Source organism: Paenibacillus brevis (genome assembly GCF_018919145.1).
Classification (GTDB): domain Bacteria; phylum Bacillota; class Bacilli; order Paenibacillales; family Paenibacillaceae; genus Fontibacillus; species Fontibacillus brevis.
Window position 1 is genome coordinate 230,687 of record NZ_JAHLQJ010000001.1, and the last position, 115,343, is coordinate 346,029.

93 protein-coding genes (2 of these 93 running past the window's edge) are annotated in these 115,343 nt (G+C 50.1%); 26 read left to right on the top strand and 67 right to left on the bottom strand.

The window, feature by feature from the left end; translation table 11 throughout:
- Together KQJ23_RS01050 and KQJ23_RS01055 are read right to left on the bottom strand one after the other, a co-directional pair.
- Positions 1–242 carry the 5' portion of a carbohydrate ABC transporter permease gene (locus tag KQJ23_RS01050; protein WP_216476734.1) on the bottom strand. 649 nt of this gene lie to the left of the window's left edge, so the window shows 242 of its 891 coding nt (coding positions 1–242); its start codon is at positions 240–242; the stop codon falls past the left edge of the window.
- An 18-nt stretch (positions 243–260) separates the two neighbouring features.
- Positions 261–1,229 carry an ABC transporter permease gene (locus KQJ23_RS01055; RefSeq protein WP_216476735.1) on the bottom strand — a complete coding sequence of 323 codons (969 nt, stop codon included), beginning with the start codon at positions 1,227–1,229 and terminating at the stop codon, positions 261–263.
- Positions 1,230–1,484: 255 nt separating this feature from the next.
- Between KQJ23_RS01055 and KQJ23_RS01060 the strand changes: the two genes are divergently transcribed.
- Both KQJ23_RS01060 and KQJ23_RS01065 read left to right on the top strand, forming a co-directional pair.
- Positions 1,485–3,218 carry a bifunctional diguanylate cyclase/phosphodiesterase gene (locus KQJ23_RS01060; protein ID WP_249529409.1) on the top strand — a complete coding sequence of 578 codons (1,734 nt, stop codon included), beginning with the start codon at positions 1,485–1,487 and terminating at the stop codon, positions 3,216–3,218.
- A gap of 169 nt (positions 3,219–3,387) precedes the next feature.
- On the top strand, positions 3,388–4,179 hold the full coding sequence (locus KQJ23_RS01065; protein WP_216476736.1) for a GNAT family N-acetyltransferase: 792 nt from the start codon (positions 3,388–3,390) through the stop codon (positions 4,177–4,179).
- A gap of 92 nt (positions 4,180–4,271) precedes the next feature.
- Here KQJ23_RS01065 and KQJ23_RS01070 read toward each other — a convergent pair whose 3' ends face one another.
- The 7 genes from KQJ23_RS01070 to KQJ23_RS01100 form a co-directional block, all read right to left on the bottom strand.
- Positions 4,272–7,331 (bottom strand): copper amine oxidase N-terminal domain-containing protein, encoded by a 3,060-nt coding sequence (locus KQJ23_RS01070; protein WP_216476737.1) that lies wholly within the window; start codon positions 7,329–7,331, stop codon positions 4,272–4,274.
- Between the two features lie 261 nt (positions 7,332–7,592).
- A complete protein-coding gene (locus KQJ23_RS01075) occupies positions 7,593–9,512 on the bottom strand; it encodes an LTA synthase family protein (protein WP_346779325.1) in 1,920 nt (639 codons plus the stop codon).
- Positions 9,513–9,602: 90 nt separating this feature from the next.
- The gene (locus KQJ23_RS01080; protein WP_216476738.1) at positions 9,603–12,140 is read right to left on the bottom strand and encodes a beta-mannosidase; all 2,538 of its coding nucleotides are present in this window, start codon (positions 12,138–12,140) and stop codon (positions 9,603–9,605) included.
- A 180-nt stretch (positions 12,141–12,320) separates the two neighbouring features.
- Positions 12,321–12,482, bottom strand: coding sequence for an aspartyl-phosphate phosphatase Spo0E family protein (locus KQJ23_RS01085; protein ID WP_249529410.1), 162 nt, complete (start codon positions 12,480–12,482; stop codon positions 12,321–12,323).
- Positions 12,483–12,733: 251 nt separating this feature from the next.
- A complete protein-coding gene (locus KQJ23_RS01090; RefSeq protein WP_249529411.1) occupies positions 12,734–14,152 on the bottom strand; it encodes a helix-turn-helix domain-containing protein in 1,419 nt (472 codons plus the stop codon).
- A gap of 1,196 nt (positions 14,153–15,348) precedes the next feature.
- Positions 15,349–16,236, bottom strand: a complete 888-nt coding sequence (locus KQJ23_RS01095; protein WP_216476741.1) for an aldo/keto reductase — start codon at positions 16,234–16,236, stop codon at positions 15,349–15,351.
- Positions 16,237–16,266: 30 nt separating this feature from the next.
- The gene (locus tag KQJ23_RS01100; RefSeq protein ID WP_216476742.1) at positions 16,267–17,661 is read right to left on the bottom strand and encodes an aldehyde dehydrogenase; all 1,395 of its coding nucleotides are present in this window, start codon (positions 17,659–17,661) and stop codon (positions 16,267–16,269) included.
- 245 nt (positions 17,662–17,906) lie between these two features.
- On the opposite strand from KQJ23_RS01100, the gene KQJ23_RS01105 reads away from it, so the two are divergent.
- A complete protein-coding gene (locus KQJ23_RS01105) occupies positions 17,907–18,611 on the top strand; it encodes a GtrA family protein (protein ID WP_216476743.1) in 705 nt (234 codons plus the stop codon).
- Here KQJ23_RS01105 and pyk read toward each other — a convergent pair.
- From pyk to KQJ23_RS01130, 5 genes are all read right to left on the bottom strand, one after another.
- Positions 18,608–20,026, bottom strand: a complete 1,419-nt coding sequence (gene pyk / locus KQJ23_RS01110) for a pyruvate kinase (protein WP_216476744.1) — start codon at positions 20,024–20,026, stop codon at positions 18,608–18,610. The two genes, KQJ23_RS01105 and pyk, sit on opposite strands and share 4 nt — an antisense overlap.
- Before the next feature lie 102 nt (positions 20,027–20,128).
- On the bottom strand, positions 20,129–21,256 hold the full coding sequence (locus KQJ23_RS01115) for a threonine aldolase family protein (protein WP_216476745.1): 1,128 nt from the start codon (positions 21,254–21,256) through the stop codon (positions 20,129–20,131).
- A 194-nt stretch (positions 21,257–21,450) separates the two neighbouring features.
- A complete protein-coding gene (locus KQJ23_RS01120; RefSeq protein ID WP_216476746.1) occupies positions 21,451–23,703 on the bottom strand; it encodes an S-layer homology domain-containing protein in 2,253 nt (750 codons plus the stop codon).
- A gap of 54 nt (positions 23,704–23,757) precedes the next feature.
- On the bottom strand, positions 23,758–24,477 hold the full coding sequence (locus KQJ23_RS01125; RefSeq protein WP_216476747.1) for a hypothetical protein: 720 nt from the start codon (positions 24,475–24,477) through the stop codon (positions 23,758–23,760).
- A gap of 269 nt (positions 24,478–24,746) precedes the next feature.
- A complete protein-coding gene (locus KQJ23_RS01130) occupies positions 24,747–26,471 on the bottom strand; it encodes a methyl-accepting chemotaxis protein (protein ID WP_216476748.1) in 1,725 nt (574 codons plus the stop codon).
- A gap of 252 nt (positions 26,472–26,723) precedes the next feature.
- On the opposite strand from KQJ23_RS01130, the gene udk reads away from it, so the two are divergent.
- Positions 26,724–27,359, top strand: a complete 636-nt coding sequence (udk, locus tag KQJ23_RS01135; RefSeq protein WP_216476752.1) for a uridine kinase — start codon at positions 26,724–26,726, stop codon at positions 27,357–27,359.
- A gap of 22 nt (positions 27,360–27,381) precedes the next feature.
- Here the strand turns inward: udk and KQJ23_RS01140 are convergent, their stop codons facing one another.
- From KQJ23_RS01140 to KQJ23_RS01155, 4 genes are all read right to left on the bottom strand, one after another.
- The gene (locus KQJ23_RS01140) at positions 27,382–28,347 is read right to left on the bottom strand and encodes a GGDEF domain-containing protein (protein WP_216476753.1); all 966 of its coding nucleotides are present in this window, start codon (positions 28,345–28,347) and stop codon (positions 27,382–27,384) included.
- A 182-nt stretch (positions 28,348–28,529) separates the two neighbouring features.
- Positions 28,530–29,570 (bottom strand): HD-GYP domain-containing protein, encoded by a 1,041-nt coding sequence (locus KQJ23_RS01145; RefSeq protein WP_249529412.1) that lies wholly within the window; start codon positions 29,568–29,570, stop codon positions 28,530–28,532.
- Positions 29,571–29,680: 110 nt separating this feature from the next.
- Entirely contained in the window at positions 29,681–30,304 is a 624-nt protein-coding gene (locus KQJ23_RS01150) for a polysaccharide deacetylase family protein (protein WP_216476758.1), read from the bottom strand.
- Positions 30,305–30,324: 20 nt separating this feature from the next.
- The gene (locus KQJ23_RS01155; protein ID WP_216476763.1) at positions 30,325–31,713 is read right to left on the bottom strand and encodes an MATE family efflux transporter; all 1,389 of its coding nucleotides are present in this window, start codon (positions 31,711–31,713) and stop codon (positions 30,325–30,327) included.
- 251 nt (positions 31,714–31,964) lie between these two features.
- Between KQJ23_RS01155 and KQJ23_RS01160 the strand changes: the two genes are divergently transcribed.
- Positions 31,965–32,873, top strand: coding sequence for an EamA family transporter (locus KQJ23_RS01160; protein WP_216476764.1), 909 nt, complete (start codon positions 31,965–31,967; stop codon positions 32,871–32,873).
- 85 nt (positions 32,874–32,958) lie between these two features.
- Here KQJ23_RS01160 and KQJ23_RS01165 read toward each other — a convergent pair whose 3' ends face one another.
- From KQJ23_RS01165 to hemH, 4 genes are all read right to left on the bottom strand, one after another.
- Complete coding sequence (locus KQJ23_RS01165) at positions 32,959–33,171, bottom strand: DUF378 domain-containing protein (RefSeq protein WP_044480508.1); 213 nt, start codon at positions 33,169–33,171, stop codon at positions 32,959–32,961.
- A gap of 79 nt (positions 33,172–33,250) precedes the next feature.
- Entirely contained in the window at positions 33,251–33,436 is a 186-nt protein-coding gene (locus tag KQJ23_RS01170; protein ID WP_216476766.1) for a hypothetical protein, read from the bottom strand.
- A gap of 68 nt (positions 33,437–33,504) precedes the next feature.
- Positions 33,505–36,285 carry a glycoside hydrolase family 3 protein gene (locus KQJ23_RS01175; protein WP_216476768.1) on the bottom strand — a complete coding sequence of 927 codons (2,781 nt, stop codon included), beginning with the start codon at positions 36,283–36,285 and terminating at the stop codon, positions 33,505–33,507.
- 130 nt (positions 36,286–36,415) lie between these two features.
- The gene (hemH, locus tag KQJ23_RS01180; RefSeq protein WP_249529439.1) at positions 36,416–37,432 is read right to left on the bottom strand and encodes a ferrochelatase; all 1,017 of its coding nucleotides are present in this window, start codon (positions 37,430–37,432) and stop codon (positions 36,416–36,418) included.
- A 262-nt stretch (positions 37,433–37,694) separates the two neighbouring features.
- On the opposite strand from hemH, the gene KQJ23_RS01185 reads away from it, so the two are divergent.
- Positions 37,695–39,413, top strand: a complete 1,719-nt coding sequence (locus KQJ23_RS01185; RefSeq protein WP_249529413.1) for an ABC transporter ATP-binding protein — start codon at positions 37,695–37,697, stop codon at positions 39,411–39,413.
- Positions 39,403–41,232 carry an ABC transporter ATP-binding protein gene (locus tag KQJ23_RS01190; protein WP_216476772.1) on the top strand — a complete coding sequence of 610 codons (1,830 nt, stop codon included), beginning with the start codon at positions 39,403–39,405 and terminating at the stop codon, positions 41,230–41,232. The genes KQJ23_RS01185 and KQJ23_RS01190 overlap by 11 nt, the downstream gene beginning before the upstream one ends.
- A gap of 132 nt (positions 41,233–41,364) precedes the next feature.
- Here KQJ23_RS01190 and KQJ23_RS01195 read toward each other — a convergent pair whose 3' ends face one another.
- The 7 genes from KQJ23_RS01195 to KQJ23_RS01225 all read right to left on the bottom strand — a co-directional run bounded on the left by KQJ23_RS01195 (position 41,365) and on the right by KQJ23_RS01225 (position 50,004).
- Positions 41,365–42,213: an aldo/keto reductase gene (locus tag KQJ23_RS01195; protein WP_216476774.1), complete on the bottom strand. Its 849-nt coding sequence runs from the start codon at positions 42,211–42,213 to the stop codon at positions 41,365–41,367.
- Positions 42,214–42,407: 194 nt separating this feature from the next.
- Entirely contained in the window at positions 42,408–43,703 is a 1,296-nt protein-coding gene (locus KQJ23_RS01200; protein ID WP_216476775.1) for a glycoside hydrolase family 125 protein, read from the bottom strand.
- 42 nt (positions 43,704–43,745) lie between these two features.
- Positions 43,746–44,591 carry a carbohydrate ABC transporter permease gene (locus KQJ23_RS01205; RefSeq protein WP_216476777.1) on the bottom strand — a complete coding sequence of 282 codons (846 nt, stop codon included), beginning with the start codon at positions 44,589–44,591 and terminating at the stop codon, positions 43,746–43,748.
- Positions 44,591–45,274, bottom strand: a complete 684-nt coding sequence (locus tag KQJ23_RS01210; RefSeq protein WP_216476779.1) for a carbohydrate ABC transporter permease — start codon at positions 45,272–45,274, stop codon at positions 44,591–44,593. The genes KQJ23_RS01205 and KQJ23_RS01210 overlap by 1 nt, the downstream gene beginning before the upstream one ends.
- A 316-nt stretch (positions 45,275–45,590) precedes the next feature.
- Positions 45,591–46,889, bottom strand: a complete 1,299-nt coding sequence (locus KQJ23_RS01215) for an ABC transporter substrate-binding protein (protein ID WP_216476785.1) — start codon at positions 46,887–46,889, stop codon at positions 45,591–45,593.
- Between the two features lie 97 nt (positions 46,890–46,986).
- Complete coding sequence (locus KQJ23_RS01220) at positions 46,987–48,756, bottom strand: L-fucose isomerase (protein WP_216476787.1); 1,770 nt, start codon at positions 48,754–48,756, stop codon at positions 46,987–46,989.
- 51 nt (positions 48,757–48,807) lie between these two features.
- Positions 48,808–50,004 (bottom strand): ROK family protein, encoded by a 1,197-nt coding sequence (locus KQJ23_RS01225; protein ID WP_216476789.1) that lies wholly within the window; start codon positions 50,002–50,004, stop codon positions 48,808–48,810.
- Positions 50,005–50,291: 287 nt separating this feature from the next.
- On the opposite strand from KQJ23_RS01225, the gene KQJ23_RS01230 reads away from it, so the two are divergent.
- The 3 genes from KQJ23_RS01230 to KQJ23_RS01240 are packed head-to-tail and all read left to right on the top strand — an operon-like array spanning position 50,292 to position 53,073.
- A complete protein-coding gene (locus KQJ23_RS01230; protein WP_216476790.1) occupies positions 50,292–51,455 on the top strand; it encodes a hypothetical protein in 1,164 nt (387 codons plus the stop codon).
- Positions 51,455–52,411, top strand: a complete 957-nt coding sequence (locus KQJ23_RS01235; RefSeq protein ID WP_216476792.1) for a ribokinase — start codon at positions 51,455–51,457, stop codon at positions 52,409–52,411. The genes KQJ23_RS01230 and KQJ23_RS01235 overlap by 1 nt, the downstream gene beginning before the upstream one ends.
- The gene (locus KQJ23_RS01240; protein ID WP_216476793.1) at positions 52,408–53,073 is read left to right on the top strand and encodes a ribulose-phosphate 3-epimerase; all 666 of its coding nucleotides are present in this window, start codon (positions 52,408–52,410) and stop codon (positions 53,071–53,073) included. The genes KQJ23_RS01235 and KQJ23_RS01240 overlap by 4 nt, the downstream gene beginning before the upstream one ends.
- Before the next feature lie 158 nt (positions 53,074–53,231).
- Here the strand turns inward: KQJ23_RS01240 and KQJ23_RS01245 are convergent, their stop codons facing one another.
- A complete protein-coding gene (locus tag KQJ23_RS01245; RefSeq protein WP_216476794.1) occupies positions 53,232–53,408 on the bottom strand; it encodes a hypothetical protein in 177 nt (58 codons plus the stop codon).
- 70 nt (positions 53,409–53,478) lie between these two features.
- Positions 53,479–53,994, bottom strand: a complete 516-nt coding sequence (locus tag KQJ23_RS01250) for a hypothetical protein (protein ID WP_216476798.1) — start codon at positions 53,992–53,994, stop codon at positions 53,479–53,481.
- Positions 53,995–54,605: 611 nt separating this feature from the next.
- On the opposite strand from KQJ23_RS01250, the gene KQJ23_RS01255 reads away from it, so the two are divergent.
- Together KQJ23_RS01255 and nspC are read left to right on the top strand one after the other, a co-directional pair.
- On the top strand, positions 54,606–55,862 hold the full coding sequence (locus KQJ23_RS01255; RefSeq protein WP_216476800.1) for a saccharopine dehydrogenase family protein: 1,257 nt from the start codon (positions 54,606–54,608) through the stop codon (positions 55,860–55,862).
- Complete coding sequence (gene nspC / locus KQJ23_RS01260) at positions 55,863–56,990, top strand: carboxynorspermidine decarboxylase (protein WP_216476801.1); 1,128 nt, start codon at positions 55,863–55,865, stop codon at positions 56,988–56,990.
- A 234-nt stretch (positions 56,991–57,224) separates the two neighbouring features.
- Here nspC and KQJ23_RS01265 read toward each other — a convergent pair whose 3' ends face one another.
- From KQJ23_RS01265 to KQJ23_RS01340, 16 genes are all read right to left on the bottom strand, one after another.
- Positions 57,225–58,283 (bottom strand): suppressor of fused domain protein, encoded by a 1,059-nt coding sequence (locus KQJ23_RS01265; RefSeq protein ID WP_216476802.1) that lies wholly within the window; start codon positions 58,281–58,283, stop codon positions 57,225–57,227.
- A gap of 201 nt (positions 58,284–58,484) precedes the next feature.
- Entirely contained in the window at positions 58,485–59,534 is a 1,050-nt protein-coding gene (locus tag KQJ23_RS01270; RefSeq protein WP_430522269.1) for an ABC transporter substrate-binding protein, read from the bottom strand.
- 48 nt (positions 59,535–59,582) lie between these two features.
- On the bottom strand, positions 59,583–60,344 hold the full coding sequence (locus KQJ23_RS01275) for an ABC transporter ATP-binding protein (RefSeq protein ID WP_216476804.1): 762 nt from the start codon (positions 60,342–60,344) through the stop codon (positions 59,583–59,585).
- 4 nt (positions 60,345–60,348) lie between these two features.
- Complete coding sequence (locus KQJ23_RS01280; RefSeq protein ID WP_249529441.1) at positions 60,349–61,350, bottom strand: FecCD family ABC transporter permease; 1,002 nt, start codon at positions 61,348–61,350, stop codon at positions 60,349–60,351.
- A 232-nt stretch (positions 61,351–61,582) separates the two neighbouring features.
- Positions 61,583–62,257: a hypothetical protein gene (locus tag KQJ23_RS01285; protein ID WP_216476806.1), complete on the bottom strand. Its 675-nt coding sequence runs from the start codon at positions 62,255–62,257 to the stop codon at positions 61,583–61,585.
- Between the two features lie 58 nt (positions 62,258–62,315).
- The gene (locus KQJ23_RS01290; protein WP_216476807.1) at positions 62,316–62,645 is read right to left on the bottom strand and encodes a hypothetical protein; all 330 of its coding nucleotides are present in this window, start codon (positions 62,643–62,645) and stop codon (positions 62,316–62,318) included.
- Positions 62,635–63,162 carry an RNA polymerase sigma factor gene (locus KQJ23_RS01295; RefSeq protein WP_216476809.1) on the bottom strand — a complete coding sequence of 176 codons (528 nt, stop codon included), beginning with the start codon at positions 63,160–63,162 and terminating at the stop codon, positions 62,635–62,637. Before KQJ23_RS01295 ends, KQJ23_RS01290 begins: the two co-directional genes overlap by 11 nt.
- 232 nt (positions 63,163–63,394) lie before the next feature.
- Entirely contained in the window at positions 63,395–64,177 is a 783-nt protein-coding gene (locus tag KQJ23_RS01300; protein ID WP_216476812.1) for an IucA/IucC family C-terminal-domain containing protein, read from the bottom strand.
- Positions 64,119–64,967, bottom strand: coding sequence for an ABC transporter ATP-binding protein (locus KQJ23_RS01305; RefSeq protein ID WP_216476814.1), 849 nt, complete (start codon positions 64,965–64,967; stop codon positions 64,119–64,121). The genes KQJ23_RS01300 and KQJ23_RS01305 overlap by 59 nt, the downstream gene beginning before the upstream one ends.
- Positions 64,968–64,982: 15 nt before the next feature.
- Positions 64,983–66,026 (bottom strand): FecCD family ABC transporter permease, encoded by a 1,044-nt coding sequence (locus KQJ23_RS01310; RefSeq protein ID WP_216476816.1) that lies wholly within the window; start codon positions 66,024–66,026, stop codon positions 64,983–64,985.
- Complete coding sequence (locus KQJ23_RS01315; protein ID WP_216476818.1) at positions 66,023–67,033, bottom strand: FecCD family ABC transporter permease; 1,011 nt, start codon at positions 67,031–67,033, stop codon at positions 66,023–66,025. The genes KQJ23_RS01310 and KQJ23_RS01315 overlap by 4 nt, the downstream gene beginning before the upstream one ends.
- A gap of 70 nt (positions 67,034–67,103) precedes the next feature.
- The gene (locus tag KQJ23_RS01320) at positions 67,104–68,123 is read right to left on the bottom strand and encodes an ABC transporter substrate-binding protein (protein ID WP_216476820.1); all 1,020 of its coding nucleotides are present in this window, start codon (positions 68,121–68,123) and stop codon (positions 67,104–67,106) included.
- A 269-nt stretch (positions 68,124–68,392) separates the two neighbouring features.
- Positions 68,393–69,922: an alkyl hydroperoxide reductase subunit F gene (ahpF, locus tag KQJ23_RS01325; RefSeq protein ID WP_216476821.1), complete on the bottom strand. Its 1,530-nt coding sequence runs from the start codon at positions 69,920–69,922 to the stop codon at positions 68,393–68,395.
- Positions 69,923–69,935: 13 nt separating this feature from the next.
- Positions 69,936–70,499 carry an alkyl hydroperoxide reductase subunit C gene (gene ahpC / locus KQJ23_RS01330; protein ID WP_216476822.1) on the bottom strand — a complete coding sequence of 188 codons (564 nt, stop codon included), beginning with the start codon at positions 70,497–70,499 and terminating at the stop codon, positions 69,936–69,938.
- Between the two features lie 210 nt (positions 70,500–70,709).
- Positions 70,710–71,477 carry an SDR family NAD(P)-dependent oxidoreductase gene (locus KQJ23_RS01335; RefSeq protein WP_249529414.1) on the bottom strand — a complete coding sequence of 256 codons (768 nt, stop codon included), beginning with the start codon at positions 71,475–71,477 and terminating at the stop codon, positions 70,710–70,712.
- 69 nt (positions 71,478–71,546) lie between these two features.
- Positions 71,547–71,765: a hypothetical protein gene (locus KQJ23_RS01340; protein ID WP_216476823.1), complete on the bottom strand. Its 219-nt coding sequence runs from the start codon at positions 71,763–71,765 to the stop codon at positions 71,547–71,549.
- Positions 71,766–71,996: 231 nt separating this feature from the next.
- On the opposite strand from KQJ23_RS01340, the gene KQJ23_RS01345 reads away from it, so the two are divergent.
- Positions 71,997–72,878: an ROK family protein gene (locus KQJ23_RS01345; RefSeq protein WP_283571139.1), complete on the top strand. Its 882-nt coding sequence runs from the start codon at positions 71,997–71,999 to the stop codon at positions 72,876–72,878.
- Between the two features lie 112 nt (positions 72,879–72,990).
- Here KQJ23_RS01345 and KQJ23_RS01350 read toward each other — a convergent pair whose 3' ends face one another.
- The 4 genes from KQJ23_RS01350 to KQJ23_RS01365 form a co-directional block, all read right to left on the bottom strand.
- Complete coding sequence (locus KQJ23_RS01350; RefSeq protein WP_216476826.1) at positions 72,991–75,333, bottom strand: ABC transporter permease; 2,343 nt, start codon at positions 75,331–75,333, stop codon at positions 72,991–72,993.
- A 3-nt stretch (positions 75,334–75,336) separates the two neighbouring features.
- On the bottom strand, positions 75,337–76,098 hold the full coding sequence (locus tag KQJ23_RS01355) for an ABC transporter ATP-binding protein (RefSeq protein ID WP_216476828.1): 762 nt from the start codon (positions 76,096–76,098) through the stop codon (positions 75,337–75,339).
- Between the two features lie 94 nt (positions 76,099–76,192).
- On the bottom strand, positions 76,193–77,455 hold the full coding sequence (locus KQJ23_RS01360) for a HAMP domain-containing sensor histidine kinase (RefSeq protein WP_216476831.1): 1,263 nt from the start codon (positions 77,453–77,455) through the stop codon (positions 76,193–76,195).
- On the bottom strand, positions 77,452–78,138 hold the full coding sequence (locus KQJ23_RS01365) for a response regulator transcription factor (RefSeq protein WP_216476833.1): 687 nt from the start codon (positions 78,136–78,138) through the stop codon (positions 77,452–77,454). Before KQJ23_RS01365 ends, KQJ23_RS01360 begins: the two co-directional genes overlap by 4 nt.
- Before the next feature lie 155 nt (positions 78,139–78,293).
- Between KQJ23_RS01365 and KQJ23_RS01370 the strand changes: the two genes are divergently transcribed.
- Positions 78,294–79,154, top strand: coding sequence for an alpha/beta fold hydrolase (locus KQJ23_RS01370; protein WP_216476834.1), 861 nt, complete (start codon positions 78,294–78,296; stop codon positions 79,152–79,154).
- A gap of 209 nt (positions 79,155–79,363) precedes the next feature.
- Here the strand turns inward: KQJ23_RS01370 and KQJ23_RS01375 are convergent, their stop codons facing one another.
- The 7 genes from KQJ23_RS01375 to KQJ23_RS01405 are packed head-to-tail and all read right to left on the bottom strand — an operon-like array spanning position 79,364 to position 85,164.
- Complete coding sequence (locus KQJ23_RS01375; protein WP_430522270.1) at positions 79,364–79,792, bottom strand: Na+/H+ antiporter subunit G; 429 nt, start codon at positions 79,790–79,792, stop codon at positions 79,364–79,366.
- Entirely contained in the window at positions 79,767–80,048 is a 282-nt protein-coding gene (locus KQJ23_RS01380) for a Na(+)/H(+) antiporter subunit F1 (protein ID WP_249529415.1), read from the bottom strand. The genes KQJ23_RS01375 and KQJ23_RS01380 overlap by 26 nt, the downstream gene beginning before the upstream one ends.
- A complete protein-coding gene (locus KQJ23_RS01385; protein WP_216476838.1) occupies positions 80,045–80,524 on the bottom strand; it encodes a Na+/H+ antiporter subunit E in 480 nt (159 codons plus the stop codon). The genes KQJ23_RS01380 and KQJ23_RS01385 overlap by 4 nt, the downstream gene beginning before the upstream one ends.
- Positions 80,525–80,538: 14 nt before the next feature.
- Complete coding sequence (locus KQJ23_RS01390; protein ID WP_216476843.1) at positions 80,539–82,014, bottom strand: Na+/H+ antiporter subunit D; 1,476 nt, start codon at positions 82,012–82,014, stop codon at positions 80,539–80,541.
- A complete protein-coding gene (locus tag KQJ23_RS01395) occupies positions 82,007–82,345 on the bottom strand; it encodes a Na(+)/H(+) antiporter subunit C (RefSeq protein ID WP_216476845.1) in 339 nt (112 codons plus the stop codon). Before KQJ23_RS01395 ends, KQJ23_RS01390 begins: the two co-directional genes overlap by 8 nt.
- A 1-nt stretch (position 82,346) precedes the next feature.
- The gene (locus tag KQJ23_RS01400) at positions 82,347–82,769 is read right to left on the bottom strand and encodes a Na(+)/H(+) antiporter subunit B (RefSeq protein ID WP_216476846.1); all 423 of its coding nucleotides are present in this window, start codon (positions 82,767–82,769) and stop codon (positions 82,347–82,349) included.
- A complete protein-coding gene (locus tag KQJ23_RS01405) occupies positions 82,756–85,164 on the bottom strand; it encodes a Na+/H+ antiporter subunit A (RefSeq protein WP_216476847.1) in 2,409 nt (802 codons plus the stop codon). Before KQJ23_RS01405 ends, KQJ23_RS01400 begins: the two co-directional genes overlap by 14 nt.
- 128 nt (positions 85,165–85,292) lie before the next feature.
- On the opposite strand from KQJ23_RS01405, the gene KQJ23_RS01410 reads away from it, so the two are divergent.
- Positions 85,293–85,976: a universal stress protein gene (locus KQJ23_RS01410; RefSeq protein ID WP_216476849.1), complete on the top strand. Its 684-nt coding sequence runs from the start codon at positions 85,293–85,295 to the stop codon at positions 85,974–85,976.
- Between the two features lie 115 nt (positions 85,977–86,091).
- Here the strand turns inward: KQJ23_RS01410 and KQJ23_RS01415 are convergent, their stop codons facing one another.
- Complete coding sequence (locus tag KQJ23_RS01415; protein ID WP_216476853.1) at positions 86,092–86,655, bottom strand: tyrosine-type recombinase/integrase; 564 nt, start codon at positions 86,653–86,655, stop codon at positions 86,092–86,094.
- Between the two features lie 1,027 nt (positions 86,656–87,682).
- On the bottom strand, positions 87,683–91,333 hold the full coding sequence (locus KQJ23_RS01420) for an S-layer homology domain-containing protein (RefSeq protein WP_249529416.1): 3,651 nt from the start codon (positions 91,331–91,333) through the stop codon (positions 87,683–87,685).
- A 184-nt stretch (positions 91,334–91,517) separates the two neighbouring features.
- Between KQJ23_RS01420 and KQJ23_RS01425 the strand changes: the two genes are divergently transcribed.
- The 5 genes from KQJ23_RS01425 (at position 91,518) to KQJ23_RS01445 (ending at position 99,558) form a co-directional block, all read left to right on the top strand.
- The gene (locus tag KQJ23_RS01425; protein ID WP_216476855.1) at positions 91,518–94,478 is read left to right on the top strand and encodes a histidine kinase; all 2,961 of its coding nucleotides are present in this window, start codon (positions 91,518–91,520) and stop codon (positions 94,476–94,478) included.
- Positions 94,450–95,214: a LytR/AlgR family response regulator transcription factor gene (locus KQJ23_RS01430; RefSeq protein WP_216476860.1), complete on the top strand. Its 765-nt coding sequence runs from the start codon at positions 94,450–94,452 to the stop codon at positions 95,212–95,214. Before KQJ23_RS01425 ends, KQJ23_RS01430 begins: the two co-directional genes overlap by 29 nt.
- Positions 95,215–95,685: 471 nt before the next feature.
- Positions 95,686–96,807, top strand: coding sequence for a GerAB/ArcD/ProY family transporter (locus tag KQJ23_RS01435; protein ID WP_216476862.1), 1,122 nt, complete (start codon positions 95,686–95,688; stop codon positions 96,805–96,807).
- The gene (locus KQJ23_RS01440) at positions 96,804–98,312 is read left to right on the top strand and encodes a spore germination protein (RefSeq protein WP_249529417.1); all 1,509 of its coding nucleotides are present in this window, start codon (positions 96,804–96,806) and stop codon (positions 98,310–98,312) included. The genes KQJ23_RS01435 and KQJ23_RS01440 overlap by 4 nt, the downstream gene beginning before the upstream one ends.
- A 58-nt stretch (positions 98,313–98,370) precedes the next feature.
- On the top strand, positions 98,371–99,558 hold the full coding sequence (locus KQJ23_RS01445) for a Ger(x)C family spore germination protein (protein ID WP_216476864.1): 1,188 nt from the start codon (positions 98,371–98,373) through the stop codon (positions 99,556–99,558).
- 27 nt (positions 99,559–99,585) lie between these two features.
- Here the strand turns inward: KQJ23_RS01445 and KQJ23_RS01450 are convergent, their stop codons facing one another.
- The 4 genes from KQJ23_RS01450 to KQJ23_RS01465 are packed head-to-tail and all read right to left on the bottom strand — an operon-like array spanning position 99,586 to position 104,594.
- Positions 99,586–100,344 (bottom strand): ABC transporter ATP-binding protein, encoded by a 759-nt coding sequence (locus KQJ23_RS01450; RefSeq protein WP_216476866.1) that lies wholly within the window; start codon positions 100,342–100,344, stop codon positions 99,586–99,588.
- A 4-nt stretch (positions 100,345–100,348) separates the two neighbouring features.
- Positions 100,349–102,667: an ABC transporter permease gene (locus KQJ23_RS01455; protein WP_216476870.1), complete on the bottom strand. Its 2,319-nt coding sequence runs from the start codon at positions 102,665–102,667 to the stop codon at positions 100,349–100,351.
- A 3-nt stretch (positions 102,668–102,670) separates the two neighbouring features.
- Positions 102,671–103,951 carry an MFS transporter gene (locus KQJ23_RS01460; protein WP_216476871.1) on the bottom strand — a complete coding sequence of 427 codons (1,281 nt, stop codon included), beginning with the start codon at positions 103,949–103,951 and terminating at the stop codon, positions 102,671–102,673.
- Positions 103,944–104,594, bottom strand: coding sequence for a TetR/AcrR family transcriptional regulator (locus KQJ23_RS01465; protein ID WP_216476873.1), 651 nt, complete (start codon positions 104,592–104,594; stop codon positions 103,944–103,946). The genes KQJ23_RS01460 and KQJ23_RS01465 overlap by 8 nt, the downstream gene beginning before the upstream one ends.
- 246 nt (positions 104,595–104,840) lie before the next feature.
- Between KQJ23_RS01465 and KQJ23_RS01470 the strand changes: the two genes are divergently transcribed.
- The 3 genes from KQJ23_RS01470 to KQJ23_RS01480 all read left to right on the top strand — a co-directional run bounded on the left by KQJ23_RS01470 (position 104,841) and on the right by KQJ23_RS01480 (position 109,083).
- Positions 104,841–106,691, top strand: coding sequence for a sensor histidine kinase (locus KQJ23_RS01470; protein WP_216476875.1), 1,851 nt, complete (start codon positions 104,841–104,843; stop codon positions 106,689–106,691).
- 1 nt (position 106,692) lies between these two features.
- Entirely contained in the window at positions 106,693–107,592 is a 900-nt protein-coding gene (locus KQJ23_RS01475) for a response regulator transcription factor (protein WP_216476876.1), read from the top strand.
- A gap of 153 nt (positions 107,593–107,745) precedes the next feature.
- Entirely contained in the window at positions 107,746–109,083 is a 1,338-nt protein-coding gene (locus KQJ23_RS01480; protein WP_216476878.1) for an ABC transporter substrate-binding protein, read from the top strand.
- 5 nt (positions 109,084–109,088) lie between these two features.
- Here the strand turns inward: KQJ23_RS01480 and KQJ23_RS01485 are convergent, their stop codons facing one another.
- On the bottom strand, positions 109,089–109,247 hold the full coding sequence (locus KQJ23_RS01485) for a hypothetical protein (protein WP_216476880.1): 159 nt from the start codon (positions 109,245–109,247) through the stop codon (positions 109,089–109,091).
- Positions 109,248–109,377: 130 nt separating this feature from the next.
- On the opposite strand from KQJ23_RS01485, the gene KQJ23_RS01490 reads away from it, so the two are divergent.
- The 3 genes from KQJ23_RS01490 (at position 109,378) to KQJ23_RS01500 (ending at position 113,456) form a co-directional block, all read left to right on the top strand.
- Complete coding sequence (locus tag KQJ23_RS01490; protein WP_216476881.1) at positions 109,378–110,259, top strand: carbohydrate ABC transporter permease; 882 nt, start codon at positions 109,378–109,380, stop codon at positions 110,257–110,259.
- A 25-nt stretch (positions 110,260–110,284) separates the two neighbouring features.
- A complete protein-coding gene (locus KQJ23_RS01495; RefSeq protein WP_216476882.1) occupies positions 110,285–111,112 on the top strand; it encodes a carbohydrate ABC transporter permease in 828 nt (275 codons plus the stop codon).
- 88 nt (positions 111,113–111,200) lie between these two features.
- The gene (locus KQJ23_RS01500; protein WP_216476884.1) at positions 111,201–113,456 is read left to right on the top strand and encodes an FAD-dependent oxidoreductase; all 2,256 of its coding nucleotides are present in this window, start codon (positions 111,201–111,203) and stop codon (positions 113,454–113,456) included.
- Between the two features lie 71 nt (positions 113,457–113,527).
- On the opposite strand, the gene KQJ23_RS01505 is transcribed toward KQJ23_RS01500, so the two are convergent.
- Both KQJ23_RS01505 and KQJ23_RS01510 read right to left on the bottom strand, forming a co-directional pair.
- The gene (locus KQJ23_RS01505) at positions 113,528–114,406 is read right to left on the bottom strand and encodes a metallophosphoesterase family protein (RefSeq protein ID WP_216476886.1); all 879 of its coding nucleotides are present in this window, start codon (positions 114,404–114,406) and stop codon (positions 113,528–113,530) included.
- Positions 114,407–114,466: 60 nt separating this feature from the next.
- Positions 114,467–115,343: the 3' portion of an ABC transporter substrate-binding protein gene (locus tag KQJ23_RS01510; protein WP_430522271.1), read on the bottom strand. It continues 518 nt past the right edge of the window; the window shows 877 of its 1,395 coding nt (coding positions 519–1,395); its start codon lies off the right edge, out of view; it ends in the stop codon at positions 114,467–114,469.

Here is a 115,343-nt window from a genome sequence, read left to right on the forward strand (position 1 = left end):
ACGGTAAGCCCCATAGCGGTCATGATCCCGGGATTAGCGAACACCGCCTCAAAGTTCTCAAGGCTGAATACCCGCGGCCACCAATAAATACCTCCAAGCATCGCATCCTTGCCATCATTAAAAGAATTAATTAGTACGTACCAAATGGGATACAGTGTGACAAAACAGATCAGAAGCATCCCTAAATTATTAACAAGATCGAAGACAACTTCGCCTTTTGTTCTGCGGCTAGCTAAAAACATGTGCGGATCCTCCTTTGCCTAAAACAACGAAGTGTCGTTGAGTTTTTTGGATACTTGGTTTGCTATCAGCAGCAAAGTGATTGCGATAACTGACTTGAACAATCCCACAGCCGTTGAATAGGAGAATCGGCCCTGTGAAAGCCCCGTATAGTATACGTAGTAGTCAATAACATTACTTGCGCTGTCATTCAATGCATTTCGCAATACCAAGATTTGGTCAAAGTTGGAATTCATCACACCGCTGACTGCGAGAATAAACAGGATGCTGATCGTTGCTTTGATTGCCGGTAGTGTAACGTACCACATTTGCTGAAAACGTCCGGCACCATCAATTCTTGCTGCTTCATACATTTCAGGAGAGATACTCGTAATTGCCGCCAAGTAAATAATCGCGGACCAGCCAAGCTCTTTCCAGATATCCGAAGTAATGACAATGGTCCAAAAGTATTTCGGTTCAGCCAGAAACGAAATCGGCTGATCAATGAGATTCAATGCCATAAAGATCTTGTTAAAGATCCCTACATCCGAGAGCCATGTAGCTAAGATTCCGCCTAATACAACCCAGGACAGGAAGTGAGGCAGGTAAGAAATCGTCTGAATGGACTTCTTGAATCGTAGGGAACGCACCTCATTCAGGAAAAGTGCAAAGATGATAGGAAGAGGGAACGTTGCTAGCTTGAGCAAGCTGATCCCGAGCGTATTCCTCATAACATAACCGAAATTTTCGTCGGACAGAAACTCTTTAAAATGCTCTAGCCCAACCCAAGGGGCTTCTGAAATTGTTCTGATAATGTCATAGTCCTTAAATGCAATAACAACGCCGTACATTGGAATGTAGTTGAAAATAATCATCCACGCGATGCCGAGTAGCGCCATAATTTGAATATGCCGCTGTGTGTAAAGCTTTCTCAGCCATTTCCGCCTCTTTTCGGGCGGCGTATTTGTTTGTATCGTGGCTGTGGGTTGTGAAGACTGTTGTATGTCCATCCCCTTTGACCTCCAAGCTGTCTATTTCTGATTTGAAAGCACTTTCACCTATCACACTAATATTGTACTTGGGATGACCTGCTAGAGTAAGGCATCAGATTTCGTATCCAAGGTATCATTTTTCGGGTTGACTTCATAAAAGTATCATTTGATTTCCTGAAGGAGCAGCATGTATGATGAGTACAAAGATGTACTCCCACACCGGACAGCATCAGAATTTTACACATTCGGTCTCATTTTTCAGGGGGTCTTAGATTGGACAAGGAACTCAATTACTCACAAATTGAGAGTATTCTCAGCTCTTCTGCATTGCTCCGTTCCATAGATTTGATGGGCGTCGGGCTTGCCATAACCAATCCGAATCTTAAAGACAACCCGCTTGTATACGTAAATAAAGGCTTTGAGATGATCACAGGTTATACCAAAGAAGAGGTTATGATGCGCAATTCACGGTTTCTCCAAGGTGAAGAGACCGATAAGGATCACTTAGATGTTATTAGAAATGCAGTAAAACAAGGGAAATCCGCTACGGTAACGATTAAAAATTACCGAAAAGACGGAACGACTTTTTGGAATCAATTTATTATTAGTCCTGTCTATGATTCTGATAACAAGCCTGCTTATTTCATCGGGCTCCAATTCGATGTGACGGACGAGGTAGAGGCGCAGCAGGAATCCAGGCAGCAGATCCGCCAGCTCTCTTACTTTGATCCTGTTACCGGACTTTTGAATATGGGACGTTTTCAGGAAGCAGCGCAGGAAGAGCTCGCCACACTTGAACACGAACACCGAAGCGGCGCTGTATTACGAGTTAACTTGAACCGCTTCCGCTATATAAATGAAAGTTATGGAGAAGCCGCAGGTAATGAATTGCTGATCAGCGTAGCCGAGCGAATCAGCAGCGAGCTCGACGAAGACGTGCTTATATGCCGCAGCTTTGCAGATGAATTCATTGTTTTTCTCAATCGAATTAGTAATCCCCTTCAAATACATACAATAGCCAGTAAATTATACGACTCTTTGAAGCAGCCGTTTATCATGGCCGACGGTGAGATCAGCATCAGTTTTGCTATGGGCATCAGCATCTTTCCGGACGATGGAGCAGATGTCTCTGTGTTGCTGAAGCATGCGGAGCTCGCCATGAAAGAAGCCAAAACTGAAAATATAAGCAACCCTCATTATTTTGACTATTACTTAATGGACAAGCTGATTGAACGAATGAATATGGAGAAGAGGCTTCCCCGCGCGCTTGCCGATGGAGAATTTGAGCTCTTTTACCAGCCGAAAATCAATGCGGTTACGATGGAGATTATCGGCATGGAGGCCCTTCTGCGCTGGAACGATCCGGAGAAAGGAATGATCTCCCCTGCTTCCTTCATTCCGATTGCCGAAGAATGCGGCTTCATAGTCGAGCTCGGCGAATGGGTGCTGTGGGAGGCCTGCCGAACCAATAAACGCTGGCAGGATCAAGGGCTTCCGAAGCTGCCTATCTCCGTCAATGTATCCGCTGTCCAATTCAAGCATCCGCAATTTGTACAGACCGTGGGCACTGTACTGGAGAAGACCGGACTGGCGCCGGAGTTTCTTGAGCTTGAGGTTACGGAATCTCTGCTCAACGAGCCTGCGCTAATCAAGGACCGGCTAGATTCCCTAAAGGGGCGCGGCATCAACTTGTCCATCGACGACTTCGGAACTGGCTACTCCTCAATTTTTTACTTAAAAGAGCTGCCCTTGCAGATTTTGAAGATTGACCGAACCTTCATCCAGAACACCCCGCACTCACAGCGCGACAGCTTGCTGCTCCGTTCAATCATTCAGCTTGGCAAGTCCTTAGGCTTGACCGTTCTCGCAGAAGGCGTGGAGACAGAACAGCAGCTTAAATTTCTGCGTGAAAATGATTGTGATCAAATTCAAGGCTATTATTATAGTAGACCTGTGAATTGTAAGGCTATGACCCGGATGCTGGAAGACGGAAGCACGAACCAATAAGCTTATTAAAATGAAGGCTCTCTCCGACAGACATTCTGATCTGCCATGGACAGAGCTTTTTTAATGCACCATAGTGTATATTTTCTCGGATTGTGATTAAATTTGGTGAAAATCCCCTCTTGGTATTTTATGATGTTCTCCACTACTTCACGATTGGGGGTTATTGAATTTGATTGAGTTGAAGATAGAAGACTATAGTCTGGCGACTGCGATTCTGGAACAGGTACCATTTAATACATGGTTTGCCCAAGCCGTGCTTCGAGGGTTAAGCTCGGGCCGGGTGTTTGTTGATCGACTGGAGCACGCGGAAGCCTGCTACATCCAATCGGCCTACGGCATGTCGCTCTTGTGCGGCGAGAGTCATACTGCTGAATTTCTGGAAGCCTTGACCGGGTATCTCCGAAATGAACACAAACATCGGGTACAACGGGAATGGCTGCAGGTTTACCCTGATTCGTGGAATGTTCTTCTTCGGCATCTTGCCGAAGATGGCCCGATTGAGGAGAATACCCGAATCAACTTTACGTTTAATCGTGCCTTTTTTCAGAGGTTAGTGGACCATATCAGTTCTTCGGAGCAATGTGAGGTTGTAGCTATCGACAAGAAGCTCTTCTATGAATTCGATGGAGCGGTGGTCCCCCGCCGCTTCTGGAAGAACGCTGATCAATTCGTTGCCGCGGGAGCAGGATTTTGCGTCCTGCAACAGGGCCGTCCAGTATCCGTGGCCTTCTCCGCTTATCGTGTGGAAAATTATCTGGAGATTGGAATTGAGACGGTTGAAGAGGCTCGAGGTAACGGCTTCGCTATCCAGGCCAGCATTGCGCTTATCCGTTATTGTCTGGAGCACCATCTTGAACCGGTCTGGGCCTGCCGCAGGGAGAATGAGGGCTCCTACCAATTGGCCCAGAAGCTCGGGTTTGTTCCGTCCCTCCGTATTCCTTATTATCTTCTTAAGGCATAACTCCAAATCGCCTATAGAAGACTACTATAAATAAAGAAAGAGGCCTCAGTATACAGTATACTGAGGCCTCTTTCTTTATAATAAGTTATAGCTTAAGGCACTGGATTATACTTAAACGGACCCGATTGTGCGTAGAGATTACGCTTAGACGTATCTGTTGGCAAGGAAATAATATAAATATCGTATTTCTTCTGCCCATCAATAGCAGCTCCAGTAATATCCTTTGTTACACTGCCGCTGGTACTGCTCTTGTCTACCGCAGTTGCATAATCTAAAACAACATTGTCTACATTCACCGCAGTCCCTTCGTTCACGGCCACAATTCTATAAGAAGAAACCGTGGACAATTTGACCGGAGCAGTGAAGCTAACGTCAATTGCATCAAGCGTTGCCGAAGCTGTCACAACGGCGTTAGCCACAGCCTCTGCCGGATCGGCAGGGGCTGGACTCACCTTGAATTGAGCGGTTGCTGGAGACAGCGCATTGGCATAACCTGATTTTCCTACGGACAGGACGAAGACTTGGTAAGTCTTATTAACTTCGATCGTTGCACCGAAGGCATCCTGGCTTTGTACGGGTTGGTTGGACACATTATTGCCGGTTGCAGCAACTGTCGTGTAATTACCGGCCATTACGTTATTCGCACTGGACAAATTGAAATTATTTACTTGTTCGGCTGGAACCACTAAAATCCGATAATGGTCAATATTTGTTTCATTAGCCGGCTTTGTGAAGCTTACTTTAATATCACTCGCTTGGCCTGTGCTTGTATCTGTTACTGCAGTTACATTCGTAACCGCCTGCACCAACGAGCTGTCAGCCAGCGTAATTGACACCGGATCCGATAATGCATTGCTGCCGTTATAACTGCCGCTGCCTAGAGAAAGCACATAGACACGGTAGGCCGTATTATTTTGAATGATGTCTCCGTCAGTATCTCTTGAAGAATTACTAAAGTTTGCTGTTAATGGATTTGCACTGCCGGATTTATTTACTGTTTCATAATATCCGTTCGTTGCTGCCTGTGCAGCTGTTAACGTCTTCGTAGCCTTAACAACGAACACCCGATACTGACTGATATTCGATTCTTCTGTAGCGCGATAGAACTGAACTTGAAGATCTCTTCCGTTTCCGTAATCACTAATATCACGAGCAGTCAGCCCACTCACTGTGCCCACGCTGAAATTGTTAGTCAATACAACGGTTGAAGAAGCTTCGGACAAGGTATACTCGCCAGCATAGCTTCCTTTACCGACCGATAGCACATACACCCGGTAGCTGACTCCGTTCTGGATCTTCGCACCATCTACATCACGCGCACCTGAAGGAAGCACATCGCTGTAATCCCGCCCTACACTTGCCTGGATATAGTTGCTGCTGGATACATTCGTGGCCTTGGCCAGTGTAAAGCTGTTTGCATTGGCAGCCTTCACCACCATGATACGGTAATAGCTAATATTCGATTCATCTGAAGCCCGTTTGAAGGACACGAACAAATCCCGTCCATCATTATAGTCATTCACATCACTAGCATACAGATTGGATACTGCACCAACACTGTAGTTATTCGTAAGAGTAATCAGACTGGAAGCAGACGATAAAGCATTACTGCCGGAGTAAGCTCCGCTGCCAACCGCCATAACGAACACGCGGTAATTTACTCCGTTGCGAATTGCAGCACCGTCTACATCACGCGCGTTGGAGGACAAGATTTCACTCTGATTGTATCCGGTTTTGCTTACTTCTTTATAATTGGAGTTCGATACTGCATTGGCACGGGCAAGCGTAAAGTTGCCGTAATCATTTGCTTTCACAACAAAGATCCGATATCCGGAGATCTTCGATTCATCAGCAATTTTCGTGAAGCTGACCCGCAAATCCCGTCCATCTCCATAATCCGTCATATCCTGCACCAGTGTAATGACCGGTGCTGCCACTGTACCGGCAGCCAGAGTTACAGAGGAGGAAGCTGTAGACAGCTTATTCGAAGCCAAACTTGTGTTGCTGACCGACAGAACGAATGCAGTATAAGCCACATTGTTCTTGATCAAGTCGCCCGAAGTGTCTCTTGAGGACGCGGAAAAGGTTCCGGTCAGTGTCGATCCACTGCTCGATGTCTTGCTAACCGTGGTGTAGTACTGACTCGACAGCGAGTTCGCCCGAGACAGGTTGAAGCTGCTTGCATCCTTTGTCTTTACCAAAAATACGCGGTATCCGGAAATGTTGCTCTCATTCGATGCGCGAGTGAATGTTACTGCCACATCGCGTCCATCCGCATAATCACTAATATCGTTGATCCGAACATTCGTAACGGCTGAGACGGAAATGCCCGTATCCAGCGTCAGCGAGGAAGAAGCCGTGGACAAGGCGCTGCCGTAAGTCCCCTTCCCTACTGTTAATACATAGCCTACATAAGCCTGATTCGGTTGAATCAACGCCCCATCGACATCACGGGCTGCCTGGGACAGCGTGACTGCCGGGTCGGTGTTGTTCGGTTGTACGGTCGTGTAATTCGCCGAGCCAACCTTCAGCGCCGCAGTGAGGTTAAATGCAGACGCATTCGAAGCCTTTACAATCAACAGGCGGTAATGATCTACCAGCGATTCGGTTGTCGAACGCGAGAAGCTGACCTGCAGATCGCGACCGTCTCCTGTATTGGCCACATCCCGAAGTGTTACATACTGTGCAGCTTTTAAGCTGGTGGTATCTGTTCCGCCGGACCCGGAGAAAATAGTGACCGACTTCGCGGAGGCATTCCAGTTCACCGTAGCTCCCAGAGCTTCACTCACGAAGCGGACAGGAACCATGGTTCTGCTGCCAATCGCCTGTGCAGGAACATCCAGGGCTACCGTCTGGTTGTTAATCGTAGCCGTTCTTGACTTCATCTTCAGCACAACGGTTGTATTGCCCTTCGTTGCCGTTACCGTCTGCGTGGACTGGTTCCAGTCTACCGTCGAACCGAGGCCTTCAAATATGGCCCGTAATGGCAGAAGTACACGTCCTTGTACAGCTACCGGAGCCTGATCCGTCGACAGTCTCGCGCCGTCGATGTAAATACTAATGGCTGTCGCAGCCGACGCAGAAAGCGGGGCTTGAAGCAGCATAGGTAAAGCTAGAATAACAGCCAGAAAAGTTATTCCGATTTTTTTCACGGTTTCATCCTCCCTAATATGATGGATCAGCATAAAATCCTATTGTCATTAAAGACGCAGCAGCATGGGAAAAAGTTTCTAACGTGCGAAGCTTATTTTAAGGAGCCGCTTCAACATGATTAAACCAATTCCCCGCCGTATAAACGAAATTTGTCTCCAATCCTTGCCCTAACCGCAAATTTAAAGAGCCGCCTGGCCTCGCAACCACGTTACGACCAGACGGCTCTTGATACCGAGAGACAAGCTCGAGCTATGTTTAAATTATTTCCGTTTCGGAAGCAGCTTTACATACTCATCCGACAGCTTCATTAACTGAAGCACATATTCATAATCACTTTGGTAGGCGGAAAGATCGGTGACTGGCTCAAGTGTATCCAGAGACACTGCGGTCCCGTCCTCAAAGCCCTGACCCGGAACAAACATAACGTCATTATTAAAGAACGAACCCGTCGGCAAGTAATACCGCATTCCGATCACATTCTGACCGATACTCAGCAAATTCTGGCCTAGTGCGGTGAAGGATTCCTGCTCCAGTGAGATCCCCAGTAAGCCAGCCATTGTAGGCAGCAGATCTACTTGTCCGCCCGTCACTGGGGAGACTACCCCAGCCTGTTGGCCTGGAATATGCGCAATAAATGGAATGTTAAAGCGACTTACCCGGTCATCGTATGGAATTCCAAGCTTCTCCTTGATCTCGCCCGCACTCGTCTCGCTAGGCTGCAGTCCAAAGTGGTCCCCGTACACAACGAGCATCGTCCGCTCCCACATGCCCTCCGCCTTAAGGCGTTCGATCAGTTGTCCGATCGCATAATCCGTATAATTTACTGCGGCCAAATAATTGCCCAAATTAGTCCCCTTCAGGTTGTCCGGAAGTTCAAGATGAAGCTTGTCTTCCGGTACGATAAACGGTGAATGGCTGGAAGTCGTTACAAATTGCGCGTAAAAAGCAGTTCCTGCCTGATCGAGCTGTTTGAGCTCCTCTACGCCAACCCGGTACATCTCTTCATCCGAGGCTCCGAAGTCATTAAAATGATCATTCGTAAAGGCCGGCTTATCAAAATACTTATCAAAACCCAGCGCAGGATACAGCCTGTTGCGGTCCCAGAAGGTCACATCGTTGATATGGAATGTCATCGTCGCATAGCCTTTCCCCTGCAAAAGACGTGGCAGACTCGGGATCTCCCGGCTTCCAAATCCGGTAGACATCGCCACTGAAGCCGTCGGATAGATCGAGGTATTAGACATGAATTCTGCATCGGAGGTATTGCCCGGACCGATCTGCTGATAGATCTTTGGAAAATAAAAGCCTTCATCCGCCAGCCTGTTCAATACCGGCGTTATTTCGGTCTCACCTATCTTCAGATGAATCGGGAAGTTCTGGAATGACTCCATCTGAATGACAATCAAATTCCTGTTTTGAGCAGCTCCGAAATAGGACGCCTCTGCTCCATCCGGCTGCACATAAGGATAGCTTGCCTGAAGATTATGAATCTCCTGTGCTACCTCCTGCAGGTTCCCTTCCGCAATCATCCTTTCTTCCTCTTGATTTCGTAACAGAGCGTCTCCCTGAAAATTGAGGAATCCGATGGATTGCGCCCGGACAAGTTCATTATCAATACCCCTACCGGAGGACAAGAATAGAGCTGAACCCCCAAGCGACAGCACCAGCAGGGAAGCCATGGCCACCTTCCAGCGAGTACTTGTTCCGCCCGATCCTCGGCGATCTGTCCGGAAGCTGAGCGTCCTTCTCCTTCTTCTCCACCTGGCGGTGACCGCCAATACCAGCCCGTATAACGCCCACAACGCAAAATCCGCAAAATAAAAGAATTGCTCTGGACGAATCAATGCGTTCACACTCGCTCTCACCTGCGGAATCTGGTTAAGGCCGCTGAGCACCGCATAAGTGGGCACCGTTCCAAAATGAGCAAAATATAAAGTGACAGCAAACAGCATGAAGGAATAGCTGGCATTTACAATTCCAAATACGAACTGGAACCTCCGAACCGGAAGCAGCAGCTCAACAAGACAAAGCAAAGCGAGCACTGACATCCCTTCTGCCAGCATGCCTCGGCCATGTAGCCCGCCAAACATAAAATACTGTAACAGGGCAATTTTCAGAATCAGGACAAGCCATGTATAGAAAAAGACTCCCTGGCGGGAGGAACGGAGAACTCTCATCATCTGAAACATCAACTCTTCTCTAGGAAAATTTACAGTTTCAAGGATACTCCGTTTGCGCCAGGGATGCAATGTTGCATCTATTCTATTAGATCAAAGAATATAATCACACATCGACGTAACCATCACCTCACCCGCAGTACCAGGGCGATAAATCGGGCCGCCGCTCTCTTCGCTTCGATAAAATTCAACCGTGACCGGAAGGCCTGGAATCAGATCAAAGTAATTGTCGGAGAAGACCCCTTCCGTCTCCGTATGCAGCCAGACCTGTCTAGCCAAAGCCGTTGTCTCAACGATGTAACGAGTTCCCTCGCTGCCTGCATCCTCCCGAACGGACACCGAGGCCTTAGGCCAGGAAATGTCACGGCCCGGAGCAAAGTAAGCATGCGCCTTGGCGATCTCTACATTGTTCTCTTCAAGTGAAGCAAGCAGGATAACCGATTTCGGATCTGCCCCGCCTAATAGCTCCGAGGCCGGCAGCGTATAGATGACCTGTGCAGAATCGGCTGGCATTGCAATGGATTGCGTTCTCGATGTTAACAGCTCTCCATTAAAATCAAATAGAGCCAGCTTCAGTTCCCCTTGTACCCGGCTTTGACGGTCTGATACCGCATGCACCTTAATTTCTCCGTTGACATCGCTGTCCACAGATAAAATCACTTCTGCAAATCCACGCCGCACAGTGTATTGCAAGGACTTCCATCTTCCGTAGTAATCAATCCCTGCCCAGGATGCAACCGGCCAGCAATCATTCATCTGCCAGTACAACGTACCCATGCAATAAGGCTTACGCTTCCGATGGGCCTCAATGGCCGTCTGGATCGCCTCTGCCTGAAGCACCTGGCTCATATACAGGAAAGAGATAAAGTCTTTCGGCTCCGGTAAATATTGATCCATGTATTGCTTGATCAGCCGATTCCCTTGGCCATTCTTCTGATGAGCAAGCATCACCTTGGACTCCAGCTCAAGCTGATCCCGATCTGCATATTTCAGGACCGAAGACAGCTCAGGGAACGATTGGAAGCCATATTCGCTCATAAAGCGTCCGACACGCTCGTTATAATTGGAGAAGGGCTCTACCGCATGCCACACTCCCCAATAATGAATATCTCCTTCACCGGTTACTGTAGTCGCATGCTGCCGCTGATCCCCGGTCACTTCCCGGATTGGCGATGACGGCCAGTAATCAATGCCTCCGCCAAGCCGCTCTACGACCTCTGGAAGCAGATCATGGAATATAGCTTCATAGTCGACCCAGATTTTCTCCCGTTGCTCTATGGTGTAGTCCTTTTTCCAGCCCCAGCCGCCGTCTTCCACATAATGAGCCCAAGCCGAATCTATCTCATTGTTACCGCACCATAGTGCGATACAAGGGTGATTACGCAGGCGAATCACATTATATTCCGCTTCGCCCCGCACGCTCTGGAGGAAGTCTTCATCACCAGGGTACATGCTGCAGGCAAACATAAAGTCTTGCCAGACCAGGATGCCGTGCTCATCACACAGCTCGTAGAAAATATTCTCCTCATAAAATCCTCCGCCCCAAATGCGAAGCATGTTCATATTGGAGCGAACTGCAGATTCAATCTCCCGGCGATAACGGGCTTCCGTGACATCGGGAATGAAGCTGTCGTTAGGAATATGATTGGCTCCCTTGGCGAAGACGGACACTCCATTTAATTCAAAGCGGAACGAGACCCCCGCCTCATCCTTCTCCCGTACCAGCCTGATAGAGCGCAGCCCTGTTGTTACGGAACGAGCAGCAATCTCCTTTGCACCCTGCTTCAAGCCGGCATCAAATGAATAACGTTCCGGACTTCCAAGACCGTTGCACCACCACAGACGCGGTTCGCTGATCTCAAGCTCCACTTCAACGGTCTGAATTCCTGAAGTCAAGGTAAGCTCTTTCTTCCAGCTAAGTTCTTCTGTTCGAATCTCAAGCGTTCCTTGCCAATCGGCTGTCCCATCTACTTCCACAACCGCTGTCAACCGGGCCCTCTCAGATGAAATCTCTTTTTGAAGGATAAATAAATCTGTTACTCTCGGACCTGACCACGCCTCCAGCCTCGCCTCTCTCCAGATCCCGCTGGTTACAAAGCGCGGCCCCCAATCCCAGCCATAATGATAGGGCGCTTTACGGGCAAAGACACTAACCCGCCGATCCCCAAGTCCGCCCAATTCGGATTGGTCATTCGCTGCCGGGAGACCATAACCCAGTGCCTCCAATTTAGGCAGGTCCTCATTCACTGGAGAACGGAATCTGATCTTGATCGTGTTATCTCCAGCTTGAAGAGCATCCTTCACCGGAACCGACCAGGCACGAAACATATTGTCGGCCGATAACACTCGAGTTCCGTTTACGTAGACATCTGCATAGGTGTCCAACCCGTCAAAGAAAAGCTCCACCCGTTCCTGCTCCTGCCAAGCCGGAGGAAGTGAAATGACCGTTTCATATTCCCAATCCTTCTTATCAATCCATTGCAGATCATGCTCATTCGTCCCGAAGAACGGGTCGGGAATGAGTCCATTCCGCAGCAGATCTGTATGCACATTTCCAGGCACGATCGCCGGATACCATTTCAGTTCATCACAAGCTTTAAATTGCCAATCCTTCAACTTAAGCTCTAGCATCTTATAAAGCATCTCCTTCTGGTGTAATAATAACTATATTATATATTTGTTATTATTTTGTTATATGATTATTATAACAAAATATCTATATAATAAAAATAACAAGAGCCATGTCCTCATATAGGCATGGCTCTTGTTAGTATTCCCTTCGATATCCATTAATAATGGTTAATAGTTTTCTCATGCAATCGGCTTCTTTCTCTTTAAGTCGTCGTATTTAATCTTATTGTATTTATTAATTAATGTATCCAACAGCATGGATTGATGAAGAACAGCTTTATGGCGAACTCCATACTGCTCAGCAAGTTGATTGAGCTTCTGTCGTTCCTTCTCAATACTCATCTTCATATGCTCCTTATTATTCATAAGTATCTCACCCTATGAATATATTAGTCATTGTTGCTAAAAATTGCATATTGAAACATTTTGCAACTGATAAAATATCCCAAATTTTGAAATCAAACCTTTTCTGATAGGAAGGAAATGGGATTGGCCGGTTGCCAATCCCATTCTCAAGCTTATTTGATTAACTGAATGCTTAGCCCCAACCATGCATAAAGGTTGTAATAACATTCGAACCTACTACCGCAAAGCTAAACATAAGCGAAGCCGAAACCACCCAAGATATTTTCTTTTTCATTTTCCCACACCTCTCTACAAAGTTTAGAATATTCCTTGCACTGTGCCTCTGAAGCATACTGCCTGTAAAGCTCAAAGATCGCCATGCTATTAGTAAGTAGATCCTTGCTGCTCAATTTTAGGGACACTCTCATGCTGTATAAAATATCCTTAATCCCTTCCCGAAACAGACCTTTTCTGAAATTATACAGGGCATAATCCTGGAAAAAGACAGAGTATCTGAAATAGTAAGGAGGCGCTTTGGTGTTATTATCTGTACTCATTCTGCTGGATAGCCAACGGTCCTTGCCGCTAAATCGGTATTTCTCAATCTGGCTTGAAAACCTAGTGATGGCATCATCGACAAAAAAATGATGGCGATTTGCCGACTCTACTAAAGTAATCAATCCTTCAACAATCTCGTCCGGATGCTGCTCCAAAAATTCAATATATTCCGGAATTCTCGAGCGATTGCCGGATTTGATATCCAAGCAAATAAAGTTTGCCCTTGCAAAGATTTTTAGTTGCTCAATCTCTGCTTTCCCCGCCTCATCCAAGCCTTCAAACCAACTCAGATCTGCGTACTCGTCAATCCATTTTCGGGATTCCTCGTATCGTCCCCGATACTCATAGGCACCAGCAATATATAATGCGGCTTTCCCATAGTAATAGACGAGCGATTTCACAGGGGTGAATTCGGGGTCTTTCCATATTTTCTTGTCATACATCACTCTGGTCAACGTCCTAAGTTCACAGGCATAATTCTCAACCTCTGCCCAATCCAGCCTGACTGCATAAGTCTCGGTCAGCATCAGCAAGCCATCCAGAGAGATAGCTTCAGGCACGCGATACCTGTAAGGCAAAAATTGCATCGCAGCCTTGAATCCTTTAATGACGTCGTTCTGAAAAATTTGATACAGCCTGAAGTAGCTCATAGCCAGCCGTTCGGAGTGATTGGATCTCTCGCATTCGATGACACTTTCATACAAAAGAGAAGCGGCTTGCTTCCAGCCTTCGCTGAACATCATCTCGGCCGTATCATAAATACCGCCAATTTGCTTCAAGTCCTCCAACAAACAGTTCAACACTTGCTTGAGACAGTCGTATCTCTCCAGCTCGGCGCATCGAAGTAAAAAAGGTCTTAGACGCCGCCAATGGGCACCGGGTGGGATCAGGCATTCATTGACATACAAATCGTAAAAATGCCCTTCCGGAAACCCCATAACTGTGGTGATTCGATCCAACTGTCCTACTGAAATTGGTCGATTTCCACTGATAATGCCGCTTAAGGTTCCGACATTCACTTCCGCAAGCTCCGCAAACTGATGAAGGGTTGTCCCCCTCTGCTTGATGTGATCTTCTAATTCTGCGCGAATCGTGGTTGTGGAAATCAAATGGCTATCACCCCCGGAATCTCGCATCTAGGCCTCAAAAATTTTCATCCAGAATCTAGCATATGATGTATATATATGGAATTATATTCGTGTATTCTCCATTCGTCAATAAGAATTATGTAAAAAATCAATAGTTTTTTAGTTATTATGTTTAAATTTATCATAATATTGCATTTATAGTTATAAAAGGTAATATAATTCGACAATTTTCTTGTTATTCCGCGGAAAAGGAGCTGTTTCAGAAGATAAACCCAGCGCTCCATCGTCGCAGTTCTTGCAAGCGTTCAGCACAATATTTAAAGCGGAACTAATGATTCTGCGTGCTGGGGCAACGTGTGAAGTGTGCCTACGATCGCTGAAGTGAAAGCTTTCTGCAAGAAAGCTGCTTCAGGAGCATAAGCTCGTAAGCGTTCGCCTTGGCGAGCGGATTCCTACAATTTTAGATTTTATCTAATTAAAGGAATCCGCGAACAACTGATCGTTTTACCGCATGAAAATTTGAGTCTTACGCATGCAGTGAAAAAAGTTACCTTAAATTCTGTGGAAATGATAGAAATGCGGGTATAGTGAAATTTTTGTACTTAAAGTGGACTGAAACACGGGGTTTGCTAATTACTGGCGATCTAAGGTAAGTTTTTTCACTAAAAGCGGGTTCATGAAGATTTTAAGGGAAGTAATTTCACTGGAGCGTGATCGAAATGTGTATGAGCAAGTGGGGAAAGTAAGTTCGGTGCAAAATTGGAAGGTCTGTGGGACAAGCGAAGTTTTCGCCAAGACCGGAGCATCGTGAGACGGAAGTGCAACTTTAGGCGCGGTAGGTCATTGATGTCGTGCATAAGCCATCGCGCAAGCTGCCGTTCGCGCTTAGCCCAAGGCTGCGCTTAATCTCCTGCTTGTATGTCAGGGAGGTAAGTTAATAGCAGTGCAATTATTGCAATGCAGCTTATGGCTCAGCTATGTGCAAACTGCATTGCAATTGAACTGCAAAGGTGAAGTGGTCAGGGCATAACTGTGAGTGTACTGCAGAAGCGGAGCGTTCGCCTTTGTGAGCGAATTTCTCCCTTGTTATAACTTAGTCCAGCTAAAGAAATTCGTGAACAACTGCGATCAAAAGTACATTTCACACGTTGCCCCATCTACCTCGCCCTCTTACGTTTAACTATTTTCACAAGTTGCCCGCCTTACTCCCTCTGATATTAAAGTTGAACCGCAGCTGCATTGGCCTCGACCTGGGCCGGATTCTTGCAGCCCGGAATGACGGCGGTGACCGCCGGGTGACGAAGGCACCAGGCCAATGCCCACTGAGCCATATCTACGCCTTCCGGAACCTCGGTTTGAGCGATGCGTTCCACCTCTTCCAGCTTGCGGCGAGTTGCCTCAGGGTCATGCCGGTGGCGGACATCCGTGCTGTCGAATACAGCCCCTGGCTTATATTTGCCGCTAAGATAACCGCTTGCCAGCGGAACCCGTGCGAATACGCCCAGATCCTGGCGTTCACAGGACGGAAATACCCGCTGTTCAGGAACGCGATCCAATCGATTATAGACAACCTGGATTACTTCGGAGCCGACCTTGGTCGAAGCATCCGTCTGATGAAGATTATCATTGTTCCCGATGGAAGTCCCCAAATGGCGAATTTTCCCTGCCTGCTTCTGCTTGTCCAGTACCGTCCATAGTTCATCATTATCAAATACCGCATCCGGACCGGAATGGAATTGATAGACATCAATATAGTCCGTACGCAGTGCTTTAAGAGATTTGTCCAGTTGCTCCAATACTTCCTTCGCTCCAAATACATCGGTTCTGGTAAAGCGTTCATGGAAGTGATGTCCGAACTTCGTAGCTACGATCCAGTCCTCCCGTTTACGCCGGGACAGATAATCTCCAATCAGCGATTCCGAGAGATGGTCTCCGTAGCATTCCGCCGTATCGATCAGATTGATTCCAAGCTCCTGCCCCTTATCCAGAATGGAATCCACATCCTTCTGATCGAACTGGATTCCCCACTCTCCTCCAAACTGCCAGGTTCCGATACCAATCACGGACACCTCCAGCTCAGTCTTGCCAAGTCTACGATATTTCATTTGAACTCCTCCTGTTCATTGGGATTAAGATTATTTCAGAAAACGTCTGACGAGCTGCAGCTTCTTCGGAGTATAAGGCGGATACATCATGTCCGGATTAAAGCTTGTTGACTTGTGCAGCACACCTTTCCGGTGAGAAAACGCCTCGAAGCTGTAATGGCCGTGGTACGAGCCCATCCCCGAGTTTCCAACCCCGCCAAAGGGCAAATAGGGGGTCGCCAGGTGCATCAACACATCATTCACGCATCCTCCGCCAAAGGATACCTGCCCTAACACTTCGCGCTCTGAGTGCTTGCTTTTGGTGAATAGATACAATGCCAGCGGCTTGGGACGACGATGGATCATCTGTATGGCCTGATCCAGATGGTCCATCTCCAGTATAGGCAGAATAGGTCCGAAAATCTCCTCCTGCATGACCGGATCCTCCCATGTAACTCCGTCCATGATTGTAGGAGCAAGATATAGCTCTTCTCTGTTGCCGTCTCCTCCCGCGACCACCTTCTCGGCATCCAACAGTCCGTTAAGCCTGTCCCAGTGACGTTCATTCACAATTCGCCCAAGATCAGGACTCTTCCGGGGAATCTCACCATAGAAGGTGGTGATCTGTTGCTTCAGCTTCTTTATCAAGGCTTGTTTAATATTTCGATGGGCCAAAACATAATCCGGCGCCACACAGGTCTGCCCCATATTGACGAACTTTCCCCAAATGATCCGCTTTGCAGCCAGCTCCAAATCGGCATCTGCATCGACAATGCACGGACTCTTTCCGCCCAACTCCAGAACCACAGGCACCAAGCGCTCTGCCGCTGCCTTCATAACTACCTTGCCAATCTCCGGGCTGCCGGTAAAGAAGATCAAATCGAACGGAGCATGAATCAGCTCCGAGGTCGTCTCCTTTCCGCCTTCAATCACTTGAATGATATCCGGACTGAAATAAGCAGAGACCATCTGTGCGATTACGGCAGAGACATGCGGAGTATATTCCGATGGCTTGAGTACCGCACAATTCCCGGCAGCAAGCGCTCCGACCAACGGATCAAGCATCAGCATGAACGGGTAGTTGAACGGTCCGATAATCAGTACCGAGCCATAGGGCTCGCGGTAAATGGCGCTTTTTGAACCGAAGTGAACCAGCGGCGTCTTGACGCGCTGTGGCCTCATCCAGCGTTTCAAATGCTTAAGAGTATAGCTGATCGTATCGTATAAATATCCGATTTCCGTCATGTAGCCCTCAAACTCGGATTTGCCTAGATCCTGCAGCAGCGCCTCCCGGATCTCCGATTCATGACTTTTCACAGCCTCTTTGAGCTTCAGAAGCTGCGCTCTGCGGAATTCCAGTGTTCTAGTGCCGCCGGCAGCAATGAAATCTTGCTGCGAAGCAATCACTTCTCCCACTGCCTCACTTGTCCACTCAGCCGTCCCCATGCTTGCTCCTCCTTGGTATAGGATTTGACCCTGGTTACTATAAAGAACCACCTTCCCTAAGTGTATGCAACCAGCTCCTACGAAAGCAAGCGATTGAAAGATTAAGCTCGCTTTCCGCTTGTACTCAGTTCTTTTTCAGATAGGCCAAGTAACATAACCCTATGCCTAAGCATGGATCTGAAAGATTAAAGGAGTGAATTTCATCCGATGCAATCTTCACCAAAGTCACGAAAGAGCAACAGAAAATGGTGCTGTCCGAGTACGGAGGGATTGTGCTCGGCAGCCGCCGCTTCAAGGGCAAGGTTCCCCTGCGAAGCCGATTCGGAAATGCCGTTATCCGCAGCGTATATGCCCTGATGACCGGCAGCGGTCTTCATACGCAAACAGGCCTCCGCGGATATTCGCCAGACATGCTTAAATGGCTGTGCAATATTCCGGGAGACCGGTTTGAATATGAGATGAATTTGTTGCTGGCTGCCCATAAGAAGGAAATTGCAATGAAGGAGGTTTTTATCGACACCGTATACATCGACAAGAACCGGTCCTCTCATTTCCATCCGCTTAAGGATTCCTTCCGGGTCTACAAGCCCATTCTATTATTCAGCGCCTCTTCTCTGATTGCGGCCCTCATCGATTTCATCTTATTGCTGCTGCTAAAGCAGGCAACCGGCAGCCTGCTCTTCGCTGTGATTGGAGCGAGGACATGCAGCTCCAGTATGAACTATGCCATGAATCGAAGTGTCGTATTTCGTAAAAAAGAGCGCCCATCCACCGTTACCCGGTCGATGCCGAGATACTTTGCACTGGTACTGCTCATAATGATGCTCAACTATGGGCTATTATCCCTTCTTCACACCTTAATGGCACTGCCGATTGTTCCTGCCAAGCTCCTGACTGAAGCTATTCTGTTCCTGTTCAGTTACTGGGCACAACGAAAATTTGTATATTAAGCCTGCTGGATTTGGAGCAGATTGGTGGTGCCCGGTTGACCCAGAGGCAGTCCGGCAGACAGAACTACGGTATCGCCTTTATTCACATACCCGGTTTGAACTGCTGTCTCGATGGCCGTGTGGAACATTTCATCGGTAGTCGATACAGATGGCCCCTGAAGTGGAAATACGCCTGACAGCAGGCATACCTTCGCCAATACGTGAGGATGATGAGTAATAGCCAGGATCGGAGCCTTTGGACGATATTTCGATACCATCCGTGCCGTGAACCCGCTCTGCGTCGACGTCAGAATTGCTTTGGCATCCAGCTCCAGGGAAGCGCTGACCGCACTTTGGCTGACGACCTCGGTAATATTAGCGGTATGCTGGCTTCTTCGAAGGCTGAACTGTTCCCTGTAGTCGATCGTGCCTTCTGCTTGCTGCGCTATCCTGGCCATCGTCTGAACCGATTGAACCGGATATTTGCCGGCCGCCGATTCCCCCGACAGCATCACTACATCCGCCCCCTGGATCACCGCATTGAACACATCGCTCACTTCCGCCCGAGTCGGGCGAGGGTTGAGCTGCATTGATTCCAGCATGTGTGTAGCCACGATGACCGGCTTACCCGCCATGTTGCACTTATCGATCATTTCCTTCTGCATCATCGGCACCTGCTCGACAGGCACTTCTACACCAAGATCGCCGCGGGCCACCATGATGCCGTCCGAGGCTTCAATGATGTCGTCCAAAGCTTGAATTCCTTCCTCGTTCTCTATCTTGGAAATAATCTGGACATGACCTGCTCCGCTATTCTCCAGAATATTTCGAACCTGCCTGATATCGTCTCCCTTTCTCACAAAAGACACAGCGATCATCTCAATCCCGTTCTCCACACCAAAGGCAATATGTCCGATATCCCGCTCCGTAACGCCTGGCAGCGTAGTTCGTATGCCTGGCAGGTTAACTCCCTTGCGCGGCTTCAGCATCCCTCCGCTTACAATAAGACAGCGGATTTCTGTGCTCCCTTCGACGGCAATCACTTTTAGCTCAATCAGTCCATCGTCGATCAGAATCCGATCATGCTCCTGAATCACTTGAGGCAGTTCCGGATAATTCACGGATACCCGGTGGCAATCCCCGTCGAGGATTTCCGTCGTCAGCACCAGTTCCTCGCCGGCAATCAATTGGCAGGAGGCTTCCTTCAATTTGCCTATACGCACCTCCGGCCCCTTGATGTCCATCATGATCGGCACAAATGTCCCTAGGTCCTTCGCTGCCTGTCTGACTAATTGAATCCGCCGAATATGCTCCGCCGGTTCGCCATGTGCCATATTAAGTCTGCCTACCGTCATTCCGCCCCGAATCATATCCTTAATGGTCTCCAGTGATTCGCATGCAGGGCCGAGTGTGCAAATCATTTTTGTACGCAGCATCGTATCAATTCCTTTCAGATCATCAGTAATGGAACAATACTACACAGTCTGTACTTCTCTACACATTCTATATACCCTAAAGAGGAGGTTTGGCCTGCATACTTATATTGACGAGGATAAATCAGCCAACTGACGGAACATTTCGTCGATTCGTTCAGCCGGCACATGAGCTGCCTGATCGCCGACACTAAATTCGAAATAGCAGGACTTCCCGCCTTCGGCTTCCCGCAGATGGCCCGTCAGCCCCACTCCACTCTTCTCATACACCGAGCAAAGCATCGGCTCCATCTTCTCCTTCGGCGCTGCAAAGTGGATATGGAACATATTTGATACCGGAACCGGAGGACGCACCGAAACATTTGGACAATCCTCAAAACGTGCCGCCAGTCCAACGGCCCCCCGGTAATACTGCCCCATCTTGCCAATCCGTTCCGCAAAATAATATTTACTGCTCAAAATATAAGGGTAAAGACTGATCAAATCTCCGCCATGGCGCCGTTTCCATATCTTCGACTCCTCCGTAAACTGTGATTCGCCTGCCAGAATCGCCCCGGCCAACCCGCCGATGGTCTTGTAGAAGGAAACATAGACACTATCGAACAGCGCACATACCTCGGCAGCAGTCTTGTTGTAGTAGGGCAATATTTCGAACAGTCTTGCTCCATCCAAGTGGAGCTTGATTCCCTTGCTGCGGCAATAGGCAGAAATATCCTCTAACTCGGCATACGCCGGCAATTGCCCGCCGATTTCGCGTTGCGGCAGCTCGAGAAGCAGGCAGGCGACCGGTTCGGCCAATGACTCCACATCTTCCAGCTTGATCAGGCGTCCGCTGTCCGCCAACAGAATGGGCTTAATGCCATGCAACTCCTTGAGTCCATCCTCTTCGTGAATTTCCAAGTGGCACAGAGGATGGTAAGCAACCCGCTTGTTATCCGCCCGGTCACACCAAATCCGCAGGGCAATCTGTTGGGCCATAGTCCCGCTGGGAAAAAACACCGCACTCTCCTTGCCCAAATACTCCGCCATTTCCCGCTGAAATTGTTCAATAGCCTCCCCTTTACCATACATATCGCTGTCCATATCGTCCGAAATCCCCTCGAAAGCGCGCTTTAAAACCTCCACCTTCCTTGGCCCATGACCGGACAAGCGGTATTGCGTCTGATTAAACGCATCAACCAGGCTTTGTTGTAATGGGGTTGCATGTTCTTTTTGATCTTTTGGCTCGTTCATCGTTAGATAAGCTCCTTCCCGTCTCGGGCATTCTTCCATTCTGACTCCAGTATAAAGAAGACGGGCATCGGTTCCAAGGGAGATCATGATTTAGAACAATACATACCCCTACAAAAAAATCCGGACCAGATGGCAATGCTGCCCAAGGCCCGGATTTAGTTAGACAATTCTCACTTATGCAATTTGAGTGCGTCCTATTTTGTTAGCAGGTTATACAAAATTTGTGCAGTCTCGGCACGGGTGGATGTCCCCTCAGGATTCAGCTTTCCCCCGTTCCCCCCAATGATCCCTGCCTTCACCAGCGCAGTAAACGCAGGCTCGGCATAGCCGGCAATGTTCGCTGCATCACTATATCCCTCCAGCGTTCCCGCCGTTGCTCCGGCCGGGAGGCGATCCAGTACCCCCAGTGCGCGGTACAACAATGCAGCCAGATCCTGACGGGAAATTTCCGCTTCCGGGTTAAAGCGATTATCGCCGGAGCCCCCCGCGATTCCTAACCGCTTAGCCGCCGCCAAATAGCCGGTATAGTAAGTATCGCCCGCATCAGCAAAGTTGTCTGCGCCAGCAGCTTCCGGTTGGATACCATAAGCCTTCAGCAGAAGTACTACAAATTGCCCACGGTTCAACTTCACATTCGGACCAAAGCCTTCGCTCTCTGTTCCCGCGGTGATGTTCCGGGAGGCCAAATAGTCAACGGCCGGATAATACCAAGCATCCGCCGAGACATCGGCGTATTCCCCCGAACGAACTTGAATCTGTACCGCCTGGCCCGCAGGGTAGAGCTTGGCGGTCGCTCCATCCTTCGTAGTAGGGCCTTGGTAGCCTGGTTTGGAGGCATACCGAACCTCGTATGTTCCCGGGATCAAGCCTGTAATCGAGCCTCCGGTCACCTTTTTATATTCCGATTCCCCAACAAGTCTATATTCCAGTGCCGTAGAAGTCCCATTAATCGCTCCGTCTGCATTCGTTGATGAAGTCGCCTTGGTCGAAGTTAGGCGAACCGTCGTTGCCTCCAGTCTGGCAAAGAGGGCATCCAATGCCTTAATCAGATTTTGATATCTTGCGCCCGCAACGAAATCTTCTCCTTCCTTCACATAGTCGGGCTGGATATTACTCCAGGAATACATGAGTTCAATGTGGCCCAGAATCGGAGCGCTGGTTCCATTCACGTCTTTGTTGCTGCGATTGTAGGAGAACAGGTAAGGAACCTGCAGCCGATCTCCCGACACCACTTGACCGAAGGTATTCGTATAATTGATGGTTCTCGGAGTTTCTGCGGAATTGTTTTCAGTAATGATATTGGTCAAATAATTATTCACCAGGTCGACATACAATTTGGCGTAAGGATGATCCGTCGTCCGGATTTGGAGCACCTCGGTGTAATGAGGATTATCTCCCTTTGGACCTCCGGTATTATTACCCGCTTCTCTGACCTCCACTCCGCCATCCAGCTTCGTGTCAAAGAAATAGATTTTCTCTATGCCATGCTCTTTCGCGTATTCATTGACATACTTAATGAGAGCTTGAGTATTTGGGCACCAAGAGCCGCCAAAGAAGAGAAGATAGTTGCCATTGCTCTTTAGGATTTCCTTCAGTTGATGATAGGTTACGTGTTCATAGACCAAATCTGCATCCTGCTCGTTAAATATAACTTTCCCCGGGTTCTCTCCGGCGTAATTCAGGTTAAAGGCCTCTTTAATGTAGTCGGACTCATCAATGACACTGTAATTTGCTACAGTTCCAAGCGTATCGCTGACCAATTTTTTATAGGCCGTCACCTTTGAAGCATCCAATGCTCCATTCGTGAGGAAATCCTCCCACACCTTCGATTCATTCAAATAGGACACGATCGGTGCCGGTTCTCCGTCATTTCCCTTGTGATCCTTATTGTAGATGAACAAAAACGGAGCATTAATCTTATTGGCTGCAACCGTTGTGCCGTCTTCTTTTTGATAGCTGACGTTATTTGCGGCAATATCCTTGTCATACAAGTTCAGGTTTTTCAGATACTTGTTGGCCAGGTCGACATATTTATAAGCATAAGGGCTGCCGGTATCCGCAATATCCAGCGCAGTTCCATCCAGCTTGGTGTCAAAATTGTAGATTGTCTTGATCCCTTGCTCCTTTGCAACTTGATTAATAAAGCCGATGGTTGCTTGGGTCTGGCCGCTCCAAGCGCCGCCAAACAGCACCGCAAAGTTGCCCTCGCTCTCAAAGAGATGCACGATATCCTCATATGTAGCCGTTTTGAACACATGATTCTTATCGTTTAATCTAGGATAGACCTGATCGAAGTAATTAAATTGATTCACTTCTGCTTGAAGCGCCCGCGATTGGCTTACAGCGCCCTTATCGGCAGCATTGGCATGGATCAGACCAAGAGGAGCTGCCAATACGAGCGTTAACAGGACCGCCAGAATTCTCCGGGTTTGGATGATTGCTTTCATAGTGTTCCCTCACATTCATAGAAGTTTTATGGGTTTAGGTTTAAGCCTGGTTTGTTAGCAGTCCTCATCCGGGTCTGTCGAAGAACTCGATGCAGGTGCCGGGCTCGGTGTTGCTGCCGGCTCCGGGGCTGCTGGTGCTGGCGTTGCCGGTGCAGTTGGAGCTGCCGGAGTTACCGTCGCCGATTCCGAGGAAGCAGGAGTTATCGTCTTCTCCGCCGAGGTGCCGCTTACCGGGGCCGAGGCTGTAGCGGACGCTTCCGATATGCTGGCTGTATCCTTTTTCTCTGCATTTCCGGCCGCTGCCACATTGGAATTCGTTGCTTCCTTTTTCGCAGCGGGGGCTGCAGTTGTCTTCTTCACTTGCTCCTGTACGCCGCTCTTGTCTGCCGGATCCGGCTTCTCTACCGTTTCGAGCTTGGCCGGGCTGGCCGCTGCACTTACTTGAGCCTGAGCAGTGGCCGATTGAGCTGTGCTTGCTGTTTGTTCTTGAGCAGCTTGCTCTTCGGCCTTGCTCTTTTCCGAAGCTGCAGGAGCATCTGTCTCGGCCTCGGCTGCAGCCTCAGCCTGTTCCACGATTGTCGGGTCCGATTTGGTGTCCGCTTGATTCGCTTCGGCTTGTTCCGGTTGAGGTATTGGCTCGGAGGAATCTTTATCCGGTTCGTGAAGGGCTGACGCGCTCGCACTCCGGGTATTCTTGCTCACCGATACCACTGCATAGGTCAGCGAGGACAATACAAGTATCGAGGACAGCAGAAAGATTGCAAATTTTTTCATGGAGTCATCCATCCTTTCGGCGTTGGCTGCGATTCAGATAATAAAAAAAGACTTAGCAAACGCAGCTTATGCGTTCACTAAATCTCTGGTGGTCCAGTAGATTTTCTTCTTCCGATTATCCGGTGCAGTCAATGAGTTTAAAATTAATTTCCTTGTATTCCTATGTTATGACTCGGGAATAAAACTGTCAACCCTTTTTATAAAAAAACGGGATGAAAGCATGATACCATCATGCTTCCTCCCGTAGGATCAAAAATTATAGGAACAGTCTATGCTTTAAAGCGTTCCGTCAACCGTTCAAGCTGCTTCCCCTTCTCCTGAAGCTCGGTCAGAGACACCCAGGTTGCTTCTCCGGCTTGATCCTGCTCTGCCACAGCACCGGTCATTTGCTCTGCCGAGGAGAACGCTCTGCCGGACAGCCGCGAGATTTCCTCAACGGAAGCAGCCACCTCCTCCGCCGCAGCGGCAATTTCTTCAGCGACAGCAGTAAATTCCTGCGCCTCTCCTGCCACCACATTCACTTCCTGCTGAATAAGCTGGAAGGCTTCCCCGGCGGCTTGAGCCACACTTCTGCCCGCTTCAACCTCAATATACTCCTGTCTTGCAGCCTCTACTGCACGCTCCACGCCTTGAATCGTCTCATTAATCAGCTCTGCAATTCGCAGGGTGGAGTTGCCGGACTGGTTCGCCAGCTTACGGATTTGGTCAGCGACAACAGCAAAGCCTCTTCCATGCTCACCCGCACGAGCGGCTTCGATCGAGGCATTCAACGCGAGAAGATTGGTCTGGGCTGAAATGTCCTGGATCGCCTCAATGATCTCGCTCATTTCCTCCGATTTTTCGGCTACTGCATCAATATCTTCGACTACCCGTTTTGTCGCGTTGTGGATTTTATCCATTTGCTTAACGGTATGCTTGACCGCGATAGAGCCTTGCTCCGCCATACTGGCCGCCTTTGCGGAACTCTCGGCAACAAGCGCTGAAGATGCCGCTACCCGCTGTACGCCCGAGCCGACCTCATCCATGGCTCTCGAGGTATCCTCCGCTGCCTTACGCTGAATATCCGCGCCCTCAGAGACCTCTACCGACAGACTGTAAATACTCTCGCCAAGCTTGCGGGATTTACCGACATTATTGAATAGAACCTGGGCAGAATCTCCGATCATTCCCGAGCTGTCTTTAATACCAATGATCATGGATCTCAAATCCTCTGACATCCGGTTAAATGACTGCCCCAGATCCGCGATCTCGCCTTTGCCCAGAACTTCGGTCTTCACGCCCAGTTCACCCGTCTGCACCTTGTGCATATCACGCTTTATACGGATCAGTGGATTAACCAGTGAGCGTGCCATTAGGAACGTAAGGATTAATGCGGCTGCCAGAATGCCGACCGAGATCCATATGATCCGGCTGCGCGTGTTCTGAAGCAGTGCATACGCCTCCGAAGCATTGTAATCGGCGCTCATGACACCGAGAATTTCTCCATTAGTATCCCGAATTGGTACGTAAGAGGTCATCGTCTCTCCATATTCCTCTGAAGACGTCATTTCACCCAACTGCTCCTGCTTGCTGTCATAGACCGCCTCCAAAGACGGATAGAACTCTGTCTCTACTTCCCCAAAACCCGATACTTCCTCATCCGCTGCGTCCAATGCCGCTCCATCAACAACATAGTAATATTCGTAGGATCCGCCCGTATCCCTACGGTGCATAATGTACAAATAATCCAGTCCGTTAGCCTCTCTAACCTCGCTCATTTGTTCGCGAAGCGTACGGTAATAAGCCGCAGCTTCACCTTCATCAATAATCGTCTTGTATTGCTCCGTTTCCACCATAGCTGCCGCATGCTCAGCAACCTGCAATGCTTGCGTGCCAATGGAGTTCATGAGCAATTTCTCGGATGAATTGTATACGGTATACGTAAGCACGAATCCGGAAATAAGCAGCAGTGAAGCAAAGAAAACAATCAGTTTCCACTTCAGACTATGCAGCAAGCGAACGACCCCCATTTGTATGTAATGATTCCGATTTATAGGACAATATTACTACACCCGTTGTGAATTTTCTATGGATTTTGACATGGAATTCAAGCAATTTTCTAAGATTTTCCTATGGAATGGCCCGTTGAATGTCTATTCGACATGAATGCTCTTGAACTTGATCAATGAGGGTGAAAAATGTCGCTCACTATGCTACAATACGGGAATGTTCAACGGGAAAACACCTAGGGGGTTATTCGAATCACCATGCTAATTATCGGTATCGCCGGCGGCACCGGCTCTGGAAAAACGACGGTGGCCCGCTCCGTAATCGAGCAGCTCGGGCCGGATAAGGTTACATTCATCTCACAAGATAATTATTACAAGGATCAATCGCATTTGACGATGGATCAGCGGGTTCTGACGAACTATGATCATCCGTTTGCTTTTGACAATGAGTTGCTGATCGAACATCTGTTGATGCTGAGAAACAAGCAAACTGCGGCTGCGCCGGTATATGACTTCACCAACCATACCCGTTCCACAACGGAGAACATCGTGCTGAAGCCGAACCGGATCGCCATTGTTGAGGGACTCTTCGTCCTGTACGATGAGAAGCTGCGCAATATGCTCAATATTAAAGTGTTCGTCGATACCGATTCCGATGTCCGGCTTCTTCGCCGCGTGCTGCGGGATATGGAGGAGAGAGGACGCTCTATTCATTCCATTCACCAGCAATACCTGGCCACCGTCAAGCCGATGCATGAGGCTTTTATTGAGCCTTCCAAGAAATATGCAGACCTCATCATTCCCGAAGGAGGACATAATGAGGTAGGCATTCAATTACTCTCGATCTTAACGGAGAAATATTTGTCAGGCAGCGGAAACTGGCCGGAAATCTAGCCCGCAGCCTGTTGTTATACAGCTACACGGAAGAACCGGATGACTTTCTGGCATGTTGCTTGGCCACCGTCTGGTTCTTGCCGTGTTTTTTTGCATAATACAGACAAGCATCCGCTTCCTCGAACAAGGTGGAACTGGATTTGCCGCGCACATGCTCCGCCACGCCAATGCTGACCGAGATTCGGTTCCCCTTCATTTCGTCATGCGCTATTGAACAAATAAGTTCCCGGGTCTGCTCCATTTCCTGATAGGCTTCGAATAAGGTCTTGCCGGGAAAAATAACGACGAATTCCTCGCCGCCATATCTAGCAATGATCTCATTCTGGGACAATGCATCCTTCACCGCTTGGGCCACCCGGCTCAACACAACATCTCCCACAGCATGTCCATATGTATCATTCACACTCTTGAAGTTATCAATGTCCATGATCGCCAGCTGCAAAGGCATGGCGTTATTGTTGCTTTGCTCGATCAACTGCTCCAAATATTCATGCATCGTCTTGTGATTGTATAAATCGGTCAGCGCATCAATCTTGGCAAGCCGTTCCATGACCGCATTCTTCACCACCAAATCCTGCTCCGAGGTCACCATGCGCATAAAATCAGCAATCATTTGCTTGCCTTGCGCAATGATCTGCAGTGCGATATACAGAATGCCGAGCATAATAGCGAAAAAGGTGCAGAGATCATAGGGGGTCATTATCGTTCTGAACTCGGGAAAGCCGTTATAAATAAAGAAGAAGATCAACAAATTCGATATAAACGCCAAGTACAGCAGTCTTTTCCTGAAGAAAAAGAGAGACACCAGGATTGGAAGCACCAGAATATATTCCAGATGCAATCCCTGGTTGCCGATCATTAAGGCGGCCGCGATCAGCGTCCCGCTAAGCACGGCCCATTCCGGCTTCTCCATGGAACGATAATACAAGATCTCATTCGTCCCGATAATTGCAAGCTGAGTCAGCGTGGGCACAATAATTCTCTCCATGAGATATTCCCAGCCTAACAGCTCGACTCTCCCTTCTAACCACAATAAAGCCCCAATCCATTCTGCCGAGAGAGAAAGAAACAATATGATCCAATATGTAGTTATGACTTTTCTATAAAGCTTCCTACTGTCCGTTAGAAGCGGGATTTTCGCTATCATCTCATTCTCCCTGCGGCCCGGTACTAATCGGGTATAAAAATGCTTTTAATATGTATGTCCGTTCTTCGGCTTAAATCGATGAATTCTTCTCCTGCTTTCACGAGGGGAGCTAGCGGCTGATGCGGATTCAAGCTAATGACTTCACCGATACGTCCATCCGTCAGCAGCACCATCTCACCGATCAGCTTCTCCAATATTTTATCCAGGAACAAGGTGACGATCACCGGATCGAGCAGGCCGAAGATGCCGTCCCGCATCTGCTCCACGATCTGATAAAATGCTCTAGGCTCATGATAGGAGCGCCGGGAGGACATGGCATGGAAAATATCTGCCACAGCTATAATCTTGCTGAACAGCTCGATCTCATGCTCCTTGACTCCAAGCGGATAGCCGCGGCCATCATTGCGTTCATGGTGCTGAAGCGCGGCGAGCGGAATGCGGGGATCCAAGTAGGGAACCCTGCACAGCAGGTCATAACCGAACTCGGCATGCAGCTTGACTTGCTCATATTCCTCACTCGTCAGCTTATCCGGCTTGTTAAGGATGTCGGCCGGTATGTACACCTTGCCTACATCATGCAGCGTTCCAGCCAGAGACAGGATCTCCAGTTCCTCATCCGGCAGCTCCATCCATCTGCCAATGAGCGTGGATAGGATGCCGACTCCGATATTATGCTGATAGGTATACTCGTCGACGGCCTTCACCGATTCGAAGAGCTGGAACAGATTAGAGTGCTGTGAGACTTGAAGGACGAGAGGAATCACCTCTCCCTTAACATCTTCCACAGGCACCTTGCCTGTCAGCCCGATGGACTCGAATAATTCCTTTGACCGCAGCACGGCCTGATCCACAAAATTAATGACCGGGTTGGGGGCCGGGTTCAGAAGCTCCAAGTTATATAGATCAACCCGATGATTGCCCAACATCCCGATCAATTCCTCATCCAGCATACTTCCCGCAGGGATTAATGTCACACCTAAATCACTGACTACATCATCCCTAACCTTTTTTCCGACAAAATTCATCATGGAAGCTCCCCCATTGGAGTAGGAAAATAGTCTCATGCTCCTAAGGCCATTGTACAACAACTTGCAAAAAAACGCGCTATGACAAATTAGATTGTCGAATAAAAAAACCGCCGGTATAGACCTCTATACCAGCGGCTTATCCTGTATTACAGAGCAGATGAGATTAGCTCGCTGACCGTAATGAGCTCATATCCATCAGCGGTCAGCTCGGGCACCAGAATGGATACTGCCTCAATCGTCTGGGAACGGTCATCAAAGCCATCATGAAAGATCAAGATACTCCCTGGCCTGACTTCACTTCTTGTTTTCTCCAGAATATGCTCCACACCCGGCATTTCCCAATCATTCGTCTCCGAATTCAGCGCGCCCATCATGTGATATTTCATATCTTCCGATACGCTGCCGACCATCTCGTTCTGGTCGAAATAGGGCGGACGAAAAACCTTGGGCTTCACGCCTGTCAACTGTTCGATCAACGCCTCTGTTTGAACAAGTTCATCCTTCGCTTCCGGCTTCTGAAGCTTCGTCATTGCAGGATGGGTGAAGGAGTGGTTGCCGATCTCATGGCCCTCTGCATGGACCGCCCGAACCATCTCGGGATGCTGCTCCATTTGACTGCCAATCATGAAGAACGTTGCCTTTCCCTGAACCTTTCGAAAGACTTCCATCACCTGGAGCGTATATACAGGATTCGGTCCATCATCAAAGGTGATGGCAACAGCCTTTCTTCTCGTAGGAACCTGATGAATCAGTGTGTTATAAGGCAACATGATGAACATCTCCTCCCGTTCTAGATCAGCTTATGCTGATACCACTTGGTCCCGCGGTAACGCCACATGAAGATAGCCCCGCGAACCCCCCATTCGCAGTTCATAGCCAGCCAGACGCCTAATATGCCGAAGTTGAAGGTAATCCCCAGCAGATAACCGAGCACGACCCGGAACAACCACATGGTCAGCATGGAAGTGATCGAAGTGAACTTGGAATCGCCGGCGGCGCGAAGCGCCGAAGGAGCAATAAAGCTGATCGGCCAAAGGAAGATTTGAACGATAGTATTGATCAGCAGAATGATGAAAATATCATGGACAATTTCAGTTGGCGGCTCAAAGATACCGACAAGCGGATAGAAGAACGGCATAATGATAATACCGATCAAGAACAAGGTGACGGAGCCAATCACCAGAAATGACTTGATGAATTTTCGGGCATCTGCGACATTGCCTCTCCCGATGCATTGTCCTACGACCGTTACAATCGTCAAGGATAACGCACCCGCAGGAATTTGCAGCACTCCTGCAAGCGATCCGGCTATGGCATTGGTAGCTATCGCATACGTTCCCAGGCTGACAATGAACACCTGGGTCAGCAGTTTACCGCCGTTAAAGAACATTTGCTCGGCGGCAAATGGCACACCGATGAACATAATCTTGCGCAGCATGGACAACGGAAGGGTAAAGAGATCGCGTATGCCCAAATGCAGCGCCGCATCCAGCTTGAATATATAATACAGTGCGCATATTGCTCCTGCATAGCGGGCAATATTGACGGATAACGTCATCCCGAATACACCCATGTCGAGTACATTGATAAACAGTACATTGAGCAATACATACAGAAGATTCGTAATCAGCGATAATGCCAGAGAAGCTCTCGACTTGCCTATACCGCGCAATGCACCGCACACGGCTTGCACAATGGCAATCCCCATGTATGACACGCCGCTCCCGATCAGATACGTTCGCGCGCTATTGAGTACGTCCGCATCCGCGCCCCCGAAGAGCAGGCTGAGAATCGGGGTGTGAAACACGACCAGGAACATGCCGATTACCAGCGCAGTGAGCGAGACTGCCGTAACACTGCCGGCGGCAGACTTAGACACCATCAATTGGTTCCCGCTGCCTTTATATTGGGCGACTACCACAGTCCCCCCCGTAGCAATAGCCACAAAGACATTGATCAGGAACATATTGATCGAATCCACCATGTTCACTGCACTGACAGCCGCCACACCCGAGGAGCTGATCATTGCTGTATTTACCAGGTTCAAGCCGACAATGAAGGCCTGATCAATCAGGATCGGCAGGAACAAAGCAATAACCTGGCGGTAATCCATCGTCTCACCCGACAGGTGTCTTTCGAGAAAATTATTGTATTTAGGGCTTAATCTGAGCTGTTTCATAGAATCACATTCTTTTCTTATAAGATAATATAAATTGAAAAAACCCTTCCTGCGAAGAGCTTTCACGAAATATATATCGATTTCTATCAACTTCAAAATGCTGGTAGAGGTCAGTTCGACGATACCACTCTACATGTTTTATGTCAATGAATCCAGGTACATTCCGGCGTCTTCCCCTTGACAATTTCACAACGGCATATATAATGATACAGTTTTCACAAAGTCGACTGGAATCAGGAGGGAGTATTGTTATGTGGTTTCTATTTGCTCTGCTTACCGCCTTCGCTTGGGGCGCGGCGGATTTATTTTATAAGAAAGGAAGCGATCCGGAGGACCGGTACAGCCATATCAAGATCGTTATTATGGTCGGTCTGGTGATGGGAATTCACGCCTTCTCCTACATGCTCATTCAAGGAATCGATTTTGACCCCCTCGATATGCTCCGATATTTGCCGGTGTCAGCGCTCTACATTCTATCCATGACCCTGGGCTATATCGGGTTGCGGTATATGGAACTTTCCATCGCTTCGCCCGTGCAGAATTCCTCCGGTGCAGTGACGACGATCCTGCTTTTTATTTTCTTCACCCATGTTCTAAGCGGCATTCAGGTCACGGGAATCATTCTTATTACCGGCGGTGTGGTGGCTATCGCTGTATTGGAGAAAAGACAGGAGCTTCGCCTGCTCCAGGCGGATTCCGCCGTTCTGGATAAGAAATATCAGATCGGAGTCATGGCGGTCCTGTTCCCTATTCTTTACTGCATCATTGACGGGCTGGGCACCTTTGCCGATGGGATCTATCTGGATGAGCTCAGTCTCATCAGCGAGGATGCGGCGCTGCTTGCTTATGAATTTACCTTTTTCCTCTGTGCAGTCATCGCCTTTATTTATTTGAAATGGATCAAGAAGCAGTCCTTCCATCTGTTCCGTGAGCGTGTGAAAGGGTATGCTGCCATCTTCGAGACGATCGGCCAGTTCTTCTACGTCTTCGCGATGGCCAATAACGCGATTATCGCTGCGCCATTGATTGCCTCGTACAGCATATTCTCCGTTATCCTGTCCCGACTCTTCCTGAAGGAACGGCTCAGCAAGCTTCAGTATGGAGTCATTGTTGTCGTCATGATCGGTATCGCGCTGCTCGGCATTGCTGATGAATTGTAACTCTCCACCAGCAAATGAAAAACGGCCGTTCAGGAAGTCCTGAGCGGCCGTTCATTCATTATTGCTCATCCTCCGCGGCTTAGCCTCAGCGGGCCCGCTCCTCTTCGTTCACGTCGCCGTAGAACTTGAGCGAGTAAAGCGCACATAGTCCGACGATGACGTAGACGATTCGGGATAGCATGGCACTCTGTCCGCCAAAGATGGCTGCTACCAGATCATACTGGAACAGACCAACCAAAAGCCAGTTGAGCCCTCCCACGATCAAAAGCGTAAGCGCGATATTGTTCATTGTTCTCATGTCTGCCCACTCCTCGCAATGGTGTTCATTAAGAAAATGCCCAGGAGTGGACAGATTTATTCAAACCTTCAAATGATTGTCATTGACGCTTCTTTCTCTGCCGCGAGAATACCCAGAGAGCGGCTAATACCATGGCCATCGTTCCTAGACTGCTTGCCGAATCCTGATTCATTCCAAACAGCATACATATGGACGTAACAGCAAAATTCGTCAAGACTGCGATCGCAATCAACATCAACGGGCGTGAAAAATTGTATCCCCTCATGCTCTCCTACTCCCCTGACTCAATAATGTCCTTTAATAAGTAACATTATAGCAGTTCCCGGGCTTCTTTTAAAATGTGCGCTTGAGCTCGATCCAGTCCAGCTGGATGCCCGGCTTGGTATGATCAAACGTCATTTCGTATCCGCCGGCTTCCAGCTCCACCTTCACGAGCTTCTGCTTAATCCATCTGCCATCCGTGCCGTTCGTCTGAATTGTCGTAACCACCTGGTTGTTCAGAATCAGGTTACATGCGCTTTGCGCCAGATTATTGTCCGGCGACATGATATTGACAATAATCCGGTATTGGCCGCCTTCCGTCACCTGGAACAAGGTCGGCTCCTTCGCCGATGGGTGAAGTCGTCCCTCTTCGGAAAGCTCCTGCGCAGCAGCAATCGGATTAGCGGCGACTGTGACGACCTTCTCTTCAATAATCTGCTCTCTGGAGAATACCGGCGCATGCATCAAAAAGTTGCAGATGGTCATGGCGCTGCGTTGCAATTCCCCGACTGTCAGAGTCCCATTTTCCAGCGATTCCAGGGTGTTGTCATCCAGCGAGTTAATCTCCGCGCCATAGTTGTTCACTACCATGTACAGATCGTTCTGAGCCCGAACCATCCAGTTCGTGTATTTGTTGCTTGGCGCGCCGCCCTCTACAACATCATTCATAAGCGCCCACCAGTCAGTCATCACAATTCCTGTGTAGCCCCACTCTCCGCGCAGGATCGTCGTATTCAGATCATAGTTCGATGCAGCCCAATGACCATTGATCGGATTGTAGGAGGTCATAATCGAATTGGCCCCTGCTTCCTTCACCGCGATCTCGAAGCCCTTCAGATAGATCTCGCGCAGCGCTCGCTCGGAGACGACCGCATTGACTTTTGTCCGGTACTTCTCCTGATTGTTGCACGCGAAATGCTTCAATGTCGCGTTGGAGCCGCCCTGCTTGATTCCGCGCGTGCACGCCGCGGCGAATTCTCCGGTAATCAACGGATCCTCCGAGAAGTATTCGAAGTTCCGGCCATTCAGCGGGCTGCGGCGAATATTCAGTCCTGGCCCCAGCAGCGCGTCAATCTCATTTCTCAGCAGCTCCTGGCCTTCCATAATGTACAGTTCTTCTACAAGCTCGACGTTCCAGGTAGCCGCAAGCAAGGTGCCGATCGCAACCTGGGTCGCCTTCAGGCCGCTGTCCATCCGGATGCCGGACGGTCCGTCAGCCGTGCATCCCACAGGAATGCCATAGCTGAGCAGCGAATCGCTTACACCGCCGAATGCCGAAGCCGTTCCCGGCGTAACCAGCGGACTGCTCATGCCCTCGCCGCGGACAATCGCCGCCAAATCCTGATTGCTAAGCTGTGCAATGAAGGTCTCCATGCTTACCTTGCCTTCTTGAACATCCTTCAGCTTATAGCCCTGGTCTCCCGTCTGCTCCAGACTCTTCGGAAGATTGCGTTCAATGCGCTCCTCCATCGAGACGGTTCTAACCGGAACCGCAGAATAATCCGCTTCATAGGTTCCATCCGGTCTCCGCGCGCCCGGCTTCAATCGGGAGAAGCCCTCTACCGGAGCCATCGCCTCTTGAAGCTGCTGGATAACCTGAAGCGAGCTGATCGAATATCCGTCCTGACCGCCAATGGCTGCCACAGCCGTATTTTTCACGCTTGTCCCTACATGCATAATATAAGTCCCTGCTTCAAGCACATAAGCCGAACGGTATCCCGTAATGCCGGCATCGTCATAAGAGGCCATACGGCGAACGGGGAAGCTCAGGGTTAGGCGCTGGGATTCTCCCGGCTTCAGGGTGCGTGTCTTAGCAAATGCAGCAAGCGCTCTTGCAGGCTGGCCCAGCTTGCCCTGAGGGGCTTCATAATAGAGCTGGACCACCTCTTTACCTGCATAGATATCCCCTGTATTCGTAACCGTCACATCGACCTCGATGACATCTCCATCCGATTTGTTGAGAATTCTTCCTTCTCCCAGTTGATAAGCAAATGTCGTGTAGGAAAGCCCGAAGCCAAATTCATACTGAACCTTCTCCGGACAGAATGTCTCGAAATAACGATAGCCGACATAAATGTCCTCTTCATAGATGCTCTTCAACTCACCGCCGTAATTTTTGGTTGAGGGATAATCCTCGATCCGGTAAGCGATCGTATCGGTGAGCTTGCCGCTCGGCGATACTTCGCCTGCGAGCACGTCAGCAATTGCATTGCCGCCCTCCATGCCCCCTTGCCATGCATAGATCACACTGGCAATCGGGTAGGTGTAGCGGCTATCGTTCAGCCAGCTCATATCAATAATATTGGATACGTTGAGCACTACAATCGTCTGTTCAAAATGATGCGTTACCTTGTAGAGCATATCCTTCTCATTATCTGTCAGCAGATAACTGCCCGGAGCAATGGCATTATCCTGATCCTCCCCAGCGGTACGGCCGATAACCACAACAGCCTTCGAGGATTTGCTTCTTGCCGAGGCCACCAGCTCATCGCTCAGCGGCATCTCCTTCTGATGCCACGGTTCTGCGGCCCAACCGCCACCCCCGTTGTCAAAAGGATTCTGCTCAATCCATTGTTCATATACGCGAGCCAAATCCTCATTCAGCTGAATTCCGTCCTTGCCGCGCAGTCCATTCAGCAGATTCGTCGTATGCGTTACATTCACGCTTCCGCCGGAACCGGTTCCGCTGCGGTAATAGTTGATCTGGGTTCTTCCGAATACCGATACGGTATCCTGCGGAAGTAAAGGAAGGGCTTGCAAATCATTTTTTAGCAATACCGCCCCTTCTGTGGCAGCAGTTTTGCTGAACTCGGCGAAACCTTCTAATGGGACTCCCAATTTCTTTGTTGTCAAAGTATTCTCTCCTCAATACGTTAATAAAAACGTTTTTATTACTCTTACTCTATAAGTTACCTTATCTTTTTGAAAAATACCATTGTTTTTGTAAACATTAACAATTAATCGGGGCGAGGTCCTTTACTGTTTACCATCCTCCAGTGTTACGCTCTACCAATTCCTTCAGGAAGTTCAGCCATTCCGGCTGATCATTCAGGCAAGGAGCAAACTGAAAGCGCTCTGCCTGTCCGCCAGAAGCCTGGAAATGCTCACGGCCTTCAATATTCAGTTCGTGCAAGGTCTCCAGACAATCGGTGACCAGGCCCGGCGAGAAGATCATGGGACTGGAGATCCCGCGCTCATGCAAGGCCTTAAGGGTCTCTTCGGTAGAAGGGCCTACCCACTCCTCCGGACCAAATCTAGATTGGAAGGATATTTGCCATTTTCCGTCTTCCCATCCCATCGCTTCGGCTAATAGCCGCCCTGTCTCCATACATTGCTGAGGATAAGGATCTCCTGTATCAGCATAGCGCTTGGGAATGCCATGAAAAGTAAGCACCGTATAATCCGTCCGGCCCTCTTGCCCTTGGCGGTGCAAAATTCGCTGCAGATGAGCCTTCATAGCGTCAATATATCCGGGATCGTCGTAATAAGGCTCGACAAAACGCATCGTCGGAATAAAGCGCTTGGCTGCCTTCCCGCCAAAGCTCTTCCGTCCCAGTGCCGCAAAGCAGGTCTGGTCATACACCGACGCCGTCGTCGTTGAGGAGTATTGGGGGAACATCGGCACGATCAGAATACGGCTGATTCCTGATTTCTCCAATGACTCTATAGCCTTCTCAATACTGTGATCACTATATGCAAGGCCTAATTCGACCTGATAGTCCGATCCTAGCTTGTCCTGCAACGCGGTTTGCTGCCGGAGCGAATAAACCCATAAAGGGGAGCCTTCTTCAGTCCAGATTTGGCGGTACAGGCTTGCTGATTTCTTGGGGCGTGTACGCAAAATAATTCCTCTTAGCACGGGCTGCCACAGTAAAGGATGCGTGTCTACGATCCTCCGATCGGAGAGAAACCGCCGCAAATACGGGCGCACCGAGCGGGCTTCGGGAGCCGAGGGTGTTCCGATTTGCGCCAGGATCACACCGATCCGAGCGTGCTTCATCAATATTTCCATCCTCCATTCACGGCTTAACATCTGATGTATGAGCTATAGTATTGACTATATTATAATTCTTCGCTATCAATCTTCTCACTTTTTCTTGCACAAATTTGAGGCATTTTCCTTGAATAGCAACCCGTTAGACTGAAGCTTGCCTTTTTCTCCCATGGTATACTTATAAATGACCGATGTTGGCCGAAGCAAAAATCTGTATATAAGGAAAGGACAGGTGTCCGTGCGTGGAAAAACATTACTGTTGAATCACATGAAGGCCCATTTATTGTTCTACCTGGCTGCGGTGTTGTCTCTGATTGCCGCAAATGTTACGTATGCTTACTTCCCCAAGGTGTTGGGTGATTTCACCGACCACCTGCAAAGCGGGGCGTTGACCAAATCCGATGTCGGATATTATGCGATGCTTCTGGTCGGGATTGCGATTGTATACGGGCTCTGCTTCGGCATTGGACAGTATATCAATCACCGCCTGGGACGGATCTTCGAGTTTCGGGCAAGACAAGAACTCTTTCATCATTTCACTCAATTAAGCGAGTCGTACTACTCTCGAAACGGAATTGGCAAGCTGCTTAGCTATGTCATGAACGACGTGACCGGTGTGCGCGAGTCGATTGCCAACGGACTGAATCAAATGACCAATGCGTCCGTGCTGATCATCTCCGTGGTCGTTATGATGGCTGCGAGCGATATTCCGGTACTGCTCATTCTGGTCTGCGTGCTGCCGCTGCTCGCGATTCCCTTTATGGTTATCGGCTTCGGGCCGAAAATCCGCGACCGTTCCCGACGGGTTCAGGAAGCGCTGGCTTCAATGACGGAGTCTGCCGAAGAGCAATTCGAAGGCGTAAAGGTGACCAAGAGCTTTGCTGCGGAAAATATAGCTCGCGACCGCTTCGGAGCTTCTGTGGATCACATCCTGCAACGTCAGCTCTCCCTGGTTAAGATCACCTCCATGTTCCAGGCGCTCCTTCCCTTCACAGGGGCTGTCTCGATGGCTGTTGCAATCGCTTACGGCGGACTTCTGGTCACCCGCGGACAGTTGTCGCTGGGTCTCTTCGTGGCCTTAACCTTGTACCTTCGCATGATTATGAATCCGCTGCGGCTCATCGGGAACGTCATTAATACCATGCAGCGTTCCCGGGCATCCCTGGACAGATTGAACCGGCTGCTGGCGGTAGAGCCGGAAATCAAGGAGGGCGATGACACCCTTCCGCCGTCCGAGCAGCACCTTGGCATAGATATTCACCATTTGACCTTTGCCTATCCTGATGCCGGGGAAGCGAGCCTGGATGACATCAGCTTCTCGGTCAAGCCCGGCGAGACCTTAGGGATTGTAGGGCGCACCGGGAGCGGCAAGACAACCCTGGTTAAGCTGCTGCTGCGTCTATATGACGCTCCTCGCGGAACGATCTATATCGGAGGAAGGGATATTCGGGATCTGTCTCTCAGCAGCCTGCGCACACAGATTGCGTATGTTCCTCAAGACGGCTTCCTGTTCAGCACCACCATCCGCGATAATATCGCCTTTTTCAACCGGGACGCAGAGCTGCATGAGGTCGAGGAGGCTTCAAGGCTGGCAGAGCTGCACGAGAGTATCACCGGGTTCTCCGATCAATTCGATACGAAGCTTGGCGAGCGGGGGCTCACCCTCTCCGGCGGGCAGCGTCAGAGAACCAGTCTGGCCCGGGGGCTTATCAAATCGGCTCCGATTCTTCTGCTGGACGACAGCGTGAGCGCCGTCGATGCCGTGACGGAGACAAAGATTCTAGCGAATCTGCGGCAGTCTAGACAAGGAAAGACGACGATTATTATTGCTCATCGGATCAGTGCCGTTAAGCACGCCGATCATATTATTGTGCTGGAGGACGGCAAGCTGTCTGAGCAGGGAACTCATGAGGAGTTGCTTCACCTCCAGGGTCTGTATGCTTCCCTGCATGAGATTCAGGAAGGAGAGGGTACCCATGCCGGCTGAACCCAAGCAGCGCGAGGATAACAAGCACACCGTCTCTCCGGAAGAACGCCGTCAAGCCTTCAAGGCTCTATTTTCATATGCCAAGCCTCACCGCAAATCCTTTCTCGGGGTTTTTATCTGTGCATTCCTAGCTATTTCGGCCGACCTGCTCCAGCCGTTCCTGATCAAATACGCGATTGATGAAAAGGTGCTCTTCGGTGCGTACGGGCCTAAAATTCTGATCGGGCTGGCGGCAGGATATCTGCTTCTCGAAGCGCTTAGCGGTGTGTTCTCCTATGTTCAGGCGAATCTGCTGCAGCGTGTTGGGCAGAGCATTGTTGCTCTCCTCCGGAAAGACCTGTTCAAACATATCACCGGACAGTCGATGTCCTTCTTCGATCGGAACTCTATGGGAGGGCTTGTCACGAATGAGTCCAGTGATACCGAGACGATCAATCAGTTCTTCACCCAGGTTCTGTTCAGTCTCGTCCGGGACGGACTCTCCCTCATTCTTGTTATAGTCTTTATGTTTGCGCTGGATGTGCGGCTTGCCCTATATTGCCTGATCCTGTTTCCGATCATTACGGGCATCGCGGTGGCTTTCCGTAAGCATCTGCGATCCTGCTACCAGCAGGCCCGTTCGCTGCTCTCCCGGCTTATTGCCTTTACTGCGGAGAACTTATCCGGTATGAGCCTGATTCAGTCCTTCCATCAAGAGCAAGAGCAGGAAGACCGTTTTACGAATCGGAACACCTCCTACTTAAAGGCAAATCTCCGGGAGGTTCGCGCATCGGTGCTCTTTAACCGATCCTTTGATGTCCTGGGCAATCTGGCCGTTGCATTTGTCGTCTGGCTCGGCGGGTTTGCCGTGCTCGACCAGCAAATCGAATTCGGCGTACTGTATGCATTCATCAGTTATATCCGCCAGTTCTTTCAACCGATTAACCAAATTACTCAACAGTGGAATACCCTTCAATCCACCACGGTGTCCATGGACCGGCTGTGGCGCATCTTCTCTACCCAACCGGAGGTTAAGGAGCCCGCACCGGAGGAAACGAAGACCCTGGCCCCTGCTGCTGTACGAGGGCGGGTAGACTTCAATCAGGTGCGATTCTCCTATGTAGACGGGCAAGAGGTGCTTCATGGTCTGAACCTGCATATACAAGTGGGAGAATTCATCGGCATTGTCGGCACTACGGGCGCTGGGAAAAGCTCCCTCGTTAACCTTCTAGCCCGCTTCTATGATGTTGACCGCGGGAGCGTGGAGATTGACGGCACCGATATTCGGCGTTTGCCCCAGCAGGACCTGCACCGAATCGTAGGCTTGGTCCAGCAGGAGCCTTACCTGTTCTCCGGAACGATCGTGGACAATGTTCGTCTCTTCCAGGAGCATATTACCCGTGAGGAGGTCATCAAGGCCTGCCGCCAGGTCGGCGCGCATCCGATGATCAAGCGGCTGGGGCGCGGCTATGATACGAAGTTGTCCAATCGCGGAAGCGGGCTCTCCGCCGGAGAACGCCAGTTGATTTCCTTCGCCCGGATTCTGGTTTTCCGGCCGAAGATCCTCATTTTGGATGAGGCAACCGCCAATCTCGATTCTCAGACGGAGCAACTGATCCAGCATGCGTTAAGCGTCGTGGCTGCCGGCCGAACCACCTTGGTTATTGCTCACCGGCTGTCTACTGTACAGCATGCGGACCGGATTATCGTCATCGACAGCGGACGGATTGTGGAGGCAGGCTCTCATGAGGAATTGCTCCAACAGGATGGATATTACGCAGAATTGACGCGTCATTCCCGGTTGCAGCACAACGCGCCGAACGTACGCGTCCAAGGCTAAAGCACGCATGCGTTTATACAGAAGGGGCAGACCGAGAATCAGTGAATACTGACTTCCGGTCTGCCCCGTTTTCATGTTTGTCGCATCCAGCTATGATCCTTCGGTTTGTGGACGAGACATCTTGTTATATCATCAAAACTCCTCATACTCAGCCGGGTCTTGCCCCCACAAGCGTCCGCTTCCGTCTCCATCGCCGAAGCTGAGGATGACGTTCATTTCCGCTTCTGACAGTTCAAAATCAAACAGCTCCAGATTTTCCTTCTGATGCTGCAGGGAGCCTGCCTTCGGAATTGGAATGGACCCAAGCTGAGTATGCCAGCGGAGTATCACCTGGCTTGGCGTCTTCCCATGAGCTGCCGCGATCTGAGCGATCCGTTCATCCTGCAGCATATGGTGCCCCCGGCCAAGCGGGCTCCAGGATTCCGAGACGATGCCGTATTCCGCATCCTTCTGACGTTGATCGGCCTGGTCAAAATAAGGATGCAGTTCAATCTGATTCAGGCTGGGCGCAACCCCCGTCTCCCGTACCAATCGTGCATTATGTTCAGGCAAGAAATTACTGACGCCGATGGAGCGGATATATCCCCGCTTTCTCGCTTCGATCATAGCCTGCCATGCTTCAATATAAAGGTCCTGCTTCGGGTTAGGCCAATGAATCAGATACAGGTCATAATAATCCAGCCCGGCACGATACAGCGATTCTTCAATCGTGACAAGCGCCTCTTGGTAAGCATGACGGCGGCCCGGCAGCTTGGAGCAGATCAGCAGGTCCTCACGAGGAACGGAGCTTTGCTTCACGGCCTCACCCACTGCTCCCTCATTCTCGTAGTTAAAGGCGGTATCGATTAATCGGTAGCCCAGATCAATTGCTCCCGTAATCGACTTCACACCGGCGGCGCCCTTCAAGGAATAAGTTCCAAGGCCAATTGCAGGCACCTTCAAACCATCGTTCAATGTAATTTCCGGAATATGTTGACTCATCTTTTCAGCCTCCTTTTCTATGAATAGGTTACCTCTTCAACTATGGAATAGCAAAAAACGAGGCCATCCATCCCATCAGGAGCATTCACCTGGAGATAACGCAGATACGATGGATACAGCAAACCCAGCACCGAGTCGGTACTGGGTCATGCTTCACAACGTTCATGTTCATTTCAAGGGGAGCCTCTAAGCTGCTATTTAGACTTCTGCCCATATTCCACATCAGGCTCCAGCCACTGCAAAATGAATTGCCCCACTAGGCTGTTGGCCCAGCCGAACCATTCGCGCGTGAACTGGTCAGGATGATCCGGATGGAAGCTCTCATGCATGAGACCTGTTCCGGCAGTGGTGGCCAGCAGTTGGTTCAGCAAGTCAAGCTGCTCCTGCTTGTCGGTGGAGGTCAAGCCTTGCATAATCAATCCTATATGCCATACATAGCCCTCCGGCGTATGCGGGCTGCCTACCCCTGCGGCATGACGTCCCTTGTAGTAGTAGGGGTTGTCCTCGCTAAGTACAAATTGCCGGGTTCGCAGGTATTTAGGGTCGTCATAGCCGCAATAGCCCAGATAGGGCATGGACAGCAGACTTGGAACATTGGCATCATCCATCAAATTATAATTGCCGTAGCCATCGGTTTCATAGGCATAAATCTTGCCATGGTGCGGATGTTCCACCGTTCCGTAGGTCTCGATTCCAAAGCTGATTTCTGCTTCCAGCTTGCGGGCGCGTTCAGCCAGCTTGGGATCTGCATAATAGGTCTCGGCGAAGCCGGCCAAATGACGCAGGATAACCACAGCAAACATATTGGCAGGAATCAGGTAGCCGAACTTGCAGGCATCGTCGCTGGGACGGAACCCTGACCACACCATGCCAGTCACGTTCGTTCTGGTCCCTCGCCCTGCAAAAGGCAGTGTATCCGATGGCAACGTAATATCGTCGCGTTCAAAGCTGTAAGAGGAGCGTTCATCATGATATTGCTCGGTCTGCATCGTCCGTACGATGACATTCAGCATCGCATGAACTTCCTCAGTGAACACACTGGTGTCGCCAGTGGCTTCAATGTAATCCTGAAGCAGTTGCACCGGATAACAGAGCGAATCCAGCTCGAATTTTCGTTCCCAGATCCATGGGCCCATCTCGGTGCGGTCCTGCTGGTGTCCATGCCCATTGCCCTCCCGATTGAAGGCGTTAGCGTAAGGGTCCAGCAGCAGGCAGCGGGCCTGACGCCAGATCAGGCCCCGAATCATCTCGGCCAGCTCCTTGTCCTCGTGAGCCAAGCGGATGTAAGGTCTTACCTGGGCCGATGAATCCCGCAGCCACATGGCCGGAATATCACCGGTTATGACGAAAGTCGTTCCATCCTCCATACGTTCTACGGTTGTATCCAATGTGTTGCTATAGCCATTTTTGAATAACTCGGCCAGTTCCGGTTTAATCTGCTGCAGATCAGCTACTGTTTTCTCCACCTGACGCGAAATAGCGTTGAACATCCGTGTTCTCTCCTTTAATCTTTTCTCTATGTGCTGTGCTTGTTAACCCTTCACCGCACCCGCAGCAATGCCTTTAACAATATGCTTCTGCATCAGGATATAGAAAATAACAATCGGAATGGTCGATATCACAAATCCGGCCATAATCAAGTTCCATTGCTGATTATAGCTGCCATAGAAGTATTGCTGGGACAGCGGAATGGTCATGGGCTTGTGATTGCCGTAGACGAGGAATGCCACCAAAAATTCGCCCCAGGCCCATAGCGCATTCAATACAGCTGCAGTCGCGGTAATTGGCTTCATCAGCGGGAATACAACCCGGAAAAACATTTGAATGCGGCTGCATCCGTCGATGGCGGCAGCTTCTTCTATCTCCTTGGACATGGTTGCAGCGTAGCTGCGATACAAGAAGATCGGTACGGGCATGCCGAGGGCAATGTAGATCAGAACTAGCCCAACGGGTGAACCCGTGAGAGAGAGCTGACGGGCAATAACGATCAGGGCCACCATGTAGACCTGGAAGGGCACGAACAAGGTGGTCATAAAGATAAGCATGATAGCGCTGGAGAACTTGCTCTTCCAACGGGCCAATGCATATCCTGCCAATGCCGAGACTAGAACGGTAAGCGTTGTGGTAGCGACGACTACGATAACACTGAACCATAGAGAAGATAGAAAGTCATTGTTGGTAAAGATCGTTACGTAATTGTCTAAATTGAACTTCTCAGGCAATCCAATGGTGGACACCATAATTTCCGGCTTGGTCTTGAATGAATTCAGGACTACAATCAAGATAGGAGCGAAGAATAGGATCGCAAGAAGCCATACAGTCGTGTACAACCCTGCTTGACGCCATCCTTTTTTCTTACTTTCACCGGCAGTTTTCATCATAATTTCTCCTCCCGGGATTTCATAAGTCTGGTCAGAATTAAGGTAATACCGGCAATCAGAAGGAAGAAGATCGTCGATTGCGCTGTTGCAAGCCCGGTTTGGTTGGCACTAAAGGCCGTATTGTATATTTTCAGCACCATAGTCATCGAAGAGCCCGCAGGACCGCCGGAGGTCATGGTGAACGGCAATTCGAAGATTTTAATATGAGCTGCGGTTGACAAAATCAAACACATCACAATGATCGGCGAGATGAGCGGCAGCTTAATCTTGAACAAAATATCCTTGGTACGAGCTCCGTCGATTTTAGCAGCTTCTATCAGATCATCGGAAATGCCTTGCAGCGCTGCCAGATAAATGATCATGTAATAACCGGCTACGTTCCATACCGCCGTAACGGCCAGCGCATAAATAACAATATCAGGATTGCCCAGAATCGAGGCCTGCCAGGAGGCGGGCAAATGCAGTGCTTCGAACAGGTCTGGCAAAGCATTGCTATATACGAAAGACCATACATAACCTACGACCAGCAAACTCATCACGTTTGGGATGAAGAAGATAGAGCGCAGAAAGCTTTTGGCGCGAATTTTTGTATCCAGCAACAAAGCCAGAATCAGGGAAATCACGTTTCCGAGTACAACAGCAGTGATAGTAAACTTCAACGTCGCGCTAATCGTATCCATAAAGCTTCTATCCTTGAAGGCAGTGATATAATTCTCTAAACCAATAAATTTATAGTTTGGTCTCATTCCATAAGCATCCGTGAAGGACAAGGAAAGACTTTGTACTACGGGGATGATAAAAAAAACAGTAAACAGCAACAAGGCGGGCAGCAATATGAGAAAGTAAAACATATTTTGGCCTTTAGGCTTCATCAACATCATTCCTTTTGCCACTCGGAGTCATTTGTGCGTGGCTTAAAGCTGAATGCCCCGGGAGAGGAACAGAAGAAGCTCGTCCCCCGGAAGGCATCCGCGCAAACATGGCGTTGTCGTTGTATTATTGTCCGGAAGCCTCAACTTCCTTGGCTCTGTCCCATGCAGCATCCAAGTCCTTGGCTAATGTATCCCAGTCCGTTCTATCCAGCATGTACTTGGAGAAATCCTCCCACAGCTTGTCTGTAAATACGGAACGTAGTACACGGTCCCCATATGGAGTGAACTGACCACTGGAGATGTATTGGTTGATATCAGCAGCAATCGGATCATAATCCACGTTGACGCCATTGACAGTGGAGGATACTTTTACATTTTCTGACCAGATTTCGCCGGCTTCCTGTGAAGCGACAAACTCAAGGAATTTCTTGGCGGCATCTGCATTTTTGCTATCCTTCATAATAGACAATGAAGTATCCGGAAATACCAGCAACTTGGATTCTTCAGGATTATCCGAAATCGGGAAGGCCATCAGGCCGATATCTGCATCGGGTCCCACCTGACGGATCGGCTCCAGCGCCCATGAACCATTGCCATAGAAAGCGGCTTTACCTTGGGCAAGCATGGCATTGGCATCATCATAGCCGATGTTGAAGGAACCATTGACATCACTGTATCCGTATACATAATCCTTATGCAGGTCGAATGCCAGCTTCCAGCTTTCGTCGGTAGCGATGCTAACACTTCCGGCGTCACGTTCAGCCGACCAGTTCGGGTTGCGTCCGAAGACCGTTTCGGAGAACAAGGCGATCAGCGGCATATAGGCCACAGACAGGTCCTTGGAGCCTGTAGCAAAGGCAGGAATCCCCTTGGCCTTCAAGGCCTCAACAACTTGCTTCATTTCAGTCAATGTAGTTGGTACTTCCAGGTTGTTGTCAGCAAGGACAGTCTTGTTGTAGTAGAAACCGATATATCCATTATCTATAGGCATCGCATACACTTGGTCATTATAAATGGCATTGGCAGCTTCGATGCTCTCGGCATTAAGATTGCTAAGATAGCTTTCGCCCTTCAGGTCGAGCAAATATTCCGGCTCGATCTCTTTCATCCAGGTCACAAGGTCCGGCATTTCGTCAGAAGCAGCTCTAGCCCGCAACGTCGTCTTTAGCTGATCCGCATTCATACTTTGAAGATCAACTGTGATATTAGTATTAGCGCTTTCAAAACGCTTAATAATCTCTTTAAACGCTGCTTGACTTGCTTGTTCTTGCTTCAAAGACAGAAATTCCAGCTTAATTTTCTCTTTGCTGTCTGTACCTTGATTATTGGCATTATCTGATTGTGCATTGTTGCTGCCCCCACATGCAGTCAGTACTGTGACACTCAACATAACTACAACGAGTGCAGATAACCATTTTTTCATGATGCAATTCCTCCCTTTTGTATGCAAAGCATAAAAGCATGTATGTGAGTTGCGGGCTGCGCTCGGCCGATACGCAGTCCCGCAATATACACCGTCGTCAGGTGTACAAAGGCCCCAACTGTGAGCAGGCGCGATAATCCATGCCTACCGAGCTGTTCTCCAGGCCAAAGGCCTTCCAGTAGCTTGGCCGGAACAACCGCTCCTCCGGAACGTTATGCATGTTGACCGGAATCCGCAGCATCGCGGCTAGGGTAATCAGATCGCCGCCAATATGCCCATAGCTGAATACGCCATGATTAGCGCCCCAGTTATCCATGACGGCATAGGCATCGCGGAAAGCTCCGCTTCCGGTGAGATTAGGCACGAACCAGGCGGTTGGCCAGGATGGGTCGGTACGCTCATCCAGCAGCTCGTGTACATACTCCGGCAGGTCTACAGTATAGCCTTCGGCAATTTGCAGCACGGGACCTAATCCGGCAACCAGGTTGATCCGGTAGAAGGTAATCGGCATGCCCCCCTTGGTTAACACACGGCTGGAGAATCCGCCGCCTCGGAAATATCCTTGATGGGCGGCATGCCATGAGGTTGCTTGCAAGCAACGGCCCACTTCTTCCTCAGTGATGTCCCAATGTGGCTTCATCGCTGGCAGGCCGTCAATTTGTTGTTCGCCGGAGCTGTCGAGCGCTACCGAGCCGGAGTTCTTTAGATGAATGACGCCGCCAGCAGCTAATCCTTCAAGCTCATATCCGGCGACCCGTTTCACGGCTTCCGGGCTCCAATAAGTCCGGACGTCCACGAAGGCCTGCGCAGTATGGGTTAGTAGATTCCCCAGCAGCATCGTGGCTCCGTTCAGACTGTCGTTCTCGGTAGCCATGACATAAGGAGCACGGCGGCCGTTCCAGTCGAACGAGCTGTTCAGAATCGCTTCGGAGAAGTCGCCATTTGGCAGGTAATCGTTCCAGTGGCGTTGCCCTTGGAATCCTGCAGCAAGGGCTTCATGTCCCAGCGCTTCTTCCGTGAAGCCCGCTTCCGCCAGCTTCGGATTACCGGCCATTAAATCACGCATAATCAAGGTCATCTTCACGATGAACGCCCATACTTCATCCTTGCGTTCACGGGAGAATCGGGTGGCTTTCTCGTTGTAATCGGTGCCTTCCAGACAATACTGGCGGGTCCAGGCCAGCGCGCGTTCGAATTCCTCCTGATCGAAGATTCCCAGTTGAATTCGGCGATTGATCTCACTCATATCTACGTATTCATTGCGCATGCCCAGGTACTGCTGGAAGAAGGATTCATTGACGATGGACCCGGCAATACCCATGCTGACGGAGCCAATGGCCAGATAAGATCTGCCGCGCATTTGCGCGACGGCCATGGCCGACCGTGCGAATTGCAGCAGCTTGGCTTGTACATCTTGGGGGATGCTGTCGTCATCCTTGTCTTGCACATGACGACCGTAAATACCGAAGGCAGGCAGGCCCTTCTGGTTATGTGCGGCAAGTGCTGCGGCCAGATAGACTGCACCGGAACGCTCGGAGCCGTTAAATCCCCAGATTGCCTTCGGGCGATGCGGATCCATGTCGATGGTTTCACTGCCGTAGGCCCAAGCGGGTGTTACCGAGATGGTAACGCCTACATTTTCGAGCCGGAATTGCTCGTCCGCTTGCCGGGCCTCCTTGATGCTGCTGATACATGTAGAAGCGATTACGCACTCTACGGGTGCTCCGTCACTGTAATGAAGCTGCTCGCTCAGCAACCGGGCCACCGCTTGAGCCATTGAGAGCGTTTGCGGCTCAAGCACTTCCCTGACATTGCCGATCCGGGCGTCAACAACCGGCCTGATACCGATCCGTATTCTGTTATCCATCACTGATGTCTCCTTGCCGTCTTTAGGTCAGCATCGAAATATAACGCACTGTTATATTTGAAGCTTTAATCTTGGTTTATGAAAGATATGATCAAACACTAAATAACAGCCGCCTAACGCATACTCGTATTCCAGTAATTGGCCAGGCACGATGCTTAGCCGATTAAAGTGTTCCTTCAATAATTCGCTGGCCGTATCTTGCAAGGACTTAAGCAAGATCGAACCCTCCAGGTTCGGGCAGCCGCCAATCACAAAGTTTGGGATTTCAAAAATGCGTGCCAGATTCACCAGGGCAAGTCCCAGGTAATGGCCTGCTTCTTGCAGCAGGGAGGAGGCCAGTTCGTCTCCTTCTTGTGCAAGCTGGACCAGATTCTCCAGCCGTAATGGAAGTTGCTCTGCCAAAACGGTATTTCCGCTTCTCTCACGGTAGCGACGAATCAGGTTAAGTTCGCTGGCAAATACGTTCAAGCTGCCCTTGGGACCGCCAAGCCCTTCCGGTCCGCTGACATCCAGAATCATTTGACCGATGAAGCCTGCGTTGCCATTCTCCCCGCCATAGATCCCGTTCTTCATGAAGATCGCGCTACCTACGCCAGATCGCAGCCCGACATAGATGAAGTCCTGATTCTCGGCGGATAGATAGAAGCGCTGTTCGACTAGTCCCATCAAATGAACATCGTTACGCACATAAACCGGTAGATCAAGACGATCTTCCAGAATGGACTTGATGTCCACGTTATGCCAATCGTTAATCCGTTCGATGAAGATGGACAAGCCGTTATTCTTGTCGACCACACCGGACATCCCGATACCAATACCTTCGATCTTAAGCCGATCAACGCCGGACTCCTCAATCACCCGGGCAATCTCATCGGATAGGCGATCGGTGATGTATTGCACCGAGCTGTCGAGCGGATAATCATAGTGGTGCGAAGCCAGAATCTCGCCATTGGAGTTAGCCATCGCGATCCGAACCTGCGGGAATTCAAAGTCAACCCCGATGCCGTAGTATGCATCTGAATTAATAGCGAGCAATGCCGCTGCTCTGCCCCCGGTGGACTCGGCAAGTCCGCCCTTGATAATGATATGGTCGTCGGTTAATTCCTTGACCGAATTAATGACCGTAGGCCGGCTCAAATTCGTCTTCTTCACAATATCCTCAACGGTGATTGGCTGGTAGCTGGATATACATTGCAAGACCAAATACTTGTTAGCTTCTTTTAAAATTTTGGAATTATTCTTTCCCAATCCTTTTCACCCTTTGCAAAAATAATACGCCCTCTTAATTATAAGCAAATCTACCTTCTTCTTATAGAGCAGGCATTATTTTTCGCTTTTAGGTACGCTTTCATTTGTTCATTTCTTACCGCGGCATTGTGTTTGATCGGGCTTGATGATGCCAGTATAGCAAGAACAAAAAGTTTTGTAAATACATTTTACTAAAGTGTTTTTTAAATGTGTTATTGAAAACTATTTTGTTTATGTTACAATGACTCTCGTAAGGCCTAAAACGCTATCATTAGGACGGTGACAAGATGAGTAATCACAAACTGGCGCAATTGCTTGCGCAGAAATCCGATCAATTAATTCAAGGCTGTATCAAGGTGGCTCATGATGGTACGAAGCTGTTTACCCCTGACGGGATTGCTAGTTATGATGCGCTGTGGGTGCGCGATTTTGCTTATATGGTTGAATACGCTTCCGAATTCCTCCAGCCGGAGGATATCCGGGCTGCGGTTGACTTCGTTATAGGGGGACGGCGCGAGGATGGGTGGTTGCCTGACCGCATTTATGCAGACGGATTAGGCGTATATGCTGCCGGCGTGGTAGAGAAGCCCGTAGGGAAAGCCAATTTGGATAATACACCGTTTCTTGCTTATGTCGTATATTTCTATCTCCAGTCTCTGGACGAAGCGGAGGCTCGCCAGCTATTCGGCAAGTGGGCCGGGGCTCTGGATCAAGGCATGTCGCTGATTCCGCTGAGTAGCGATGGACTTGTCTACAATGATCCGGCCAAGCCGCATTCTCCGTATGGATTCACGGATACCATTGGCAAGACCGGCGAGTTGTTTATGGAATCGCTGCTCTTCTGGCGCGCCTGCCGCTTCTTGCTGGAATTGCACAAGAAGTACGGGCAAGCGGCTGTAGCTAAATCATATAGCGAGCAGGCGGCTGCGATTGAACGGAGTATCTTCAAGCTCTATGATCCGTCCCGCAAAGGCTTCTATGCGGCTACCGGAGAGTGCAAGCAACTGGACATCTGGGGGATCGCTTATCTGTTGTACATTGGCTTCCCGGCGGATGACATCCGGGAGGATCTCCTCACCTTCTTGCATGACAACTATGAGAAATATGTCTACAAGGGCCAAATTCGTCATTTGCTGCAAGGGGAATACTGGGAGCGTCTGCTCATCGATGTCCCGCATGAGGAATATCAGAATGGAGCCTATTGGGCGACGGCCAGCGGCTGGGTAATCTGGTGCCTGGCTCAGAAGGACGGCAAGCTTGCGGCGCAAGCCTTGAAGGATGTAGCGGACAGCTTCGTGAATGACGGCATCTTCGAGTGCTTGAATGAAGGCTACAGCAAGCTGGACAGCTTCGTCGTCAGCGCGACCAATGTGCACGGCGCCTATCAACGGTTGGTGCAGGAGCAAGCGCAGCCCTTCATCCAGGCGGTGGATGAACTGGAGCAGCTCTAATGTCAGCCCCGCATCAAGTGCTAGTGGCTGGAAGTGCCAACATCGATATCATGCTCCAGGTTCCCCGCACGCCGCATCAGGGCGAATCGCTGGTGGTGGCCGGGCAGCGCACCGGACTTGGCGGCAAGGGCTCCAACCGGGCTATTGCCTTACAGCGGCTGGGACTGGACGTACAGTTCTGCTGCAAGCTGGGACAGGATAGAAGTGGCGATCTTGTATTTAGCAAGCTTCAGGCTGAAGGAATCGGAACCCGGCTGGTGAAGCGGGACGAGCATGTCGGTACGGGAACGGCCTATATCATGGTTGAACCTACCGGAAAAAACACGATTTTATCTTATTTGGGCGCGAATAATGCTTTTACCAAGACGGATATTAACGAAATTGTGGATCAACTGCCGTCTTTCTCGTTTCTATCCCTGGAGCTGGAATGCAGCCTTTCCCTAATCGAGCAACTGCTATATCACGGTCGCAAGCAGGACAAGGTCATCATCGTGGATGCAGGACCTGTGCGAGAAATTGAGCTTGGTGAGTTTCGGGATATAGATATATTCAGCCCAAATGAGACGGAGGCGGCTCAGTGGACGGGCTTTGCCATAGATACGGAGGAGGCGGCTCGTGAAGCTTGTCGCTATTTGTATGAGGCTACGGGCAGCAAGCGGGTGCTGCTCAAGCGCGGAGAGCATGGCGCGATGCTATATGACGGCCAGGATATCCGGAACTTCCCTGCCTACCGCAAGGCGGGGCAAGTGGTCGATACCACAGCCGCAGGAGATTGCTTCATGGGGGCATTGACGTTGGGCATGGCCCGCAAGATGCCGCTGGATCAGGCCATTTATTATGCGAACGTGGCAGCGGCCATTGCAGTAACGCGCTCGGGTGCGGCCACTTCGCTGCCAACAGGGGCAGAGGCGGATGCGATGTTTGCCAAGGCTCGGGAAGGGGGTTACGTCAAGTGACAAACAAGCTATCGTTATCGATTATGTGCGCGGATCAGCTTAATCTGAAGGGAGCCCTGGAGGATGCGGCGCACATTCGGGCGAACTTCATTCATGCCGATATTATGGACGGCAACTTCGTGCACAACATCACGCTGGGCTTCGACCAACTGCGGTTGCTGGCCGAGAACTCATCCGTTCCGGTGGATGCCCACCTGATGGTCAGCAATCTGGATATGGCGATTCCGCTGGTGCTGGATACAAGCTGTACGCATGTCTGCTTCCATATCGAGGCGACTCATACACCAATTCGTTATTTGCGCCAAATCCGCGAGAGCGGCAAGCAGGCCGGAATTGCGATCAATCCGCACGGCTCGATCGACTTCTTGCAGCATTTGCATCAGTACGTGGATTACGTCTTGGTCATGACTGTAGAGCCTGGCTTTGCCGGGCAGAAGTTCCTGGAGCATACGGCGCTGAAAATCAAGGAGATTCGCGAGTTGATCGGCCCGGACAAGGACATTATGGTCGACGGCAACATCGGTCTGGACAGTGCCCGGCTCTGCCGCGAGTACGGGGCCAATGTCTTCGTATTAGGCACCTCGGTAGCCTATAGCCAGCAGCAGATCAATGAAGCGCAGATTCAGACCTTCCGCGATAAACTAGATGTTCCGGTACAGTGATCGAGGTATAAATCAGGTGTATCAAACGCTCCGAGGACTGGCCTGCGTCTGTCATTAGAGCTTTCTTATTGAAATCATATCAGAAGCAAGTGGCTGCGCGCAGGGATGCGTCTGTTCACTTGCTTTTCTTGTGCCGTTTACAACGAAAAAAATTCAGTTTAAGTACGTTCATCTAATATCGACTCCGGATATTCCATCGTATCAGTCGTGGTCTCCTCAATCAGCCCGTTGTCCAGGGTCACATTTCCCCCTCCGAGTCCTTCGTTGATCATGCGGTCAATGTCCAGAAAATACTCCTCCCTGCTGTCCTTGTCTTTCTGCTTACGCGTTGTCATCTGGCATGCGCTCCTCTATATGGGTGATTGATCTGTCCATAACAGTGTGCCCGGAGCGGGGGTGATCATTCTACTGTTCTTTTATAACAAATATGTACGTCCTCTCGCCTGATTCCCACGCTGCATCGATTTTAAACCCTCTATAGTTCATTTTAGCGGATTCAAATTGTGAATTTAGGCCTGATGTTAAGTTCTTGCCAAGAATAAAGCTGAATTTATTATCTTTATTAGTCAAAGAAATCTTAGGAGAAAGCTTGTCCGGATATAGATAATTGCCATCGGAACTGAGCATGCTATCTTTAACTGTGACCTCGATGGGTTGTTCCCCCTCGAATTCCAGCAATAGCATCTCGGTAGTCTTTATACTTTTGATTTCTGACAAAGATTCATCTGCAAAGAAGGCTTTGAAGGTATCCATCGAATTCAGTTCCTGATTCACGGAGGTACAAGCAATTACATGTTCTCCGGCAATTACTCTGAGTTTATCGCCTTCCCTCATTTCCCTTATTTCTTCATTGTTTCCTAGACAGCCGCTCAACCCCAATAAAAACAGCAGAAGCACTACACCTTGTTTGATATAAAACAACTCCTTTACTTCATTTGCATTTTTTAAAAATTTCCTGTTGCTGTTTGACCATGTTCCTGCTAATATAAAGGAGCATTAATTTTGGAAAGCTAATATTCAGTATATTTCAGGAGTCTTTCCAAGCAGATAATTTTTGACCACTTCCCTTTTGGGGTAAGTTAAGGCCATACGGACAGCCGGGTCAAATGCCGATTGGCAACCCTAGAGTTGCCTTATTGATTGAGTTAAAAGCTCAAATTTTATAAGTTGGTTACTTTACAACCAGTGCATTTGCACATCAACTTGTGAAACGGTCAATAAGAGTGGTAAAGGCGATTATTTGCTATATAGACTCTGATCAACGGGATATATTTGAATATTAAGGGACTTTCCATGAAATTAAGTATTTTATGGACTGGCGGATGGCGGCTGAGGACTGGCCTGCGTCTGTCATTAGAGCTTTCTTAATATTGAAATCATATCACAAGCAAGTGACTGTGCGCTGGGATGCGTCTGTTCACTTGCTTTTTTGTGCCGTTTACGACGAAAAAAATTCAGTTAAAGTGCGAGTTCAAAAGTCACAAAAGATGACTTTTTGAACATCCTCTTAAAGGACAGGAGAATGATGAACAATGGGAAAAGCTCTAATTATCGGATGTGGCGGCGTGGCTTCAGTAGCTATTCATAAATGCGTCCAAAACAGTGAAGTATTTGAAGAAATCTGCATTGCCAGCCGGACGAAGTCCAAATGTGATGACCTGAAGGCCAAGCTCGACGGAGGCAAGACCAAAATTACGACCGCTCAAGTCGATGCTAATAATGTTGATGAGTTGATTGCGCTCATTAACGAAGTGAAGCCTGACATCGTGATGAACCTGGCTCTTCCTTATCAGGACCTGACGATTATGGACGCTTGCCTGGCAACCAAGACCAACTACATGGATACCGCGAACTACGAGCCGGAAGATACGGCGAAATTTGAATACAAATGGCAATGGGAGTACCGGGAGCGCTTCGAGCAAGCTGGAATTACCGCCCTGCTGGGCAGCGGCTTCGACCCGGGTGTAACCGGCGTATTCTCTGCTTACGCGCTGAAGCACTATTTTGACGAGATTGAATATATCGATATTCTGGACTGCAATGCCGGCGATCATGGCTATCCGTTTGCAACCAACTTCAACCCTGAGATCAATATCCGTGAAGTATCGGCTAACGGAAGATACTGGGAGAACGGGGAATGGATCGAGACGAAGCCGATGGAAATCAAGCGCGTCTACAACTTCCCGGAAGTCGGCGAAAAAGATATGTACCTGCTGTACCACGAGGAGCTTGAGTCCCTTGCAGAGAACATTCCTGGCTTGAAGCGCATTCGCTTCTTCATGACCTTCGGCCAAAGCTACCTTACCCACTTGAAATGCCTGGAGAATGTCGGCATGACCTCGATCGAGCCGATCGAATTCGAAGGCAAGCAGATCATTCCGCTGCAATTCCTGAAGGCTGTGCTGCCTGATCCATCGTCCCTCGGTCCTCGCACCAAGGGCAAGACGAATATCGGCTGCATCTTCAAGGGGAAGAAAGACGGCAAGGATAAGATGTACTACGTATACAATGTATGCGACCATGAGGCGTGCTTCAAGGAAGTCGGCTCTCAAGCTGTAGCTTATACTACAGGCGTTCCTGCCATGATCGGTGCGATGATGCTGATGACAGGGAAATGGAATAAACCAGGCGTGTACAATATTGAAGAGTTTGATCCGGATCCATTCATGGATGCGTTGAATACATGGGGATTGCCATGGCAGGAGAGCTTTGATCCGGAACTGGTGGATGCCTATCCGGAGGACCAACCCTCTTCCGAGACTGCACGGGAAACGGAGTTCGTAAGATAAATGCGCTTTGATGACCTGCCTACACCATGCTATGTAGTAGACGAAAGTCTGCTGGAAAGAAACCTGAAAATTCTAGGCGGTATCATGGAACGCACAGGGGCCAAGATCATTTTGGCCCAGAAGGCGTTCTCGATGTACACCACCTACCCGCTGATCGGCAAATACCTTAGCGGTACGGCTGCCAGCGGCTTGTATGAGGCCCGTCTGGGACATGAGGAAATGGGCAAAGAGAATCATGTGTTTGCTCCGGCTTACCGGGACGATCAGATGGATGAAATTGTGGAGCTATGCGACCATGTTATCTTCAATTCGTTCTCCCAGGTGGAGAAGTATCGGGATAAAGTGCTTGCGGCCGGCAAAAAAATCGGTCTGCGCATCAATCCCGAATGCTCCACTCAAGTAGGTCATGATATTTACAACCCTTGTGCCATCGGCTCCCGATTCGGCGTAACGATCGGGCAATTCCGCCCAGAGCTGATGGAAGGCGTCTCGGGCTTCCACTTCCATACCCTGTGCCAGCAGGATTCTGATGATCTTGCAACAACGCTCGATGCGATTGAAGAGAAATTCGGTCCTTGGCTCTCGGAGCTGGAGTGGATCAACTTCGGCGGCGGTCATCATATTACACGTGAGGACTACAATATTCCCCTGCTGGAGCAATGCATTAAGCGCATGCAGGAAAAGTACGGTCTAGAGGTCTATCTGGAGCCGGGCGAAGCGGTGGCTTTGAATGCCGGATTCCTGATCACAACTGTACTGGATACGATGCAAAACGGAATGGACATCGCCATCGTCGATGCCTCCGCCTCCTGCCATATGCCAGACGTGCTGGAAATGCCTTACCGCCCGCCGCTGCTCGGCTCGGGCGAACCCGGGGAAAAGACCCATACGTACCGCCTGGGCGGACCGACCTGTCTTTCAGGCGATAATATCGGCGATTATTCGTTTGATCAGCCGCTGAAGCCCGGCGATCGCCTGGTGTTCGGCGATATGGCCATCTACTCAATGGTGAAGAACACCACCTTTAACGGCATGCCGCTGCCTGCTCTGGTTTACCAAGACAAAAACGGTGACTGTGAAGTGATTCATGCGTTTGGATATGAGGATTTTAAGATGAGATTGGCTTAAAAATGATGAAAGCGCGAGGGCCTCAGCCCTCGCGCTTTTTAAATGATGTAATACTTGCAAATCGTGAGTATTGCACTAACCCATTCCACATCCCGATGCAGGATACGGCACGGAAGAACCGTGCTCCAAAGTAGACATTTCCGCCTTTAATGTGATCTCTCAATCCCCATCCTCCGCTCCTGCAAAACCCGATATTCCATTTCTGTAGTCGACAAGAGGCAGCTATTGTACGGCTTAGCCAACCGTCGAGACCACATTTCCTTCCTGATCCTTAATATAAGTTTTCACGATTTGAATAATTAACCCGTCGTAAGAGGATATCTCGATGGCCCCTTCTTTGGCCTGAAGCTTCTGGGACAGTTCCATGGAGACCGCCGGACTCAGATGTAGTCGGACCGCCTCCTCACCCATTTCGCAGGAAGTTGCTTCGTTCGACTCCAGAATAATTTGGCAATCGCGGCTGGCCAAGGTTAAGTCCTTGTCTTTTAGCAGTCGTCCCCGCAGCAGCTTGCCTACCGTCTCAGCCTGCTTGGCTCCCAGGGTCAGCTTGGCTGGCGTCTTGCCGAACAACTTCTTCTTGCCAGGCTCAAAGGCCAGTTGGTCGACAAACAGGAATCCCGTATTGGAGCCATCTCGCTCAATCCCTTGCTCTACGGCCTCGGCAATAGCAGGAATTTGCAGCATGGAATCCCGAGACAAGTCGGTGACATACCCCGGAATGACGGACTGCCCTGCTTCCAGCAGACCTGTGGTGCTCCAGGTTTTCATCGCCTCAAGCTCATCTCCGGAGATACCGACCATTTGCAGGAATTCCACTCTGCCGTTGGGAGTATGTACAGCCGGAAGCTCAGGGTCTTCTGTGAAGGCCAACGCCGTTAACAGCGTGTCCGCTCCCAGGCAGATAGGCCCATTAGCATCCATATAGTCACCGCCCACAAAGATATTTCCACTGTTAAAGACGTATCGTCCCATATTTTGCAGCAGATTCAGCGCCCACATCGGAGGTTGTTCCTCATCTTCTTGCCTGGCTACACGAAAGGTAAGCTCAAATCCGTAGCCGCTGTAAGTCGTATCCTCGGATTCCTTGGCATACAGCTCAGAGAAACCAAAAGTGACGATATGCCAATGCGGAACCGGGTTGGTGGCTTTATAGGCGCTAAGACCGTCCAGCGGGTCATTTCCTCCAAGCTGATAGGGGAGTGAAGTACCGTAATGCTTAGGCTCCTGTTCTCCGTATAAACGCTTCATTTGCTCTTCGATCGCGTCCCAACCAACTGCAACATCCTCGCTCATCTACGTTCCTCCATAATTTCTGGTCTAATTTTATTCAGTATAAGACTGCCATAGATTTACATTCAACCTTATAGCCCTATCGGACGGGAAAAGGATTCCTTTGTCCTAGCTCAAATAGACCGATTGGCCTAACAAGATGAAAGCGCGAGGGCCACGGCCTTCGCGCTTTTTGTTGATCAGAAATCTGTTGTATACGGACTTTTATTTAAATAAATCCGGGTACATCTCACGGGCTAGCTTCTCCATGCCGTCAATCGTGTTGTAGCTGTATCCGAACATATAGTTGTAATCAACCGCAAAAATCTGCTTATTCTTGATTGCTTTCATGCTAGACAGCTTCGGATTACTGTAGAGCGCATCCTTGAGCACCTGGGCACCGGTACTGTCATCCCCCGTCCAGTCCGGAATAATCAATACGTCAGGGTCGGCGTCGATGAGACTTTCCACAGTGACCTCTCCAGGGGTTTCCTTGAAGATATTATCCAGCTTGACCATATTGAACGAGTCATTAAAGAAGGTCTCCTTCTGGGCTGCATATACATAAACCTCATTCGGATCGCTCATATGCAAATAAGCAAATGTCTTCTGCTCCGTAATACTGGACAAGCGGGAGGCAATCTCCTCCTGACGGTCCTTCAATTGCTTGGCAAAAGCAGCGGCTTTGTCCTCCACATCGAATATTTTCCCAAGGTTTTCGATATCCTTATAAATTGAAGCATAACTTCCTCCGGTCACCGATGATTCCCATACATACGTCTTGATGCCGAGTTCATTCAGGGAATCAACCGTTCCTACGCCCCAATCGGCATTATCGAACAGCCCGCCCCGGCCATAGACCAGATCCGGGTTCGTCCCCAGGGTGACCTCCTTGCCAACATATTCATCCGCGAGAATGTTCAGCTTGCTATATTCCTCTTCTACCGTCGTGTCAGGAGCTCCGAAGTTGGCCCCGACTCCAACGATTTTGTCACCCAGTCCCAGATGCAGCAGCAGTTCAGCAGCTGGCCTTGTGTTCGCCATTACGCGTTCAGGAGCTTTGTCGAATACCTGCTCCTTAGGTTCCCACTCCGTTCCACCCTCAGCCTTGGCAAAATTCTGGATGGTGATCGGATATTTACTGGCCTCCGGGGCCGGTGTCTCGGATTGTTGTGCCTGTTCAGCCGTATTTCCGCAAGCGCTCAAAGCCAAAGCCAACGTTAATGCAGCACTTGCCATGATGAATCTATTTTTCATCGCTAATTTCTTCTTCATATTGAAGTTTCTCCCCTTAAAATGTTCGTAGTGTTCTTAAAATATTCTTTAAATGCCATAAGCAAAGCCCAATCCATGTGTGACCGGGTTGATGTAGGTTTGGCATTTGACTTGATACAACGATTCGATGGTCTCCGGCGTCAATACCTGCTCCGGTGTTCCGTGGGCATGGATTTCCCCCTGCTTGACGGCATAAATGTAGTCGCAGTAATACGCGGCCATCTCCAGGTCGTGCAGGGCCGCCAGCACCCCGATATTCAATTCCTTGACACAGGATAGAATCTCTAGCTGATAGCGGATATCCAAGTGATTCGTGGGCTCGTCCAGAACCATGAATTGCGGCTGCTGGGCAATCGTTCTGGCCAGGATAACCCGCTGCTTCTCACCGCCGGATAGCGACAAATAACTGCGATCCTTGTAATGGAGCAGATTCGTTCTGGCGAGCGCATCCTCCACAATGTCATAGTCCTCTTGTTTATCCGACTCTAGCAGTTTCTTATGGGGGGTGCGTCCCAGCATCACCATCTGGTGTACACTCAGATCAAAATTCATTTCATTGAATTGCCCTACGACGCCCAAGCGGCGGGACACCTTTTTCTCCGTGGTGTTCAGAATATCCATGTCGCCTAAATGGACTGCGCCGCTCTGGGGAACGATGCTCTTGTAAATGCTCTTAAGCAGCGTTGATTTCCCGCAACCATTTGGACCGATCAGGCCTACGAACTGACGTTTCTTCACCAGAACCGAGACGTTTCTCACAATCTCTTTCTTGCCGATACTGACGCCCATTCCTTGTGCGCTCAATTCCATTTATTTAGCCTCCGAAATTGTAGCCTTTTTTCACAATCATATAAATAAATAGCGGTGAACCTATTACCGATGTAATGATACCGATAGGCAACTCCACATTGGTGATCAGCGTTCTGGACAAAATATCGGACCAGATCAGGAACAACCCGCCAAGCAATAACGTGCCCGGCATAAGACGCTTGTGATCCGCGCCGAACAGCCCCCTCGAAATATGGGGCACAATCAAGCCTACAAAACCGATCATTCCGGCATAGGCAACCATTGTTCCTGTGATCAGGGCCGTCACAATCATATACAGCTTGCGATAGACACTAAGGTTAATGCCAAGCGTAATGGCCGACTCGTCACCCACCAGCATGGTGTTGAGTACCCGATGCTGGAACAGAAACACAAGGCAGCCCACTAGAACGACTACTGCCAGCACGGGAGCCTTCTGCCAGCTTGCTGACGCCAGACTACCCATGGACCAGAAGGTCACCGTTTTGATGCCCTCGGCATTGTTGGCAAAATAAATAATCAGGCTCGAGAAGGAACCGCACAGCGCTCCGATGACAACCCCCGACAAGACCAGCTTTACCGAGGTCGCTTTGCCCCCGATACTTGATAGCACCAGCACGGCTACTGAAGTAATCATCGCACCGACAAATGCCCCAAACGCAACGCCTAGCTGCGCCAGCATTGCGCCGCTGCCGAATCCGATCAAGATGGCAAATGTAGCTCCCAGCGATGCCCCTGACGAAATGCCGAGAATATAAGGATCGGCAAGCGGATTTTGGACAATCGCCTGCATAATCGCTCCACACAAAGACAACCCCATACCAATGAGCAAGGCGAACAAGACGCGAGGCATTCTCACTTGCATAATAATGTTCAAGTAAGACTCGCTATCGATCTGGTCAATCGATCCCAGATAACCGTGGGTTAACGTATGCAGCATGATGTTCATAGATTGCGTGAACGGAATATGTACCTGCCCGATAGAAACGGAAAATACGGCGGATACCATAATCGACCCGATCAAACCACAAATGATCGTATAATAAAGACGACCCTTCTCTCTTTTTTTGGCGTCAATCACACTCAAAGATTCACCTCCTGTCTATCTCTTTATCATTGATTAATGTAAATGATAACGATTATCATTATCATATATTACATGATCCATAGCTTCATTTCAATACTTTACTATGCAAAAGCTCCCCGACCCAGCTTATTTGCTGAGTCGGGGAGCTTTATTTTTAGCGCCAATCCATATTCACTTTGCCTCTGGCCTCATCGGCATACAGATGCAGCGTTATCCTGCCCGAATCGGGGAGGTCACTTACATCCCAAATATAAGGCGTATCCAGGTCATTCAGCAGGAGTCGCTTCTGCTCTTTGCCGTCTAGGGATATAGCCGCTTCGACCGTGCCTTTCTTAATTTCGGTGTCCAGCGTGATCTGACGGGGTTCTCCCTGCTTGATATTTATAGCCTGAACCTTTTCACCGTCAAAATACCAGAAAGACAGTTTCCATAACCCCGGCCATGTCGTTTGCGTCTGTCCGATCGAAACATTCTTGGCCGCAAACATTTCAGGCTGAGCACTATAGAGACTTCCGAAGACGATCCCGAGCACTAGCAGACTGGTTAAGATCATACCTACCAGTGCGGCGATCAGCGGCTTCTTGCTGTGCTTCGCATCTGAAGGCACGGTCATACCCGGTTGAACTAAGGAGACGCCACAATTCGAGCAGTAGTGTTTGCCGGGCTCCGTCTGGCCTCCACATGAAGCGCATCGTACTCTTTGCTGCCTGCGGCCAATCAGAAAGTAGAGCAGCAGACCCATCAGATTAGGCACTAGAACCACAATAACAGTCCATATTCTGGCATCAAGGCTGCGTGCCTTGGCATCTCGATACGTCCATACTCCCAAACAAGCCCAACACCCTAGCACCAACAGTAACACAGCGCCTATTCCAATCCACATTTGCTCATAACTTATCCACGACATAGACATTACGCTCCTTTCTGGTCCATACCTGAGCCGCTGCTGATAATGTCACCGAACAAAGAATAAAGCAGGCTCCGGTCGGCAGCGATAGCAAAGACAGCCAGGAATTTGGAAAAATAAAATTTACGCCGGCGACCAGGGTAATCGTCTGCAATCCTCCGATCAAAGTCGGCAACCACCAGGATATCTCCCGCTTGGCGGGTTGCCGGCGAATTTGCTCTAGGAGAACCGCCTGAACGGCTGGAGGCGGAATTTCTTCTTCCGTCAGAGACATACGGAGTAATCCATCTAACTTCTCGTCATCCGTCATAACCTGATTCCTCCAATCTCAATTTGAGTTTCTGACGCGCTTGATGCAACCGGCTCTTGACAGTGCCTTGAGGAATGCGCAGCGCGCTCGAAATATCCTGAACAGACATGTCTGCCATGTAATAGAGCAGCACGGGGACTCGCAAGACATCGGATAATTGCTGCACCGCCTCCCGAAGCTCAATCTGAGTTTGCTGCTGTTCTACCATTCTTTCCGTGGACTTCTCATCAGGCACTTCATTCACTTGAGCATGATTGTAGTGCAAGGGAGCAATTCTTTGTCTCCGGGCAAATTTTCTCCGTTCATCCGACCATAACCTGGTGGCTACCGACATCAGAAACCCAGCCGGATTATGGGATAAATCCAAGGTCCCCTTCATATCAAGAATGCGAAGATAGGTTTGCTGGTACAAATCATCCGCATCTCCCGGAGTAAAAGCCAGCCTTCGGCAGAAGGTGTATAACCGGGTGCCGTAATCATGTACCAGTTGTTCGACAACTTGCCTCTCTGTTGCCACGCTCTCCCCTCCCTTCACTTATATATCCGCATGTGAATGAATTCGGTTCTATCGCTCAATTATCTTTTTTTCTTCTGACCGCTCTATAATCAGTCATAGTCCTCTCGAACCGGATTCTGGAGGAACCCAGCTTTATCGTAACAGGTAAAGAAAAACCGAACTATCTACGAAATTCTACTTTAGAGTTTCGTCATAGTTCGGTTTTTTATGGATATCCCTTCAATATCATCGGTCAAGAGGTTCGCTTAGGGCAGGTTGAGCAATAGTCTTCCTGTTTATCTGAGGTTATATAGTAGAAACAGCAGGTTTTGCGTACTCTTAGCGGCTGCTCGTAGCCGGTTCTTGCCACCTTGGGGCTGTTGAACTGCATCAGAGGATTTCGCCTCTCTCCAAACAGATGGGCCGGTGCGGCATGCAGCAAGTAATGGTAGTCCTCCTCCAGCCGCTGCTTCTGCTCCAAAGTGACTTCCTTCCCAAAATTTTTCTCATATAGCCAATAAACATAGATTGCTGTGTTCTCCCACAAGATTGTTTTTGGCACCTTGGCAAGCTTGGCCAGAGCACTCCACACCCGCGACAGGTTCCCGGCAAACATGCGTTCAAGCACTTCGTCCCGCCACTCTGAACGCCGTCCGGCTGCAGGCTCCGTCATCGTCCAATCCTTCAGCCGCGCCTTGGGCAGCCAAGCTCCGCCGTGATACTCAGATTCCATCTCTCCGTTCTCCAGCTCCAGGTTATAGCCCTTGTTGAAATAGGATATGGCATACAGATTGGCAGCGATGACTAAGTAGGCATACCGTTTGGCGAACATTGATACCGCAGCCACCGATGAATCCGTCTCATAGATCTGCCTTACCTTCTGGAGGTAAGCTTGGCTTTGGTCGGGGTCCAGCAAATCAGTAAACGGTGGACAATAGGTCCGGTCCTCTGCCATCTCCCGGGTTAACCGATAGTTATCAGCCAGAACCTGATATTGCTCCGGCTGCAACGAGTTGACTATAACGTGGTTCTCCATGAATGCTCCTGCCCCTTCCATGCGGAATACATAACGGTGTGCCGAACAACGGATCCATCGTAATCTCACATTCCATGCCAAATACTTGCCGAACCAGCTCGCGTGTAATAATATCCTCGGGTTGCCCCTGAGCATATATCGACTTCTCATTCACAGCTACCACATGATGCGCGTAGCGACAGGCTAAATTCAAATCATGCAGCACCATCACGATGGTACGCTGTTCCTTCTCGTTCAATTCGAACAGCAGGTCCAGCACTTCAATCTGGTGGCTCATGTCCAAATAGGTTGTAGGTTCGTCCAGCAATAAGGTGTCAGCCCCCTGCGCTAGCGTCATGGCAATCCAAGCCCGTTGCCGCTGGCCTCCCGACAACGCATCCACCGGACGTTCAGCCAGTTCGGTCAAGCGTGTGGACTCCAACGCCAGCCGGACCATCCGTTCATCTTCACGCGACCATTGCTTGAGCCAGCTTTGATGGGCATATCTCCCCTGCCTGACCAATTGATTGACCGTCAGTCCTTCCGGAGCAGACGGGCCCTGCGGCAATATCGACATCCGCTTCGCAATCTCTTTGGTCGGCAGCTTGGCAATCTCCTCTCCACTTAGCAGTACCGTGCCTGAGCGAGGCGCCTGCAAGCGTGCCATGGTGCGCAGCAGGGTGGATTTGCCGCAGCCATTGCTGCCGATCAGAACGGTAATTTGCCCTTGCGGTATCCTTAAGTTCAAGTCCTCGATGACGGGCTCCGGACCATAAGCGATCGTAAGATTTTTGGCTTCCAATATGCTCAAGCTTCTCTCCCCCAATCAGATTTGATTTCTATTCTTGAATAGTAAATACAAGAAGAACGGCGCACCGATCCCGGCAGTAAATACTCCGGCAGGCACATCCAGCGGCAAGAAGGCCGTACGTCCAATCAAGTCGGCTCCGCATACCAGGAGTGCCCCAATAGTGGCCGATGCCAGCAGCAGGCTTCCGAACAGGTTTCCTACCAGCCTCCTGGCAATATGGGGAGCAATGAGTCCCACAAAGCCAAGAGTTCCTGCCACGGATACGGCAAAGCCCGCCAGCAACACGCTGCACAATAAGAGTCCCATACGCTCACGCTGTACCGCTACGCCTAACCCGGCCGCCAAATCATCGCCGAACGCCTGAGCGTTCAGACTTCGGGAAAACCAAAGCGACAACGGGAGGATGAGTAGAATGACTGGTAGAATGGTGTAAACTTCGCGCCAGGCTGCCCCGTAGATACTTCCTGTCAGCCAGATATAAGCCTGCCCCGCGCTATAAAAAGGACTTAGAATCAACATGAATGTCGTAGCTGCTCCGGTGATCGAGGAGACCCCGATGCCGATCAGCACCAGCCGGATGGGGGTAACCCCCGATTTCCAGGCCAACGCATAAATGACCAGTGAGGTCACCAAGGCCCCGATGACCGCAAAGACCGGCAACAGCTTGATGCTGAGGGCTCCCCCGAATAGAGTCACGAAGCCAACTGCCGCAACCGCTGCCCCGCCCGTAATCCCGATGACATCCGGCGAAGCCAGGGGATTGCGAATGATACCCTGGAGAATCGCCCCGGACATGCCCAACGCCGCACCTACCAATAGGGACAACAGCACCCGCGGCAGTCTCAGCGTCAGCACGACAAAGTCATGTTGACCCTCATTAAGTCCCAGAATCGTCCACAACACTTGAAGCGGAGAGATGAAATCACTGCCTATACTAGTCCCCACTACAGCGCAGATCAGCACGGCTGACATAAGCGACGTTATGACCAGCACCGCCCGCCGCTCGATGAGGAAGGAAAATCTCTCCCCCTTGCTGCGGAGCACATATGTCTTTCTCATACCTTGGTCCCTCCCTTGCGCGCGATATAAACGAAGAACGGCCCGCCAATCAGAGCGGTGACCACACCAATCGGCAGTTCGTTCGGCAAAATAACCAGACGCGCAATCACATCGGAGCAGAGCAGCAGCACCGCTCCCCCAAACAGCGAATAAGGGATGAGCCAGCGATAATCATTGCCGACCAGGGCTCGCATGACATGAGGAACAACAAGACCAACGAGCCCTACAGAGCCGGCCACGGCTACGGAGCCTCCAGCCAGGAACACCACGATGCCTCCCATGAGCAATTTGACCAACAGAACATTTTGGCCCATTCCCTTGGCGATATCCTCACCGGTCAGGAGTAAATTAATCGCCCGGCCCATGAAGAGCGCTACCAATGCAGCCACACTCATATACGGCAGCATAGGATACAGCATCTCCAGCGTCCGTCCGCTGACAGAACCCGCAAGCCAGAATAGCACATCCTGCAGCCCTGCTGAATTCAGAACGAGCATTGCTTGCGTAAATGACGAGAACAACGCCGTAATCGCCGTTCCCGCCAATACAATCTTGATCGGAGTGATTCCATCCCTTCCAAGTGAGCCTAGCGCATAGACAATAAGCGCCGCTATGGCCGCCCCGGCGAAGCCGAACCACATCATCGTGTTCAAGGAAGAGACAGATAACACCACAATCGAGAACACAATGAAAAAGATCGCCCCGGCATTAATGCCAAACACACTTGGCGAGGCCAACGGATTTCTTGTGAGTGCTTGCATAAGCGCTCCAGCAACCGCAAGGGCAGCCCCTACCACCCCGGCAATAACCGTTCTAGGCAGCCTTTCCGTATGTAGCACAATATGTTCAATAGAATCATCATTATAATTTCTGAACGCTTCCACGGCCGTGGAGAACGTAATTTCCGTGCGCCCAAGCACCAGGCTGGCAGCAGATGCTGCAATCAGCAAGGCAAACAGGGTCACAAGTCCCCATATCTTCGATTTGTCTCGTAACAGCGGCAGCATATTCTCACTCTTTCGTATATTGAAATGCGGAGAGACCTGCCCTTTTTAAAGGCAAGCCTCCCTGCTGCGATTAATTGAGCTTAAAGTATTCATACAGATCATCAAGCACCATGTTAGCTGTCTTATAACCTCCGGCACTATTCCATGCCACCTCATCCACCTGGACAAGCTGGCCATTCTTCACCGCATCGAGATTGGTCCATAGCTTGCTCTTGGTCCAATCCTCATAGTTCTTCTGAATGGCCTCGGTATCCGTGCCCGAATTGAAATTAAAGATCAAGTCGGCGTTCATGTCCGGAATGCTCTCCTTGGAAGCCAATATGACTCCCCATGTAGCATCATCATCATGACCTTCCGGTCTGGTGAAGCCAAGCTCCTTGAGTATTTTCCCGGCATAGCCCATATAGAAAATCCGCACCTGATCTGCCCGGAAGTTGGTAATAGTCGCTTCGATCGGCAGACGATCGCCCATCTTCTCCTTGAAGTCGGCTACACGCGCTTCCCAATCGGCCAGCAATTGAGCGGATTCATCCTGCATGTTCATCGCTTCCCCGGTCATTGCCAGCGTTTCCTTCCAATCGTAAAGGGTTTCGGTCACCACCGTAGGTGCAATCTGTGATAATTGCTCATAAATTTCTTCATGACGTATCTTAGTAGCGAGAATCAGATCCGGCTGCAGCTTATGAAGCTCCTCCAAATTCGGTTGTGTTTCTTGCCCGATAACGGGTACACCCTCCAGATCTGCCCGCAGATACTCATAAACCGGCTGCTGAACCCATGATTCTACGACCCCCATCGGCGTTACGCCAAGCGAGACGACCACATCGGTAGCCCCTTGGTACAAGGTGACGACTTTCTTGGGCGTGCCTGTAATTTCCGTTTCCCCCATGGCATGCTTAATCACACGGGTATCTTCGGCACCACTGGCTTCCGCATTGCTGCTGGCGGTCTGTTCTGTATTCTCACTCGCATTGGTTCCCTTGTTATTCGTTGCACCTTCCGCCGCTCCTCCAGGTGTACAACCGGATACAACAGCAATAATTAAAAGAAGTGCTATCGAGCTGAACAACCTTTTTCTCAACTTCAACATAACGACCATCTTCCCCCGCTTCTCCCAATTGATATTGAAACTCATTATCATTTAGGATTGTAATAGAAGCAGAGATTGATTTCAATATTTATTTTAAATTTAATTTAATTTTTACTTTCGCTTTCGCAGTATGAAATCCCCTATTCTTAGGTTTCCTTGGCATACAGTTACAAGACTGAATAGCCATATTCGCAAATAACAAAAAGGAAGACACCGTCCCAACATGGGAAGGAATGTCTTCCTTTTTCTATATCGAATCATGAAATTAATTATTGGTTCCGAATCATATAATCGAAGGCTCCAAGTGCAGCTGTTGCACCCGATCCCATAGAAATGATGATCTGCTTGTAAGCCGAATCGGTGCAGTCCCCTGCGGCGAATACGCCAGGAATTGTCGTCGCCCCGTGCTTATCAACAACAATCTCTCCCATACGTGTACGCTCCAGAGAGTCTCCGAGCCAATCCGTGTTTGGAACAAGGCCGATTTGGACAAAGATTCCGTCCAGATCGATATGCTTCTCTTCACCGCTCTCGCGCTCGATATAAGTAACACCGTTAACCTTGCTGGTACCGGTAACCTCTTTTACTTGCGCATTCTTGATCACGGTGGTGTTCGGCAAGCTGTTCAAGCGGTCTTGAAGTACAGAATCAGCCTTCAATTCCGGCATGAATTCCAGCACAGTTACATGGGAAGCGATACCGGCCAGGTCAATAGCCGCCTCAATCCCCGAGTTGCCTCCGCCGACAACAGCTACAGGCTTGCCTGCGAATAACGGACCATCACAATGCGGGCAATAAGCAACGCCCTTATTCTTGAACTCGGCTTCGCCCGGTACGCCCATATTACGCCAGCGTGCACCGGTGGAGATAATGACGGTCTTGCTCTTCAGCACCGCACCATTTTCCAGCTCCAGCTCGATCAGGTCCTTCTTCTCCAGGCGCTTCGCACGCTGTGACTTCATGATGTCGATGCCATATTCCTTTGCATGCTCTTCCAGGCTGGCAGCAAGCTTAGGGCCTTCCGTATACTTGACGCTAATGAAATTCTCGATACCCAGCGTATCATTGACTTGTCCGCCGAAGCGCTCCGCCACGATACCTGTACGAATCCCTTTACGTGCTGCATAGATGGCTGCACTTGCTCCAGCAGGACCGCCGCCTACAACAAGAACATCATAAGGCTCTTTATTCTCGAACTCCGACGGATCAGAGGTAACCAGCTTAGCCAGAATATCTTCAATGGTCATCCGGCCGCTGCCGAACACTTCCCCATTCAGATATACGGTTGGAACTGCTAGAATCTCCTTGCTTTCAACCTCTTCCTTGAAGGCCGCCCCGTCAATCATCGTATTCGAAATGCCGGGATTTAAAATGCTCATCAAATTCAAGGCTTGTACAACATCAGGACAATTATGACACGATAGACTTACATAAGTCTCGAAGCGATATTCGCCCTTGATACTCTTGATCTGGTCAATGACGCTCTGCTCAACCTTCGGAGGTCTTCCGCTTGTTTGAAGCAATGCCAGCACCAGGGAGGTGAATTCATGTCCGAGAGGCACACCGGCAAAGACAACGCCAGTATCCTCACCTGGACGGTTCACACTAAAGCTTGGTGTTCTGGACAACGTGGTGTGCTCCACCTTGATTCGATTAGACATGCTGGAGAGCTCTTCAACAAGATCCAGCATGTCCCTCGATACGGTATCCGTCTGCGCACTGACCTTCAGCAGAATATCGCCTTCCATAAGCTGGAGATATTGCTCCAGTTGCTGTTTGATTTCTGCATCCAGTTTCATGATTTCTCTCTCCTTAGATCTTGCCTACGAGGTCAAGACTTGGTTTCAGCGTCTCAGATCCTTCTTTCCATTTAGCAGGGCAAACTTCGCCTGGATTGTTGCGTACATATTGAGCAGCCTTAATCTTGTCAATCAGAGTGCTTGCATCACGACCGATGCCGTCTGCAGTGATTTCAACCGTCTGGATCACGCCGTCCGGATCGATGATGAACGTCGCGCGGTTCGCCATACCATCTTCTTCGATCAGAACGTCGAAGTTGCGGGAAATGGTATGGGAAGGGTCACCGATCATAATATAAGTAACTTTACCGATTGCTTCGGAGCTGTCATGCCAAGCTTTGTGTACGAAATGGGAGTCTGTCGATACCGAATATACTTCAACCCCGAGATCCTTCAAGGTTGCGTATTGGTCTTGCAGGTCTTCCAATTCAGTCGGGCATACAAATGTAAAGTCTGCAGGATAGAAGCAAACAACACTCCATTTGCCTTTGAAGTCAGCGTCGCTAACCTCTATGAAATTTCCGTTATGATATGCAGATGCTTTAAAAGGTAGGACTTCTTTTCCAATCAATGCCATGGTTAAATTCTCCTCCTGAAATGTGGTTTTGTTCAACTGCCTGAACAGTTATTTATACTAATTATTATATGCGAACGATTCTCAACGTCAATGATATTCACGAAGTCTTCATAATTTAGTATATCCACTACCATGAAGCGCGAAACTCTCTACATCCGCATAGAATGAGGCTATTATTGTACATTCTCCCTAGAACTATGCTCGCAAAAGCTAAATTGCAGGCATTACATTCCCGCCGCATACCGGGATGAAGGCACCTGTTGTAAAGGAAGCGAGATCACTTGCCAGGAATACCACCGTGTTGGCAATCTCTTGATCGGTTCCCCGGCGCTTCAACGGAACAGAAGACTCATATTGCGTCTGCAGCTCCGATCCTTCTTCGCGATCCCTATCGCTAATTGTCCAGCCAGGAGCCACTTGATTCACGGTAATGCCATGTTCTCCTACCTCTTTAGCAAGCACCCGGTAAAGGCCATCCATCCCCCGTTTGCCTGCTGTGTACGCGGATTGGCCCGGGAAATTCTGCATGGAACACTCGGTGTTGATCCCAATCAATCGCCCAGCCCCGCGCTCAATCATAGCCGGCAGAAATGCTTTAGCCAAATATACATTTTGTAGGACACAAGACTCAAACTGGCTGATATAATCCTCAGGACTCTGCTCCAATACGGAGGTCCATTCATACTGCACCACGGCATTCGCAACTACGACATGAGGCAATTCCCCATAGAAGCCGGAAATCTCGTCACGCATCTGTTTAATTTCGGCTTGTGAGGTAATATCCGCCTGTACCAGCAGAGCCCGGCTACCGAGCGCCTCTACCTCCTGCTTCAATTCCTCGGCCTTGCTCCGGCTGCTGCGGTAGTGAATGATCACATCGGCCCCCGCTTCAGCCAGCGTACGGACCATTACCCTTCCAAGCTGTCCGCCTGCACCCGTGACCAGTGCAATTTTACCGGTTAGATCAATAGGTATCATATCGGAATCTCCTTTTCTAAAAATAGGGATAGGTTCAAATCTATCATACCTTATTATGGAATACCTTTGTTATTCATCCATCGGCAGACTTGCTATTGCAGTAAAAAACACATCCAGAAGCTCCGTGTCATACTCAGCCAGTACATGTTCGGCGATCCTGTTCAATTCTTCTTCGCTATCGTATTCAAGGCAGGGGCGTCCTTCACTCCAAAGCACCCTGCACTGAAATAAGTGCTGCACCTGATCAATAATAAAGTCCATCTCAACAGCTCCACGACGAGCAGCCATGCTGCATGCCTCCTCCATTCCTTCTCTACGGGCGACAGGTGTACTATTGTAATGCCTCCCCTTCCTAATCCGATGATATATGATTCGCAATTTGGAGATCAAGCACCCGGAGAAATCAGGCGGCTACAATCACTTTGGGGGCTATTAAGTCTATGGTATAATCATTTTTAACAATTGATGTAAATATTAGATATTATATTGTGATACTTCTCAATGGAGGTTTTGATCATTTTGAAAACTTTAGGAGCAATAGAAGCCGGAGGAACCAAATTCGTATGCGGGATTGGAACTGCAGACGGCCGCGTTCTGGACCGGGCCAGCTTTCCAACGACAACTCCTGATGAGACCATGCGGATGGTATTTGGCTATTTTGCAGATAAGCGCATTGATGCGATGGGGATTGGCTCCTTCGGTCCGATCGACCCGATTCCCGGCAGCCCAACCTATGGCTATATTACAACTACTCCCAAGCCGCATTGGACCAACTTCAATCTGGTGGGTGCCGTTAAGGATCAGTTGAATGTTCCAATCGGCTTCGATACAGACGTCAATGGCGCTGCGCTCGGCGAATCCCGTTGGGGTGCCGCGCAAGGGCTCGATAGCTGCCTCTATATGACGGTAGGCACAGGCATCGGCGCAGGCGCCGTTATTGGCGGCAAGCTGATTCACGGACTGTCTCACCCGGAGATGGGACATATCATAGTCCGCCGGCATCCAGGGGATCCGTACGATGGAACATGCCCTTACCACAAGGACTGCTTGGAAGGACTAGCCGCGGGTCCTGCGATCGTGAAGCGCTGGAACGTACAGCATGGCACAGACCTCCCTCCGGACCATCCTGCATGGGAGATGGAAGCCTACTATTTAGCACAAGCTCTAATGAATTACGTATTAATCCTCTCCCCGGAGAAAATAGTGATGGGCGGCGGCGTAATGAAGCAGACGCAGCTATTTCCATTGATCGCCGAGAAGCTTCAGCAGCTTCTGAACGGCTATGTTCAGCATCCAAGCCTTAATCAGAATATCGGAAGCTACATCGTTCCCCCAGGACTGGGTAACAATGCCGGCCTTGCCGGCGCGTTGGCGCTTGCGGATGCTGCCATCACTTCCTGACTGTCCTTCTAAGCATGAGCAAGAGTACAAAAAAGAGGGCGTCCCTCAGTCATCAATGATGACTTTTGGGGCACCCTCTTTTCTATTATGCACTCTGCTAAGCACCGTGCTTCTATTCTGTGATCAATTCATAGGTGCTGATATGCTTAATTCGATAAGACACCAGCACGGATACAATGTAGGACAGAGCAATCATGCCTGCGCCTAACAGAAGTATCCCGGACAGCGGAAGACTGAAATGAACATTGAAGATGCCTACACCGGATAACAGGAAGGCCAGCAGCGGGTTCGTCAGCAGATATCCCATGAAGCCGCCCAGCACAATCCCGGCGGCCACAACAGGCACAAAGCTTAAGGCAATCTGGTTCATCAATTGGAGCGTTGTAAAGCCGATGGCCTTGAATATGCCCAGCTCCCGGCGGCGCTTCAATATCATCGTCTTGATGACCAGATACAGGATCAGAATGACGACGATGGCCGTAATGCTCAAGATCAGGAGCATAACTGAAAATAGTGCGGCGGTGTATATGCTGCTCTGGCTATTGAATACTTCCTCCAGATCCGTTACGGATTGCAGACGATTCCCCATCTGTCCCTGAAGCTTCGCGATAAAGCCCTTCGTGTCCTCATGGTCCAGATAGACATTAAATACACTGCTCTCATAATCGGGAGCCAACTGCTCCATGCCCTCGGTCGTCATGGAGACCAGCAAGCCCAGGAAGTTGATGGACTGGCTTAGTCCGGTGATCAGATAGGTCTCTGAGCGCCCTTGAACATTCACTGTTACTTGATCTCCGATTCCCTTGCCGATCTCCTTGGAGATTGCTCCGGAGATTCCGATCTCATTCGCATACTTCGGATAGCGCCCTTTATAAAACGTATCATTGTCTAATCGGCTGAAATCCTCTGTGACCTGTGTATAGTACCGCCGGCCTTCCACTTCCGTGTTCAGAATGTCCTGGATTGTCAGCTTGGCAACCCCGTCCATTGCTTGAACTTCTTCCATAAAGACTCGGCTATCCGTGCCGGGCTGCGTGATGACAACCACATCGGCCGTCTCTGAGCCAACCAGATGAATAAACGCCGTTCGGTCCGAGCCGATATTATAATACAGCATCACTGCGAAGACAGAGGCGAACGTGACGGCAGCAATAATTAAAGAAATCAGGATATTTTGCTTAAGATTGCCGAGCATCGTCTTCCCGGCCAGCATCCAGATTACGCTTCCGCCTGATTGATCCAGCGGAAAACAATTCTTGCGGAAGCTGTGGGCGGCCATGCCTCCGCGCAGCGCCTCGACTGGCTGAAGCTTGTGAATGCGCCGGGAGCTCCAACGGGTAACCGCCAGTACCGTTAAGAGAATCAACAACAGACTGGCAAGATTCAGCGGTACCTCAAGCTTTGTCGTCCAGAGCAGACCGGCAAGGGAGGAGATAATTCCACCAAAGACCGGCATGGCAAGGTAGGAAAGCAGCAGTCCTATGACTCCCGAGAAAGCGGCGATACCTGTGAACTGCAGGATCATAGAGCCGCGAATCTCCCGGCTCGTATAACCAAGCGATTTCAGAATCCCGATGTTTACCATGCCGTCGTCGATACTGTTAATGATGCGAAAATGGATTACGATCAAGGAGACAGCCACAATGATCGCTGCAAAGGCAATCAGAATCATCGCCACAATGTTGACTGTCATTGTATTGGCCGATTTGACCGTCACGACATCACCCGTCCAGAAAAAACCGGCACCGAAATACGCATCCAATCCGAATTGTCTGGAATAGTCAGCTATCAGCCCAGGAGCATCATCACTGTTCTCTAAACGTACGGATAAGAAAGTGGCCTCTGCCTGTTCCCCCAGCTCGTTCTCGAGTTCATGATACCCCCTCTCCGGAAGCATAAACTTGATCATGCCCATATCAATGTTGCCTAGCAGCGCAGATTCATAAAAGCCGGCAATCCGGAAGCTGTATGCCTGATCCGAGAGTTTCAATGTAAAAGTATCCCCAAGCTTATAGCCGCCGCCGACCTTAAAACGATAGGGGAGATAAATGTCCTCATCTGATAAAGATTCCAGACGCTCACTGAATTTCGGGTTGGGAAATTCCCGCTCCGCACCCGCATTGACCACCATGAGGGCTGAGGACAGCTCGCTGCCGCTATATTGGAAGCGCGCAGACTGAAGCAACAGAACCGATTCCTGCAAAGCCTTTACAGCTCCCGGATAATTACTTAGATACTCCAGCTGCTCCGGTTGATATTCTTCCTGCCTCATGAGGATGCCTGCATGAGCCTCTTGGAGCTCCTCTACCTTTTGTTCATAAAAAACTTGCAGGCTAAACAAAACCGTCAGCCCGATATTCAATAGCAATGTGGAGATCAAAATGAGAAGAGCCAAAGAAAGGGCGGCGCTTGGCGTCTTACGAATATTGGCGAATGCCAGCTTGAGTACATGCATCGCCTACCACCCCATTCCGGAAAGAAAAGCCAGCAGCTTCTCATTTCGAATGGAGGGCTCCTCTTCGCCATAGTGGTTCAGACGTAAATCCCCGCAAATTACACCATCACGAAGGTACAGCACCCGATTCCCTCGCAGCGCTGATTTCAGATCATGGGTCACCATAATCAGACTTTGGCCGCTGTTGTGCACTTCGGTCAGCACATCCAATACCTGCGTGCTTGTCGCCGAATTCAGTGCACCGGTAGGCTCATCGGCAAACACGATTTGGGGGCGGTTAATGAGCGCACGTGCGATGGCTGCCCGCTGCGCCTCTCCCCCGGACATTTGTGAAGGGAATTTGCCCCATGACGAGGCTTCCAGCCCTACCTGGGTCAACAGTCTCTTTGCTTCTGCCGTCAGCGCCTTCTTGTCCTTGCTTACCAGCAATCCGCCGGCAAGCACGTTGTCCAGCACGCTCATATGATCCAGCAGATGAATCTGCTGGAAGACAAACCCGCAATACTGTCTTCTGAAGATGGCTAGTTGGTCGTTGCTTAAGCCGGATAAATAACGGTCTCCAAAATAAATATCACCCATTGTCGGCTTGTCCATGCCGGATAAGGTGTAGAGCAATGTAGACTTGCCGGAGCCGGAGCTGCCCATGATGACCGTAAAATCGCCCTTGCCGATGGCCAGATCGAGATTTTTAAGCACATGCTGCTGTTCACCGCTGCTGGAGAAGCTCTTGCATAATTTTTCTGTTCTTAGGATTGGTTGCCCCATTGATATGTCCTCCATCCGGATATCGTCGTTATACCCTGATTATACCGGGGCAATTCTTAGCCGATCTTTGTGCAATTCTTAACTGTTTCTTAATTCATGAATCCAGCTTGATCAGAAGCATGACCGTAAATCCGTCCGTACGGTTCAGACACTCCAGCTCCCCCTGCATTTGCTGCATGAAATAATGAGAGATGTAGAGTCCGAGTCCGGCACCGCTTTTTCCTGAAGCATTACTCCCCCTGTAGAACTTGTTCAAAATCAGCGGAAGCTCCTCCTCCGCTACACCTGGGCCGTAATCATCTATTTGTACCATCAGGTGGGTGGGCGTCAGCATGCTTGTAATATGAATAGAGGTTCCGGCATATTTCAGCGAATTGCTGATCAAATTGTCCAGCACCTGCTGAAGACGAACGGGATCCGCCTGAATTATGCATTCCGGAACGGGATCCGCAGCAATTCGATCATCAATATTGGCACCCGCTATCATCTCGTTCAATACGGTGCTGTATATTTCCTTGGGAGTGACTTTCAGCTCCTGTAATTCTTCCATGGTGGCGTGAAACATATCGGTAATGAGCAGATTGATCTGCTCTGCCTTGGCATGAATCGTATTTACTTGCCGGAGGGACTTCTCCTCTTTCAACTGCAGCAGTAACAGCTCACTGATCGCTTTAATGGAGGCAATCGGAGTCTTGATATCATGGCTCAGTGTGGCGACCAGCTCTTTTTTGCTGCGATTCGCCTCATACTCGCTCTTCTTGGCAGCAGCCAGCTCTTCCCGCATAATATCAAAGCTCTCGGTAAAAGCTCCGAACCAATTACTCCGTTCCATCTGCAGGGGACTGTCCAACCGGCCGAGGGCTATATTGCGGGCGAACACCTGAAGCTTTGAGAAAGGCCGGACAAGCGTCCGATATAAGATGAGCATAAAGATGCCGCCAAACACGGCAAGACTTAAGGAAAATATGAGTGTAGTCCACACCAGCCTGTGCCGGATTTGCTGAAGGCTATCCTGGACATCGCTATACATGATGATCTGTCCCGCCGGTTCTCCATCAATGACAAGATCGACGATCGGCATCCGCTGCCGGAATGCAGACTCCAGCCCTTCATATTGCCCCGGCCGGGTTTCGTAGAGCAAATTACCAGCAGGATCCAGCACCGCAAAAGGAACAGTCCCCACTTGATCCTCTATTTCATTAAAAGAAGGCCACTTCTGCCGGACGGTATGCACGATTTCGTTCAAAGCCACGGTGTCGACCTCCGTATGGATCGGAAAAGTGAGTTGTACGCCTATGGCTACAGCGCCACCCAGTAAAATGATCAGCAGCAGAGCAATCAATGATTTCCAGCTCATCCGTTGCGATCCTCCAGTATATAGCCTGTCCCCCACACGGTCTTGATATATTGGGGGTCATGGGGATGAAGCTCCAGCTTCTCCCGGAGATGACGGATGTGTACATTCAACGTGCCGTCACCGGTAATGGAATCTCCCCATACCTTCCGGAACAGTTCATCCTTGGGCAGGACCCGGTTCTTATGCTGCGCCAGATAACATAGCAGCTTGAATTCCATCGTCTTCAGCTTGATATCCTGCCCCTCGGCCCTGACCCGGTTCTGCGCCATATCAATAACGACATTACCGAATCCCAGGGTTTGCCGCTCCGTTGTCTGTGTCCCATAGCGCTTCAATACGGCCTTCACCTTAGCCAACAATACGCTTAGGGTATACGGCTTCTGGATATAGTCGTCGCCGCCAATATTAAGCGCGATTAGAATATCGTCGTCACTTGAACGGGCACTTATGAACAAAATCGGAATCTGCGTGACCTGTCTTAGCTTTTTACATAAATCAAATCCAGAGTCATTCCCCAGATTAATGTCCAATAGAAGAAGCGACACTTCATGCTGCTGCAAAAAGGCGAGGCACGCCTCCGCACTTGTCACATACGACGATTGAAGGTCGAACATATTAAAATATTCATTCGTGGTCTCAGCCAGCACCTCTTCATCATCCACGATCAAGCAATCATATCTCACGGCCTTCTCTCCCTGCCTATTTCCGATAGTTAGAAACCTCTCCTCCCCATCTTATACCACAATTTGAATCGATTTCGCTTCTTTAGTACAACTTTCATAGCAAATCCAATACAATAGAGCTATCTATGAAGAACTGAAATGAGGGATTCTCTTTCATGACCGCAGAGCATTCATTCGGAACAAGTCATTATGTGACACTTGAAAACGGCCGCAAGCTCCACTATATGCGCAAAGGAAGCGGGGATACGACTGTGGTATTCGAGTCCGGAATGGGCTCCTCCCGCTCTACCTGGGGATTGGTTCAGCCTGTTGCCAGCCAGCATGCAAGGGCCGTCGTCTATGACCGGGCAGGCTATGGAAAGAGTGATCCTTCCCCTGCTCCAAGAACGCTGCATCAGATGGCGCTGGACCTGAACCGCCTGCTCGACGAACTGGGCGAAGGCCCATTTCTCCTGGTCGGGCATAGCTGGGGCGGCCCTATCGTTCGTACAGCAGCCGCGCTCAAGCCGGACAGAATAAAAGGACTTCTATTAATCGATCCGTCAGACGAGAACTGCGATCTGTATTTCTCCAGGCTGGCGCGAATAAATTTTGCAGTACAGCGCTCCCTTCTTCCTTTCATGGCAAGAACCGGACTGTACCGCAAACTCGGCAGCAAGACCGGAAGTGTCCAGCCGAAGGATATCGCAGCGGACTATGCCCGTGAGGACTTCACAATTCAAGCGGCAAAAACAGTCAATGAGGAGTCCAGGCAAATGTTGGCTGAGCTGACGAAGCTCAAGCAGGATCCGCCCAAATTGGGTGAACTCGCTGTCCGCATTCTATCCGGCACCCTTGTTACAGGTGCTGAACGGCAAATCCGGCCAGCCATTGTGAAGGCTCATCAGCAGAGCGTCGCTTCCTTGTCCAACGGGCGCTGGGTAGAAGCCCCTAACTCTGGTCACATGATTATCTATAGCGAGCCGGAGCTCATTGTCCAGGAGATTGTCGACATGCTGGGAACGGATGACCGTTAGCGATCAAATAGTCTGAAAAGGCTTGCTAACAATCCAAAATGTCCATTAGAGAACACGAAAGGCGAGGCAAGCCGCTGGGTGCTAGGAACGCAGCCGTTGCACAAGGGAGGCCCTACGACGCGCTGCTTGGCGGAGTCTCCCGTTCCTTCACTACTTACCAAAGAGGGCACCCAATCCTTCATCTTCGGATTGAATGCCCTTCACTATTTTTAGTCCACAGTCAGAGGCTTGATGCCTCCTTCAACGACTTCCACTTGCTCCTCATCCTCGGAGTCCAGATTCTCATTCTCCATATAATAGTCCTTGAGCTCGTCCTGAACCGTGCTCTCCGCCAATGGCACATGGTGACGGTAGGCTGACCGGCAGATCATATGCGCAGCCACCGGAGCGGTCAGGAAGACGAAGAAGATTCCCAGAATCAGACGAATGCTGAAATAACCGTCTAGAATCAGGAAATACAGCAATGTCCCCATAAGCGTAGACAACACGCCGAGCGTAGAACTTTTAGATGCAGCATGAGACCTTGTATATACATCCGGGAGCCGAACATTTCCTATCGCACTGATCACACTGAAGATGGCCCCGATCAGGATGAGTACGGCCCCAATCACCTCACCGCTTCCGCTCAATGACAACACCCCTTTCGAGGAATTTGGCGAAGGCCGTCGTACCTATGAAAGACAAGATGCCGATAAGCAGGATAAGATCAAAGAACGCATGAGTATGGAGGAAGACCGAGAATACCGCAATACCGGCAATAATATTGATGCCGACAGAGTCGAGCGCCTGAACCCGGTCCGCACTGGACGGGCCCTTCACGATCCGGTACAGATTGCACATAATCGCCACGACCAGCAGACATAAAGCAATGATCATAAGGGTCTCGAATATCATTTTCTTGTCACATCCTTTATGGCTTTTTCAAATATCGTCTTGGACTTGATGACGGACTCTTTCGAGTCAGGCATATTCAGGCCGTGAACATAAAGCACCTTCGAATCCCCGGATACCTCCATCACGACCGATCCTGGCGTCAGGCAGATTAACAGGGACAACAGCGTAATCTCCAAATCTCCCTCTAAATCCGTCTCTACCTTGAAGATGCCCGGCTTCACATCCAGCTTAGGACGAAGCACATGCTTCATCACCATCATGGCGGAGGTAATCAATTCATGAATAAAGATTACAAAGAGCTTGCCCACAGCGGCTAAGGTGAACAAATAATAAGGCTTCTTGAAGAAGCGCCGCATGAAGAACAAAATGATCAAGCCGACAATATAGCCGCTGATGAAATTTAATCCGCTTGTTTCATCCTGCAGAAACATCCATAAGTAAGCAATAAATATATTGAGCAACACTTGAACGGGCATAGCATTCTCCCCCTTTAGTCAAACACGGCCTGAATATAGAGACTCGGGTTCAGCAGTTCTTCCGCTGCCTGGGTCACATAGCCCGCAATTCCTTCCGCTCCGATGCCAAGAGCCAGACTGACAACCGTCAAGAGCAGGATCGGAACAAGCAGACCCTTCGTTGTGCCAACTTCCTCCTCCTCACTCAGAAGCATCTCGCCCCAGAAGGCGTTCATGAACAGCTTAATCATGGAGAATAGAATGAACAGGCTCGCGACAAGGCCAATGCCTCCCAGCCAGAAATAACCGGCTTCGAAGGTGCCCTGAGTAATGAAGACTTTTCCGAGAAAGCCGCTCAATGGCGGAATACCTACCATAGACAGTGCGGCGATGAAGAACATCCAGCCCAGTTGAGGATGACGGCGGATCAAGCCGCTGATCTCCCTCAAATTGCTGGTCCCGGTCAGATGAACGACCGTCCCCCCGATCAGGAATACCAGTGCTTTGATAATCATGTCATGCAGCAAATAATAGATGGAGCCTGAAATCCCCGCCGTAGTGGAAGATACCAATCCCGCTATGATGAACCCGACACTGATGATCACGTTGTAGGTTAATATTTTCTTCAAATCCCAGAAGCCGATCGCTCCGATTCCGCCTAATATCATTGTGACCGCCGCCAATATCCCGATGAACAAATGAGTAATCTGCGGCTCATGATAAAAGATCAACGTAAACATCCGGAAGATGGCATAGATTCCCACCTTGGTGAGCAATGCGGCGAATAGGGCAGCGATCGCAGTCGGAGGTGCACTATAGGATCCCGGAAGCCAGAAGAACAGCAGCAATCCGGCCTTTAAGGCAAAGACGATCAGGAACAAAAATGCGACGGTTGTGATCATTCCGTCCTGCCCAACTTCTGCAATCCGAAGCGACAAGTGCGCGAGGTTCAACGTTCCGGTAATGGAGTAGAGATAGGCTACTCCCATCAGGAAGAAGGACGAAGAGATGATGTTCGTGAAGATATATTTCAAGGATTCCCGAAGCTGCCTTTTTTCACCGCCAAAGGTGATGAGTACATAAGAAGCTACCAGGAACAGTTCGAAGAAGACATATAAATTAAATAAATCCCCAGTCAAAAAGGAGCCGTTAACGCCTGTGATCAAAAATAGAAACAAAGGATAGAAGTATAGCTTCTGCTGCTTTCTTCCGATCGTCGGGAATGCGTAGATCAGACAGCATACAGCAACAATGGAGGTGACCAGCAACAGCAAAGCACTGAACATGTCGCCGACAAAGCTAATTCCATACGGCGCTTCCCATCCGCCCAGTTGAAGAGTCTGAATTCCATCAAGCCGGATTTGATTCATTAATAGCACAGAGACGACAGCCGTAGCCAATAAGGCAATCAGGCTAAGCACCCGCTGAAGATGAATATTGGTGTGAACGATAATTAGCACCATCCCCGTCAACAACGGAATGACCACCGGTGCAATTAATAGATTATTCATTCGCCTCCCCCCTTAGCTGTTCCATATCGTCGGTTTCAAAGCTCTGATAAGCCCGGTAGCAAAGCACCAGTACCAGAGCTGTCACGGCAAAGTTGATCACGATCGCCGTCAGAACCAGGGCTTGAGGAATCGCATCCGTGAACACCTTATTACGCTCCCCTAGCAGAGGCGGTCCGCCTGTCTTCAAGCCGCCGGAAGCAACGATCAATAAATTTACGGCATGGCCGATGATGGATGTGCCTAAGACAATCCGCAGCAAATGCCTGGATAAGATTAAATAAGTGCCGATGGATACTAGGATACCGACCAGAATAACAATGAGTGTGTCCATATTACCGATCCTCGCTTATGCTCAAAATAATGTTGACCGCTGTGCCAATAACTGCCAGGGCCACTCCTGTATCAAAGATCAGTGCGGATGCAAGTTCGGTATCTCCAAAGATCGGCAAATCAAAATGGTCAAAGGCCTGGGTCAAGAAGGGCTTGCCGAAGATAACGGCGGTCATGCCCGTTCCAACAGCAATCAGTACGCCAATCGCCGCCAGCTTCTTGAAGTCCATCCGGATATTCTCTCTAACCTTCTCGATCCCAAAGGAAAGATACATCAGAACGATCGCCGCAGCTGTACTTAAGCCCCCGACGAATCCGCCGCCGGGATGATGGTGACCGTTCATGAACAAGTAGATTGAAAAGGTCAAGATGATTACGACCGCCACGCGGGTGACGCTCTGCAAAATCACATCATTCTGCTTCATGCTCTTTCCCCCTCTTGGAACGTTGACGAATCAGAACGTATACTCCCAGTCCCGCAATCGTCAGCACGGAAATTTCCAGCATGGTATCGAAGCCGCGGAAATCGACTAAGATGGCATTTACGATATTCTTGGCACCGGCCAGCTCATAAGAATTTTCAAAAAACGAAGTGATCGGCTCGAACAATTTATGTCCGTTGGCAGACAAGGCCATGACCGTCACGGTTAATCCGACAGCGATGGAGATAATCAGATTCGTCCATTTGAAGGCAATGCGTTCCACGGTCTTCTTCAGCTTAGGTAAATGATAGAAGCATAGCAGGAACAGCACGGTTGTTACGGTCTCTACCACCATCTGGGTCAGCGCCAAATCCGGAGCCCGGAAGATCACGAAGAACATGGAGACCATGTATCCCAGTACGCCAAGCGCTACGATCGCGACAATTCGATTCGATGCCAGCAAAACGGTAAAGGCGGAGATAATCATACAAATGACGAGTCCCGCATCAAAGACATTGATCATCGCATTGTTGGAGAAATCAAACTCAATTCCATGGAACAGCAGCAATGATCCCATTAATAAGAGGACGAAGAAGGCAAAGACATAGATCAGATAATGCCTCAATGAACCTGTCATATAGCGGCTGGTCAAGGAAGCGGATAACCGTTCAGCGCCTTGAAGTCCTTCGTTGAAGAAATGATTCAGGCTCAGACTTTGCGGGAATTTTCGGGCCGCAGGGAGCCATTTCTTCTTGACCACATAGAGCAGGCTGCCCAGAAGAATAACGCCAATGGTCATCAGCAGTTCATAATTCAAGCCATGCCATGCACTGATCTTCAGGTCATAGGAAGATGGCGTCATCATAGGAAGTACCGAGCTCAGCGCAGGCGTAAGAATATATTTGCCAAGTACGTTCGGGAAGAAGAAGATCAGCACAACCAAGAGACCGAGCAGAAGCGGTGCCAGCAGCATGCCTATAGGCGCTTCATGCACCTTGCGGTTGAGACGTTCTGGATGATAAGGACCTCCGAAGGTTTTGAATACGAAAATCATGCAGTAAACAAAGGTAAAGATGCTCGCTACCCAGGCAATAATCGGGAAGAGCGCACCGATGCTGCCTAATCCAAAGACTCCTGCTTTGGACACATCCAGCACAGCCGCGAAAAACATTTCCTTGCTCAAAAAGCCGTTAAACGGCGGCAACCCTGCCATGGAGAGCCCGCCAATGAGAGCGATCGTGAAGGTGATCGGCATCACTTGCATCAAGCCGCCCAGATAGCGGATATCCCGCCGGCCGGTCTCATGGTCGATAATGCCGACAACCATAAACAGGCTGCCCTTGAAGGTGGAGTGATTAAATAGATGGAAGAGCGCCGCATACGCAGCAACGGTAAATACCGTCCCGCTCTCGCCAGGACCGAAATATACGGCCAGAGAGCCGATTCCGAGCAGACTCATAATCAGGCCTAGCTGGCTAATCGTAGAATAAGCCAATAACGGCTTCAAGTCCGTCTGCCGAAGCGCCGTTAACGAGCCATAGAGCAGCGTAATCACCCCTACGCCGGAGACAAGCCAGAACCAGACCGGACTGCCGCCGAAGATCGGAGTCATGCGAGCAACAAGATAAATCCCGGCCTTGACCATGGTTGCAGAGTGAAGGTAGCTACTTACCGGCGTAGGTGCCTCCATCGCTTCCGGCAGCCAGATGCCGAACGGAAACTGCGCCGATTTTGTAAAGGCTCCTAATAGCACGCACAGCATGGCAGGGATAAAGAGCGCATGGCTCTGAATCGTCGCCATATTCGCGATCAATTCACGGATACTATAGGTATCCCCCATCATGATCAGCATAATGAAGCCGGCCAGCATCCCAAAGCCGCCGAACACGGTAATGAGCATGGATTTCAAAGCCCCTTGGCGAGAGCTCTTCCGCTCATACCAGTAGGAGATTAATAAGAAGGAAGACACGCTGGTCAGCTCCCAGAAGCCGTAAAATACCAGCAAATGATCAGAGAAGACGACACCCAGCATAGCCCCCATAAACATCAATAAATAGATATAGAAGTTATGAAGTGCCTCTCTTTTGGACATATAGAAGATAGAATACAGGATGACCAGCGTTCCTACCCCAGTGATCAGAAGACCGAATAATAGCGCAAGACCATCCACATAAGCCGTAAACTCGATACCTAGGGACGGAATCCAGGAAAGGGTATATTCGTAGGTCATACCGGATGCGACATCAGGTATGAATTGCAGCAAATAGATCAGGATGGACAAGGGGACAATCATCACGAACCAGCCTGTATGTACTTGACGGTTCAAATATTTAAACAGAAACGGGACAATGCATGCAAAAATAAACGGCAGAAAAATAAAGAGATATAATGTAATCAACCGCACTCCTCCTCGCTAACAAATCAAATCATGATAAATACCGTTTGACTCTTGCGGTAACTTCCACTATAGTCTTACATAGTTTAAAAAAAGTGCTTCATTATTAACCTTGAGGTGAATTATTTAAAATGGATAATCTGTTCAATGAGAGCATACTTGTCTGCGTTTATTATGGGCCGAACGGAGAGAGATTACTCAAGCGCGGCTGTAAAATTGCCAATATGCTCCAGGCTCCGCTCTATGTACTGACTATTGACCCGAAGCCGTTCGATGAATTGGATGCCGATAAAGTACATTACATTGAAAAATGGAAAGAATTTGCTCAAGCTCATCCTACAGCTCAGTTCATTATGAAGGATAATGAGCAGCGCCCGGTTTCCAAGGTCATTGCCGAGGTTGCTAGAGAACATCAAGTTACTCAAATTATTTTGGGACAGACCGCACATAGCCGTTGGGAGCAAATTACAAAGGGATCGATTATTAACTCTCTGGTTCGCGACATCCCATTTGTAGATTTGCATATCGTCTCTGTTGCCCGTTATATCCGGGATGAAGAAGGGCTCTATGAGAAGGGTATTCGAGCCTATTTATTTCAGGATGGCGAGCAATATCAGCTCAGCTTCAATCATGATAAGGACACGCTGTACGAGGGCATCTTCTTCAAGGAAGCCGATACGGATTTCGATAACGGGATCTTCCGTTTTATGAAGGATGCAGAAACCCTGCAGGTTCTAGTTAGAGACGGGGTTGTTACTGAATTAATGAATGTGGATATGCACACGACCGTGAGTCTGAATGACATAGAATCATAACCTAGCTAATGCAACGAATGCTCTCTACATATTATGTGGGGAGCTTCTTTATGATCAGAACAGCTGACTGCCGCTATAGCTGTGTGTTTGCGCCCCCTTTAAGTTTGAACAATCTCTACAAGTTCACATCTACTTTAATAGGAAGATGCTCAACCTTACTAACCCCCAAATATTTAAGGGTCTCCGCTGTAGACTGATGATTCAAAATGGACTTAATGATGGAGATGGCAATGCCTTTATGGTAGGCATGGTAACCAAAGGTCTTCCGCAGCGTGTGTGTGCCGATATTCTCGGATATTCCAATCTCCCTTGCGGAATGGTTAATAATTCGGTACGCCTGCTGACGGGTAATCGGCCGGCCGTCCCTTCTGGATTTAAATAAATAGTCCTCAGGGTCACAGTCCTTCCCGGATAAGTACTCCGTTACGATTTCCCGAATTTTGCCGTTCAAATAGTACCCCTTATCCTCGCCAGTCCGTTCATCCTTGATCAGCAGAAATTCCTTCGTATTCTGTCCGTCCCAGACGTCCTGAACCTTAAGGTTCAACATATCAAGCAAGCTTAAGCCTGTATTGATTCCAATGACGAACAACAGCAGGTCTCTAATAGAATGTTTCCTCAGCTCCTCTTTCATGGCTTGAATGGTCTCATTGTCTCGAATCGGATTGACGAATTGCACCGATAATCCCCCCGAATGATGTTACTTAATTAAACCTTAACATATATTAAGTAACATCACAAACAAGAATTTGTTCATTTTTAAATCAAATTTTGGCTGTCTGCCGGCTGTATAAAGTCAGTTGAGCTATCCAGAAGTTCATGTCAATGTTCTATTCGCCGCAGTTTGCTGCAAGAGTGCAGCAGTATAAAAGCGGATTAGTGATTCTGCGTGTAGGGGGCAACGTATGAAGTGTGCTTACGATCGCTGTTGTTCGCGGATTTCTCTGATTGAAATAGTAGGGTAGAAATCCACTCACAAAGGCGAACACTCCGTTTCTTCAGCACACTTCACACTTATGCCCTTTCTACGCTGTTTCTTTTAGATCGGCTTTATAGGTGCCTGATGCGCTATAGTGCAGTTGTTCATACGGGTAGCCATATGATAGCATCCTCGTATCCCTCGACATACATATATAGGCTCGTCATCCGACATATAAAGCGCCGAATGGAGATTGTAAGAGGAGTAATTTCACTGGAAGTGAACCCTGTGACCCGTGACAGGAATGTGGCTGATCAGGTAGGACGAGTGAAGTTCGGTGCAGGGCCGAAGCATCGAGAGGCCTGGACAAATTCAAGGCGCGCAGTATCTTGTTTGCATGGTGCAGACGGCAAGCGGAAAGCTTAGTGTAGTGAAGCTTACGGCGCAGCCATTTGCAATATGCGTATCAGTTGAACTGCAAAGGCGAAGTAGTCAGGCATAAGTGTGAAGTGTTGTGAAGAAGCGGGAGCGTTCGCCTTTGTGAGCGGATTTCCACCTTGTTTAGTCCAATCATAGAAATCCGTGAACAACAGCGATCGTAGCAACCCTTCACACGTTGACCATCTAACTCGCCCTATCTTTGTTTAACTGCTTGCCGCTATTACGCACTCTCCTGCTTCGCTCATTTAAGCCTTCGCCAGCCAAGCAACTATCTGCCGTGCCAGTCTATTAACACAAATAAGGCCTCCCGCCAGATCAGGTCTGTTGGGAGGCCCTGCTTAATTTCCTATTTCCAGCTTTCGATTCCTGTCTCGAATTGATCGAAGTTATGCGGAGTCGAAGCTTCCATAATGTCTGAATAATTAGGATGACTTGTTGGTACATCGGTCCACTTCTGTCCAACCTGGATATCCCATGGGTGACGACCGAGCAACTGATTAAGAATACGAACCACTTCTAATCTTGTAATAGGCTCCCCTGGATTAAAGCTGTTTCCTGTGAAGTCGAACAACAAACCTTGCTGTTCAACGGTCGCAATGGCTTTTTCAGCCCAATAACCCTTAACGTCTGTATAGGAGCTTTCAGCTGCAGCATCCCACTGATACAAATTCATCAGGATCTGTGCAAATTCAGCCCGGGTGATCTGTTGATTCGGCTTAAAGGTATTGTTCCCGAAGCCAACCATCCATTTATTGTTGGTTGCTGTAGTAATTGCATTTGCTGCCCAGTGCTTAGCATTCACATCCGTATAGGATACTTTACTGGAGCTTGCCGTAGAAGTATACAAACGAGACAAGATTGCTGCAACCTCAGATCGAACAATCCCTTGGTCCGTCTTAAACGTACCGTCAGGATATCCAACCATATATGGCGTGTGATCCCCTGAATCCTTCAGCTTAGGCTGCAACGAGAAGCTGAATTTCACAATTGTATCTCCGACATGGATAATGCCATCCTTGATATAGCTGTCCGTACCGAAGCTCTCTTCCCGGCTATCCTTACGGCTATCGAATACAGTGTATCCATTCTTCTCGCCAAGGAAGTAGTAATCTCCGTTTGCAAATACCATCCAGCCGTATTCTCCGCTGTCTGAGCTCACTTGCGGATTATGATTTTTGTTCGGTGCGAAATCTGCCAGCTCAGGAAGATTGACAAGCGTGCCAGGCACTCTGCCCTTGGAGCGGTTCAGCTCCGTATCCGCCCAATATAATTGCATATTCACACCTGTAGCAGGTTGGCCTGTGATTTCATCCAGAATTGTGCCGTACGGGTCTACCAGGTCTACGGATAGCTTGGCATTTCCAGCACTATCCACAGTCAGCTTGCCTGCGGGGCCAGCCAGTTTCTCCCCATTAGGTGCAATTACATTCAGTGATAAGGTGTATTCACCCGGCGCCACCTTCGGAAGCGTGAAGCTTCCATCCTGATTCATAACCACATTAGGCAGGTTCAGTGTCTGACCATTCGCCGACTTTATTTTTCCCGAAACTTGGAGGTTCTCTCCTACCAGCTTCGTGATTTTCTCCTGCACAACCTTGCCGCCATTGGCCTGATCGGATACAACCGGCTCTGTCTTCATGGTGGCAACAGGCTGCTGCACGGATCCCGAACCGCTTCCGGTAGAAGGAGTCGTTACAGGCCCGGAAGGTGCGCCAGGTCTTACTGTCACTACATTAGATACACCCGCACGCTCTCCTGACTCCACTCTTAGACGGAAATGATACGTTTCACGACTGGACAAGTTAGCAATTGTTGCACTAGTTGAAGCATCGTCCAGCGTTTCAAGCGGAGTTGCCGGGTAGTAGTTCTCCCCATCCGTCGATTGTTCAATCACAATGCTTGAAGCCCCTGTTAATGGAGGGAACGTCAACGTTACTTGCTGCACGCCTGCTGCAGCCGCTAACGTTGTTACTGGTTCCGAAGGGGAGGCTTGAACGATGTTGGACACACCGCGATAAACACCTGATCCAATTACTAAGCGATAATGATAAGCTTTACCGTTAGTCAGACCCGTAACGGTTGCACTAGTGGATGTGGCATCCAGTGTCTCCACCGGAGTAACCGGACTGAAGTTACTGCCGTCCTCCGATTGCTCAACCACAATATTCGATGTCCCTAAGGCAGGGAATTTCAAGATAATCTGCTGATTTCCTGTCTCGGTCGATAAGGTAGTCAATGACTCTGAAGGCAATGCTTCAACTATATTGGACTCGCCTTGATAGAAGCCAGAAACAACGTTTAAACGGAAGTAATAGGTTTCGCCATTCACTAAGCCGGTTACTGTCGCATTTGTCGAGGATGCATCGAGCGCCTCGAGCAAGGCAGCCGGACCAAAATTGACCCCATCAGTAGATTGCTCAACCATAATGTCAGTTGCTCCGATTAGTTCCGGGAAGCTCAATATAGCTTGTCCATTGCCCGCTTCCACGGATAGTGTAGATAACGGGGCCGGATTAGCTGCCAGAACATAGACGGTAAATGTCTTCTCGCTGGTCAATCCGTCTTTAGTGATCGTTGCTTTTACATTTACATAGGTTCCCGGTTGGGAGATCACCGGTCTGGTAACCGTGCCATCCGGAGCAATGATCGACGGTTGATCAGAGGTCCAGACTGTCGTAACACCTTCGTCATCCTTCAGTGTAAGATTATTTCTTACCGAATTTTTGGAGTCTCCAGAATTGTACTGAATATCCGTAACAGTCTCTGCCTGTTCGATATCGTGAATGGCCTCTTTGTAATCCGCAATCAACTTAGTTGCAATGCGGCTGGCCAGCTCTTCGATAATTTCGCTGGTAGGCTTCGTAGAATCAATCTGGAATCCGTTCTGGAAAATGTCATCGATAAAGCTCTGATTAACATCCTCATAAGTGGCTTCAGTTACTCCCACATATTGGAGTCCATTTTGATTGAACGAGTCTGTCAGCTTATCTTGATTGTCTCCTCCGTCCAAGTCACCGCGCGGGTCATCATTAATGTTCACGACATAGCGGAGCGGTGCTGTTCCCCAATGAATGTTGTCTACCGCTACATCCAAACTCTTGCTTGAGGTAGAGTACAATTTCATGTTCTCGAAGGAGAAAATAGAGATAATATCGCAGCTGTGACCGACGTGGCTAACGATCGGGCCAAATTCGTTGCCGTACACGTCCGGGAGAGAGAGATTTCGGATAAGCTGATCGCCATTATCCCACATGTTCAGCGTGGTATCTGTAGCAACGATTTTAATATTGTGCTGCGTAGAGCTGCCTTTAGTAAATTGTTGAACTAAAGTTACTCCCGCTATATACTGCAATGGATTCGATGTTTCATTGTGCAGTGCGGATGGGTCTATTGCTTCGAGCTTATAGACCTTGATCGCGCCTTGTACATATATGATTGCATAACCACTCAACTTACCGGCACTATCAATCTTTGTATTAAAAAGAAAGCCGCCGCCTTCCATGCTGTGGTAATCTACCTTGGATTCATCCATATCGAACGTGATAATCTTTTTGCCTGACGGACTGCCATCAGTCAGCATGAAATCCTTGTATCCAGGGATAGTGTAGCCATAGAAGGTTAAGGTATTCCCTCCATTTGAAACTTGTACGTGATTGTAGTCGGCCGTCTCAACGGACGGAGTAATAACAAAATTATAATAATCTATATACCAGCTTGCTTTTCCACTATGGACATACTGCATGTCGGATACAGTAGCCGGATCCGCACTTGCATCCATAATGGATACATATTTCGGGTTGACGCCCGCTGCACTCAACTTGGCTTTAATTGCATCATTTAATTCACTCTCGAAATCACTTGCATCATAGACACTCGTTCCCACATTGTAGTAGACCTCCGCTACCGGAGAAAGTGCATGTGCCATCGGCATGCTTGTAATAACCAGCAAGATGGCCATTACCATTGAGACCACTGTCTTCTTCATCAGCTCACCCATTCTGTAATTTTAGTAGTAATGCAGTCTATCTCGAATTACCCTCCCAATTCATAAATGTTTAAAAATGATGATATTAAAATAGCAGATGGCTCTCTCAAAAATCTCTCAAACATTGGCATTTCGGTTGATAGCTTTTTGAGAGTTTCGTAGCATATGATAATATCCGTACAGGAGCGTGATAGACATGAAGAGACTACTAGGCTTTCTCGGTGCCGCCTGCGCCTTAATTGCCATGTTGTATATGATTTTCAGCGATGAGGACACTGCCAATATCAAGACCAAGGCTGTTGATGGTATCCTTGATCTGCGTGAAATTACAGATTCTCCGTTCGTATCTTTGGCAGGAGATTGGAAATTTACGCCTGATTCGTTTACAGATCCAGAACACCTTGCCAAAGAGGCCGTTTTGCTGCCGGTACCTGGCGCGTGGCCCTCCGATATCCACTGGGGATCTTATCAATTAGTCGTCTATCTGCCTGATCAATGGGCCGAGATCGGATTGCGCATTCGAAATATCTGGGCTGCACATGAGCTTTATATTAATGGAGTACTTGTCTCCGAAAAGGGGACACCTGCCGACTCCAAACAAGAGATGATCCCGGATAATCGCTCCTATGAAATTTACTTCAAGCCGGATCAGCGTCAGGTACTGATTACCGTCCATGCGTCTAATTTCTACAATGCCAGAGGGGGTATTGTTCTACCGATTGACATTGGTGATGCCGAACTGATAGACAAGGATGTGCACCGAGATCTTTCTCTGGAATGGGCCGCCGTACTTTTCTTGCTGATATGCAGCATGTATCATCTCACGCTCTACTTAATGAGAACGAAAGATGAAGCCTTTCTCTACAGCGGGCTCCATTTCTTATTACTTTCGGCAGCAATCGCTCTTTGGGGAGAACGAATAGTCATTCGGGAGTTCCCGGATTTTCCATTCGAGCTCTATTTCCGGTTACAGGATACCCTTACTTATTTGAGCTCTATTATGCTAATTGTATTTTTCGCAAAGATGATTCCATTTATGGTGAGTCGCAGGGCTTTGTTCCTCCTCTGTCTACCCCTGTTGGCCTTCGCGTTCCTGAATGCGATACTGCCTGCAAGAACTCTTTCTTCTGTGCAGTATGTAATGTTGTACTATATGGATCTGCTCTTCATTATTCTGCTGGTACGCACCTTGTATCTAACCATGAAGAACCGAATTGCTATTCGTCGAAATGAAGCCGTTATACTCATATTGATCATGATCTTTCTTGCTATGTTTGCTATCAGTTCTTCTTCGGATACCTTGTTCTTCTCCGGACGTAATAGCATGAACCGGGTGGGACTGATCGGGTTCATCATGACCATGAACGTCTTCTTGGGCATTCGATTGATGAACCGGACAGAGGAGTCGGAGAAATTAACAACCCGCCTGAAAAATGCAAATGCTGCAAAGGATGCCTTTCTGAAAGTTACTGCCCAAGAATTGCGGCGGCCTCTGCTCGATGCCGTTCATCTCATGCGGTCAATTCCTCAAGAGAAGAATGATCAGAAACAGGGCGAGCAATTGTACTTGGCTGAGCAGCTCATGGAAAATATGGTTTATCTGCTACGAGATTTGCATGATTTTACCCGCCTGAGGTTTGAAGATTATGAGGTTCAATTGAAATCGACCAATCTAAGAATGGTCATGCTCTACGTCATTCAACTGATGCAGTTTACGTTCAACAAAAAGAATATACAAATCAATGAAACGATCGTGAGCCAGCTATATGTATGGGCAGATGAGCAGCTTTTGACACAGGTTCTTTTGCGTGTAATGACTGAAATAACTCATGATGCTGTCGAGGATGTCTTGACGATTGAATCTGTACAAGAGGGTTCCGGCGTGCTGCTTATCATCACTACATCCCGTCAGTCGACGACAGCCAGCCGGGATCTTCAGCACTCCTCCGGCCTGATGATGACAGAAGAGCTTATCCAGCAAATGAACGGGTCGGTCACGTACGAGCGAATGAACACCGGCATACGATTCACAGTCAGGCTGACCTTCAGCGAATTCAAGGAGCCGATGGCTCCGTTGGATTACGAATACCTCATCCGTTCTGTTGCTGCTTCGGAAGAAAGGGAACTGCAAACCGTTCTTATTGTAGATGACGATGTGATGCATGCGGAAATCATGAAAAGCATGCTGAGCGATACCTACAAAATACAAACCGTCTACACCATTCAAGAGGCGCTGGATTATTATCGTAATCACCCGGAAGTCGCGTTAGTCATCATTGACGATCTCATTCCAGGCGAGATGAATAGTCTGGACCTGCTGAGACAGATCCGCTTCCAGACCTCACGGATAGAGCTTCCGATTCTCATGATGATTTCTTCAGAATATCCGGGATATATTGAGACCCTCTTTGCCGCGGGGGCAAATGATTATCTATTGAAGCCCTTCTCGAAGGAAACCTTGATGGCCCGGCTCAATGCGGCAGAGCAGACTAAACAGTCGATGTTAAAAGCGATCGAATATGAAATGGCTTTTCTGCAGACCCAGATTAAACCTCATTTCCTGTATAACGCGCTTAGCAACATCATTTCATTCTGCTATACGGACGGCGAACGAGCGGCTTACTTGCTTACGATGCTTAGTTCATTCCTGCGTTATATATTCGAATCCAGCAGAGATGGACAGACCTCCTCCTTACAAAAGGAGCTGGAGATTATTGAAGCTTATGTAGAGGTAGAAAAGGCTCGGTTCGGCGAACGATTAAGCTATGCTTATGAACTGGACCCGCTCCTTGACGCGGAGAAGACACGCATTCCCAGCTTGCTTCTGCAGCCGTTAGTCGAAAATGCAATACGTCACGGTATATTTAACAAGGAGGGCCCGGGGCATGTTCAAGTGACAATTACGGTTGATACTCATCTCCTCCACGTCGCCATTACCGATGACGGCGTAGGGATGACGGCTTCTCAATGCAAGGAATTAATGGAGGGGGCGCCTTCGAACGGGATCGGATTCACGAATGTGCGCCGGCGTGTGCATGATTTTACCCAAGGCAAATTGGAAATCCATTCGTCACCAGAAAAAGGGACGACTATTCTATTAACGATTCCCCTGAAGGGAGAGCAAATGAATGTGGAAAGTAATGATCGTAGAGGATGAGCGGCCGATTCTTGACTTACATGCCAGATTACTTGAGTCCTACGGACCTTTTCAAATCGTCGGCCGCTTTGAGTCTCCCTTCGAAGCCTTGCAGGAAATTCCGAGGCTGGACCTTGATGCCATTCTGCTCGATGTTGAAATGCCGCGGATGACTGGATTGCAATTAGCCCAGAGCTTAGTTGAAACGGGGATTGACGTGCCCGTGATCTTCACGACCGCGTATCAGCAATATGCAGTACAAGCTTTTCGCGTCCAGGCATTGGACTATATCTTGAAGCCTATGACTCCTAACATGGTCAAGCAACTTGATGAACGGCTCCAGAAATATTACGGACAGAGGCCAAAGCAGCTTCCGAGGGGCCAGCTCTGTGTACAGCTTTACGGAGACGCATTTGTCAAAAGTGGCGGACAGCTTGTAAAATGGCCTACCCGTATAACAGAAGAGCTATTTTATTATTTTTTATTACAGGAGAATAAGCTGTGCCACAAATTGAGAATTATAGATGACCTCTGGATGAATGTAGAGGAGAAGCGCGCCTTCTCCAATCTTTACAATACGATTTATCGAATGAGGCAGCTGTTCGTGGAGCTCGATGTCCCGATCGTGATCGACCGGGTGAACCATGGCTATATCATGCATACCCATAACAACATTACTATCGAGCCCAAGGAAAAAGAGGACGACATGCTGTTGGAATCGAAGGGATATCTGTGGGCCTACCGTTGGGGAGACTAACTCCTGCGAGATAGACGGTACAAAAAAAGCCATCGTCGTCCCGTCTGCTTTGATGGCGCCAAACCCCTTCATGTTCATATGTTCTCCGTTAACAGGCCCTTCGGGGCCTGTTCGTATTCTCTCTTTCTTCGCATGGTAATACCTTGCATATTTTAGCAGCGAAGTGGAATAATAATGCCGATATTCCGGCCAGTGCCAGAAGGAGTTGCATCTTGCTCGGGAACCTGTTAGTCGTAGTTGTTATTGTAATAGCGCTCCTATTCCTGGATAGGCGTGCCTTCATCCGTTCGGAGAGAAGGACGAAAATCGTGTACCTTCTCCTGCTCCTGCCGGCTGCTTACTTATCCGTAATATTCATCCTGCAATTGCCTTGGTTCGATCTCGGGCATCTCACAAAAGCCATATATGGATGGCCTGCCAGACAAATCGTTGCACTGCTAAAATAATTCCGCATCTTGAAGGGATGTAGCTATGTCGTCCGATCGTTCTACCATCAACTTAAGGCAACTGGCAGGTTTATTAACCTGTTACATTATCGGTTCCGCCATCGTGTTTATTCCCAATCCACTTACGGCCGCGGCCGGCAACGATGCATGGATTTCGATGACGCTCGCTTACGCCTTTGGCATCCTCATGTTGTCATGCGTTCTGTACCTTCACAACAGCCACGATGGAGCGAGCATAATCTCATATAGCCGCAAGCTGATCGGGCGGACCGCTACATATCCTGTCGGAATCCTCTTTATCTTGATGCTGTTTTTTGCGGTATGCGCCATTAATGCAAGCATCGGCATTTTTTTCACGAGTGTGATGATGGACCGGACTCCCCCGTATATATTCCATTCCATCGGCATGCTGCTTTCCGCGCTGACGGCGCGTTCAGGCATTCGTGTCATGGCACGGATGTTTTTTTTGCTAGTTTGGCTGATGCTCTTTTTCTCTCTGCTGGTCATGATCCTCGCTATCCCGATCTATCGTCCGGGCATGCTTCTTCCCTTGTTCGAGAACGGTGTCAAGCCCATGCTGCACGGTTTGTTCATCTCCGCCGGGTTCCCGTTCGGGGAGATCGTAATATTCGCGATGCTCCTGCCATTCGTCCGGCTTCAAGCCGGTCAATCCGCGGCCAAAGCGTTGTACTCAGCTTATTCGTTCTCAGCTCTCATGCTAATCTTGCCGACGCTATGCACCATTATGGCATTCGGTCCCGCGGCCGGTTACTTCAATTATTCGCTATATCGCCTCGCAATCGAGATTCACATCGTTGAACTATTCCAGAGAGTGGAAGCCATTATCGGCATCGCGCTTATTCTAGGGTCATATATGAAGGCGACACTTCTGCTCTTTATTCTCTACCAATGTCTCATCCAGCTCTTCAACCTGAGGGATGATAATGTATTGCTGTATCCCCTCTCGGTGATCTGCATCTTCTTGTCGACCACCATGTTCCAAAGTCCGGCCGACTTCCATGAGCAAGTCTATACGATCTGGCCGTTCACGGTCATCGTCGTCGGATGCGGCCTTATTCTCTTTCTAACGCTGATTACTTGGATCAAGCATCGATATCTTCAAGCCGATCGAGGGGGTACTTCATGACTGCGGAAGATCGCACGGCCCATATGCTTCATGATGACGTTATGTCTAACCGGCAGGAGCTTGAAGGCGTATTATCTCGCTGCGGGGACGTCCACTTCCATGAATGGAGTTATGGCGACGGGTTTGCGTTCCAGGCAGTCTCCGTTTACTGCTCATCGCTCGCCGACTACTCCAGCCACCTCCTTCAGCGTGCTTTGGATGAAATCGCCGGTTATGAGGGCGAAGTCTGGAGCAGCATGACACCGGACAAACTGCTCCATTGCATACAGAGGAATAATATCTCCCTTCAACCGTTCTCGCTTCTAGAATCAAGCGCAGACGTGTACGAGTCCGTCATGAACGGCTTCATAGTCCTCCTGTTCGACCAAGTGAATCAAGCGTTAGGATTCCCGATGGAATCAGTAGAGAGAAGGCCAATTACGGAGCCTGTCAACGAACCTTCAGTGCACGGTCCCCGGGAAGGTACGACGGAAGACTTATCCCTGAACCTGGCTTTGCTCAGGAGCCGCATCCGCAACCCGGCGTTCAAGCTGGAATTCCTGCAATCCGGCGCAGTCACGAAGAGCGACATATGCTTCGGCTATTTGGACGAGGTCGTCAACCCGGACGTACTTGCGGAATTTAGGCGGCGGGTCGAATCCATCACTGATTATGAGGTGCTGGAGACCTCTTATATCGAAGACTGGATACAAGAATCGACGTTATCTCCGTTCCCGCAGGTTCGTTATACGGAGAGAACTGATACGGCGGTCGCGGCCATACTGGACGGCAAAATTGTCGTGCTCGTGGAAAATTCGCCGATGATCATGATTTGTCCGGCGTTTCTGGTGGATTTCATGGGAACGGCAGAGGATTATTACGTGCGGTCCGTCTTCTCCTCGTTCATCCGCATGCTTCGTCTGCTCGCTTTCATCATCGCCCTGACGCTGCCCAGTCTCTATATCGCGCTGACGACCTTCCATCCGGAGCTAATCCCGACCGTACTGCTCCTCGCGATCGTCGATTCCCGGGAGGGCATTCCGTTCCCTGCCTTCGTAGAAGCGCTCGTCATGGAAGCCTCCTTCGAGCTGCTGCGCGAAGCCGGCATCCGGCTGCCAAGGACGGTCGGTTCCGCCGTCAGCATCGTTGGGGCATTGGTCATCGGACAAGCGGCTATTATGGCGAAGATCGCCTCTCCGATCATGGTGATCGTAGTGGCGTTGACAGGCATCGCCTCCTTCGCAATCCCTCATTACGATCTGGCGATCTCCCTGCGGCTCTTGCGCTTCCCATATATGATAGCGGCGAGTATGCTCGGCGGTTACGGTCTGATGGTCGTTTTCCTGTTAACGCTGCTGCATCTCACCAACCTGCACTCGCTGGGTCAGCCTTATTTGACATCACTTGCACCGTTCAAGCCAAGGGATTGGCGTGATCTGTTCATCAGGGTGCCGCTTAAGGTCTTCCTGCAATCCCCGCGCAACCGCAAGCTGCTCCGGTTCGGAGGCAGACGCCCGCAGCCGTAGCCTCATGCGCCAAAGCTGTGCACGGGCCGGCTTATAACCTCTCTAAGGAGGCGATCCTATGTCGTCTTACAACAAAGGCCGGCTTACCGCATGCTGTCTCTGTCTTGTAGCCCTTCTTCTAACGGGATGCTGGGACAAGCTGGAGATTAACAAATGGGCATTCGTGCAGGCGACAGCCATCGATCTGTCCGCAAACGGGCAGCTGCGTCTTACTAATCAGATTTACAAGCCCAATACAATGGGAGCATCCAGCATGTCCCCTTCCTCCGAAGCTTCATTCTTCAACATCTCCAGCGAGAATACCACCATATACGGCGCCTCGCAGATGGCGAGCAATGAAATCGGCAGAAAGCTGCAGTGGAGTCACATGGAAACGATCATTATTAGCGAGGCCTTCGCACGCAGCCGCAATATCGGTGAAGTGCTGGATTTTTTCTCCCGCTCCAACGAACCGAAGAGCACCCTGACGATTGTGATTGTCAAGGGGGATGCAGGATCGTATCTGGATGTCAAACCCCTTGAGGAGAATAGCGTCGGCAAGCAACTGGCGTCCAGCATCGAGACGGCGCATATGTATACAGGAATGTCGCTAGTCGTAAGCCTCACGGACCTTAGCATCCTGGCGAAGCAACAGGAAGCGACGTTTGTTGTTCCGTATCTTCCTTCCATGGGAATGAGTGCTTTTCCCCGCACCCCAACCTTCGCACTGTTTCGATTTCCCGAGGGTAAGCTGGTTGACATCGTTCCCGTCTCAAGGGCTCCCTTCCTGCTCATGCTGATGAATCGTTATCAGAGCGGTCACGTCAACATCCCCTGCGGCGAAGGCAACGACAACGGCCAGGGGAGTGAAGCATTCAAAATTGAGTCTCTTCGCAGCACAATCAAACCTCGGCTGATCGATGACCGGTTGACGGTGCGTATCGATGTGGAGGTCTCTGGAAGCGTCAAGGAGCTGGTCTGCACCAGTATCATAACGGAAGAAGACGTAAGCAGCTTCACTGACAAAATCTCCAAGAAGCTGGAGAACCAGCTCTACTCGACGGTAGCTTACTTGCAGGAAAAGGAGGCTGATGTGCTTGGCGTAAGCACGCATCTCCACCGCTGGCATAACAGCCAATGGAAGACCTTGCGGAAAAATTGGAGAGAACGATTCAAGCAGGCAAAATTCGAGATTAACGTGCATGTACGTCTATCCAATACGGGTATCGATTCAGGTCAGCCGTTCACTGCCAACGAGCCCCCTTGAGTTTTCGGGTGTACGAATATTTTCAAATTATACTCCGATCTCCCTCATCTTTAAGGTTACTTGCCCGATCCGGCCATCCAGGCCCTGCCCGTCGAACTTCGGAAGCCTCAGCTCACTCACGATATTTCCGTCCCTCATGAACAGGGTACGCTCGGCTCTTGCGGCCACCTTGGCATCATGGGTAACAAGCATCACTGTTGTTCCTTCCGCATGAATTTCGGACAGCAGGTCCATGATTTCCTCGGCGGCCCGGGAGTTGAGTGCGCCCGTAGGCTCATCGCCGAAAATCATTTTCGGATTGTTCATCAGGGCCCGGCATATTCCCGCACGTTGAAGCTGTCCCCCCGATACCTGAGCAATATCTCGTTCCGCCAGTTCTGCTATGCCTACCCTGTCCATCAGCGCTCTCGCGCGTGCCGTAATTGCTCCGGCAGGACGTCGGCTGCCCCGCATGGACGGAAGAACGATGTTATCAAGGATATTTAGATTCTTCAGCATCGTAGGCTGTTGGAAGACAAACCCCATTTGGGTCCTGCGCAGCTCCGCAAGCTCGCTCTCTCCAAGCATCGACAGGTCCTTGCCGTCAAAAGCGACCCGGCCTCCGTCCACGTTATCCGTGCCGCTCAGTGCAAATAGCAGCGTGGACTTTCCTGAACCTGATGGCCCCATCACGGCTACGAACTCCCCCTCATGTATACTGACGGATACATCGTCAAGCACGTTGCGCTTTTCTTCTCCCGTCCCGAACGACTTCACAACTTGTTCTCCGGTCAGCAGTTTTTTCATCGGCCTACTCCTTTATATGTTCGGAAATTTTGATTGCTCCGGCACCGCTGGTGCCGATGATCGTCGCGATCAGCACCAGGCCTGCCATGAGCAGCGGGATAAGCACATACGAGAATAGCGGATCGGGCGTAAACTGAAATGCTGACGCCCCGAAGGAGGAAATCACAGCACCCGCAAGCTTCTCTCCCGCCGTATTAGCCAGAAGCGTGCCGAGAACAACGCCGGCCACCAGAATGAAGACTGAACGCGACAAGTACTGGAGCTGGATGTCCCCATTTGTGAAGCCAAACGCCTTCATAACGCTAATCTCATATCTATCCTTGAATACCAGCATGTTCATGAACAGCAGCGTAACCAACACTATGATGATCAGCGCAACCGCCATCGCTGCATAAGAGGCCTTTTCTATAGAGCTTCTTGTGGACCCGAACGTTTGAGCAATATATTCATCCATATCCGATACCTTCGTTTCCGGAAATCTGTCTGCATATTCGCCGGCTTTGCTGATTATTTGTGCCGGATCGGCAAGCTCGGCATAGAAGATGCACCACATTTGCTCTGCTGAAGAATCGGCAAATACGGCTTTGGCCGTCTTGCCTCCGTTCGTAATGTCCGAGTAAATGCCGCTGACCGTCAGCCGTACCGGCTTCCTTTGGAGCTCTACGGTAAGGAAATCACCGACGTGGACACCCAGCTCCTGAGCGTTGATCACCGACAAGGCAATCTCATGATCTGCGCCAGGCGCCACTCCCTCCGCATATTTGATCGGGAATCGGGAATGATCGCCGAGCTCGATTTTCAGCCTCTCCTCCGAGCCATTCTCCAGCTTGACGGGAAAGCTCTTGGTTGTCAGCATCACATAGTTCAGAATCGCGCTATCTGCCTCCAGCACATCCGTGATTTCTGCAGCTTGCTCAGATATGTGGCCGGTCTGCCGGAGGTCAATACGCAGATCAGCATCGCCGATACCCATATATTGAATGAAGTCCTTGGAGGAGATCGTAGCGTGCAGGTTTTGCGGAACAATCATGATGAAGGCCGAGATCACCAGCACAGCAAGCATCGTGGCATAGAGCTTTTTCCTGCTCAGCACATCCTTGATCCCAAGAAATACATTCGTATTCAACCACCCGCTTCTGCTCAAGCGAAGACTCCCCGTACCTGAGACCTTCTGCTGGGCAGTGCCGAAGCGGATAGCTTCTGCCGGAGAAATACGCCGGAACCGTCTAAGCACACCGTTCACGTAGGCCATAATGGCAAGGAACACAAGCAGGATGCCGATGATACCGAAGACGGCGCCAAGCGAGGCCTGATCGCTCTCCCCCATGTAGAGACGAATATTTTCGAGCAGCAGGCCCTGAAATCCTAGAGAGAGTACAAAGCCGAGCAGACTTCCTGCGGCCGCAATCACTGCATATTTGGCCACGTATATTCTCTTGATGTCCTGCACGCGCAGTCCGATCGCCTTCATCACCCCGATTTCACGATAGTCGTCCTCGATCTTGGCCAACAGCGTAAATCGGATGCACATCAGGGCAATTGCAACGACAAACAGGCTCACAAGCAAAATGACTCCAATCATCATGCCGTCGGAAATGGCGTTGATCATCCGGAACAACGGATAGGTGATTGCCGGTCCGTTCGCCTCCAATCCTGCGGCAGCATAGGCCGCCTCGAAAGCGCCGAGCGCCGACAGATTCTTCAATCTGAACTCGATCAGATACTCTACGCTCCCCTGGCTTTGGAGCTCCGCATAATCCTTGGCGCTGACGAGAAACCGCTTGGAGGAGGCAAGCGTGGAATTCATCTGCGAATCGCGGAGAAATCCAGCGACCGTCAAGGTCCTTTCACCAATGACAGCCGTGTCTCCAATCCGGGTCGTATTGTCCTTCATATAAGTCAGCGGGACATATAGCTCCCCTTCCTCTGCCTGAATGGCATGGCCATTGAGATCCAGCAAATAATCGAAGGCTTTGCTCTGGACGCTAAATCCGATATCCTGAACCTGATCTACCAGCGATTGACCGCCCAGGGTTACTTTAGCACCATCCATATTGAGAAACTCCAACACCTGGTAGTCATCAACCTCGTCATTTTGCTCTGCAAATGCCGACAGGCGCTTCATATCCAGTTCTCCTGTATGCATCTGCATAAAGTGGGGTGTCTTCGCCTTGACCATCAGCGTATCGATCGCCCCGGTCAGATTCACGGTGAGCATCGCCGCCAGCGACACCAGCATCGCCGCCGCCGCTACAAAGATCAAGGTGGTCATCGTGATCAGCTTACTCCTGGACAGGTCATTTCGAATCATTCTGTAATACATGGGTCACCTCCATTCCAACTTCCTAACTGATTTGAGCCGATACAAAAAGACCGAGGTAACGCATAGCAGCACTCCTGCAAGAATAATCAGAAGGCCCGTGCCTCTGCCGCTGCCCGTACCGATGATCCTGCCCACGCTTCCGGCAAGTGCTCCGCCCTCTACCAATAGCGGCGTAAATACATAGTCTGCCAGTACGCCAGACAAAGCATAGGCTGCCACGAACCCCACCTGGGACAGGACACCGATCATCGCCCAACCTCTGCCCTGCACAGAGGGCTCCATATTTATGCGAATCAAATAATCCAGACTGGCATTGGCATAAGGCAGCATAGCGAAAAAGAAAAACCCGGAGACAGCAATCAGAACAAGGTTCTCCCGAAAGCCGAATGCCGCCATGAATAGGCCGATCCCGAATAAGGAGAAGGAGAGAATATTGACGTAATTTTTCTTGATCGGAAGAAAACCTAGTATCGCACTGGAGACAAGCATGCCTGAAGCCACGACAGTCTCCAGCGTACCTACTACGGCGCTGTCCGTAAAGGCAAGCAGCATCGGGATGAACAGGGTCTCAATAAAGCCCATGAAAAAGGTCAACAAAGAGATCATCATCACCAGCATCAGCACACCTCTATTCCCCGCAACTGCATTCCATCCCTCCTTCAATTCCCGAGCAAAGGAAGGCGTCTGCTCATAGGGCTTCGAGGCAAGCCGGCTGCGCACAACAAGCGTCGTTACGACAGTAACAACAATCGTGGCAATATCCAGAATCAGCAGCAGCGTAATATCCGCTACGGAGAGCAGCAAGCCGGCGATGATCGGCGAGATCAGGAATTTGGCCGAGCCCGCCACCTGAACCAGACCGCTTGCCTTTGTGTATTCCTCCTCCGTAAGCAGGTCCGTCACGGTAGCCTTATAGGCAGGCTCAAGTAAAGAAGAGAATACTGAGCTGATCGTCACGCCTGCGCAAATCTGCCATAGCTGCGCCTCCCCGCCAAGCATGCACAAGAGAATGAATACCAGTCCTAGTGCAGAAAGACCGTCACCAGCAACCATAAGCAGCCGCCGGTCATAACGGTCCGCAAGCACACCTGCAAAGGCACTTAGCAGCAGCGACGGCAGAAAGGCAAGCAAGGTCACCAGGGCCATGGCCGAAGCCTGCCCCGTCTGCTGAAACACGTAAATACCTAATCCAAATGAAGTAAGTCCGCTGCCGATCGATGAGATCAGTTGCCCGGACCAAAGCAGAACAAATTTCCCGAAGGATGCACCCGGCTTGTTATTCATGACCCTCCGCTTCACCTCCGCCAAACATCTGCATGACCTCCATCAGGCTGCCGCTTTGCGCACCAAGCATCCGCTCCAGGTTCGAGATAAATGCCAACACTCGCTGCATGCGCTCCTCATCCGTCATCGGTACAAAATCATCATCAAATACGGTATTGGCATAAATGATTGCCATCTCCATGCACTCGTAGGGAAATGGGGTCTCGAACAGCCCTTGCTCAATACCTTCACGGACGATCTCCGTTAAAATCGGCGTGACACCGGCAATGATACTCTTGTGGATCTTCTGATGCATCAATGCGTTCTGCGGTTTGTGAATATGCTCCATTATTTCTTCGCCGCTTCCGCCGCTGCTGAGGTTCAACGCCATGACCGTACGAATTACCCGCTCGATGACCGGAATGCTCCGGTCCGCGGCGATCTCCTTCGCTGCCCCCAGCATCCGGACATTGTACCGCTCAATCAGCGCGTCCATAATATCTTCCTTCGACTTGAAATGATAATACAGCGTTCCCCGTGCAATACCGACCTTCTGGAGAATATCGTTAGTGCTGGTGCCGTCAAAGCCTTTCTGACCGAAGAGCTCATCCGCCGCATCCAAAATTTCATTTTTGCGTTCTTCCGCTTCTTTTACTACTCGCATACAGATCACCTCTCTATACATAGACCGACTGTCTGTCGGTTAAATCGTATCATATTTCCACCTTTTGTCAAGGGTCACTGACAGTGTTTCATCACTGCTAAAATAGAACAAATCTACACAGCCCCTCTCTTCTTCTTCCCTCCGTTGCAACAAAACCATGCAATTTCCGCCAGGCCCTTTGCGGTAAATTTTCTATGCTATAATTTTAGGAAAAGACATCCGCAGCAGCATTGGAGGCATGCCCGCATGGCTGGATTCATACGTTACCTGATTCCGCAGAAGCTGAAGTACCGCCTATTCATGGCTTTCGTCTGTTTGATTCTTCTGCCCTTCTGCGCCCTGAACTTTTATAACTATCAGCGCATCGAAACCCTGGTTCAGCAAAAGATCAGCCAGCAAAGCCATTCCCAGTTGGAGCAAATGTACCGCACCTTGGAAGATCAGATGGGTATCGCCTTCAAAACGCTCATTTTCCTAAAGCAGGATGACACGGTGAAATCCGTGCTTCGCTCCCCGGAGCAGCACGATGCCATTCAGAACAAACGGATCATGGAAAATATATTCATGAACCTGAACAATAGCTTTTTTCTGTATAATCCCTCCGTATATTTCATGATACTGGACCTTGATGAAAACGCATACACATCCTACCCGCCCAGAAATTCTCTCGTGTACAGCGAACTTCGGGATCTTCCCGGATTTGATCAGCGGGCCATGAACGCCCATGCCTATCATTGGGTTCCCAATGATCCTAACTATGTGCTGCGGGATGTCTCCACAAGCACGTATCTTTTATCCTTGTACTCGTATTTGATCGACAGCCAAAACCGGCCCTACGGATTGGCCCGGATCAGCATCGATTACTCCTCCTGGCTGCGCTCTGTTCATAATCAATCAGACCTGCAGCAGCAATATTTTTTGATTACGCGCGCGGGAGAAGAGATATCCAAATCGGTCCCGGATGCTGTTCTGCCCGAGAAAGTCATGGCGGAAATCGCAAGCCGGCCGGACCGTCAGTATTTCATCGACAAGGATTCCAATTCCCTGGTCAACTATATCTATGTGGAATCCCTGGATTGGTACATTGTCAACCGGATCCCGCTGCCGATTTTATTCAACGAGATCAACGCCTTGAAACGGCAGTATTTTACGACGTTCTTTCTTCTGATGGGCGCCTTCTTGGTCATGACGTTTCTGATCGCCGCGACGATCACCCGTCCACTGTCCCATTTGCAGAATAAGATGAAGGCAGTTGTCCGCAAAAGCCTGAAAATCCGGCTGCCTGAACGGAAATTCCGAGGCGAAATTCTGGAGCTGACGAGGACCTTCAACGTGATGCTAGACGACATGGATGTGTTGATTCAACGCCTGAAGGCGGAGGAAAGGCAGAAGGAAGCGGTGCACTTCCATATGCTGCTAGCGCAGATGAATCCGCATTTTCTATTAAATACGTTAAACACAATCAAATGGAGCGCGATCCGCCAGGGCAACGATGATATCACCGACATCACCTTGTCCCTGGGTAAGCTGCTGGAAGCCAGTCTGAATTCGGAAAAAGATCTGGTTCACCTCCAGGACGAAATCGAGTTGGTGCAGGCCTATGTCCATATTCAGCAAATCCGTCACAACCGCGGCTTTGAAGTGACATACGATTTCGACGAGGATATCCTGTTTGCATTGGTGCCGAAGCTAAGCCTGCAGCCGCTGGTTGAAAATGCTATTTTGCATGGCGTAAGCCATCTTACCGGTAATGGCCTGATCGAAATTACCGTTCGCCGGGAGGGACCGTCCAGGCTGGTGGTGGAAATTAAGGACAACGGCATCGGCATGAAGCGATCAGCACAGATGAAGAAGACGCGAAAGCGGCCGGGCATCGGCCTCGACAATGTCAGAGAGCGGCTTCGCCTGCTTTTTAAGGAAGACGGCCGGATGGAGATCGCCTCCTCGGATCAGGGGACGCTGATCCGGTTTACAATTCCTTTCTTATTGTCCAAGCCATATGCCAGGAGCCAGGACATCAGACTTGCAGAGGCGTCTCGCCTGACGGCGCTGCCGCCGGACGGAAGTTCGGCAGACGAATCCTCGGGAGGGCGGTAATATGTGGAAGGTATTACTTGTGGAAGACGAAGTGTTCGTGCGCGAATCCGTGCGTGAAATTATCGCCTGGGAGGAGCTTGGGTTTACCGTGATGGGCGAGGCCGGCAACGGAAGCGAGGCGCTCGTCATGATCCGCCGCGATCCGCCTGATTTGGTGCTCGCGGACATCGTGATGCCGGAAATGGACGGGGTAGAGCTGCTCCGGCGGACCCGGGAGGAAGGTTATCGCTCCCGCTTCATCATGCTGACCTGTATCGGCGAATTCGAGTACGTACGGCAGGCGATGGAGTATGGTGCCTCCAACTATATTCTTAAGCTGTCGATGAGCGTGAATTCTCTGCGGGATACGCTGCGCAAAGTAAGCGCGGAGCTCGCCAGAGACAGAACGGGCGTAGGGGGGCAGACAGCTGGTTCGCCGACGGACCGCCTTGTTGCGGAAGAGCAGCAGCTTCGTCAGTTGCCCTCTTCGATATGGATAAGTGAAGACTCTCCGGAGTATCGCGCGTATGAAGGCGGCAACAGGGCGGCGGATGTCCAAAGCCGCGGTCCTAAGGTTGGCGAAGCAGCCATCTCACATCCGGAAGTATACAAGATCATACAGTATATTTCCGAAAACTATTCGCAGGACATTACCGTGAAATCGATGGCTCAATACGTAATGATGGGCGAGAACTACGTCAGTGCCTTGTTCAAGAAAAAAACCGGGCTGACGCTGATCCACTATTTGCATGAAATCCGTGTAGAAAAGGCCAAGGAGTATCTGATCCACACCGAATTGCCGGTTCACGAAATCGGCCACCGGGTAGGCTTCGTTAACGACAATTACTTCATCAAAATCTTTAAGCGCTTGACCCAGCAAACGCCGAGCAAATACAGACAATGGAACAAAACGGCCAGATAGAAGAAATCAACGTTCCTTAAGACCCCCAATCCAAGCATACAAATGCATCGTTTTGTTCCGTGATCTGAAGGGATATGTATGTTCAATTCCGCTCCCGTTGCCTGCTACGATGGGGAGGATTCAACCATCAACGAAATAGGGAGGTCTTTACCCATGGGAAACAAAAAAGGATGGGCTGCACTGCTGTTATGCACATTGCTGATCGGCCTGTTGGCCGGCTGCGGCGGCAATAACGGCAAAGAGGCTCAAGGCAATCAGGGAGCGGCGAACAATGATTCGAAAGCGCCTTCATCAAACAAGGCTATCAAGCTGACGATGTGGGGCGGAGTTCCGCCTGAAGCTGGGCCGCAGGCGGTGGTGGATGCCTGGAACGCGGAGCATCCCGATGTTCAGGTAGAATATGTGCGCTTCGTCAATGATGACGACGGAAACCTGAAGCTCGATACAGCGCTGGCTACAGGCCAGTCCGTCGATCTGTTCGTCAATTACACGGTGACCCAGACGGCGAAACGGGTCGAATCCGGCGCGGCGCTCGATTTGAGCTCTTTTTCCGACTATGATATTGACGAAAAAATAGGTTCGAACGCGGAGACATGGAAAATTGACGGCAAATACTACGGCATTCCAACCAAGAAAAACGTACAGTTCTTCGCGCTCAATAAGGATGCGCTGGATGCCGCAGGACTTGAGGTGCCTAAAGCCTGGACTTGGGACGAGGCCAAGGAATACGCTAAGAAACTGAAGGACGCCGGATTCAAATACGGACTGGTCCAGCACATGGAGCCCTTTGCCGACCCGATGGATTCTGTTCTGGAGAAGAACGGCTATGTCAAAGAGGACGGCACCTCCAACATGGATCACCCTCTCGTGCTTAAATGGCTGGAGACGATGAACGCCATGATGAAGGACGATCAGACGACGCCTCCGCTCGGCGAGCAATTGACTTCCAAAATGCCGGTGGAAAATATGTTTCTGGGCGGCGAAGCGGCCATGATCAACATTGGGGAATGGCTGATCCGCAGCTCCAATAATATGAAGGACTTTCCCCGCGATTTCACAATCGCATTTGCCCCCGTGCCGCGGTTGACCGAGAATGAAGAAGACTTTATCACCAGCGGCGGTGTAGGCGACTTCATTTCGATCAATGCCAATTCCAAGAATACGGAAGCCGCCTGGGAATTCCTCAAGTGGTACGCCGACGAAGGCATGATGCCGATGGCAGCCGGCGGCCGGCTGCCCGCTTCCGGAGCGGTCGACCAGGAAGCCGCGATCAAGAGCCTGCTCGGCGAGTATGCGGATACGTATGACCAGGAATCGCTGGAATTCGTCCTGTACGGAAATAAAGCGCCGACATTCGTCCGCAAGCTTCCTCAGGAAATGGTGGATATGCGTTCTCAGGAATACGAAAAGTTCTTCCTCGGCAATCAAAGCGCCGATCAGACCGTGCAAGCCATGGTTAAACGGCACAATGAGTTCCTGAAGCAGAACTAGCCGGATTAGATTCGGAAGGCTTTCAATTCGATTAGGATCTCCAGTAGGGTGTCCCAAGATCTCAGGATCTGGCGGACATCCTTTTTATTGTTAAGCGATGCTTGCAGGGGAACGGCCGACAAGACGACGAGAGAATAGAACAAATCTGTTGTCTCTCCTCCCATTCGTTATCCTTCCGGGAATTGCATACTTCTGTAGCATGAGGTCGATGGTTTTGTTCCTTAAAAGCGGAGGCTCCCTCTTGTTATGCTGGGGATGCAACCGAACTTTTAAGACCAAGAGGAGTGGAGCCATGTGAAAACATCATGGATGAAAAGGCAGCAGATGCTGGGATATGTCTTTATCGGGCCGAACATGATCGGTGTGCTGCTATTTTTTATTTTGCCGGCGATGTACTCGTTTTATCTGATGTTTACGGATTACAAGTTCATGAAGCCGAACCCCCGGTTCATTGGACTGGCCAATATTCAAAGGATGCTCGGAGACGAAGTGTTCTATATCGCGCTGAAAAACACCCTGATCTTCCTGCTGTCGGTGCCGGTGTCTATCGGATTGGCCTTTGTCGTCGCGGTGATCCTGAACCGCTCCGTGCATTTGAAGAAGCTGCTGCGCGCCCTGTATTTCATGCCTTACATCACCAGCGGCGTCGCCGTTGCCTTCGTCTGGATGCTGCTGTTCCAGCCGACGAACGGACCGATCAACGGCCTGCTGCGGTCGATCGGCATCGCCCATCCGCCGGGTTGGCTGGCAACCACGGAAACATCCATGTTTGCCATCGATATCATTTGGATCTGGTTCATGCTAGGCTACAACATGATTATCTACCTGGCCGCCTTGCAGGAAATCTCCGGAGAGCTGCTGGAAGCCGCCAAAATCGACGGAGCCCGAACCTGGCAAACGATCCGCAATGTCGTCTGGCCGCTGGTCAGCCCGACCACGTTCCTGCTGCTCGTGACCGGCCTGATCATGACGATCAAGCAGTTCGGGATCATTCAAGCAATAACCCAGGGCGGTCCCGGAAACAGCACCACCGTGCTGTCCTTGTTCATCTATCAGAACGCCTTCCGCTATTACGAGATGGGGTATGCCTCGGCGATTTCCTGGGCGCTGTTCCTGGTCATCCTGATCTTCACCGTCATCCAGTGGATCGGACAAAAACGTTGGGTCCATTACTAGGAGCTGCTCATAAGGAGGAAAAAGCATGCAATCGACATCCGTCACCAAAATCGCCGTCACCTGCCTCATGCTCTTCTTCGGGGTGCTGATGATCGTTCCGTTCCTATGGATGATCAGCACCTCGTTCAAGACTCCGGCGGAGGTATTTCAATTCCCCATCAGCTGGATTCCCGCCGACTTCAACTGGGAGCACCATATCAAGGTATGGACCGGGCCGAACAGCTTCACTCATTATTATTTGAATTCTTTGAAAATATCGCTGATCAGCGTTACCGGAGCCGTGCTGCTGTCTTCCCTGGCCGCTTACGGATTTTCGCGGATCGAGTTCAAGGGGCGGAACGCCATGTTCATGGTGTATCTCTCGATGATGATGGTTCCGCCTCAGGTGCTGTTCGTCCCCAAGTTCATCATGTTCGACTGGGCAGGAATTTACAACACGCACTTGGCGCTAATTTTACCCGGAATGTTCACAATTTTCGGCGTGTTTATGATGCGGCAGTTTTTCCTTTCCGTACCGCATGAAATATCCGAAGCGGCCTTCATCGACGGCGCGGGGCACTTCCGCATCTTCTTCCAGCTGATCCTGCCGCTGGCCAAGCCGGCGCTGGCCACGCTGGCGATCATCGATTTCTCCTGGCATTGGAACGATTACGAGAACGCGCTGGTATTCCTGATCGACCAGGATCTTTACACCGTCCCGCTCGGCCTGCAGAACTTCATCCTGGAAAACACCGTCGATTACAACGGCATGATGGCGGCCGCGACGGCCGGCATCATCCCGATGATTCTCGTGTTCCTGATCGGCCAGAACTACATCATTCAAGGAGTATCCAGCTCGGCAGTGAAAGGCTGACCTTCATTTTCACGTTTTTTAAAGTTCTATATCTCCATCTAGCCATGTATGTAACTATCTATCCAATCGAAAGGGGTAAGCAAATCCGATGAGAAATGAAACCGTGCATCATGACATTACCGTCGTTGGGGGAGGGCTGGCCGGTGTCTGCGCTGCCGTTGCCGCAGCGAGGCTGGGCAAAAAGGTGGCGCTCGTGCAAAACCGCCCGGTGCTTGGCGGCAACTCCAGCAGCGAGGTGCGCGTCTGGGTATGCGGAGCTACCGCCCACGGCACGAATCGGTATGCCCGCGAAACCGGCATTATGGGTGAAATGTTCGTGGAGAACCAGTACCGCAATCCTGACGGCAATCCTTATCTGTGGGATCTGGTTGTATTGGAGACGGTGCTGGCGGAACCGAACATTACGCTCTATCTGAACACCGATGTGCACGAGGTGGACGCCGAAGGTGCGGAGGAGGAGCGTCGGGTCCGGTCAGTGACGGGCTGGATGATGGGGTCGGAGCGGCGCATCCGATTTGAGAGCCCAGTATTCCTGGATTGCACCGGAGACGGGCTGATCGGCTTCCTGGCCGGAGCCAAGTACAGGATCGGAAGGGAAGCCCGGCACGAATACGGTGAAGCATGGGCGCCTGAGGCGGCGGACGGGATTACGCTTGGCAGCACCCTGCTCTTCTATACGAAGGACGCCGGCCATCCGGTCAGATTCGTTCCTCCCTCCTTCGCTAAAGATATAGCGAAGACGCCGATTCCGCTAAACCGGGTCATCCGCAGCGGCGATTCGGGCTGCCATTACTGGTGGATCGAATGGGGCGGAGAGCTGGATACCGTTCACGACAATGAACGGATCCGCGACGAACTGTGGGCTGTTATTTACGGAATTTGGGATTACATTAAGAACTCGGGACAATGGGAGGCCGACAACCTGACGCTGGAGTGGATCGGTTCCATCCCCGGCAAGCGGGAATACCGCCGGTTCATCGGCGACTACGTTCTCACGCAGAACGATATTCTCGCCCAGAAGCCGTTCGAGGACCGGGTCGCCTTTGGCGGCTGGTCGATCGACCTGCATCCGCCGCAAGGCATGTATGCCGAGGAGAGCGGCTCGAAGCATCTGCACGCAGACGGCAACTACCACATTCCGTTCAGGTCGCTATATTCCGTGAACGTGTCCAATCTGCTGCTCGCGGGCCGCAACATCAGCGCGACGCACGTGGCCTTCGGCACGACGCGGGTCATGGCCACCTGCGCCGTGATGGGCGAAGCCGCCGGAACTGCAGCCGCGCTGTGCGCAGACAAGGGCGTTACGCCCCGGGAGCTGTCGCGCAGGCATAGCGCTCTGCTGCTGCAAACGCTGCTGCGGCAGGATGCTTCCGTGCTCGGCCTGGAGAATGAAGACGCCGAGGACCTGGCGCGGAAGGCCAAGATCTGCGCCTCCTCCTTCCTGTCCGGACTGGCGGTGGAATCGCCCGATGAGGCCTACCCTTTGGAACGCGATATCGCCATACTCCTTCCCGCCGATCCCGGCATCGCCGGCAGCATCGACTGGCTGCTTGACGCCTCCCAGCCGACAGAACTCACGGTCGAGGTGTGGAGTACCGGGCGTCCCGAAAATTACGTACCCGCCGTCCTGGAGTATCGGACGACCCTGACCGTGGCCCAGGGTGCGAAGCAGTGGTTGCCTGTCTTGCTGGACTGGACTCCGGCCGAGGCACAGAACGCGTTTATCGTCGTGCGGAGCAACCCGGACGTTTGTCTGTACCTCTCTCACACCCCGCTGACCGGGCTCCTCGCCTTCGAGCGAGGGCATGGCTACGGCGTATCTAAAGATCTGGAGGATCATGACGACAGCCAGCCCGTGGTGGAATGGAGCACGAAGCGGCTCGTACGCAAGGCCTTCTGCTTCCGTACGGATTTCCAGACGAACGCCTACCGCCCCGGGCATATCGCAGACGGCTTCAAGCGGCCTTACGGCGGTCCGCATTTGTGGCTGTCAGAGCCGATGACACTAGATACCGAGCCTTGGCTAACGCTAGAGTGGGAGAATGAACAGACCGTGCGGGAGGTCCATTTGATCTTTAACGACGATGTCAATGAGGATCTGATCAACCTGCACCATCACCGAACGCCATTCGAAATTCTGCCTGAGCTCGTCAAGGCCTATCGGATCGAGGCGCAGGACGCCGCCGGGAATTGGCAGACGCTGATCGCTGAATCCGGCAATCGACGTCGAAAGCGGGTTCACCGTCTGGAGGCCGCCGTTCAGGCCAAGGCGCTCCGGCTGACCGTAGAGGAGACAAACGGATCGAAGCATGCGGAGGTCATTGAAATCAGAGTGTATAAATAGATAGTCTACGAGCCTGAGGGGATCCCTCAGGCTCGTTTTTGCAGAAGTGAATTCTATTCTCAAAATGAATCTTAGAATGCTGATTGTTTAGGAATCCTGCATTCAAACCGGGCATTCTCCAGCCACTCGCCTGAAGCGAAATCACGCCCTCTGACGATCACGCGGTCTGTGTAGACCTCGACGAATAGCCCTTGGCTTCCATCCTTATGCTCGTCTTCATCCGTCCACAAGTACGCAACGGATGCCGCATTAAACATATAAGGCAGCCGTTGTTGTTCGTCGAACATCGTATGCCCAGCTTCCAGCTCCCAGTGCGTATGTCCGGTGAACAGAAATGCGTTCGGGTGCCTGGACAGCACTTCCTTAAGCTCTTCATCCTGGGTAACGCCGTACCACTGCTGAGATTCGTAAGATCCGGCGACCGTGTCTTTGAGAGGCTGATGCAGGAAGATGAAGGCCGGGCGTGCCGGGTCCTCTCCCTCAGTCAGCTTGGCATCGAGCCACGACAGCTGGGCTTCCGACAAATGGGCAAACAGCTCCAGTCCCTGCTCGGTACCCAAGAAGATAAAATGATACCCGTTCACCCAATGATCGTGATACGGTCCGCTCATATTCATGGCATTCAGATAAGCTTCCAATCGCGTAGGCCAATGACCCTGGCCGACATCGTGATTGCCCGATGCGAAATAGCTGACCGGCAACCCCGTCCCGTGCTCCCGCCATATTCTAAGAAATTCCGTATATTCCTCCGCATGACCATGGTCGGTAATATCGCCAACATGCATAATGCCGTCGCTGTCCGGCGCCATTTGCTTAATGTCCTCCAGCGCCGCAACTAAATGAAGATTATGCGTATGCCCGGAGTCTGCCATCACATGCGTATCGGTGATCACCTGGAATTGGAGCAATACGTTATCCTTCCGGTTTCCTTCTTCGTTCCAAGTTTTCAAGCTCTACTTCCTCCTTCAGTACGAATGTCGCCTAATCACCAACGGCGCGTGTCCGCCGGTTTATTTCAATCTATCCAACTCGCTCTGAGCGTTCTCCTTCGCTTCCTTCAGCGCATCGGCTGCAGACACGTTCTCGATTTGCACTCTATCCGCCGCGATATTGAGGGCATCGTAAATTTTGCCTCCCGTCGGGTCAATGAACGGTGCGGAAGCATGGGTAGCTTGCTGCAGCGGCACCATAATCTGCGGGTGGCTCTCACTGTGTGCCACAAACTCCGGATTATCCAGCGCCGATTCGCGAACCGCGATATATCCGGTTTGAATCGACCAGGACGCTGTGTTCTCCGTATTCATGAAGTAACTGAACCATTTGAACGCAGCTTGCTGCTGCTCCGGACTCGCCATGGCGGGAATGCCTGCCATGATCGCGGAAGCGACAGGCTTGCCCTTGCCGTGGCCTTCCCACCCTGGCTGCTCCATAGCGCTGACGATAGAAAAGTCCAGATCCCCTTGGTCACCGCTGGACCCCGTATACCCTGCAGCATTGCCCTTCATGACATCGTCGATCGTCTTATACCAGTACTCCCAGCCTTGCCCGCCGTAATGGATGCGCATGATCTGATCGTCATGGATCCACTTGCGGAACAACTCCCAAGTCTCGACCCACTCCGGCGAATCAATCATGACGGTCTTGCCGTCCTCGCTTAGGAAGCTTCCACCCTTGCCTAGCGCTGCGTCAATCATGTTACCAGCATCATACATCGGTTCCCAACCATAGAACGTCGTCTGGTCTCCTTCTCTTACCGTCATCTTAGCGGCAGCTTCAGCCAGCGCCTCCCAAGTGCCAAGATTCTCGGGCTTGTATCCATGCTTCTCCAGCGCGTCCTTGCGATAATACATAACTTGGGTAGTTCCATACAACGGCAAGAAATATTGC

Bases quoted from the DNA above. Each gene is read 5' to 3' on its own strand.
- KQJ23_RS01055 (WP_216476735.1), bottom strand. From the start codon at position 1,229: ATGGACATACAACAGTCTTCACAACCCACAGCCACGATACAAACAAAT.
- KQJ23_RS01075 (WP_346779325.1), bottom strand. From the start codon at position 9,512: ATGATGAGAGTTCTCCGTTCCTCCCGCCAGGGAGTCTTTTTCTATACA.
- KQJ23_RS01080 (WP_216476738.1), bottom strand. From the start codon at position 12,140: ATGCTAGAGCTTAAGTTGAAGGATTGGCAATTTAAAGCTTGTGATGAA.
- KQJ23_RS01085 (WP_249529410.1), bottom strand. From the start codon at position 12,482: ATGAGTATTGAGAAGGAACGACAGAAGCTCAATCAACTTGCTGAGCAG.
- KQJ23_RS01095 (WP_216476741.1), bottom strand. From the start codon at position 16,236: ATGAAATATCGTAGACTTGGCAAGACTGAGCTGGAGGTGTCCGTGATT.
- KQJ23_RS01100 (WP_216476742.1), bottom strand. From the start codon at position 17,661: ATGGGGACGGCTGAGTGGACAAGTGAGGCAGTGGGAGAAGTGATTGCT.
- KQJ23_RS01105 (WP_216476743.1), top strand. From the start codon at position 17,907: ATGGTGCTGTCCGAGTACGGAGGGATTGTGCTCGGCAGCCGCCGCTTC.
- pyk (WP_216476744.1), bottom strand. From the start codon at position 20,026: ATGCTGCGTACAAAAATGATTTGCACACTCGGCCCTGCATGCGAATCA.
- KQJ23_RS01115 (WP_216476745.1), bottom strand. From the start codon at position 21,256: ATGAACGAGCCAAAAGATCAAAAAGAACATGCAACCCCATTACAACAA.
- KQJ23_RS01120 (WP_216476746.1), bottom strand. From the start codon at position 23,703: ATGAAAGCAATCATCCAAACCCGGAGAATTCTGGCGGTCCTGTTAACG.
- KQJ23_RS01125 (WP_216476747.1), bottom strand. From the start codon at position 24,477: ATGAAAAAATTTGCAATCTTTCTGCTGTCCTCGATACTTGTATTGTCC.
- udk (WP_216476752.1), top strand. From the start codon at position 26,724: ATGCTAATTATCGGTATCGCCGGCGGCACCGGCTCTGGAAAAACGACG.
- KQJ23_RS01140 (WP_216476753.1), bottom strand. From the start codon at position 28,347: ATGGAGAGAATTATTGTGCCCACGCTGACTCAGCTTGCAATTATCGGG.
- KQJ23_RS01145 (WP_249529412.1), bottom strand. From the start codon at position 29,570: ATGAGACTATTTTCCTACTCCAATGGGGGAGCTTCCATGATGAATTTT.
- KQJ23_RS01150 (WP_216476758.1), bottom strand. From the start codon at position 30,304: ATGTTGCCTTATAACACACTGATTCATCAGGTTCCTACGAGAAGAAAG.
- KQJ23_RS01155 (WP_216476763.1), bottom strand. From the start codon at position 31,713: ATGAAACAGCTCAGATTAAGCCCTAAATACAATAATTTTCTCGAAAGA.
- KQJ23_RS01160 (WP_216476764.1), top strand. From the start codon at position 31,965: ATGTGGTTTCTATTTGCTCTGCTTACCGCCTTCGCTTGGGGCGCGGCG.
- KQJ23_RS01165 (WP_044480508.1), bottom strand. From the start codon at position 33,171: ATGAGAACAATGAACAATATCGCGCTTACGCTTTTGATCGTGGGAGGG.
- KQJ23_RS01170 (WP_216476766.1), bottom strand. From the start codon at position 33,436: ATGAGGGGATACAATTTTTCACGCCCGTTGATGTTGATTGCGATCGCA.
- hemH (WP_249529439.1), bottom strand. From the start codon at position 37,432: ATGAAGCACGCTCGGATCGGTGTGATCCTGGCGCAAATCGGAACACCC.
- KQJ23_RS01185 (WP_249529413.1), top strand. From the start codon at position 37,695: ATGAAGGCCCATTTATTGTTCTACCTGGCTGCGGTGTTGTCTCTGATT.
- KQJ23_RS01190 (WP_216476772.1), top strand. From the start codon at position 39,403: ATGCCGGCTGAACCCAAGCAGCGCGAGGATAACAAGCACACCGTCTCT.
- KQJ23_RS01195 (WP_216476774.1), bottom strand. From the start codon at position 42,213: ATGAGTCAACATATTCCGGAAATTACATTGAACGATGGTTTGAAGGTG.
- KQJ23_RS01200 (WP_216476775.1), bottom strand. From the start codon at position 43,703: ATGTTCAACGCTATTTCGCGTCAGGTGGAGAAAACAGTAGCTGATCTG.
- KQJ23_RS01205 (WP_216476777.1), bottom strand. From the start codon at position 44,591: ATGAAAACTGCCGGTGAAAGTAAGAAAAAAGGATGGCGTCAAGCAGGG.
- KQJ23_RS01210 (WP_216476779.1), bottom strand. From the start codon at position 45,274: ATGGATACGATTAGCGCGACGTTGAAGTTTACTATCACTGCTGTTGTA.
- KQJ23_RS01215 (WP_216476785.1), bottom strand. From the start codon at position 46,889: ATGAAAAAATGGTTATCTGCACTCGTTGTAGTTATGTTGAGTGTCACA.
- KQJ23_RS01220 (WP_216476787.1), bottom strand. From the start codon at position 48,756: ATGGATAACAGAATACGGATCGGTATCAGGCCGGTTGTTGACGCCCGG.
- KQJ23_RS01230 (WP_216476790.1), top strand. From the start codon at position 50,292: ATGAGTAATCACAAACTGGCGCAATTGCTTGCGCAGAAATCCGATCAA.
- KQJ23_RS01235 (WP_216476792.1), top strand. From the start codon at position 51,455: ATGTCAGCCCCGCATCAAGTGCTAGTGGCTGGAAGTGCCAACATCGAT.
- KQJ23_RS01245 (WP_216476794.1), bottom strand. From the start codon at position 53,408: ATGACAACGCGTAAGCAGAAAGACAAGGACAGCAGGGAGGAGTATTTT.
- KQJ23_RS01255 (WP_216476800.1), top strand. From the start codon at position 54,606: ATGGGAAAAGCTCTAATTATCGGATGTGGCGGCGTGGCTTCAGTAGCT.
- nspC (WP_216476801.1), top strand. From the start codon at position 55,863: ATGCGCTTTGATGACCTGCCTACACCATGCTATGTAGTAGACGAAAGT.
- KQJ23_RS01265 (WP_216476802.1), bottom strand. From the start codon at position 58,283: ATGAGCGAGGATGTTGCAGTTGGTTGGGACGCGATCGAAGAGCAAATG.
- KQJ23_RS01270 (WP_430522269.1), bottom strand. From the start codon at position 59,534: ATGAAGAAGAAATTAGCGATGAAAAATAGATTCATCATGGCAAGTGCT.
- KQJ23_RS01275 (WP_216476804.1), bottom strand. From the start codon at position 60,344: ATGGAATTGAGCGCACAAGGAATGGGCGTCAGTATCGGCAAGAAAGAG.
- KQJ23_RS01280 (WP_249529441.1), bottom strand. From the start codon at position 61,350: ATGGTATCCGCCGTATTTTCCGTTTCTATCGGGCAGGTACATATTCCG.
- KQJ23_RS01290 (WP_216476807.1), bottom strand. From the start codon at position 62,645: ATGACGGATGACGAGAAGTTAGATGGATTACTCCGTATGTCTCTGACG.
- KQJ23_RS01300 (WP_216476812.1), bottom strand. From the start codon at position 64,177: ATGGAGAACCACGTTATAGTCAACTCGTTGCAGCCGGAGCAATATCAG.
- KQJ23_RS01310 (WP_216476816.1), bottom strand. From the start codon at position 66,026: ATGAGAAAGACATATGTGCTCCGCAGCAAGGGGGAGAGATTTTCCTTC.
- KQJ23_RS01315 (WP_216476818.1), bottom strand. From the start codon at position 67,033: ATGCTGCCGCTGTTACGAGACAAATCGAAGATATGGGGACTTGTGACC.
- KQJ23_RS01320 (WP_216476820.1), bottom strand. From the start codon at position 68,123: ATGTTGAAGTTGAGAAAAAGGTTGTTCAGCTCGATAGCACTTCTTTTA.
- ahpF (WP_216476821.1), bottom strand. From the start codon at position 69,922: ATGAAACTGGATGCAGAAATCAAACAGCAACTGGAGCAATATCTCCAG.
- ahpC (WP_216476822.1), bottom strand. From the start codon at position 70,499: ATGGCATTGATTGGAAAAGAAGTCCTACCTTTTAAAGCATCTGCATAT.
- KQJ23_RS01335 (WP_249529414.1), bottom strand. From the start codon at position 71,477: ATGATACCTATTGATCTAACCGGTAAAATTGCACTGGTCACGGGTGCA.
- KQJ23_RS01340 (WP_216476823.1), bottom strand. From the start codon at position 71,765: ATGGCTGCTCGTCGTGGAGCTGTTGAGATGGACTTTATTATTGATCAG.
- KQJ23_RS01350 (WP_216476826.1), bottom strand. From the start codon at position 75,333: ATGCATGTACTCAAGCTGGCATTCGCCAATATTCGTAAGACGCCAAGC.
- KQJ23_RS01355 (WP_216476828.1), bottom strand. From the start codon at position 76,098: ATGGGGCAACCAATCCTAAGAACAGAAAAATTATGCAAGAGCTTCTCC.
- KQJ23_RS01360 (WP_216476831.1), bottom strand. From the start codon at position 77,455: ATGAGCTGGAAATCATTGATTGCTCTGCTGCTGATCATTTTACTGGGT.
- KQJ23_RS01370 (WP_216476834.1), top strand. From the start codon at position 78,294: ATGACCGCAGAGCATTCATTCGGAACAAGTCATTATGTGACACTTGAA.
- KQJ23_RS01380 (WP_249529415.1), bottom strand. From the start codon at position 80,048: ATGATATTCGAGACCCTTATGATCATTGCTTTATGTCTGCTGGTCGTG.
- KQJ23_RS01385 (WP_216476838.1), bottom strand. From the start codon at position 80,524: ATGCCCGTTCAAGTGTTGCTCAATATATTTATTGCTTACTTATGGATG.
- KQJ23_RS01390 (WP_216476843.1), bottom strand. From the start codon at position 82,014: ATGAATAATCTATTAATTGCACCGGTGGTCATTCCGTTGTTGACGGGG.
- KQJ23_RS01395 (WP_216476845.1), bottom strand. From the start codon at position 82,345: ATGGACACACTCATTGTTATTCTGGTCGGTATCCTAGTATCCATCGGC.
- KQJ23_RS01400 (WP_216476846.1), bottom strand. From the start codon at position 82,769: ATGAAGCAGAATGATGTGATTTTGCAGAGCGTCACCCGCGTGGCGGTC.
- KQJ23_RS01410 (WP_216476849.1), top strand. From the start codon at position 85,293: ATGGATAATCTGTTCAATGAGAGCATACTTGTCTGCGTTTATTATGGG.
- KQJ23_RS01420 (WP_249529416.1), bottom strand. From the start codon at position 91,333: ATGGGTGAGCTGATGAAGAAGACAGTGGTCTCAATGGTAATGGCCATC.
- KQJ23_RS01425 (WP_216476855.1), top strand. From the start codon at position 91,518: ATGAAGAGACTACTAGGCTTTCTCGGTGCCGCCTGCGCCTTAATTGCC.
- KQJ23_RS01430 (WP_216476860.1), top strand. From the start codon at position 94,450: ATGTGGAAAGTAATGATCGTAGAGGATGAGCGGCCGATTCTTGACTTA.
- KQJ23_RS01435 (WP_216476862.1), top strand. From the start codon at position 95,686: ATGTCGTCCGATCGTTCTACCATCAACTTAAGGCAACTGGCAGGTTTA.
- KQJ23_RS01440 (WP_249529417.1), top strand. From the start codon at position 96,804: ATGACTGCGGAAGATCGCACGGCCCATATGCTTCATGATGACGTTATG.
- KQJ23_RS01445 (WP_216476864.1), top strand. From the start codon at position 98,371: ATGTCGTCTTACAACAAAGGCCGGCTTACCGCATGCTGTCTCTGTCTT.
- KQJ23_RS01450 (WP_216476866.1), bottom strand. From the start codon at position 100,344: ATGAAAAAACTGCTGACCGGAGAACAAGTTGTGAAGTCGTTCGGGACG.
- KQJ23_RS01455 (WP_216476870.1), bottom strand. From the start codon at position 102,667: ATGTATTACAGAATGATTCGAAATGACCTGTCCAGGAGTAAGCTGATC.
- KQJ23_RS01460 (WP_216476871.1), bottom strand. From the start codon at position 103,951: ATGAATAACAAGCCGGGTGCATCCTTCGGGAAATTTGTTCTGCTTTGG.
- KQJ23_RS01465 (WP_216476873.1), bottom strand. From the start codon at position 104,594: ATGCGAGTAGTAAAAGAAGCGGAAGAACGCAAAAATGAAATTTTGGAT.
- KQJ23_RS01470 (WP_216476875.1), top strand. From the start codon at position 104,841: ATGGCTGGATTCATACGTTACCTGATTCCGCAGAAGCTGAAGTACCGC.
- KQJ23_RS01475 (WP_216476876.1), top strand. From the start codon at position 106,693: ATGTGGAAGGTATTACTTGTGGAAGACGAAGTGTTCGTGCGCGAATCC.
- KQJ23_RS01480 (WP_216476878.1), top strand. From the start codon at position 107,746: ATGGGAAACAAAAAAGGATGGGCTGCACTGCTGTTATGCACATTGCTG.
- KQJ23_RS01485 (WP_216476880.1), bottom strand. From the start codon at position 109,247: ATGGGAGGAGAGACAACAGATTTGTTCTATTCTCTCGTCGTCTTGTCG.
- KQJ23_RS01495 (WP_216476882.1), top strand. From the start codon at position 110,285: ATGCAATCGACATCCGTCACCAAAATCGCCGTCACCTGCCTCATGCTC.
- KQJ23_RS01500 (WP_216476884.1), top strand. From the start codon at position 111,201: ATGAGAAATGAAACCGTGCATCATGACATTACCGTCGTTGGGGGAGGG.